Origin of the sequence: Psychrobacillus sp. FSL K6-4615, assembly GCF_038008225.1 — a bacterium.
Taxonomy (GTDB): domain Bacteria; phylum Bacillota; class Bacilli; order Bacillales_A; family Planococcaceae; genus Psychrobacillus; species Psychrobacillus psychrotolerans.
In genome coordinates this window covers 519042-634384 of record NZ_JBBOYQ010000001.1, presented here as the reverse complement: position 1 = coordinate 634384, position 115343 = coordinate 519042, and the positions used below count along the sequence as shown (strand labels likewise).

The window sequence follows — 115343 nt, the reverse complement described above, 5'->3', positions numbered from 1 at the left end:
CTTTTCGATAAATACTATTGGTTTAATACGATGAAAGCGATAACTGCTGCGATAATTGGAATCGCCTCAACTAATGCTACCCCGATGAACATAACTGTTTGTAAAGCTCCACGTGCTTCTGGTTGACGAGCGATACCTTCTACTGTTTTTGAAACGATTAATCCGTTACCAATACCTGCACCAAGTGCACCTAAACCGATTGCTATAGCTGCTGCTAATAATCCTACTGAACCTGTCATTGTTTATTTCCTCCTTGGAATGTTGTTTTTATTTTTTCTGTTTAAGAATCTAAACAGTTATATTAATGGTCTGCTGACACTTTATGTGACATATAAACCATTGTTAACATAACGAAAATGAATGCTTGGATACCGCCTATAAATAGGGAGAATCCTTGCCATGCCATTGCTGGAATAATTGCTCCAACAAAGCCAAATACTGAGGACGTTGCTAAACCTGCGATTAGTCCTAAAAGAACCTCACCTGCATAGATATTACCGTAAAGACGTAGACCAAGTGTCAACGTATTTGCGAATTCCTCGATAATTTTTAATGGGAATAAGAACGGCATTGGCTTTAAGTATGTATCTACTGCATAGCCCTTCATACCTTTTGCCTTTATTCCGTAATAGTGCGTTAAAATGATAACCATCACTGCAAGTGTCATGGTAATTGTCGGATCCGCAGTTGGGGATTTCCACCAAAGAACTCCATCATATGATATCGAGAATGGAAGACCTAGTACGTTAGCTACTGCGATAAACATAAGAAAAGTTATTCCAAGAACATGGAATCGTCCGCCTGTTTGCCAGTCGAAGTTACTTTTAATGATCCCTTTCACGAAGTCCATTATCCACTCCATGAAGTTTTGCATACCTGTTGGCTTCATCTTTAGATTTCTTGTCGCAATAAATGCGATTAAAAATACGATGAGTGTTGTAACCGCAAGCATTAAAATGTTTGACCAGTTACCGTACATCCCAAAAAGTTCAAATGTGGGATTTGCATGTTCCACGATTAATTCACCTCTCTTTCACATTCTCATTGCTGATTTTTTACATGAAACATAATACGTTCTACTACTAGCAGAACATAGGGAATCATTAATCCGATAACTGTACCGATAAGATGGAAGTACTCTGGAAGAGCAATTGCAATTGCTACAGCTGCAACACCGGACGCAAATCTGAATGTTGTACCTAAACCTGCTCGTCCTTTTCCACTTTCAAGCACACGATCAAATTTCTCCATTCTACGGACTAGAATCCAGAAATTATACAGACCAAATAAAGAACCAAGTGCCAAGCCTGCAAAAATTGTCGAATAAGGTGTAAAACCCCAACCTAGCGCACAAGCTGCGAGCAAAAAATATATGTACTTTTTTTGCCGCGTAAATATACGTTGCATTTCTAGCATTGATCTTTAATCTCCTGAATCATATTTTCGAATGGTCGTAATTACCCCAAACATGCTACTGTAGAGTAAACAAAAGGGTAAGTACTGATAATACTGGAGTGGTTCTAATATTTCGTCCATTCATATCCCTATGAAGGAGTTGAACCGTTAAGCTGTGAGAGAATCGCAGAAATATAACGCTTCCCCTTTAAAAGGACGTCAGTTACGACGTAAAAAGAATCCTCACATTTTTTCCTTATTAAGTAAAAACTGTGAATCTAGTAGAAAGTTAACCTTACAAGTGTTTCAAGCATGAAACCCCTATCATGATTATCCTTTGTAAGCATACAATAGGGGCAAAATGATGTCAATTGCTTATAGTGAAAAACTTAAGACAGTGATACTTTCCGACATTTTATTGACAAATTTAGAATCTACAATAAACTTTTATTGTTATTAATTATGAAATTATTATTTTGTGCCAAACAACCGGTCTCCAGCATCACCTAATCCAGGAACAATATATCCATGATCATTTAACTTTTCATCCAAAGCAGCAATATAAATGTCTACGTCCGGATGTGCCTGTTGAAGAGCCTCTACTCCTTCAGGTGCTGCGATTAAACACATGAACTTAATGCTTGTCGCTCCACGTGATTTCAGTGAGTTTACCGCTTCAATCGCTGAACCACCTGTAGCTAACATAGGATCTACTAATATAAAATCACGTTCTGCAACATCTGCAGGTAATTTTACGTAATATTCAACCGGCTTCAATGTTTGTGGGTCGCGGTAAAGTCCGATATGCCCTACTTTTGCAGCAGGTATTAACTTTAGAATTCCATCAACCATTCCAATTCCAGCACGTAAAATAGGAACTATTCCTAATTTTTTTCCTGCAAGAATTTTAGATTTTGTTAGTTGAACTGGAGTTTCTACTTCTGTTTCCTCCAATGGCATTTCACGCGTAATTTCAAACGCCATAAGTGTAGCTACTTCATCCACTAATTCACGAAACTCTTTTGTGCCTGTTTTTACATCGCGAATATATGTAAGTTTGTGTTGAATAAGAGGGTGGTCAAATACAAATACTTTCGGCATACTAGCAGCATCTCCTTTTATTTTATTTAAATTCTACTAATTATAACAAAAAACACGGGATACAAACAGTAATCCTACGTTTTTAATATTGCGTCTATTTGATTTAAGGGCATAGGTTTGAAAAAATAGAATCCTTAGCCAACCGGACAATTTAAATCATTCAATATTTCCACCTGTTCTATAGTCTCTATTCCTTCAGCACCACGATTAAGTTTAGGTTTTTAGCGAGTAGTTTAGCGTTTGGACAATTGTTTTAGCACCCGGATTATGAATCCTTGGATTAAGCTTCTGTCCACTTTCATTTCGCTGTCGATAACTTATGTAAATAACTTATAGAGAAAGATTAGAACTGTGGATTAGTAAAGAAAATTGGATTTTTGCTTCACATGGATTCGTGATGATAAAACCAGTTTTAAATTGCATTGACATTCATCATCACCCTCTTTACTTTTTGATTATTAAATTCTTATATTTTAATCAAATAAAGAAGTACACCCTAGAGTTTTTGTGTTCAAAATTAAAGCCAGCTACTAATAATTACGTAGCTGGCTTTAATGCTTATTAGGTTATTCGTATAATGGGAAGTTACTCGTTAAAGTTGCAACTCTTTCTTTTGCTTCTTTTAATACTTCTGCATCCTCATTATTTTTTAATAGTTTAGCAATGATAGATGCAATTTCTTTCATCTCTGCTTCTTTAAATCCACGCGATGTCACAGCTGGTGTACCAATGCGGACACCGGATGTGATGAACGGACTTGCCGTATCAAATGGAATTGTGTTTTTGTTGACTGTAATTCCAACTTCATCAAGGACATGTTCCGCTACTTTACCCGTTAGGCCAAGAGCAGATACATCTAATAGCATGACGTGATTATCGGAACCACCAGAAACAATACGGATTCCTTCTTCTGTTAAACTTTCTGCCAATGCTTTTGAATTGGCAATGACTTGTGCTTGATACTCTTTAAATTCAGGTTTTTGCGCTTCGCCAAATGCAACAGCTTTTGCTGCGATTACGTGCATTAATGGGCCACCTTGAATTCCTGGGAAAATTGTTTTATCAATTTTCTTTGCAAACTCTTCTGTCGTTAAGATTAAGCCACCACGTGGTCCACGTAATGTTTTATGTGTTGTAGATGTTACGAAATGTGCATGGGGTACTGGGTTTGGATGAAGGCCAGCAGCAACTAAACCTGCAATATGTGCCATATCTACAAATAAGTATGCGCCCACTTCATCTGCAATTTCACGGAATTTAGCGAAGTCAATAGTACGTGAGTACGCACTTGCTCCAGCAACGATCATTTTCGGCTTGTGCTCTAGTGCAATTCCACGAACTTCTTCATAATCGATTAGCTCCGTTTCTTTGTTAACACCGTACTCGATAAAATTATATTGAATACCACTAAAATTGACAGGAGAACCATGCGTTAAATGCCCACCATGGGATAAATTCATCCCTAAGATCTTGTCACCTGGTTGCAATGCAGTCATGTAAACCGCCATATTTGCTTGAGAACCTGAATGTGGTTGTACATTGGCATGTTCTGCACCAAAAATTTCTTTCAAACGATCACGTGCAATATTTTCTACTACATCTACATGCTCACAGCCACCATAGTAACGTTTACCAGGGTAACCTTCTGCATATTTATTGGTTAGGACAGAGCCTTGTGCTTCCATAACCGCCTCTGATACAAAGTTCTCTGATGCGATTAACTCAATATTCGACTGTTGACGCTTTTTCTCTGCTAACATTGCCTCATATACTGCTGGATCTTGTGATAAAATTTTCTCCACTATTCGTTCCTCCTCCAAATTCATCCGTAAAATGCACGTTCTCCACCTATTAGCTTAGGACGTGTTTTCGCAATCAAAACGATCGCTTCCCCAATTTTCTTAATGGACAAGCAAATTGGTACTGCAACAGGTTGAAGTTGCATACCAATCAAGGTTTGTCCTATATCAATGCCTGCATGTGCTTGAACATGCTCGACTACAACAGGGTCACTAAAATGTGTGTACGCATATGCAGACATAGAACCACCTGCACGTACTACTGGAATTACCGATACTTCTGGCAATCTATAATGTAATTGAGTTGCTCTTTCCATTGTAATGGCACGATTAATGTGTTCGCATCCTTGGAAAGCCAAATGGATATTGTTGCGATTTGCAAATGCTCGTAAAGGGGTGAATAAAACCTCGGCTACTTCTAATCCGCCTGCAGTTCCAATTCTCTCACCAATAATTTCTGAGGTCGAACATCCAACGACAAATAAATCATTTTCATGAAACTCAATTTGCTGCTCCACTTCTAAAAGTAGCTGTTCGATTTGTTCTACCCACAAATTCTTTGCTTCCATCAGGAATCCCTTCTTCTATGCATTTTCTATTTCTGTAATTTTTTCTACACGACGTAAATGACGACCGCCTTCAAAATCTTGTGCTAGCCAAGTCGAAACTATTTCTCTTGCAAGTCCGGCTCCAATAACACGTTCCCCCATTGCGATAATGTTGGAATCATTGTGGTTTCTAGTAGCCTTCGCAGAAAAAACATCATGAACTAATGCACAGCGAATACCTTTTACCTTGTTTGCAGCAATTGACATACCTATACCAGTACCACAGATTAAAATACCACGATCGAAATTACCACTTGCCACACCCTCTGCTACCGGCATAGCAAAGTCCGGAAAGTCAACAGAATCGTTACTTTTCGGTCCAAAATCTTCATAAGATAATCCTAATTCTTCAAGTAGCTGTATTATTTCCTGACGTAGATTATTTCCGCCATGATCGGAAGAAATTGCAATTTTCAACTCGTTCCCTCTTTTCTGTTTTTACTCCATATCATCATACCATTTTTCTATATAAAAAAACACAACTCACGCATAATGAGTTGTGTTTTTTATGTTTAATTTTATTAATTTCTGAAATTTATTTAATAAATCAATCTTTTTTTATTAATTATCCCTAAAATAACGAACTATTTTTAATTTTAATATCATAATGTCCGTGTTTTATAATCTTGACGTATAACAGAATTAGATAGTTTTTCGATCAAATTGTGAGATCACTTTAAATAGCTCTTCTGATTGTTCTTTTAGCCCGTATGAAACTGCTTCAATTTGTTCTATAGAACGAGCTTGTTCATCCGTAGCACTGCGCACCTCTTCTGCTCCTGCAGATGTTTCTTCAGCAATGGCCGCTACTTCTTGTGACTGACGAGCCGTACTTTCTATATTTGTTAATTGTTTTTCCACTAATGATGAAATTTCCACTACCGATTCGGCCATCTCATGAATTTTCGTAGACATTCCTTCAATTGCTTCATTTGTTTCAGAAACTCGTTTAGCCTCTCCAACCGCAAAGCTGACTTGGTTCGTCATCTGATGGACAACTGTTTGCACATCTGTTTGTATTGCTAAAATTAGTTTAGAAATACCTTGGACGGCTTTAGCACTTTCATCCGCTAGTTTCCGAACTTCTTCTGCTACAACAGCAAATCCTTTACCATGCTCCCCAGCACGTGCTGCTTCAATAGATGCATTTAACGCAAGTAAATTCGTTTGTGCCGCAATGTCTCCTACCAATTGAATGATGCTTTCTACTTTCCCCGCATTCTCTTCTAATTGATGAACATTTCCAAGTGCTGCTTCACTGCCTGTAGCAATTTTTTGGATCCCGTTTACTAACGATTGAATTACCTCTCTAGTTTGAGATAAACCTATAATCATTTCATTTGATTGTTCGGAAGATTTTTCTGCACGTAAATTAACTTCTGATGCTAGTACTCGTACATCCTCTACTGATTCTGCTGTTTCTTGTACCGCTACGGCAGAGTGCTCAGCACCTTGTGAGATTTGCGCTATTGTATGAGCGATTGCTTCTGCTTGTTCTGAAGCAGCAGATGATTCTACCGACAGCTGTTGAACCGTTCTATTTGTTTTATCAAAGTTGTCTTCAATACTTTGCACCATTTCTCTTAAATTTACTAGCATGGACTGAAATGCGATCGCTACCGACTGGATCTCATCTTTCGATTTCGGCACTTCTACATTTATCCCAATTTTTCCCTCTGAAGCTAAAATTGCTACCTTTTCCAAGTTGAATAAAGGCTTGATAATTAACCCACTGAAAAAATAGGCTAAAACACCGGACCAGAATATTCCTAGTGCATAGGTGGCAACCTCAAATCCCCAAGAATTTGTTGCTCCATCAAACAATATTGGTTGTACGAAGCGAATAAATAGAGCACTTGTTGTATATGTAATCAGCGCTAAAATTGTAACAAATAACACAATCTTTTTTTGTAGTCCAAAACTGTGCTTTTTCTTTTTTTCTTTCATCTCATTTCCCCCTGTAGTTTGTTCACTAGTCCATCTGTTAATACTTGTAGTTCGTGAAAAGTACTTTCATATGTAAACAAATCTCCCCCGTACGGATCTGATACATCTTTGATATCATCAGGGGTCACAAACTCTTTGTACATATAAATTTTAGATATTGCATGAGGGAAACCTAAAATAATTGCATGTTTATGAGAGGCCGTCATTGTTAGGATTAAATCAGCCCAATCGATTAGATTCTCATCTACAGAAGTAGATGAGTGCGCAAATGGAATCATTTGTTGTTCTAATAATAATTGACTATTCCTAGATATAGGTCCGCCCTCCGAAGCATAGATGCCGGCTGATCGAACCTGCAACCCATCAATGTTTCGTGATTTTAATAATGCCTCGGCAATTGGACTCCGACAAGTATTACCCGTACAAACAAACAGAATATTCATAGATCTATTTCCTCATCTCTAGTATATATTAATTAGCCTTATAATTGTGTTGTAAATTGTTAAATATTTCGTAACGTGAGAATACCCATTAACAAAATTAGTACTCCCGCAAATCTCAAAATAAGTGCTCGGTTCATAAAAGTATGTTTGAATATAACCTTTTGCGCTATAAATACAGCAATATACGAAAAGAGGCCAGCACTTAATATAAATACAAACTTTTCTAATTTAAGCATACCAAATGAAACACTAACTGAAAAGGTATCTAGGCTAGCAAAAACTGCGAGTAAATATGGGGACAACAGTGGAACTTGTTTTGGAGATTGAGCTAAAATCATCTGTAATCCTACTAATGATAAAAGAATACCCGATAAATAAGGACTTGCATAAGCCAAATAATTTTGTACAACGACACCTGCATAATAACCGATTAACGGAAAAAGCATATGTAAAGAAGCTACCCATGCAGCAAGTGTAAAAATTTGCTTACGATATACAACCAACGAAAATAAAATAAGTACGTCTACAGACATCAAGGCGCCTGCTAAAATTTCACGCCACAAAAAAATCTCCCCCGTCTATTTGCATACTTAAATGTATGCAAATAGACGAGCGAGAATACAATATTAGCTATAAAACCATTTACCATCCGCCGCTTTTTCTAACCGATTCATAATTGCTGTTCCAACACCTGCTTTTGAGAGAACGGGAACGAGGATTATATCCGCATCTGTTTCATCACAATCTCTTAAAGCCTGATACAGTAAATGCGCTGCATCACTAAGCTGATCTTCTTTTCCTAATGAAAAAAAGTAATCTACGTTTATGTGCCTAAATGATTCACTTGCTATTATTGCTACCTTTTTCTGTTCATTATGTATTTTTTCTACTGCTTCTTTAAGCTTTACTATAGATGCTTCTATTAAATATACAGGAGAATCAGGAGCGTAATGTGCATATTTCATACCTGGCGCTCGTGGAGCTTCTTTTTCATCAGTCGGTTGAGCTTCCCCGACTTGCCCAATCACTTTTTCTAGCATTTCCTTCGTTACTCCACCTGGACGAAGAATAGTAGGTAAATCATTTACAAATTCTATTACAGTAGATTCTAAACCTATGCCAGTAGTTCCACCATCTAAAATAAGGGGTATTTTCCCTTCTAAATCATGATGTACATGCACTGCTTTTGTAGGACTTGGTTTCCCACTTTTATTGGCACTTGGAGCAGCAACAGGTTGTTTTAATTGTTTTAATAATTCTAACGCTACCTTATGCTCTGGCATTCTGACACCAACCGTTCGCAATCCAGCTGTTACATTTTTTGCCAAGGTATTCGGTCTTAGCGGCAAGATAAGCGTTAGGGGTCCAGGCCAAAACGTATCCATACATACTTCCGCAAGTTTAGGTATATCTTGAGTAAATGCCATCATCTCTTCTTTAGAACCAATATGGACAATAAGCGGATTGTCTTGTGGTCTTCCCTTTGCTTCGAATATTTTAGCTACTGCTTCTTCGTTCGTGGCAATCGCACCTAATCCGTATACTGTTTCTGTTGGAAAAGCTACCACTTCCCCTTTTGTTAATAAATCCACAGCTTGTGTATAACTATCGTTATTTGTTAATAAGTTATCCACATTCATAATTATCGTTTTCATGTTGTGTTCTCTCCTTTCTTGCTTACTTATCCACAAATTGTTGATAACTATCATTTTATTGTTAGTAACTATGTGGAAAACTTCTTTTTCAGCCACTCCCATACCCAGAATTTAGGTTTCTCTTCTTTCACTTCTTCTTTATAGCATACCTTTGGGAAAAGTGCGCACCACCAGTTATCCCCTCTTGCGTTACCAATGGAAATAACAATAGATTCTGTCATCACTTGTGAAGAAATACCTGCCTCCCGAACTTTCGGTGGAAAGCTTGCCTGGCCTTTTGTAATGTTAATATTTGTATCCAAAGAGCTCGATAACTTCTCGACTGCTTTTTCTAATTCGCTATACGTTGTTTGTGGATTGCTTACGTAGTTTAGCAATATTGGTTCTATATGATGTTTCACGTCATTTTTCATTTGTTGGTCTTCCATTGTATTACTATTTGCTATTAGTCGAAAACGCATACCTTCTACTTCTTCGTTTTGATGAAACAATATAAATAAACAAAACTGAATTAGTAACAGCATCCAAACAAAGAATATCAATGCATCTACTTGTTTCCCGATACTTGGTGCTTTTTTAATCTCGTAATCTGGTAACATATAACATTCCCCCTTAGGAACATTGTTACCAGTAGATTCATATTTTATTCAGTGATTAAGTGAATTTCATAAAATTAATTATTATGAAATTCTGCATCAACCTGTTTGGTGGCGATGCAATAACAGAACAACGCTTTCCATATGCACGTTTGTATTAATCTTAATATCAAAGGAAAGCAAATGAATACTCGCTTTAATCCTTGATTGTGCAAAAAACAAAACGATTTTTTTGGTTAATATCTTGCACGATTTCTACCAGTGCTTCTGGAAAAGCATTTTGAAGCATTTTTTGAACAGCTGGGCCTTGTTCGTAGCCAATCTCAAAACCTATGAAACTCGGAGCATTCATCACACTAGGAAGTTTTTCTGCCATTTTTCTATAAAGCTGTAAGCCATCCTCATCTGCAAATAGAGCAAGATGTGGTTCATATTCTATTACTGTATCTGAAAGGCTTGCCGCTTCATGTGATCCTATATATGGAGGGTTCGATAATATAATATCCCATTTTTGATCGGCAATTGGGGCTAGTAAATCACCTTGTTTGAAATCTATCATCACTTCTAAGCGCTCGGCATTCTTTTTAGCTACGCTTAAAGCCTCCGTCGATATGTCTGTTGCAGTGACAGTTGCATGTGGTATTTCCTCTTTAATAGTTATTGCTATTGCGCCACTTCCAGTTCCGATATCAGCAATTTTTATAGGGTTGTTTAACTCAAATAGACTTGCAGCTCTTTTTTGAACTTCTACAATTAATTCTTCTGTTTCTGGTCTCGGTATTAAAACATGTTCATTCACTAAAAAATCTCGACCATAAAAACTCTCTTGTCCTATAATATATTGGAAAGGCCTACCAGTGGCGTGTTCTTCTATATAAGCCCAAAATGTTTGAAATGCTTCTATAGTTATTTCATCATATATAGCAATCATCAACTCGGAGTAGTTTTTCTGTAAGACATGCTGTAATAAGTAGCGAGCAACTTCTTTTTCACGATTATTCTCCTCTAAAAAAGAAGAAGCCCGTTTTAGGGCCTCAAAATTTGTTTTACACATTCGTATCATTCATTCTCTCTAATTTTTCTGCTTGATCTTCCATTATTAATGCATCAATCACTTCATCCATTTTACCTTCTAGGACCTGATCAAGTTTTTGCAAAGTCAATCCGATTCGGTGATCTGTTACACGATTTTGTGGATAGTTATACGTACGAATCCGTTCCGAACGGTCACCTGTTCCTACTGCCGATTTACGCACAGCATCATATTCTGCTTGTGCTTCTTGAAGGAATTTATCCGCTACGCGTGCACGAAGAATTTTCATCGCTTTTTCTCTGTTTTTAATCTGTGATTTTTCATCTTGCATAGAAACAGTAATTCCCGTTGGTAAATGTGTCATTCGAACCGCGGACATTGTCGTATTTACAGACTGTCCTCCCGCACCCGATGAAGCAAATGTATCCACACGAACTTCCTTCTCGTGGATCTCCACGTCCACTTCCTCCGCTTCCGGAAGTACAGCAACAGTGGCCGTAGAAGTATGAATACGTCCGCCAGATTCTGTTTCTGGAACACGTTGTACTCGGTGAGCACCGTTTTCATATTTCATTTTGGAAAAAGCACTTTTTCCGTTAATCATGAAAATAATTTCTTTGAAGCCTCCAAGTCCAGTTGGGTTGGATTCCATAATATCCACTTTCCAGCCTTGGGTTTCCGCAAATCTGCTATACATACGGAACAAATTCCCTGCAAATAATGCAGCTTCGTCTCCGCCAGCAGCCCCGCGAATTTCCATAATAACGTTTTTATCATCATTTGGATCCTTCGGAATTAACAATAGTCTTAATCGTTCTTCCAATACTTCGATTTGGTCCTCTAAATCACTGACCTCTTCTTTCACCATTTCACGCATATCTGCGTCCAACTTTTCCTCTAGCATTTGCTTCGAGTCTTTATACTGACTTTTAACTTCTTTGTATTCACGGTAGGCATCTACAGTCCCTTGTAAATCCGATTGTTCTTTGGAATATTCTCTTAGCTTATTTAGATCATTGACCACTTCTGGGTCACTAAGCAGTTCATTTAAATTATTGTAACGATCTTCTACCGATTGTAATCGATCAAACATCGAGCTCACCTCGTTCATTTAAGTATATATCTTTCCTATTATAAAGAAAAACTAACATTCCCGCTACTTTTTCTGTAAAGGTTTTGATCGTATGAGATAAATAGTAAGAAAAATCCTATGGCTTAAGGTATAAAATCTGTTTCTATCGTTTTCGATGGGCTTTAGACAGACGTTTTGCTACATTATTACCGAATAATTTTTTAGGGATGCTGGGTTAGTTGTGACGTTCGTCACAACTAACCCAGCATCCCTTTTTTCGGTAACTTTATGGCATCGGTCTGCCCATCTCCCTTCTACAACTCGTAGAAACGGGAAAGTACGTTTTTGGATAACTAGAGATAAGATACCTTCATATTTATATAGGAGCTCTTGAAGATGCTATTTCGTTCGCTAATTCGCTTCTTTTTGTAGTAACCACTTACTATTTTTCCTTACTTCCACTTATGTAATAGACAATCCCCACTCTTCATCCTATATTACAAAATAGCATCCTTAATTTAACAAAATATTTTATCACTTCATTAACTTTGACTACTATTTCATCTAAGTTTATATGCTTCACCAAATCTTATAGTAGAATACTACACATTATATTGATTGTAGTGGAAGGTGGCGACTCCAGTGGGATGAGTGAGACAGATGAGATATCACAACGACGCGCTAGCGACGGTGATAGCTCATCGCTCACCCCACGGAAAGCGTCCACCTGAAACGGAAATTAGTAGTATCATTAGCCACTGTGTTTAGTTAAACCAATAAAATACATGAAGTGTTTACTAACTACTTTATAACGGTGGATTGGCGTGGCATTTTCTACATACTGGGTAGTAGGAGTCATTACCGCCTATTTGGATTTGTTCGCCAGTGTAAACAGGTTTTCTTTGGTCATCAACTCGTAGATTCATGATTGCTTTTTTATGACAGAACCAGCAGATAGTTTTCATCTCTTCAATTTTGTCGGCGTAAATTAACATATAACGACTTCCCTCAAAAAGTTCATTTTGGAAATCATTTTTTAGTCCGAAGCCCATTACTGGAATATCTAAGTCGTCTACTATTTTCGTTAGTTGCAGAACATGTTCCTTTGTTAAAAACTGCACTTCATCGATTAATACACAGTAAGGCTTTATAGATTCTGCCTGAACTAATTCAAATAGATTAGTTTCATCGTAAATAGCTGTTGCCTTTCTTTTCAAGCCAATTCTACTAGAAACATGACCGACTTCATCACGTGTATCTATTCCTGGTGTAAATATTAAAACAGGTTTGTCCTGTTCCTCATAATTATGAGCAACTTTTAATATCTCTATTGATTTTCCACTATTCATCGCTCCGTGTTTGTAAAATAATTGTGCCATAATTTGTCTCCTTGTGTGCTATGTATTTTCTATCTTATTTATATCATACGTGAACTGTTAACGGAAACCATATTTGCCTTAAAATAAAAATACCTGCAAAGCAAAATGCTCTACAGGTACTTCAATATTAGTTTTCTTGGTCTTCTGAAATTTCTTCTTTAATGCCGTATTTTTTGTTGAAGCGATCCACACGGCCATCAGCTGCTGCGAATTTTTGACGCCCAGTGTAAAATGGGTGACATTCGTTACAGAACTCGACTTTAATGTCATTTTTTACAGAACCAGTTGTGAATGTGTTACCACATGAACATGATACTGTAGCTTCTTTGTAATCGGGATGAATTCCTGCTTTCATCTCTATCTCTCCTCTCGCCCTGAACCATCTGGAACAGAGTTGGTTATGATACTGATACCTTACACGATCCGATTGTTGTCAATCGCATATGTAGCAGAAAATTGTGATGTTACGTTAAATATAATACCATCTATAGGCGTTTAATGCAAATGTTAAGTTTATATTTGTTTTTAGTAATTACTTTTTATAGTGAAACTTTACCACTTTTATGCGCTTTCATTTCTACAGCAAGTTGTTCGAAGAATCCTTCATTTGTTTTAGTTTGGCGAAGCTTTCTTAAGAAGCGTTCTCCAAAATCAGATGAATCCGAGAAGGTTTTACGTATCGCCCAAAGTTTGTCCAACTGCTCTTTCGGTATAAGTAATTCTTCTTTTCTAGTTCCTGAACGACGAATATCGATCGCTGGGAAGATACGACGCTCCGCAAGGCTTCTGTCTAAGTGAAGTTCTAAGTTACCAGTTCCTTTAAATTCCTCATAGATTACTTCGTCCATTCTTGATCCCGTATCGACTAATGCCGTGGCAAGAATTGTTAAACTGCCACCTTCTTCGATATTACGAGCTGCTCCGAAAAATCGTTTTGGACGATGGAAAGCAGCAGGATCAATACCACCTGATAGTGTACGACCGCTTGGTGGAATAACTAAGTTGTAAGCACGAGCTAAACGAGTAATTGAATCCATCAAAATAATAACGTCGCGTTTATGTTCAACTAATCGCATTGCTCTTTCCAGTACAAGCTCAGCCACTTTTACATGATTTTCTGGAACTTCATCAAATGTAGAACTCACTACATCTGCTTTAACCGAACGCTCAATATCAGTTACTTCTTCTGGACGCTCATCTATTAATAAAACAATTAGTTCCGCATTTGGATGATTCGTAGTTATTGCGTTAGCAATTTCTTTAATAAGTAATGTTTTACCAGCTTTTGGTGGTGCTACTATTAATCCACGTTGACCATAACCAACTGGTGCTACCAAGTCCATGATACGAGTCGATAATTTCTCAGGATCCGTTTCTAATTTGATATGACGATCAGGATATAAAGCGGTTAGTCCAGGAAAATGAACTCTTTCCTTTGCTACTTCAGGGTCTTCCCCGTTGACCAATTCAACATGTAACAGGCCATAATAACGTTCACTTTCTTTTGGTGGTCGCACTTTTCCTGTTACTTTGTCTCCGTTACGAAGGTCAAACCTTCTTATTTGAGAAGCGGAGATGTAAATATCCTCTGAACTAGGTGAATAGTTAATCGGGCGCAAGAAACCGAAGCCCTCTTGTTGAATAATTTCAAGTACGCCTTCCATGAAGAAAAATCCTTCTTGTTCCGCACGAGATTTTAAGATTGCAAAAATAAGTTCTTTTTTTGAAAGTTTACTATATGCGGCTACTTTAAATTTTCGCGCAAGTGTATATAGTTCTTTCAGAGTCATGTTTTCTAACTCATTAATTGTTGTTTGTGTCATATGGAATGCACCACTCTTTATTGTTTTTTATTGTTTTACTATTTTGAGATTTTGAGAAAGAAGTTTTATAAGAGGTTACCCGACGCCAGAGATTGGTCACCGGGTAAAACATAAAGGAAAGTTCTTTTTTATAGACTAAGAAAGTATAAACTTACTAATCAAGATCTGTCTAGCTCCAGCACCTAGCCCCTCGAGGTCGCTTCATACTTGCACAAAAGGCAAACTACACCTTTATGGCAATTCTTCCAGCGCTTGTCGGAGGCCCACAGGATGTGGGTCAGTCAGTCGTTGCGACACGATGTCGCGAACTTAGACTGACTTCCCCCAAAAGGTGCTTTCGGATTTCTTTTCTGTCTAACTCCAGCACCTAGCCCCTCGAGGTCGCTTCAGACTTGCACAAAAGGCAAAACTACGCCTTTATGGCAAGTCTTCCAGCGCTTTTCGGAGACCCATAGAATGTGGGTCAGTTAGTCGTTGCGACACGATGTCGCGAACTTAGACTGACTTCCCCCAAAAGGTGCTTTCATATTTCTTTATAGAACTAGGTTTGGTTTTTTGTTTAGACTGTGTCGACCTTCGACAAATCGAACTGTACCTGATTTTGCACGCATAACGATGGAATGCGTTGAACTGAAGGCACCCTTAAATTGTACTCCACGAAGTAGTTCTCCATCTGTCACTCCTGTTGCAGCGAAGATAGCGTCATCGCCTTTAACTAAGTCTTCCATACGTAAAATTTTGTTTACGTCTAATCCCATTTTGATGCAACGCGCAAGCTCTGCTTCGTCTTGAGGAATAAGTTTCCCTTGGATTTCTCCACCTAAACATTTTAATCCAACAGCAGCGATAACTCCTTCTGGAGCACCACCCATACCGAATAAAATATCTACACCTGTATCATCAAACGCAGTATTAATAGCTCCTGCAACGTCACCATCTGTAATTAGTTTTATACGTGCACCAGCTGCTCTGATTTCATCAATAATTTTTTGATGACGAGGACGACCTAAAATAGTAGCCACAACATCTTCAATGTTTTTATTTTTTGCACGAGCAACTGCTTTTAAATTTTCTAAAACTGATGCATTAATATCCACTAGACCTACAGATTCAGGTCCTACGGCAAGTTTATCCATGTACATATCTGGAGCATGAAGTAAGTTTCCACGATCGGCAACTGCAAGTACCGCAAGTGCATTCCAACCACCTGAAGCTACGATATTTGTACCTTCTAAAGGATCTACTGCGATGTCAACGTGAGGACCGTCGCTTCCAAGACCAAGTTTTTCACCAATATACAACATTGGTGCTTCGTCCATTTCTCCTTCTCCGATTACAACTACGCCTTCCATAGGAATCGTGTCAAAAACTGTACGCATCGCAGTTGTTGCTGCATCATCCGCTTCATTTTTTAACCCTCGCCCCATCCAACGTGCAGATGCGATTGCTGCTGCTTCTGTTACTCGAACCAATTCCATTGATAAACTACGTTCCATAATAATATAAGCCTCCAGTTTTGCAATATCCGAAATTCCGAATTGCTTTTCTTCCTGTCTCATTGTAGCATATTTGTCAAATTTGATATTAAGAAAATAGCATATGCCTATGTCAGTCCTGATGAGTGCTGGAGAACTGCAATGAAGGCGTTCTTTGCCTTTATTCGCAGTTCTTAAGCTACTCGATAGGCTAGACAAATAACAATATAATTTTCAAATATCAAATAAACCACACTGCTAGTAGAGTATTAATCGTTATTTACTTCTATTTCTTTTATTTCTACTCGTCTAATATTCGCTCCAAGTCCTTGAAGCTTAACTACTAATGAGCTATAACCACGTTCTATATGAAATATATCTTGAATTTCCGTTTCACCATCAGCAATTAAACCTGCAAGTACAAGCGCTGCTCCAGCACGAAGATCACTTGCACGAACAGTAGCTGCTTGTAATTTTACCGGTCCTGTAATAATTGCCGTTCTTCCATCCACACGTCCATTTGCATTCATCCTACGTAACTCATCGATTTGCTTAAATCGAGCGGAGTAAATAGTATCTGTAATAACAGATGTGCCAGTAGCTTGGGTCATCAATACAGAAAAAGGTTGTTGTAGGTCGGTTGGAAAACCTGGATATACCAAAGTTTTTACGTCTACAGGTAAGATTGTTTCCACTTTCGGAATGACAATCTTCTCCTCGTATTCTTCAACCTTCACACCCATTTCACGAAGCTTTGCAGTTAATGCCTCTACGTGAAAGGGAATCACATTATCAATTGTCACACCATCTCCAGCGACTGCGGCCATAATCATAAATGTGCCAGCTTCAATACGATCTGGAATAATCGTGTGCTTTGTACCATGTAATTCATCAACACCATCAATTCGGATGACATTTGTACCTGCACCCTTGATGTTCGCACCCATATTAGATAATAATGTTGCAACGTCAATAATTTCCGGTTCTTTTGCTGCGTTTTCAATGATTGTACGGCCTTTTGCTTTAACGGCTGCTAACATAATATTAATAGTAGCACCTACACTTACAACATCTAAATAGATTTTCGCGCCAACTAAGTTTTGTGCACGCAAATAAATCGCACCATGTTCATTGGATACTGATGCACCTAAAGCCTCAAACCCCTTAATATGCTGATCAATAGGTCGTGGCCCTAAGTGGCACCCACCAGGTAAACCAATTGCTGCTTTGTTGAATCGTCCAAGTAAGGCACCCATCAAGTAATAAGATGCACGTAGTTTTTTGATGTTGCCATTTGGTAGAGGCATATCCACAACATTTGTCGGATCAATCGTCATTGTTCCATTTTCAAATGTTACTTTAGCTCCTACTTCCTCTAAAATTTCTTTTAGTGTTAAAACGTCCGAAATCTCTGGTAATCCTTCAATAGTTACAGGGGAATTCGCCAATAAAGAAGCAGGAATAAGTGCAACTGCACTATTTTTTGCCCCACTTACTTTAATAGTTCCTTGAAGGCGTTGTCCCCCTTTTATTTTATAAACTTCCATACAGTTCTCCCTCGTCTTGTTACTCGCTTTTACGATTGTTCCAATCCGCTAGAAATCCTTCAATTCCTTTGTCAGTTAAAGGATGATTGAATAATTGTTTCAATACTTTAATAGGTGTTGTTGAAATATGTGCACCGTTTAAAGCGGCATCTGTAATATGTTGAGGATGTCTAATAGAAGCTGCAATAATTTCAGTGTCGATATTATGAATATCAAATATCTGAGCAATTTTCGCAATCAGTTCCATACCATCATGACCGATATCGTCTAGGCGACCTAAAAATGGCGATACATACGTTGCCCCAGCACGTGCTGCTAATAATGCTTGGTTTGCACTGAAAATAAGCGTAACATTCGTTTTAATGCCTTCTGAACGGAATACTGAACATGCTTTCAGACCTTCTGGAGTCATTGGTAACTTTACAGTAATGTTTGGTGCTATGGCAGCAAGTTCTCTACCTTCTTTAATCATTCCTTCTGCATCTAGTGCAATTACTTCTGCACTAACTGATCCGTCTACTAACGCAGTAATTTCACGAAGGCGATCGTGGAATGAGATATTTTCTTTTGCAACTAGAGATGGATTCGTTGTTACTCCTGATAGAATCCCCCAAGCGTGTGCTTCTTTTATTTCGTCAAAATTGGCAGTATCGATAAAAAATTTCATATGAATAATATCCTCCTCATGATGGAAAAACAGGAGAAGGTTCATTGAACACTTCTCCCTTGTAGCTATTTTTCTAATTATTATTAAGCTTTATTTGAGCTTCCAAACTCGCGCATTTTACCGATTACTGTTGCTTTAATCGCATCACGTGCAGGCGTCAAATATTTACGTGGATCATATTGCTCTGTGTCAGCAGCAAAGAAATCACGAATAGCTTTAGTAGCAGCGATTTGATTTTCTGTATTTACATTGATTTTTGCAGTTCCAAGTGAAATAGAACGTGTAATATCATGTGTTGGTATACCAGTTCCACCGTGTAAAACAAGTGGCAGGTCTGCAAGTTTCGAGATTTCTTCCATTTCTTTGAAGCCTAAGTTTGGTTCACCTTTATATGGTCCATGAACAGAACCTAGAGCTGGAGCTAAACAATCGATTGCTGTACGTTTCACAAGTTCTGCACATTCAGCAGGGTCTGCATAGATAACTCCTTCAGCAATAATATCATCCTCTTGTCCACCAACTGTTCCCAGTTCAGCTTCTACAGATACGTTGCGAGCATGTGCATATTCTACAACTTTAATTGTAGTTTCTACATTTTCTTCAAACGGATGATGAGAAGCATCAATCATTACAGAAGTAAATCCTGCATCAATTGCTTCTTTACATTTTTCAAAGCTAGAACCGTGGTCTAAATGAATTGCCACTGGAACGGAAATTTTATAAGATTCCATTAGTCCTTTAACCATATATACGACTGCAATGAAACCGCCCATATATTTTGCTGCACCCTCAGATACTCCTAAAATCACCGGAGATTTTTCTTCCTCAGCTGCTAACAGGATTGCTTGTGTGAACTCTAAATTATTAATGTTAAATTGTCCTACTGCATATCCTTCTTTTTTCCCTTTTTCCAGCATTTCTTTCATCGAAACTAAAGCCATTGAAATGGACCTCCTCTATTTGCTTTTACTCTCCATATTATCTTTGTTTCTTATTCTTTAAACGGAGATACCAATCGCCTGAAAAAATATATACTTACGCAATACTATTAACAGAACTATATAATAGTTTAAATGGTATCTACCACTTTTCTTTTACATCATAACAAAAACAGGCGATGTTTTCCACTGCCTGCTGTTCCAACTTATTTCAGGAGATTATTCACAGAATCTCTTAGTTCAAATACATCGAATGGTTTAGTGAAATAGAGAGATGCACCTAACCTCTTTGATTCTTCTATGAAATTCAATTCGCCATATGCTGTCATCATCATGACTGGGATATCACTCCATTGTTCTTTGATTAACTTCAAAATTTGAATTCCATCCATACCTGGGATTTTCATATCGAGTAAAACACCATCGATCTTGTATTCCTTCAAAATTTCTAATGCTTCATATCCATTTGCAGCTAAACTGACTTCGTACCCTTCTTGGGCAAACACTTCTTTCAATAATAATCGTATTCCTAACTGATCATCTACTATTAAGATATGTTTCATAACATGCAAACCCCTTCTTTATTTATCCCCTATCTGTATTATACGATATTAGTTGTGCCATTCCCTCTTTTTATTTAAAATTTTTCCATATTAACCTGATTTATTACCCATAACTATTTATTTTTAAAAACGCAATATGCATTATAATAAAGAAGAGGTGAATTTTAATGAAAATGTTAACAACACAACTTTCTGGTTTATTACAAAGAATTGCCGGCTCAGAGGAAGAAAATATAGAGGAAACTGCTCGTTTACTTGCCCAAGCAGCTGCTAGAGAAGGAACAGTTTTTTTCGCCACTTTTGGAGAAATGAAAAGTATTTCCATTAATGCACAGTTTGCAGCCGAACCTTTTCCATCTATGCAAGTTTGGTCACCTGAAATAAAGCTGACAAGTGCAGACCGGGTATGGATTCTTACTCGTTCCTGTGAAGACGAAGAAGCTTTGAAGTTAGCTAAAAAGTTGAGTGACGAGTTTATACCTTTCAGTGCATTAGCAGCTGAACCAGTAAGTGAAGACAATATGCTAGCTGAACTTGCCTATACATATATATCCACCAAACTCTCGAAAGGACTACTACCTACTGAAGACGGAGGCCGCACTGTGCTCCCACATACACTAGCTGGATTATTTGTATATGAAGCAGTGAAAATGCAGGTAAATGAAATGCTAGTTGGTGAATAGTTTATATAAATGCCTAAAGAGATTATTCTTTAGTTGTTTTGAATTATTTCCCATTTAATCTGTTACGGCTGACGACTACCCAAGTGTTCCATCATGTAAGAAGGTCATTTCTGTCGAGTCGGCTGTTATAGAAAGGCACACCCATGCAGGATATTATTAAATAGTTATTCCACTAAGTAAAAAAGGATTACTTATGCTAAATCGCATGAGTAATCCTTTTTTGTGGTTAGTGCTTTCACTTTTCTAGATGGTCCAGTTACAGACGCCAGCTGCTCGATCGCTTCAGACTTTTAGTAAAGGCAAAAGACGCCTTTCCTTTCAAGTCTTCCAGCGCTTTTCACAGCTAAACGGCGTCTTCCACATTTCTTATTGTCTAGCTACAGCGCGTAGCCCCTCGAGTCGTTTCAGAATGACGGATAAAGGCAAAGTACGCCTCTACCGGCATTCTTCCAACGCTTGTCGGAGGCCCACATGACGTGGGTTAGTCAGTCGTTGCGACACGATGTCGCGAATTAAGACTGACTTCCTTATTTACGCGCTTTCGCTTTTCTTATTTCTTGTACAGTTACAGACGCCAGCTGCTCGATCGCTTCAGACTTTTAGTAAAGGCAAAAGACACCTTTCCTTTCAAGTCTTCCAGCGCTTTTCACAGCTAAACGGCGTCTTCCACATTTCTTATTCACCAACGGCTGCTTTGATGAAGTCGCGGAATAGTGGTTGTGGACGTTGTGGACGTGACACAAATTCCGGGTGGAACTGAGAAGCTACGAAGAATGGGTGATCTGGTAGCTCGATGATTTCGATTAGGCGACCATCCGGGCTTGTACCAGAGAAGACGAATCCTGCTGCTTCGAATTGCTCGCGGTACTCGTTGTTGAACTCGTAACGGTGACGGTGGCGTTCGTATACTAGTTCTTCTCCGTATGCTTGATGTGCTTTTGAACCTGGTGTTAACTTACATGGATATAATCCTAAACGAAGGGTTCCACCAAGGTCTTCTACGTCTTTTTGCTCTGGCAATAAATCAATAATAGAATGTTGTGTTGTTGGATCTAGCTCTGTAGAATGAGCACCTTCAAGTTCTAGAATAGAACGGGCAAATTCTACTGTTGCTAATTGCATACCTAAACAAATACCTAAGAATGGTACATTGTTTTCACGTGCAAATTTAGTAGCGGAAATTTTACCTTCTACACCACGGTCTCCAAATCCACCAGGGACAAGGATTCCATCTACATCAGCAAGAATTTCAGCAACATTGTCTTCATTTACTTCTTCTGCATTTACCCATTTCACTTCTACGTCAGCATCAAATTTGTAGCCAGCATGTTTCATCGCTTCCACTACTGAAATGTATGCATCTTGAAGTTCTACGTATTTACCTACTAAACCAATACGAACTTTTTTCGACAATGATTTTACTTGGTCCACTAAACCAATCCAATCTGTCATATCTGCTTCAGGAGTTTGAAGTTTGAAATGATCTACTACAATTTGGTCTAAATGTTGTGCTTGTAAATTCAACGGAATTTCATATAGAGAATCTGCATCGATACATTCGATTACTTCCTCTGGTCTGATGTCACAGAAAAGGCCAATTTTATCTTTCATATCTTGAGGAACTGGCATTTCTGAACGAAGTACTATTACATTTGGTTGAATACCTAGGCTACGTAATTCTTTTACACTATGCTGTGTTGGTTTTGTTTTCATTTCTCCAGCAGCTTTAATGAATGGTACTAAAGTACAGTGAATATACATTACGTTATCGCTACCCACATCACGTTTCATTTGACGAATTGTTTCTAGGAATGGAAGAGATTCGATATCTCCTACTGTTCCACCGATCTCTGTAATAACGATATCTGCATGTGTTTCTTTTGCAGCTAAAAACAAGCGATCTTTGATTTCATTAGTAATATGTGGAATTACTTGAACTGTCCCACCATTATAATCGCCACGACGTTCTTTTCTTAGGACAGATGAGTAGACCTTACCTGTTGTGATATTCGAGTATTTGTTCAAGTTAATGTCGATAAAACGCTCGTAGTGTCCTAAATCTAAATCTGTTTCTGCCCCATCATCTGTTACGAAAACCTCTCCGTGTTGATATGGACTCATTGTACCAGGATCTAAGTTGATGTAAGGATCGAATTTTTGGATCGTTACGTTTAGACCTCTATTTTTTAATAAACGACCTAGTGAAGCAGCCGTAATCCCTTTTCCAAGTGAGGATACAACCCCACCAGTAACAAATATAAATTTAGTCATTATGTGTTCCTCCTAATGTAATATCTAGCTCGCCACCACATATGATGGGAACATTTTCTTATTCCAGTATGCCTAAAACATTCAAAATAAATAAGAGTAAAGCAATAACAAAAAGCGCTCCGCCTGCTTCGTTGCAGGGGAGCGCATATGCACATGAGTAATGTCTCTTTAAAAAGAGCCCAATAAAATCTTATAGCGCATAAGAAAATAAGTCAAGAATTATTCTTCCTCTTCTTCGTCTTCTTCGTCTAAGTCCTCATCAATCTCAAATTCATCATCGTCTTCATCAATCAAGTCTTCTTCAATTACTTCATCGATCTCTGCTCCGACAAACTCGATCACTGGATCATCCTCATCGTCGTCGTCATCATCGTCATCTTCTACGAACTCATCAAATTCTTCTTCGAAGATAATTTCATCCTCATCTAAATCGTCTAATTCATTATCTTTTACTTTATCTTTCTTCTTACGAACTTTTACTGTAGGAGCTGATTCTTCTTCAATTTGTTCTACTGGATACCATTCTCTAAGGCCCCATTGGTTTTCAGCAATTGCTAAAAAGCGCCCGTCAATATTCATATCTGTATAGAATTGAGGTTTACGAGAAGCCATTTCCTCATCTGTTAATCCATTATAATGTTGAATCTCATCAAATAATTCCTTTAAAGTTAATGAGTTCTTTTTATCTTCTAAAATCGCAAATGCTAGATCGATTAACGATTCTTCTTGTAGTTGTGTTATTGTCATTTCACGAAATTTCAAATCGTGCACGTCCTTTCTATGTTTCGTTTGCATACTTTTCATTATATACACACAAGTATGTTATATGCTACATTCATTTATTCTTTTTGAAAAGAGAAATTTTACATCCTACAATTGTAAACAAGTAAAATGATATTAAAAGAAGTGGCACAGAGGCTAGTTGTTTGTTATATAGAAAAAAAGTTAGTAGTAAAAGAATCATTATGATCAAAATGTGAACAGGTTTTTTCATTCAAATTCTCCTTTACTACATACTAGGTATATTATACAAAAAAATAGTAAAAAAGTGTTCCGATAATCATCGGAACACTAAATTATTTTTTCAGGGTGCTATCCATTTACATATTACGTCGATATTGTCCCCCAACTTCATACAAGGCATGTGTAATTTGACCAAGACTTGCTTTTTGAACAGTGGTCATTAACTCTTCAAAAATATTGCCACCAGTAACTGCAACTTGCTTCAAGCGAGCAAGCGCTTCCTCTGTCTCCGCTTCGTTCTTTTGTTGGAAATTTCGTAAATTTGTAATCTGTGTCTCTTTTTCTTCTGTCGTTGCACGTGCGATTTCCATATTATTAATATCCTCGTCAGAAGCAGGATTAGGATTTAAATAAGTATTCACCCCAATAATAGGTAGCTCGCCGGTATGCTTTTTCATCTCGTAGTGCATAGATTCTTCTTGAATTTTGCCACGTTGGTATTGTGTTTCCATTGCTCCAAGCACTCCACCTCGATCATTAATACGATCGAATTCGGACAGAACTGCTTCTTCTACTAAGTCTGTCATTTCTTCTACGATAAAAGCACCTTGCAGAGGATTTTCATTTTTCGAAAGCCCATGTTCCTTCGTAATAATCATTTGAATCGCCATTGCACGACGAACTGATTCTTCTGTAGGAGTTGTAATGGCCTCATCATAAGCATTTGTATGTAGCGAATTACAGTTATCCTGTAGTGCCATCAGAGCTTGTAATGTTGTACGAATGTCGTTAAAGTCGATTTCTTGAGCGTGCAAGCTTCGACCAGATGTTTGTACGTGGTATTTCAACTTTTGACTACGCTCATTTGCACCATATTTGTCACGCATAACAACTGCCCAAATACGACGAGCTACACGGCCAATAACCGTATACTCTGGGTCTAATCCGTTCGAGAAGAAGAACGATAAATTCGGTGCAAAGTCATCTATATTCATGCCACGACTTAAATAATATTCTACATAGGTAAAGCCATTTGACAGTGTGAATGCTAGTTGCGAAATCGGATTAGCTCCCGCTTCTGCAATATGATATCCCGAAATAGAGACAGAATAATAGTTACGAACCTTTTGGTCAATAAAATATTGCTGAATATCTCCCATCATTCGTAGTGCAAACTCCGTAGAGAAGATACATGTATTTTGACCCTGATCCTCTTTCAATATGTCTGCTTGAACAGTTCCTCGAACGACCTGTAACGTGGAAGTTTTAACTTCTGTAAACTCCTCAACAGTTAGGGTGCGACCTAGTTCTTCTTCCTTCAGACGTACTTGTTGATCAATTGCGGTATTCATGAACATTGCAAGGATAATTGGAGCCGGTCCATTTATCGTCATCGAAACTGAGGTGGAAGGTGCACATAAGTCAAAGCCATCATATAACTTTTTCATATCCTCTAATGTACAAATACTAACACCAGACTCCCCAACTTTCCCATAAATATCCGGACGATGATCTGGGTCTTCTCCGTATAGTGTCACTGAGTCAAACGCAGTCGATAAACGTTTTGCATCATCATCTTTTGATAAATAGTGGAAGCGACGATTTGTTCGTTCCGGTGTTCCTTCTCCAGCAAATTGACGTTTCGGGTCTTCCCCTTCTCGTTTAAACGGAAAAACACCTGCCGTATACGGGAATGAACCCGGCACGTTTTCTTTATACACCCAACGTAAAATTTCCCCATAGTCTACGAATTTAGGTAATACTATTTTTGGTATTTTAATTCCTGATAAGCTTTCCGTACGAAGAATCGTGCGAATCTCTTTATCTCGAACCTTTGTGATAAACTCGTCTCCAGCATAAGCTTCTTTTAAAGCTGCCCAGTTTTCTAAAATGCGTTTAGATTCTGCCGTCAGTTCGTCACGAACACCTGCAGCTAATGATTCAAGAGACTGAACTAGGACATCATCTGACGCTTTTTCCTTCACTTGTTCGATTGCACCTTCTAGCTGGAACAGTCTTCTTGCAAAGCCAACCTGTTCTTCCGACTTATGATGGTATCCACGAACAGCATCTGTAATTTCACGTAAGTAGTAACGGCGTTCATTTGGTATAATGACGTTCTGTTTTTGCGTTTTCACAAATTGATCGTACGAGGTCTCCCAAGTAGAACCAGTCTTTTCATTTATAGTAGCAACTAGTGCCGCAAATAATGAATTTGTTCCTTTATCATTGAACTGACTAGCAATAGTTCCATATACAGGCATCGTATCTAAATCATCATGCCAAAGTTCACGGCTGCGTTGATACTGCTTTTGCACTTGGCGAAGAGCGTCTTCAGAGCCTTTACGTTCAAATTTATTAATCACGATTAAATCTGCATAATCTATCATGTCAATTTTCTCTAATTGAGAGGGTGCTCCGAACTCGCTAGTCATTACATACATCGAGACATCCGATACATTTGTAATTTCCGCATCCCCTTGTCCGATTCCACTTGTCTCTACAATAATCATGTCGTATCCAGCAACTCTTACAACGTCCAGTACATCTGCAAGCGCTCCTGATAATTCTGTACGTGAACCCCGGGTAGCTAAGCTGCGCATAAATACACGTTTGTTGAATATTGCATTCATACGAATACGGTCACCTAGCAGTGCTCCACCTGTTTTTTGCTTCGTTGGGTCAATAGATATGACAGCAATTTTCTTATCCGGAAGCTCTTGTAGGAAACGACGAATTAATTCATCCGTTAAAGAACTTTTACCCGCTCCCCCAGTACCTGTAATACCTAGTACTGGAGTGCTTTTAGATAATTCTTTTGCTTGCTCTAGCATTTGAACTGCTTCCGCATTATGTGTTTGATGAGCTTCTTCCGCTACAGTGATTAGATGTGCAAGAACTTCTGGGTTTTCTGTCGTAACGTTAGAAATTTCTTCACTTACACCTTTTGCTTCTGTTGCTACATCACATTCCACAAGCATTTGATTGATCATTCCTTGAAGCCCTAATTTACGTCCATCCTCTGGTGAGAAAATGCCGGAAATGCCGTACGCTTGTAATTCTTTTATTTCTTTCGGAATAATTACTCCGCCACCCCCGCCGTATATGCGAATATGTGGTGCTCCACGTTCGACGAGTAGGTCTTTCATATATTTAAAATACTCAACATGTCCTCCCTGATAGGAAGATATGGCGATTCCTTGTACATCCTCCTGAATGGCAGCATTTACTACCTCTTCTACCGAGCGATTATGTCCCAAATGGATAACCTCTGCTCCGCTTGCTTGTAGAATGCGGCGCATAATATTGATAGATGCATCATGTCCATCAAACAGACTGGATGCTGTAACGAATCGTACATGATTTTTTGGTCGATATACTTCTACCGTAGACATGTTGATATTCCCCCTTGTTATGTTGAACGTGCTTTTTTATTTCATCCCATGTAGTAATAATTCCATTTGTAGTTCTGTAAATTGTTCGATTGTAAATTCCTTGCGCAATGCCCATCTGCGAAATGCCCACATTTGCCCTTGAACGACTAAAGTATGTGCATACAGTTGTGCTTGTGCGTCGGTTAATTCAAGTTCCCCTGCCTGAATACAGCCCGTTATTATCTTGTGAAAAATTTCGACCATTTCTAATTCCTTGGTTAGTACATACTCCAAGGCCCCTTTTGGGAGTGATTTGGATTCTTGATACATAACTACGAATTCATCTGACATATCGTCAATCACACCATAGTAGTGACGGATCGCAGTTTTTAAATCGCCGACGGTACCATTCTCTGCGGTAATTTGCGAAAGGCGATTATGCACTTCGTTGTAGATGCTGTCACAAACCAGATACAATACGTCCTCCTTCGTACGAATATATTCATACAAAGTCCCAATACTGAAGCCAGCTTCTTTCGCTATTTCTCTCGTAGTTGCACGGTGAAATCCTTTTTCTTTGAATAAAGTAACAGCTGCACGAATCATTTGCTCTCTTCTTTTTTCAATAAGATTCTCATCTTTCACCGATGTCTTTACTTCATGTTTCTTTTCCATAGACATCGATTACTTTGTTAACATACGAGAAATAACTAATCGTTGAATTTCCTGCGTACCTTCATAAATTTGTGTAATTTTCGCATCACGCATATAACGTTCTACTGGATAATCTTTTGTATAACCATATCCACCAAATACTTGAACAGCTTCTGTTGTTACTTTCATCGCTGTATCACCAGCCATTAGTTTCGCCATAGCCGATTCTTTACCGTATGAAAGTCCATTTGACTCTAACCATGCAGCTTGATATGTAAGCAAACGAGATGCTTCGATAGAAGTTGCCATATCTGCAAGTTTGAAGGATACCCCTTGGTTTGCAACGATTGGCTTACCAAATTGCACACGTTCTTTTGCATAAGTTACTGATGCATCTAATGCCCCTTGTGCAATACCAACAGCTTGAGCGGCAATTCCGTTACGTCCTCCATCTAATGTTTTCATAGCGATAATAAATCCTTGTCCCTCTTCCCCAAGAAGATTTTCTTTTGGAATACGACAATTATCAAAAATAATTTCTGTCGTTGGAGAAGAACGGATCCCTAATTTTCTCTCTTTTTTACCAACAGAGAATCCTGGGAAGTCTGCTTCAACGATAAATGCACTTGTACCTTTATGCTTCGACTCTGGATCTGTTACTGCAAAGACAACATATATGTCTGCAATTCCTCCGTTTGTAATAAAGATTTTTGAGCCGTTTAGGACATAATCGTCGCCATCTAATTTTGCCGTAGTTTTCATACCACCCGCATCTGAACCTGAACCAGCTTCTGTTAAACCATATCCACCAATTTTTGTACCTTCTGCCATTGGGCGTAGATATTTTTGTTTTTGCTCTTCACTGCCATATTTGAAAATTGGCCAACCCGCAAGTGAAGTATGGGCCGATAAAGTTACACCTGTTGACGCACAAACACGTGATAGCTCTTCAACTGCGATACAGTATGCAAGATAATCTGAACCAATTCCACCGTATTCTTCCGGCCATGGAATTCCTGTTAAGCCAAGCTCAGCCATTTTATCGAAAATGCCACGATCAAAGCGTTCCTCTTCATCACGTTCAGCAGCAGTTGGTGCCACTTCTTTTTCTGCAAAGTCTCTTACCATTTTACGAATCATTTCATGTTCTTCTGATAGTTGGAAATTCATTGTTAATCCCGCCTTTTTAAGTTTAGTTTGTTGGAGCAGCGAGAGAGGGTCTCTCGTATAGCTTGTGGCCTCTCTCGTATAACCGAAATTCTTACTCGTATAGAACCAAATCTCTCTCGTTCAGCTGACAGTCTCTCGTTTAGCTTGGGAATTCTCTCGTATAGCTCCCAGTCTCTCGCGTATGACTGAAGTTCGCTTTCGTATAGAGCGGAATTGCTCTTAAATAACAGTTTAATTCGTTAGATGCTTAGCAATTACGATACGTTGAATTTCACTTGTACCTTCGTATATTTCCGTGATTTTCGCATCACGGAAGTAGCGTTCTACTGGGTAATCCTCTGTATAACCATATCCGCCGAATACTTGCACCGCTTCAATTGCCACGTCTACTGCAGTTTTTGAGGCAAATAGTTTAGCCATCGATGCTTCTTTACCACAAGGAAGTCCTTGTTCACGAAGACTTGCTGCACGATAGACTAGTAATCTAGCAGCTTCTACAGCAGTTCCCATGTCAGCTAGTTTAAATCCGACTCCTTGGTTTACTGCAATTGGTTTACCGAATTGTACACGTTCTTTTGAGTACTCAACAGCGGCTTCGAAAGCGGCTTCTGCAATCCCAAGTGCCTGCGTTGCAATACCGATACGCCCAGTGTTTAGATTCGCCATTGCGATTTTAAAGCCTTCTCCTTCTTCACCGAGTCTGTTTTCTACAGGTATTTTCATATCTTCGAATGTTAGTTGAACAGTTCTAGAACCATGGAGACCCATTTTATGTTCATCTTTCCCTACGATAAATCCTGGCGTATCCTTTTCGACAATAAACGCCGTAATACCTCTTGAACCTTGAGAAGGATCCGTTGATGCAAAAACAATATTCACGTCTGCTTCTCCACCATTTGTAATAAAAACTTTTGAGCCATTCAATACATAGTGATCATCTTTTTTGACAGCTTTTGTTTTCAAAGCTCCAGCATCCGATCCTGCAGATGGCTCCGTTAAGCAAAAGGCACCTAAATATTCACCTGTTGCAAGCTTTGGAATATATTTGTTTTTTTGTTGCTCGTTACCGAAATATAATATCGGATTCGTGCCAACTGAAGTATGAACGGATAGAATTACCCCTACTACAGCACTCACTTTTGATAACTCATTAATGGCAATTACATAGCTTGTAAAATCCATCTCTGAGCCACCATATTGTTCTGGAACAGTGATGCCCATTAAGCCGAGTTCTCCCATTTTCTTCAAAATTTCACGTGGGAACTCCCCTTGCTCCATCTTATCTATAAAAGGTTCGATTTCTGTTTTAGCAAAATCTCTCACCATATTGCGCATCATCAGTTGTTCTTCTGTGAATTTCAATTCCATTCTAGTTGCCCCTTTTATTCGTAGATGTAGAATCCTCTGCCTGTTTTCTTTCCTAGCCATCCGGCTTTCACGTATTTACGTAATAACGGACATGGACGGTACTTACTGTCTCCAAATCCTTCATGTAAGATTTCCATAATATAAAGACAAGTGTCCAAGCCGATAAAGTCCGCCAGTTGAAGGGGTCCCATTGGGTGATTCATCCCCATTTTCATCACATCATCAATAGCTTCTTTCGTTGCAACACCCTCGTAAAGTGTGTAGATGGCTTCGTTAATCATTGGCATTAAAATACGGTTAGATACGAATCCAGGAAAGTCATTTACTTCTACTGGCACTTTGCTTAGTTTCTTCGTCATTTCTTCAATCGCTGTGTAAACTTCATCAGATGTAGCGAGTCCACGGATGATTTCTACTAGCTTCATCACTGGAACAGGATTCATGAAATGCATACCAATAACTTGCTCTGGACGATTTGTCGCAGCTGCTATTTCTGTAATTGGTAACGAGGAAGTATTTGTTGCTAGAATTGTATGCGCCGGTGTAATGTCATCTAGTTGTTTGAAAATAGATTGCTTAATCTCCATGTTTTCGACTGCAGCTTCGATTACTAAATCGACATCGTTAGCATCTTCAATAGACAGGGACATTGTAATTTTATTGAGTACTGATTGTTTTTCATCTTCCGTCATCCGACCTTTTTCTACATTACGAGAAAGGTTTTTTGTAATTGTCTGGATACCACGATCGTAAAATTGTTGTTCACGATCATTTAGTTTTACGTCAAATCCTGCTTGTGCACATACTTGAGCAATTCCAGATCCCATCTGACCTGCCCCGATTACTAATACTTTTTGGATATTCATGCTTCACTGCCTCCTGTTTTTGGAACTTCGATCATGATGGCATCCCCTTGACCGCCACCGGAACAAATTGCAGCGATTCCGATACCACCGCCACGACGCTTCAATTCATACGCAAGTGTAAGTATAATTCGCGCACCTGATGCGCCTATTGGGTGACCAAGTGCAACTGCTCCACCATTTACATTTACTTTTTCTTCGTCTAATCCTGCTAGCTGACTGCTTACTAATGCAACAGCTGCAAATGCTTCATTTATTTCGAATAGATCTATCTCCGCTAGTGTTTTACCCGTTTTCTCAAGGATTTTATTAATTACTAATCCAGGTGTTTGTGGGAATTTCTCCGGTTCATTCGCTACTTCTGCATGGCCGATAACGTAAGCAAGTGCTTCTTTTCCAAGTGACATTGCTTTTTCCTCACTTGTTAATACGAGTGCACAAGCCCCATCATTAATACCAGGTGCGTTTCCTGCTGTGATTGTGCCTTCTTTACCGAAAGCTGGCTTAAGTGTAGCTAATGATTCTAATGATGTGTTGCGGCGTGGCGATTCGTCCTCTTTCACGATGACAGGCTCACCTTTTCGTTGTGGAATCTCAAGGGAGACAATTTCTTCTCCTAATACCCCATTATCTATAGCCTTCAATGCCAGGTCATGACTTCTAAACGACCAAGCATCTTGTTTTTCACGAGACAGCTCAAACGTTTCTGCAGTCGAGTTACCGTAAGTTCCCATATGAACATTTTTAGGATGGAACGAACAAGATAAACCGTCGTAAACCATACCATCAACCATCGTCGCATCTCCCATACGTAAGCCGAATCTGCCCTTTGGTAAATAATATGGTGCATTAGACATCGATTCCATGCCACCTGCGACAATTACTTCCTCGTCACCAAGACGGATCAATTGATCAGCAAGTGTGACACTCCGCATTCCAGAGGCACATACTTTATTGATCGTTTCCGTCTTGACGGACCAAGGAATCCCAGCTTTAGTTGCTGCTTGGCGAGAAGGAATTTGCCCTTGCCCTGCTTGTAAAACAGTCCCCATAATTACTTCGTCTACTTGCTCAGGGTCAATACCAGAGCGATTTAGAGCTTCTTTAATAGCTACTCCACCAAGATCAGAAGCAGTTAAAGTACTCAATGCTCCTCCAAATTTACCAAAAGCTGTACGTGCTCCATCCAAAATAACTGTTTTCGTCATATAGACACCCCTTATTGTTGTATACGCTTTCAACTTTTCAAAAATAAAAAACGACTGAACGCTCGCTCGATTCATTTGTAAGAAAAAAGGGAGTAACAAATTACTCCCTTACTATAAAGTGAAAAATTCATCAGTGTTGTTTTTCTCCCACTGACTATTAGGTGAACCATTCTGGCTTTTACTACCATTTAAAACGTGATTAAGATTAGTTTACGAAACTATAAGACTATTTGCAATATAAATATAGTATTGTTCAGGCTCCAGTACCTAGCCTAGCCCCAAGAGCCGTTTCAGAATGACAGTTAAAGCATAGGACAAATTTATCGTCATTCCTCAAACCCTTTTTAGGGGTGGTACTGGGGTGTCTGCACATTTCTCATTATTGAACGATTTGTTCTAACTCTTCCTCTTCCACCGGAGGAATAAATTCCCCAAATATCGATTTCTCTAGAAGTTCAGCAATATCGTAAGTCCCTACTGTTTCTTCCACTTCTTTAGCTTTCGTTCCATCTGATAACATTGTTAAGCAATATGGACATCCTGAAGAAATAATAGTTGGATTTACTTCTAGTGCTTGTTCTGTACGAGCTACGTTTACACGATTTCCAACATGCTCTTCCATCCACATTAGTCCGCCACCGGCTCCACAACACATACCATTTTCTCTATTACGATCCATCTCAACTAACTTCACACCTGGAATAGCTTTTAATACTTCACGTGGTGCATCGTATACATCATTATAGCGTCCTAAGTAACAAGAATCATGGAATGTAATTGTTTCTTCCACTGCGTATTGCGGTTTTAAGCGACCATCTTGCACTAAGTCATATAGCATTTCTGTATGATGTAGAACTTCTCCGTTCCATCCAAAATCACCATATTCATTTTTAAAGATATTATATGCATGAGGATCGATTGTTACAATCTTCGTTACCCCTGCTTTTTCAAATTCCGAGATATTTGAACCAGCTAACTCTTGGAATAAAAACTCATTTCCTAAGCGACGTGGTGTATCCCCAGAGTTCTTTTCTTTATTGCCAAGTATCGCAAATTTAACTCCCGCTTCGTTCATCAAATGTGCAAATGACAGAGCAATTTTTTGTGATCGGCTATCGAAGGATCCCATCGAACCAACCCAGAATAAGTATTCAAATTCTTCTCCAGCTTTCGATACTTCTTTCACTGTAGGAATATGAATTTCCGGACGAGCATCTCTCCAGTTTTCTTTTTCTTTACGGTTAAGGCCCCAAGGATTTCCTTGACGCTCAATGTTAGTCATTGCGCGTTGTGCATCAGGGTTTACTTTCCCTTCCGTCATTACTAAGTAACGGCGAAGGTCAATAATTTTATCCACATGTTCGTTCATAACTGGACATTGATCTTCACAGTTACGGCAAGTTGTACAAGCCCAAATTTCTTCTTCTGTAATAACATCTCCAATTAGAGATGGGCTATAAATGTCTTCGATCATTGCGCCTTCTGCTCCAGCAGCCATCGCAAGTTGATTTCCCTTTGTTCCTTGGAATGCTAGTGCTGGTACCCAAGGTTTTTTCTTCGTTTCCACTGCTCCCGTAAATGTTAAATGATCACGAAGCTTTACGATCAAGTCCATTGGTGACAGCATTTTTCCTGTTCCAGTTGCCGGACACATATTCGTACAACGACCACATTCTACACATGCGTAGAAGTCGATCATCTGTGCTTGCGTAAAATCTTGAATGCGACCTACCCCGAACGAAGGCATTTCTTCTTCTGCCTCTGGGTCTTCGTTTTCTTCTTCTTCAAAATTAATCGGACGTAATCTACCAACTTTGTCCAAACGGTGGAAGTAAACGTTTGCAGGTCCAGTGATTAAGTGGAAATGCTTAGATTGTGGAACATACACTAAGAATGTTAATAGAATGATTAAATGCACCCACCACATTGCAAAGAAAATTACTGCTCCTGCTGTCGGTGGTAAGAAACCGAAAATAGTAGCGATGGCTGATGCAACTGGTTCTGACCAAGTAGCACTATGATCGTGCCAAATCATCCCCATACCATTCCCGATTAAAACAGAAAGCATTAATCCACTTAGGAAAATAAGTACTAAACCATTTTTCCACCCTCGTTTTAAGCGAACTAATTTCTCTACGTAACGGCGATAAAATGCCCATACAACGGCAACTAAGATTAATAATGTGACAATTTCTTGGAAGAAAGTAAACGCTGGATATAATGGACCAAGCGGAATATGAGACCCTGGCGCTAACCCTTTCCAAATAAAATCGATTGCTCCTGCTTGGACTAATAAGAAACCATAGAAGAACATTACATGCATAATTCCGCTCTTCTTATCTTTTAATAATTTTTTTTGTCCAAAAACATACACCCATATTTTGCGAAGTCTTTCCTTCACATTATCTTCAAATTCGACTTTTTTCCCTAGTTTGATATACGTATATCTTGTTTTCAACAAATATGCGAACAATCCAACAGCATACACAACTACTGCGATAAACAGTATCCAGTTTGCAATTAAAAATGGATTCATCTTATTTCTCCCCCTCTGAGTTGTAAAATGATACTTTGAATAGAATAATACATTAGATTCGTAAACTAATATATAAGTAATTCAATATTAAAACTGAATGAGCATTCAGTCAATAGTTATTTATTCCGATAGATGTGAATTTTTTAATTTTTTTCGCAAATGGTTTTTTAGTGAAGGAGATTTTATGCAAAACATAGACTGACTATCTATTATTTACAGGAGAATTTAGTGGATAATTGGAGGTTGAGAGTGAGTAAAATAGTTGTGAACGTCAGTATTCAACATGCGTGTAACCTATGATTTGCTAACTATTTTGCCGAAGTAGCAGTACCTACCCAAAAGAAAAAGACCATCTCCTCAAGAGATCGTCTCAAAATAGTGGCCAAAATGAAGTTTTGCTTCGTTTTCTTTCATCCTATCAATGCCAAGTAAAACTGTGGTAGCTGGTCCTGCCGATTTCTCTAAATCCCACTCTGCTAAATGTGCATTTATGCCTATTCGTTCGCACTCGCTTTTAATTCCGGTTGATCCAACTGGCCATACTTGATGTACTAATCCTAGACTTACTGCTTCCCTAATCTTTTTCAAGTTTGCAATTTTTTCACTATTCCTAATGACTTCTTCCCCGACACTTGGCTTGCCGTATACATACCAGCGAACATCTTTATTCTCTTCTGTAACGATTTCACCTAGCATGGTCACAGCGATTGCTGACTGCAGTGTTTCCATATTGGTTTCACTGCTGCCGGTAATTTCTGGACAATTTATACCGATTTCGTTAAATAGCTTTTCTATACCAGTGATATATTTATTCCAGCTTTGGCTACCTGAAAAGTTATGAACTACTATGGACAGTGGATTTGCGCCAGCTGCCCATTGTTCTAGTAATGCCACTCTTGCTGCGAAATAAGAAACTATTTCGTCTGGCGTTGAAACTACGTCATTCTTTTTTTCTCCGATGCCCGCGGAGTTATCTGTCGTTAATACGAATCCATTGGGCAATGGGCTCGCATTACGCATGAGTTTTCACACGTTTCATCACTCGCTCCATTACTGGCGAGACAATCATAGCGATTGCTGCATTTAAAATAGTCGCAAGTGTGATACCTGGGAGGGCTGCCGCAAAGAATGCCGGTGAAATGATCCAGTAAAATGGTAGCGTTGCGAGCACACTATTAGCAAAGATAAAGAAAATCCATTTCCAAACGTGATGCCCTGATTGGTGCAGCTTTGTGAATACGAATAAAATGACAAACATTTCCACAGCTATAATGATATGCAATGGCCCTAATGGAAACCCTGCATATAAAGAGGATGATAAGTGACCTATTAGCGATGCAGCACCTGCATAAACTGGTGGCAGAAAGGAAGCTGAAATCAGCGCTGGTACCGTATCTAATGCAGCACTTCCGATGCCGACAGGAACTTTAATAAATGCCCCGATTGCGCATAGTGCTGCAAACATAGCCGCAAGTGTTAATACTCGAAGTTTCATATAACCTTACTTCCCTTCTATCTTCTCGCTTCCTACATTTTTAAAAACTTTTGCACTGCGAACATATTCAACATCCGCAACGTTTTCTCTCACATTCGCTACGCGTGCAGCTGCAAATAAATAATCCGATAAACGGTTTAAATAGCGCTGTACCACAGTTGGCACATCCTCTTGTGACTTCGTTAACGTAACAGTCAAACGTTCTGCACGTCTAGTAATGGTACGAGCAATATGAAGCGTTGCCGCAGCTGGAGTTCCTCCAGGTAGGATGAATCTCTCCAAAACTGGCCCTTCTTCAACTAGTACATCAATTCTTTTTTCCATTGCATCAATTGCTTCGTCTGTCATTTTATATACGCGACGATTGGAAACATTTGCAAGGTCTCCACCACAGTCAAATAGCTCATGTTGGATTGTTTCTAGATCCTCTAGAATATCCGCAAATTTCGATGAATCTAGCTCTGTTACTGCTTTTCCGATAAATGAATTCACTTCATCAATTGTTCCGTAAGCTTCTACGCGGATATCGTCTTTGTCCGTTCTTCCCCCGATTAAACCTGTTTGTCCTTTGTCACCTGTTTTAGTGTAAATTTTCAATTTGCCCATCTCCCTTTATTGTTTGTGATATACCGTACCATATTCGCGTTACACGCGATGCCTTTGTAAACAGCTGTTGATAAAATCGACCGACATCATCCCGCAGCTTGCGTATACTGGCGTCCATCGGTACAATTCCTCGCCCTATTTCCGTTGCAATAACGACCACTTCTGCTTGTGTATGCCACTTTTCCATTCTCTGTAGTAACTCATTACTTTCGGTCTGTAACAAATGCTCGACACCAGAAACAACAATCACTTCTACATTTGGCAATAAAACATATGCATCTACTTCAACATTTAACCACTGGACATTGCGTCCTTGCACCATTTGCTCTACATACGCTCGTTTTCCATTAAATGCTCCACCGAAAATGACGTGCATCGTGTCCCCTCCAATACAGCTTTTTTATCGGCCCAATACATTGTAAACATACTGCCATGAGGTACTTCCCAATCCCAAAAGTTCTTTTCTACACTTGCAAACTTGGTCAATAAAAACCGAATGGGTCCACCATGCGTAATGATTACTGGTTCCTCTAACTTTTCAAATGCTGCTAAGAAAGCTTGTAACACGCGATTTTCCATTTTTTGCATTGACTCCCCGTTTGGAGGTGCTAACTGCAACGGATTATCCAACCATTTTCTGTAGGAAGCTTCCTCTTTTAAATCATTATATGTTTTGTTCTCCCAGTCACCAAATGAGCATTCACGAAAATTTGCATTGTCAGTATAAGGAACTCCGCTAAATAGTTGAGTGGCTGTTTGTTTGCAGCGAATTAAATCGCTACCGATTATTTCATTGGTTTCACACGCAATATTCTTTGTCTTCAATCCAGCTAGAATAGGTTCATCGGTCCACCCAATATACTTTTTGTCTCGATTTGCTTGCGTAGGCAAATGCCTTATGAGAGTAACAACAATAGCGTTATCCATAGTATCACCTCCGAAATCTCCACACTTGCACCAAGTAAATCACCAGTCACTCCACCAAAATTTTTCATTGTCCAATTACGGAATAAACAAATAAAAGCAAATAACACAACCGAAAACGTGACGGCGACCATCCAATTTGTCATCCATCCTAACACAGCTAGACCAATAGCAAAATTACATATGGCTGCGATTAGGACGATATTTGCATTTATTTTTCCCTTGAAGTAATAAGCAAGACCACTTGCCTTAGCAGTATTCGTCAATGAAAATAGCAGTGTAAGCATAGCTCGTGAGAAAAAAGGAATTAGCCATACAAAAATCCAATGAAAGGAATCTGTCGATAACACTTCGGATACTATAATTACCTTACCGAAGACTAAAAAAACTACTGCCATTACACCAAAAGCTCCAACTCGAGGATCTTCCAATATTTCGAATCGCTTCAATCGATCTTTATAGGAAAAAAACGCATCCGAAGTATCTATAAAACCATCCATATGGAGACCACCAGAAAGGACAACTCCGAGAAGGACAATACAAAATCCACTCATTAGTGAACTCCAATCGAAATAGAGCACTAAACAAGAAATGGCACCTATGCCTCCCCCGAGCCAAGGGAAGATACTATACATCCCTGTAATCGATCGTTTGTCCATCGGTAAATTTTTGTTCACTGGAATGATAGTGAAAAATTGAAGTGCTAACAAAATGCTCTTCATTTCTTCACCGCATTGTTAGATAAAATAGTTAAAATTTTTCCCCACTTTACATGCTTTTTAAAATGGGTGGCCCATTCATTTATTTGTTCATTTGATGCCATTTGTCCATTTTTTTCTTCTCCGTCTTCTTCCTCAAATTCATTTTCAAAATAAGGGATGACTCCTAACACATCTATTCCTGTATATGTTTCGATGAAATCGATTCCGTCCTGAAATAAAGAAATATCTCCCTGGAACTTATTTATAATAATCCCCTTTACACGCGCTCTTTGTGATTCTGGCAGTAGTTCAAGTGTCCCAACTAGGGATGCAAAAACCCCGCCAAACTCAATATTAGCCACTAATATAACTGGAATATCTGCCATGTCAGCTACTCGCATATTCACCAACTCACGTTCACGTAAATTTACTTCAACGGGACTCCCCGCACCTTCTAATATCAAATACTCATAAGAGGCAGACAGCAGGCTTAAACAATTTTTTATAAGCTCTTGTCCTTTTTCAAAAAATTGCTCCCGGTAGTGCATGCCACTCATTGTGCCCAACTTTTTTCCTAGAATAATTATGTCTGACTCCATATTCCCTATTGGTTTCAATAATATCGGATTCATCTCAGCTGAATAAGGGATTTTCGCTGCCCTTGCTTGCAAGGATTGCGAAACACTTATTTCCAAACCATCCTCTGTATGAATACTTAAGCCCGACATGTTTTGCGATTTAAAAGGGGCCACTTGCTTTCCTTCATTTGCAAGAAGTCTACAAATAGCTGTACATATCAAACTTTTCCCAACGCTTGAAGCAGTACCTTGTATCATTAAACCCTTCACCTATATCCCTCACTTCCACTGGTGACTTAAGCCATACTCCATCTCAAAAGCATGATCTGCCATCGCTACAAGCTTTTGATGAATTCTTCCAATCCAAGATTGATAAAGCGCTGTATCTTCATAATTTGATAAAGGTTCGTCGAGCACTTCATTTGAAACAATGATGACTATTTTAGCTTTTTCTAATAACTCATCAATTGCTTCGTATAATTTCTTTTCTATTTCCTCTATTTGACCACCGTAAAGTTCATTTGCCAACCATGTAGTGACACAATCCCATAAGATACCGTCTCCCTTTTGGATATGAGGAAGGACATGCTCAAAATGGCGTGGTTGCTCAATCGTTATCCATTCGAATAGGTAGTTTTCACGATCGTCTTGGTGCCTTTTTATGCGTTCGCTCATTTCATTATCTACCGCAACGCCAGAAGCGATGTACACATTTCGTTTTGCCAGCCTATCCATTAAATAATGTTCAGCAAAACTACTTTTGCCACTGCGCACACCTCCCGTTATGAAGATAAGTTTTCCTCGAACCATGCGCTCATCTCCTTTTGCAAGAACTTCATTTGAGGCTCCTCTTTCATCCCCACACGAAACCATTTGCCGTTAAGTCCTTTGAAGTTTTCTGTATGGCGAAGTACACAACCTTTATGTAACAAACTTTCAAAAAATTCCTTTGAAAGAGCAGGATCTGGCAATTGAAAACAAATAAAATTTGTTTGAGATGGTAGCACGATACAATTCCATCTCTCTAGAAACGCTGTCATTTGCTCTCGCATTTCTTTTGCAAATGCAATTGCTGTTATTCGGTAGTTTTCCTCTAGCAAACAGTCAGCTCCGACTGTCGTGGCAATCGCATTACTATTCCAATGTGACATTCTCGAACGGATATCGCTAACGATGGTTTTACTAGTCAGCGCGTACCCAAGACGAATTCCCGGAATAGCGTACATTTTCGTCATTGAGCGTACAACAATAACATTTGGAAAACCTTTTAAATAAGGGATAAATGATTCTTTTTCATCTATAAAATCGAGAAATGCTTCATCTAAAATAACTTCACACTTATACGTCTTCGCATAATTTGCTATTTGAATAATCTCTTCTAATGGAATTAAATACCCGGTCGGATTATTTGGTCTACAAATGTAAATTGCTTCCGCAAACTCTACTTCATCGAGCACTTCATCCAAAGGAAGTTTCCCAGTTGCAATTATTTCCTTGATGTACACATTGTAAGGAGTAAGAGTTGCTTCATATTCAGAAAAAGTTGGATGAACCAATACAACGCGTTTATTTTCATATCTTTTTGCAAGGCTTGCGAATATTTCTGCTGCTCCGTTTCCAACTATTACATTTTCTACTGGTACACCGTGAAATTTTGCAGCAGCTGATAAAAACGGTTCTCCCAGTGGATCTGGATATTTAGTAATTAGCTGTGCATACGTTGACCATTTTTCATGTACAAAAGTTGGCGGTCCTAGTGGGTTCACATTTTCACTATAATCGAAAACTGTTTCAGGCATGCTCATTCCTAGTTGTTCATAAAGGTGATGAGCATTTGCTCCGTGATTAGGTAATGCCAAATAATATCCCTCCGATCACCATCATCCATAGCCAAAATAGAATGACAGCCGAATTCAAATGAGAGAGGCTGCTTAATATATGGTTTGGCGATAATGGAACTTCACCAATCCCCATAAGTGCACGATTAGAAACAGTTCCCTTGTATGTATTAATGCCCCCCAGTTGAATACCTAACTGATAAGCAGTTGCAGCTTCTAGGTAGCCACTATTTGGACTTGGATGCTTTTTCGCATCCTGCCACCAGCCTTTCATCCGTTTACCAAAAGGCAACTTACTTTCTTTTTTGCCCCACAACATAATGATATAGCCCGTCAATCGACTCGGTATATAATTTGCAATATCATCTAACTTTGCAGCAGCATATCCGAATTCGGAGTACTTTTCATTTTTATAACCGACCATTGAATCGAGCGTATTGATCGCTTTATATAACCAAAGTCCTGGAGCACCGGCAAATACGAAGGCGTAAAAAAGCGGTGCGGTTATACCGTCACTAATATTTTCCGAAACTGTTTCCACGACGCCCCGTGTAATTTCTTGTTCGTTTAACTTCTCTGTATCTCGACCAACAATCCAGGAAAGTTTTTGTCTTGCTGACGGTAAATCTTTTGCTACTAATGGTTTATACACGTCCATTGCGGCTACTTTTAAACTCTTCTGGGCAAGCCCTGATGCGATTAGAATACTTTCCACTGCAATTCCGACCCATATATGAACGGAATAGGCACCTATTAGAATAGCTAAAGTGGCGAAGAAGGTAATGCCAACGACTATAATAACGAGTAAAACTCCTTTTGCTTTGCGAGCTCTTCCTTTATTCAACCAGCCTGTCAGTTTCGTGATGAGCTTTCCGATAATCTTTACGGGATGTGGCCAACTTGGTGGATCTCCAATTATTCGGTCTAGTATTAAACCAATTGCTATAGCTATAATATGCGGACCCATTATGATTCCCAACCTTTTGCTTTTTTGTAAACTTGAATAGCTTCCACAGTGCATTCATACACACCAAGTCCAATTTTCTTGCCTATTTCAGTAATTGGTCCTGCATATGGAATATGCGTCCCTTTTTGTGTTGCTGCTATTAACACACTATCCGTTGATGTTCCAGTGGCAATCGTTCCCGTTCGCGGATCCTTCACTTGCTCAAATGCCAGAGCTTTTGTTTTCGCTTCGGTGGCTGTAATAACAGATTGTATAAAAGCTTCGTCCGAAAGTTCCCCATTTACTATTACCCATGTATTAATCGTTCCTATTGCTGGAAGCATCTCTACTTCATATGCTCTAGAAACGTCCACGGCATTCCCTACTCCCGCAGTCACCATAATGATAATGTTACCAAAAGGTGTTTTATACTCTTTGATGACGGCATCCGTTGTCCTTACCGCAGTCATCATTCCTACTGTATCAGCTTCAGAAAATCCGTTGTTCGCCAAGTAGACGAGCATTTCTTCTTGCACATTATCACAAGCATAACTAGCATCTACTCTTCTATTGACGAAGTTTTTATACCAGCCACTCCCTGCATTAATGACCGCAGAAGACCATGTCTTCAATTGTATTTCTGCTTGAAAAAGGACATAATCTTCCGTTACTTTGAAGTTTTCAGCGGTGATAATCCGCTCCTTATAACGTTCCATTACGTCTGGCAAAATGGTCACTTGAGGTTTTGGACGCTCCGGATGTGAAGTAGTACTTACTCGTGCTTCATAAACTGCTTCCACTAGTCTTTTCTTTACTACTTCCTGTGGTTCCCCAATTACTTTTATCTGCCCCTGATCCATCAGTAAGAGGCGATCACAGTATAAAGAGGCAAGATTTATATCATGAAAAATACTAATAACCGTAATTTCATTTTCTATCGTTTGTGTTTTTATAGTATCGAGTAACTGTTTTTGATGGGCAATATCTAGATGATTGGTAGGTTCATCCAGCAGGAGTATAGGTGCTTGCTGTGCAAGAGCCTGAGCTACAAATACTCGTTGTTGTTCCCCTCCTGACAGCAGTTCCAACAGCTGATGCTCATATCTTTGGATGGCCGTTAGCTTCATCGCAGCTTGAACCGCCGCTTCATCCTCGTTAGACCAACTAGAAAACCAACCACTTTGGTGGGGGTAACGTCCGAGTGATACGGTATCTCGAACCGTATGAGAAAAAGCCTGACTATGTAATTGTGGAAGTACTGCCATTTTTTTTGCGAGCTCTTTAGAAGCAAAGGATTGAAGTGTTTTATCTTCAATAAGGACTTCTCCTGATTTCATTGGTAAAATGCCACTTATCAATTTTAGTAAGGTAGATTTACCACTTCCGTTCGGTCCTAATATGCCTAGCATTTCTCCCTTTTTCACTTGAAAGGAGACGTTTTGGACAACTAGCTTTTGGTCGTAACCACCTGAAACATTTTTTATCTCTAGCATGGTGTTAAACGCCTCCTTTTTTACGTTGTTTAAAGAATATAAATGCAAACACAGGTGCTCCGATAAATGCTGTAATAACACCAATTGGTAACTCAGTCGGTGAAATAATCGTACGAGATACCAGATCACAAATGATTAAAAGAGAAGCCCCGTTTATAAAGCTCAACGGTAATACATGACGATTATCCGAGCCAAATAAAAGCCTAGTCATATGTGGCACAACTAGTCCTACAAAGCCAATCGTTCCTGACACAGAAACGGCCGTACCAGTTAGCATAGATCCACCAATAAGTATCATCATTTTGCGCTTTTTCACATCTACTCCTAAATGCTTGGCACGTTCTTCCCCAAACAGCATGGCATTAAGCTCTCTTCTGTTTATCCACAATAACAACGTTCCGATAATAACAAAAGGTAAGGCCATCTGCACAAAGCTCCAACCTCGCATCGACACACTGCCGAGCAACCATCCAATAATTTGACGCAACTCTTCACCAGTTAAAGCAATCATTAACGAAATTACAGATCCCAAAAAGGAACTAAAAATAATTCCTGTTAAAATAATCGTCTCCATTTTCATCCCACGATCTACTAGCTTGGCGAATGAAATAACTAATAGCATTGTCACTAACGCACCAACCATACTAAAGACAGGTAATGTAAATATCCCTAAAAACGGTATGGAAATCCCGAAAAAGAGCGTAGCCACAGCACCGACCGAGGCACCGGACGACACTCCTAATGTATAGGGGTCAGCAAGCGGGTTTTTAAGCAAACTTTGAAATGCAGCACCAGCAATCGCCAAAGATGCACCTACTAAACCAGCTAGTACCACTCGCGGCATACGAATCTTCCAAACGATATTGGTCGCTATCGCATCGGCCCCCGTATCCCATAACGTTTGGATCGGCACCTTCACAGAACCGACCGATACACCAAGCCAAATTGCTAACAAAAGCACAGAAATGGACATGATGTAACCGATCATTGATTTACTCACTAAAAGCCTCCGGATAGATTGCTTTCGCAACTTCTTCTAATCCTTCCACTAGACGTGGACCTTGTCTGCTCGTCGTGTCTTCATTTACTTGTATTACTGCATCATTTTGAATAGCAGTAACTGTATCAAATCCATCACGTTGTTTCACTTGTTCTACAATACCTTCTACGTAATCGTATGTGATAAGCATTACATCTGGGTTACGACTTACAATTTCTTCGGGATCAATTTTTACCCAACCTTCTTGATCATCCATAATATTTGTTGCATTCAACATATTTAATATCTCTTGCATGAACGTTCCATTCCCTGTTGTATAAATTTCTGGAACATCAGAAGTTTCAACAAATACAGTTTTCTTCGATTCTACTTTTTGTACTTTTTGTTGGATATCTTCTACTTTTACTTTCATGTCTTCTACAATTTTTTGGGCTTCTTTAAGTTTCCCAGTAGCTCGACCCATTTCTTCAATAGTTGTATATGTTTCATCAAAATCCTTAGCGTCACTCACCACATACACCAAAACATTCGAATCACGCAGTTGTTGCAGTCCAGCTTCCGCCATTCCTACAATCGATTCATGTGCAAACACAATGTCCGGATCTAACGAAAGGATTTTTTCCACATTGAACTCCATGCCACCGATTTTTTCTTTCTCTAGTGCCTCTTCTGGATAGCTTTCAAAATCGTTTACCCCTATAATTTCCTCATTCAATCCAAGTGCAAATAAAATCTCTGTATTACTAGGAATCATGGAGATGATTTTCTCCGGGGCTGCCTCTAACGTAACTTCTTCTCCAACGGCATCCGTCAATGTCATTGGGAATTCTATATTTTCACTAGCCGCCTGCTCCGCCTCAGTACTTTCTACATTTTTCGTTTCTTCCTGTGCGCATCCAACTAATAAAAACACCGCCATTACGGCGATTAACCATCTTTTTTTCATTTTACATTCCTCCTAATTTAGACAATAAAAAATCTCCCATCCTATGATGAGAGATAAATAGGTATAAACCTGCACGAAGTCACAACGAGCCAGATTTACACCAAACCTATCCTCGTAGGTAACGGGTGCAAAGCATTTAGGCAGGTTTTCTGACTCGCGATATGTTCTATCACTTACAGTGGCGGGACCGTGCTGGACTTTAACCAGCTTCCCTTTTAACTCCAGCAATCCATTGCGAGAGCACCTCTATGCATTAAATTATTCATATTGCTTTGCCTTCATTATACCTTATTTTATATACCTGTCGACTTCGTTTTGAGGAAAGCGTTGTCTGACCTTTTTACTGGTGGATAGTGGGAGACTCTCTCTTACATGACTGCGTTGCTCTCGTATAGACGGAGTTCGCTCTCGTATAGACGGGTCGCTCTCGTAAAGCTTGAAATCTCTCTCGCATCGATCATAGGCTCTCTCGTATAGACGGGTCAATCTCGTATAGGACAGATTCACTCTCGTGTAGGCTTCGATTACTCTCGTAAAGATGCTCATCTCTCTCTTAATAAGTGGTTACTTACGTTCGATTGTTGTTTACTCACTCTCAGCTGAATTTTACTGGCGCTCAAGTTGGAAATACTACTTGCCGTCGTGCCCTGTTTATTTGCTGTTGGAGGCTATGAGGATATTTTCTCCAAATTTACTCTCTTTATTCGAAGCAGAATTATAAAAACCCTCGACCGAAGTCGAGGGTTTGCTATTTACATTTGTTCTGGAGCAGATACACCTAGTAAACGTAAGGCATTTGCAATTGTTTCTCTCGCAGCAGTTACTAGTGCCAGACGAGCTTCTGTTTGAGGAAGATTATCCGCATTTAATACTTTGTCTGCGTTATAGAAGCTATGGAAAGTCGTTGCTAGTTCTTGGATATAGATTGCAATACGGTGAGGTGCACGAAGTTTTGCAGCATCTGCAACTATTTGTGGGAAGTCACCAATTTTTTTAAGTAAGTCTACTTCTTTTTCACTTTGCAACAACTCAAGTGAATCAGTCGATACTTTCATTCCTTGCGTTTCTGCTGATCGTAAAATCGAACAAATACGTGCGTGTGCATATTGAGCGTAGAATACTGGGTTTTCATTGGATTGAGAAACAGCTAAGTCTAAATCGAAATCCATATGTGAGTCACCTGAACGCATACCGAAGAAATAACGTACTGCATCCAGTCCTACTTCTTCTACAAGCTCACGCATGGTAACAGCTTTACCAGTACGTTTACTCATTTTCATTTTTTCGCCGTCTTTATATAATTGAACCATTTGAATAATCGATACTTCTAGTTTTTCACGCTCATATCCAAGTGCTTCAATGGCTGCTTTCATACGTGGAATGTAACCATGGTGGTCTGCTCCCCAAATATTAATCAGTTGATCGAACCCACGAACTAACTTATCTTCATGGTACGCAATATCTGGTAATAAATAAGTGAAAGAACCATCACCTTTAATAAGCACGCGATCCTTATCATCTCCAAATGTCGTCGAACGGAACCATGTAGCTCCTTCTTCTTCAAAAATATGACCATTTGCACGTAACTTATCTAAAGCCACTTCAATTTTGCCGTTCTCATATAAAGAAGTTTCCGAGAACCAGTTATCAAAACCAACACGGAAATCAGCTAAGTCTTTTTGTAGTTTTGCAAGCTCTACTTTTAACCCATGTGCACGGAATGCTTTGTAGCGTTCTTCATCTGACATGGAGACAAATTTATCGCCATGTTCTGCAACAAGAGCTGCAGCAATATCGATAATATCTTGCCCGTGATAGCCACCTTCAGGCATTTCTTTGTCTAATCCTTGAGCTTGGAAGTAACGAGCTTCAATGGAGATCGCTAAGTTATGAATTTGGTTTCCTGCGTCATTAATATAATATTCACGAGCAACATCAAATCCAGCAAAATCAAGAACGTTACTTAAAGAATCACCTACAGATGCCCCACGTGCATGTCCTAAATGTAAATCACCAGTTGGATTTGCAGAAACAAATTCTACTTGAATTTTCTCTCCAGCACCTGAAGTTGAGCGGCCGTAGTTTTCTTTTTCTGTTAAAGCAGCCTTCACTACATCTTGTAAGTAATCTTTACGAACAGTAATATTCATAAATCCTGGACCTGCAATATCCACTTTTTCCATCATTGTTCCAGACAACTCTAGGTTTTCTATGATTGCCTTCGCCACTAGACGAGGATTCTTTTTCGCAAGTTTTGTTAATTGCATCGCAATATTTGTTGCATAGTCTCCATTTGCTTTGTCTCTTGGAGTTTCAAGTTGGATAGTTGGAATTTGCTCTTCCGTTACAAGTTCTGCTTTCACTATTGCCTGTTGTAATGCATCTTTAATGGTTTGTTGTAGCTTTTCTACTGCGTTCATTTATTCCGCCTCCGTATAAGTTAGTTCTAATGTATATGTACCGGCCACTTCTTCATTTATAATTAGCTCATATTCCACTTGAAAGCGTCCAACCTCAAAGTGTAAGTGCTTCGTATTTGTTGTAATAATCATTGTCCCATATTGAGTTTCATAGCTCCCAGTTTGGAACTCTCCACGTTCAAGAGGCAAACGCATTTTGACTCCACCACTTCGTAATATCAAGGCATTCTGCCCACTTAGTTTCACAGTCGTTCGAATAGTCTTTTCATTTTGAGATTCTTCATAAACTAAATAATTTTGTTCGCCTTTTAGTGTTAAAATGCCTTTTGTTTTTATATTGATTGTTTCTTCTTGGACATTTGGATGACGAATTGTAGAAACTAATTGTACTTTTACTGTCTTTTGTACTGGTGTAGACATGCTTAACATCCTTTGTAGATATTTTATTTATGTCAGCTTCTCAGTTGGCAATAACTAGCGATAGGAAGCTTATTCACACTAACGTTGCTTTTTACTATAACCTTCATATTATAGCTTAAATTTAACGTTTATGACAACCAATTGTATAAAAATGTATACCATATTTAGTCTAAAAGGCTATAATAGATTCAGATTATTAAGAAGGTGACTTTATTGCTAATTGACTTTATTATTAACTTTTGTATTCTTTTTACTTTTGCAATTCTTACCTACATACCATTTCAAAACAAATTAAATGTTTACATTCCATCTTCTAAATACACCCCTTTTATACTTGGATTGTTAAGTGGACTTACTGGTTGTTTGTTAATGTTAACCGCTATAAACATTACTGATGTCGTTATTATGGACGGAAGAATGGCTGTTATTGCATTATCCGGTGTCTTAGGAGGACCATTCGCACCTATTATAAGCGGCATTATTATCGGAGTGTTCCGTTTGTTTATGTACGGATATTCTACAAGTGCTCTAATAGCAGGAAGTAGCACTATTATAGTGGGATTGGTTATCGGAGTTTGCAGTTGGAAGAAAACAATGACCTTTCAAAACGTCCCTTACTTTTTTGGTTATTCCATCATACAAACTTCTATTGTTCTAGGTTTCTTAGGCAGTTGGAAATTTGAAACGTCGTTAGCTATTATCAGTTTTATCATATTTTCAATCGTGTCTTTTTCCATTATTTTCATTACCCTTAAACAGCTAAGCTCTCTATTTGAAAAAATAAAGCATATTGAAGAGATATCTGTAACAGACTATCTTACGGGTCTATATAATAACCGTAAATTCCAAGAACATACTCAAAATCTTATAGCAAAAAATGAAATTTTTTCACTCCTATTACTAGACATAGACTATTTCAAAAAGGTCAACGATACATATGGGCACCCCGTTGGAGATGAAGTATTGAAAGAATTAGCACTCCGAATGAAAGATACTAGTAAACCTTTTGGGGGCATAGTTTCTCGAAATGGAGGAGAAGAATTTTCCATACTCCTCCCAAATACTACAGATGAAAAAGCGCTGGAAGTTGCTGATCTAGTTCGACAATCAATAGAAAAGAAATTATTTCAAATCTCAACTGGAGAAAAGTTAGATATAACTACTTCAGGTGGTATTAGTACTTTCCCACAAGATGCTGTAACCACACATGAATTATTCAAACTTGCTGATGAAGCCCTTTACCTTGCTAAAACTTCTGGAAGAAATAAAGTAGTTCATATCAATCAAAATATATTGGTTTGATAAAAAAGTGATGCCCTTAGTTAGGACATCACTTTTTCTGCGTTCTATTTTACCCAACCCAATATCATTTCACGTAGTAATTTACTGGCAGTGTTTACTGTTTGCTCCTGCGCAAGCTCGTCGCAGTAACACCAGATACTCCGTTCTACTTAACCCAACCCAATATCATTTCACGTAGTAATTTACTGGCAGTGTTTACTGTTTGCTCAGACGGATCGTAATTTGGTGCTACTTCTACTAAATCAAAACCTACTACATTTACGCCGGAGTTTGCGATTTCGTGGATAGAAGCTAAAAGCTCACGACTTGTGATTCCGCCACAATCTACAGTTCCAGTTCCTGGTGCGTGCGCTGGGTCAAGAACGTCGATGTCAATTGTGACATAAACTGGACGTCCTTCAAGTGTTGGTAGCACTTTTTTCAAAGGCTCTAAAACTTCGAACTTGTGAATTTGCATACCATTTTCTTTTGCCCAGTCAAACTCTTCTTTCATGCCTGAACGAATTCCAAATGAATAGACGTTTTTAGGTCCGATATATTCAGCAATTTTACGAATAGGTGTCGAATGAGAAAGCGGTTCTCCTTCATACTCCTCGCGTAAATCTGTATGTGCATCCATATGGATAATAGCTAGATTATCATAGTTATCTGCCACTGTCCTCATGACAGGCCATGACACTAGATGTTCTCCACCCATACCTACTGGAATCTTCCCATTTATCAGTAATTGGCGGATAAAGCCTGCAATTAACTCTAAGCTTTTCTCTGCATTACCAAATGGTAAAGGAATATCCCCTGCATCAAAATAGTTCACATCATCTAGCTCGCGGTCAAGATACGGACTATACTCCTCTAAACCTATTGAAGCTTCACGGATACGCCCAGGACCAAAACGTGATCCTGGACGATAGCTTACAGTCCAGTCCATTGGCATTCCATAAATGACTGCTTGTGCTTCATCATAATTTTGTTTACTTTTGATAAAAACATTTCCTGAGTACTCTTCACTAAATCGCATAGCCTTACTCTCCTGCAAGATCTTTCACAAATTTTGGTAGTACAAATGCCGCTTTATGAAGTTCTTTTGTGTAATACTTTGTTTCAATATCAAAGAATTGCTCGTCCGGAACTTGAAGTGGATCATACTTTTTAGATCCAATTGTAAAGCACCAAAGTCCGCTTGGATATGTAGGAATGTTTGCCAAATACATATTAGTTATTGGGAAGATTTCCTTTACGTCTTTTTGAACTTGGCGGATTAAATCTGCCTTAAACCATGGGTTGTCCGATTGCGCAACGAATAGACCATCTTCTTTTAAAGCTCTAGAAATTCCAGCATAGAAACCTTTTGTAAATAGGTTTACTGCTGGTCCTACTGGTTCTGTAGAATCTACCATAATCACATCATATTCATTTTCAGATTCTGCAATATGCATGAAACCATCGCCTACTTGCACGTCTACGCGAGGATTTTCTAATTCACATGCGATTTCTGGTAAATATATTTTTGAGTACTCAATTACTTTTCCATCTATATCAACAAGTGTAGCTTTCTTCACTTTTGGATGCTTCATAATTTCACGAATTACTCCACCATCTCCACCACCAACTACTAACACATTTTCAGGGTTAGGATGTGTGAATAAAGGAACATGCGCAACCATTTCATGGTATACAAACTCATCTTTTTGAGAGGTCATTACCATGCCATCTAAGAAGAGCATATTTCCCCATTCTTCTGTTTCTGCCATTTCTAACAATTGAAAATCTGTTTGCTCGGTATGAAGAGTGCGATTCACCTTCATTGTGATGCCAAAATTCTCGGTTTGCTTCTCTGTAAACCAAAATCCAGCCATTTATCTATCTCCGTTTCTACAATGGTTTTTGGTATTTATAAAAAAAATAAATACATTGAAAGTATAGTGCTTTTTGACAAAAGTGCAATACTTTTTTGTTTGCCCGTTTAATTTGAATCTATTGTTCTCATACTAAGGAAAACATCATTTGGAACGGAGTTGATTTAATGGGGCGTATTCAACATAGAAAAAAAGTCATACGAAGCAAACGATGGAAAAGGCTATTCCTTTTATGTGTTGCTGCTGGCTGTGCACTTTTGAGCGCATTCATCACGCTCCGAATATATGCTCAAATCGTTGGTGCTCCCATAATTCAAGTCCCAATTTCTTCTGTATTTTTAGACAGTCAAGGAAATGTTATCGGCGATCGCTTTGAGGACCAACGGAGATATTGGATTTCATTGGAGGAGATGTCTCCTTTTTTACCTCAAGCCACTGTGGCGGTAGAAGACCAGGAGTTTTATGAGCATCATGGATTTGATTATTCACGGATTGCTGGAGCCATTTTAAAGGATATAAAAGCTGGAAAAAAAGTAGAAGGAGCCAGTACAATTACGCAGCAATATGCTCGTAATTTGTTTCTTACCCATGAAAAGTCTTGGACTCGAAAGATAAATGAAGCACTATATGCCTACCGATTAGAGATTTTCTACGATAAGGACGAACTGTTAGAAGGTTATTTGAATACAGTGTACTTTGGTCATGGTATGTATGGCGTCGAGGCAGCGAGTAGATTCTATTTTGCGAAAAGCGCTAAATCTTTGACTCTAGCAGAATCCGCCCTATTAGTTGGAATACCGAAAGGCCCTACCTATTATTCACCGTTAGTAAATGAAGAAAAAGCAGTTACTCGTCAGCAACTAATCCTAACATTGATGGAAAACCAACAAAAGATAACTGCTGACCAAAAGGAACGAGCATTCAATGAAAATTATGTATTAAAAGCAGAGGACTCTCTAATAAAGCAAAAAACGGCCCCTTACTTTTTAGAAGAAGTGTGGAAAGAAGCAACAGAAATCACTTTGGAAAATGGTCGCCGTATTGAAGAAGGTGGATGGACGATTGAAACCACTTTAAACAAAAAACATCAACAAGTAGCGGAAGAAATAGTTGAAAAATGGATGCCAAAAGGAGAACTACAAATAGGATTTGTAAGTATGGAACCAGATACTGGTTATGTAACTGCAATGCTCGGTGGAAGAAATTTCACGGATAGTCCCTTCAACCGAGTTACACAAGCAAAAAGGCAGCCAGGTTCTACCATCAAAGCGTTATTATTTGCGGCAGCCTTAGAAAACGGATTCTCTCCGCTCACTTATATGAAAAGTGAGCGTACTATTTTCACATACGATAATGGCCGCCAAGAATATGAACCTAAAAATGTGAACGGGGAGTTCGCTGGTCATCCTATTTCATTGGCACAGGCCCTGGCTATTTCCGATAATATTTATGCCGTTAAAACGTTAGAACAAATTGGATATAAACCTTTTCAACGGTTAACAGAAAGATTTAATCTAGATATGAAGGTAAAGGATGCTCCCTCTACTGCTCTCGGTACAACAGAAGTTTCGCTATTAGAAATGACAAAAGTTTATAACACTATATCTGCTGGTGGAATTCAGAAAAAACCTAAGTATATAACAAAAATAACTGATAAAAGTGGGAACGTCATTTATGATATAGAGAACAATGAGGAAAAAGGGAAAAAAGTTTTAAGCGAACAGGACTCTTTTATACTATCCCATTTACTCACAGGTATGTTCGACCCCGTTTTCAACGACTATTCGCCTGCTACTGGGATAAGTATTCGGGCAAAACAAACCAGACCTTATGCTGCAAAATCTGGAACTACAAATACCGACCAATATTTGATAGGCTTCTCACCTCAATTAACAGCAGGTGTATGGAATGGCTATGATCAAGGTAAACAAGTGAGTGATGCGGAAGCAAGACAAGTAACGAAACAAGTATGGATTGAATTTATGGAAGCTGTTCACCAAGGACTTCCCGTTGAGCCTTTCATAGCCCCGGACGGTGTACAGGGCGTCATTGTTGATATAGAAACAGGTGGAATCGCTACATCTGCCTGTGAAAAACAGCGACTAGTTTACATGAAACAAAAAGATGTTCCAACTAAGCTTTGCACCGACCCTAAATTGAAGCAGCAAACATTCGAGGAGAATGTGGAAGAATCTGAACCGTGGTCAATTTTCCCATTTAATTTGTTTGAATAGAACTTGGGAATTGATTGAATAATGATGAAAACCAATGGAAAGAAATCAGAAATCGGTCGTATTTCGTTATAATCGTATGAATTCCTTCCACTAATGCGTTGTTCGTTTTATAAGCATAATAAAAAGCTTACTGCCACCTATAGTTAGGTAGTAGTAAGCTTTTTCTTAGGTTGGCTTTCTGTAAAAGAATGCGGTCATTGGAATGGGTGGTCAATTTACGCATACATTTTACCTACTTGCGTCCACTAAGTGTCCTAGCATTACTTGGAAGTAAGCTTTATCTAAATTGTACTGTCTTTTCGTCTTTAATTCAACTACCTAACGGACTATTTGTATACTAGGCTTCGACAGATAAGTCCTGATGTAGCTTTTCTTCACTTCTATCCCACATTTCTTTGTTATGAGACTGTAAAAATTCACGTAAAATATTTTTTGAGCGGTCATCCATAAAATCGACTAAAATATGACGTTTCATTGATTTGTCCATGCGATTAACGTGATCAGCTAAATTCTTATAGCCGCGACGTTTTTCTCGGTTAATAACCATTTCACAAGCACTGACCCCAGCATAATATGGGCCTTGTGGATTATAATCGATCGTCACCCAAACAAGCCAATACGATTTTCCTCCCAGAGAGTCTTCTCGGTTCGTTGTAAACTTAATGCCTCGCTCTGTATCACTTCTTGCATGCATTGCTCCAACTTCTACTCTAGCAAGGTCTTCTTCTATATCAATAATGACTGGAGATACATTCTCTAATGACAGAGAACCTATACCGAATCCCTTATGTCCGTCAGTCGGATCATTTTTAATAATCGTGAAGCCTATCTTTTGTTTTGGTTTTTCTTCGTTCGTCATTCGACAGTTCCCTCCATTCTGTTATGATACTAGTATACAGAAAAGTTCACTAAAGGAGGAAATGAAATGCCATATGTCACAGTAAAAATGCTTGAAGGACGTACCGACGAGCAAAAAAGAGCATTAGTGGAGAAGGTAACTGCTGCTGTTTCCGAAACAGTTAATGCACCAATCGAGAATGTTACTGTATTCATCGAAGAGATGCCGAAGAATCATTATGGAACTGCCGGCAAGTTATTTAGTGATCGATAATTAAACAGAGACGGACCCTTTTTTAAGGGTTCTTTTTTTTTGCAGAAAGTATATGTGAACAACAGGTCATGGGAATTGAAAGAATAAAATATACTACTGATTTCCATTACAGGTGGACGCGTTCCGCGGGGTGAGCGGTGGAGCCATCACCGTCGCTAACGCGTCGTTGTGATGTCTCACCTGTCTCACTCATCCCGCCGGAGTCGCCACCTTTCACTACAATCAATTGAGCAAGTGGTACTCAACTATAAGATAGAGCATAGTTTATCGCTTAGATAATAAGAGTAGTCAAAGTTAATTGAGGGAAAAAACCATCTGTTCTATTAGGTATACTATTTTTAAAGAAATTTGAAGAAAGAATTTTCTTTTATAAGAGTCCATTTCATCGTTACTAATTTTTAAAATAAAATATGTACATTTATGTGGTTTTTTATCCAATTATCCGATTATATAAAGCGAAACTGGTTGATTGGAGCGGAAATTACTTGTGCCCGTATCGTCCTTGCGTTCATCTGCGACTAACTTGTATTTCCGGAACGGATGAATTCTCCAAAAGAAAAAGCCATCCTATTGGATAGCTCTTTCGTTCATGAGGTTCATGACAAATGTGAAGGCCTCGTCGATTTCTTCTTTTGAAAAATTGAGTTTTCCTTTAACGACATGAAGTTTTTCGATTTGCTCTTCTTTTGGTAGATAATCGAAATATAATAACGTCGATACTAGTTCAAGGAAACGAGAACTTTTATCTTTCATTTGGTTAATGCATGCTACCAAATCTCTTGGTGCTTCAGGAACTTGAGCCATTTTAGTAAAATGCTCACCTGCGTCAGTCATTTGGTATTTATATTGTACATAGGAGCCTTTGTCTTGGCGTTCTTCTTGTAGGAATCCCATATTACATAATTCTTCGATCCGTAAGGTAAGCTCTTCTGAATAAGGGCCATAAAAATGGAATTCATATTTTTCCTTGTATGGATATTGAAGTTTTTTTGCGATGTAAATCATTTTTTGCAGTTTTTTCCGACCCGTAATGCCATCCGCTGCTCCGATAAATTGTACAACTTTTGCATGTTCTTCTATCACTTAGACCCCTCCTTTACTTCAAATCATTAAGTTAATAAATCGAGTATTTGTTTCTTCAATGCTTTTTTCTTTCCGTCCTTCGTCAAGATATCTTCTGGAAAGTACAATTTATGGTCTGTTCTTCTTTTCCCAGAGATTGCCTCTACAATATCCGATTCACGTGATAGCTCACGAATTTCCCCGTTAGGTTTTAGCAAATGTATTGGAATTCGTTCGCCTTCTTCTCCTGGACGGTAAAAATCATATGGTAGATCTGAAGAGGAATCGAACACTAAGTAATACTCTGGATCTATACCCGCTTTTTTGAATAGTAATTCTAATTCTTTCATCTTCATATAATCTTTCGCTAAATCGAACTCTATATATTGAAATAGCTTCCGGTTCACAAAACGATCGCTCAAATCCGATAGAATGGGATCATCTTCTGACATCCATAACTGAAAATAAGTTAATAATACCCCTTCATCTAAAGCAAGGTACTCATTTAAAGTATATGTACCATCAAAGAATCCTCTAAAATGGGTCGGTTGCTGTTTAAAATCATAACCCATTTTACTTAATGCTTTTGCTCGATGTAGAACTTTCGTCAAAATTACTTCCGCACTACGGGAAACTGGATGGAAATATACTTGCCAATACATTTGATATCTACTCATTATATAATCTTCCACTGCATGCATTCCACTCGATTTGATGACTACTTGGTCTTCTCTTGGTCGCATGACACGCAAAATTCTTTCCATATCGAAATGGCCATAACTTACCCCAGTAAAATAAGCATCTCTTTGCAAGTAATCCATACGGTCAGCATCTATTTGACTGGATATTAAACTTACTACCTGCTTGTTTGGATATGTTTTACCGATAACGTCGGCAACTCGTTGCGGAAAATCTTCGCTAACTCTTTTTAGTATCTCATTGACATCCGTATCGCCAAGTATTATTTGTTGGGTGAAATATTCATGGTCTAACCCAAATACATTCTCAAATGCATGAGAAAATGGGCCGTGCCCTAAATCATGGAGAAGAGCAGCACATAATACTACTAGCCTTTCTGAATCATCCCATTCTGGACGTCCACTAAAGCTATCATCTACGATTCTTCTCACAATTTCGTACACACCTAGTGAGTGATTAAAACGGCTATGTTCGGCACCATGAAAAACTAGATATGTAGTTCCGAGCTGTTTAATCCGGCGAAGTCGTTGAAACTCTTTTGCTCCGATAACATCCCAGATGACCTGATCACGAACGTGGATATAGCGGTGAACTGGATCTTTAAACACTTTTTCTTCTGCTAGCTTTTGTGTCGCATAGCTCATTCTTCCACCTCCAAAATGTAGTTTAGTATTCATTATAAAGAAAAACCCGCATATTGAATACACGGCAAAAGTTCTGTTAATCTGCTATCTTCGCTCGTACTTTTTCCATTAATTCGTCTTCCGTTAACGCAGCAACGGGACGATTATTAATAAAGGCGAATGTTTTTTTTCGTCCGGGACCGCAGTACGACTGACATTCTTTCACTTCAATCTCAGCTTCCGGATCAATCGCTTTTAGTTTAGGTATTAATGTTTTTAAATTGACGGCTTGACACTCATCGCAAACACGAAAATGGTTTGCCATAGTCTTCAACCCCTTTCATTCATTACGTCTTGGCGTAATTGCCTTCTCTTAATATCTGCGATATTCGCCGGAAACATTATCATTTTTTCATTAGTTTTAGTACAAATAGCTGAATGTTTAATAGTAATAGTCTACAGGTCATTGTATCTTAAAGTTTATATTGCTATCAAGTGTATATTACGTGAATAAAAGAGCACTAAGTTGACCATTATGTTAATAGAACAACGAAACTATGAACATGGCAGGAGGAAGAACATGGTAAAAATTAGACAAGACGCATGGATGACAGAGAATGATGAAATGCTAGCAGAGATGGTATTACGTCACGTTCGAGAAGGCAGCACGCAACTAAACGCATTTGAAGAAGCAGGAGACGAATTAAATAGAACTGCAGCGGCTTGTGGATTTCGCTGGAACGCAGTCGTTCGTCATCAATATGAAAATGAGTTAAAGGAAGCGAAAAAAGAAAGAAAAGAAAAGCTTCGTATATTAGGGAAAGATTATAGACGAAGAGGAAATGGAATTTATCTAGCTAAATCTCAAGATGATGGTGAACGCACCCAATCCATTCCGGTATCTGCATTATCGATTGATATTATCATTGCATATCTCGTACGTTTGCAACATAGTGATTCAGATGTTTCTAGATACCGTCACCTTTCAACTATATCAAATGAAAAGATTCGTAAATTAGAAAGTGAGCTTGCAAAACTAGAAAAAGAAAACGCAGCTATTAAACAAGATTACGAGCAATTCGTTCAGATCATGAACCGTGCAAGACGTCTTGTAACTTTAAACGACGAGGAAATACCAGCAGTACCCGTTTTCCAAATGGAGAAGAATGGTAATCTCGTATCTAAAGAACCACCAATCGTTTAGAAGATTGGTGGTTTTTATTTTATTTTTCTAGCATTTTTTTATTGCGATCTACTACTCGTTGCATGTAAAACATATACAAATCCATTTCATCAGGTGTGACAGATTGATGGATGACTGTGTCTGATAACTGTTGGAGCAATTGTTGGATACGAATAACGATATCCTCTACTCTAAACGAGGTATCTAGCAGTTCATTCATAGATGCCATTACTTCTGGTTTAATATCTGGATATGTAAACTTAGTATTTTCACCTTGAATGCCAATTTCGTAAAATCTACGTATCAGTTCTGCTCGTTCACTTCCACTACCTTCAATACATAGATACACCTGCACTGCTATTCCCTGACGCAATCTTCGCTGGGAAATTCCAGCAAACTTTTTACCATCTATACTTAAATCATATGAACCTGGACAATACGATCCAATAATTTCATAAGCTTCTATTTTCCCATCTGCTTCGGGGAATAAAAGCTCGACGAATGCAAGCATCACTTCATAGCCAGTAGGAATATCTATCGCCTGCTTCGCTTCCGGTAAAATAATAGATACATTTAGTACACCTTCATCTAAAACAACTGCTAGTCCTCCCGAATTTCTCACAATAGGGGAATATCCCTGGGTACGAAGAAAGTTCTGCCCATCCTCCACAAACGGGAGTCTGTGATCTTGTATACCTAAAACAACAGTTTGAGAGTGGACCCACGTACGTACAGTAGCCGGTGACTGTTGTTGTCCTACTAGGTGACATAGTAAATCATCTGATGCGAATGATTCAAGTGCAGATCTACTTTTCCCACTAAGCGATTGATCCCAAAATCGCCATTTTTCTTGCTGCAATAAAACTTCTATTTCTGACATGTGACTACTCCTCAAATAAGTGCTTGTGCAGCAGTAATATAAGCTAACTTATAAACATCCTCTGCAGAACAACCTCGTGATAAATCATTAACTGGTGCATTCAATCCTTGTAAAATAGGGCCAATTGCTTCGAACTCACCTAAACGTTGCGCAATTTTATAACCAATATTCCCTGCCTCTAATGAAGGAAATACAAATACAGTCGCATCCCCTTGTAGTACAGCATCAGGCGCCTTTTTCGCCGCTATCGCAGGGACTATACTTGCATCAAATTGTAGCTCTCCTTCTATTAGAATAGTGGAGTCCAACTCTTTGGCTAATTCAGTTGCTCTCACTACCTTTTCAGTTTCCTCTGATTGCGCCGAGCCTTTTGTAGAGAAGGATAGCATCGCCACTTTCGGTTTTATACCAAAGGCTGCAGCTGTTTTAGCACTTTCAACCGCTATTTCTGCTAAATCCTCGCTCGTTGGGGAAATGGTAATCGCACAATCCGCAAATACATACCGAGTCTCCCCTTTCACCATAATGAATGCTCCACTTGTTTTCGAGATTCCTGGCTTTGTTTTAATAATTTGTAATGCAGGACGTACCGTTTCAGCAGTCGTATGCGCTGCTCCGCTTACCAAGCCATTTGCCTTTTTCATATAGACTAGCATCGTTCCGAAATAATTAACATCTTGTAGGATCTCTTGAGCTTGTTCTTCTGTCACTTTGCCTTTTCGACGTTCTACAAAAGCAGCGACAAGCTCGTCCATTTTTTCATAATTTTGAGGGTTAATAACAGTTAAAGCAGAAGGGACTTCTTCTTTGTTTCCAATAATAATAGGATGAATAATTCCTTCTTCCTGGAGTTTCAATGCCGCTGAAATGATTCGTTCATCATTTCCCTCTGGCAATATAATGGATAGTTTGGCGTCCCTTAATTTCTCTTTTATCTCTTGAAATAAATCTGCCATATTGTCTCCTCCTACGCTCTTTTTTGTTACTTCAAGCATACACGAGATTGTCACAGATTGTCATGTGCGAGCCGTACCATTAGAAGAAATGTTCGGGACTATATGATACACTAAATGGGAGATATTTTTAATCTAAAGGAGTGTCATAATTTATGAATGAAGCAGCAATTACATTAGATGGTTGGTACGTATTACATGATTTCCGCCAAATGGACTGGGCATCGTGGAAACAAGTAGATCCAGAACTACGCAAACAAGCTACAGATGAGTTCGTAGCATTTTTAGATGAAATGCAACTTGCGGATGATGCTAAAACAGGAGCACATGCTTTTTACACAATCGTTGGGCAAAAAGCTGATTTTATGTTAATGACATTACGTCCAACAATGGATGAACTTCAAGAACTAGAAGCAAGATTTAATAAATTAACAATTGCCGATTTCACAATTCCAGGTTACTCATATGTTTCAGTAGTAGAATTGTCTAACTACCTTGCTGGTGAATCTAACGAAGATCCATATCAAAACCCACATGTACGTGCACGTTTATATCCAGAGCTTCAACGTTCTCAATATATTTGCTTCTATCCAATGGACAAGCGTCGTGACGGTAATGACAACTGGTATATGCTTCCAATGCAAGAGCGTAAAGATTTAATGCGTAGCCATGGCATGATCGGTCGCAGCTATGCTGGAAAAGTTAAGCAAATTATCTCTGGATCAATCGGCTTTGACGATTTTGAATGGGGCGTAACACTATTCTCAGACGATGTTCTTCAATTTAAAAAGCTAATATACGAAATGCGTTTTGATGAAGTAAGCGCTCGTTATGCAGAATTTGGATCATTCTTCACTGGTACTATTCTTGCAGGCGAGAAACGCTCTACATTCTTTAATATCTAAAATTAAAGGACTGCCATTGTGCAGTCTTTTTTTTTGCTTCTATATGTCTATACAAACTTTGTTCATCATTTGCAATCTGTTTGCATAGTGTATGGGTAGGAGGTGATGCAATGGCAGTCGTCAAATCCAACACAAAGCAACTGGAATTACTTGCGAGGCTGATGCGATCAGAAGCTGAAGGTGAGGGTGAGCTTGGCATGCTCATGGTAGGGAACGTAGGAGTAAATAGAGTTCGTGCTGCCTGCCTAGATTTCAAAGATATACGTACGCTGGAGGAAATGGTTTTTCAAAGCCCTGGAGGATTTGAAGCAACACAGAAGTCGTACTTCTATCAAAGTGCACGTGAGCAAGATAAAAAACTTGCCCAACGAGTGATTAATGGGGAGCGGTTTCACCCTGCAACTCGTTCATTATGGTTTTTTGAACCAGCAGGAGAATGTCCTGCACAATGGTATAACCAACCGAATACAGGCCGTTTTAAATCACATTGCTTCTTCGCACCTTCTACTGCAGATTGTCCCCAAATATAAATTTGAAAGGATGTTTGAATGGTTCAATATTATTGGCACCCTGGAGGTTACCCTCAACAGCAGCAAATGCAACAACCTATGACCCCCCCTCAAATACCGGCAGCTATTAGAGGACAGGAAGAATCTTATATTGAAAATATTTTAAGAGCCAACAAAGGCAAGTTAGGTACATTCTATTTTACGTTCGAGAACAACCGAGAAAGGAATAATTTTGTTGTTACCGGCTATATAGAAGCTGCAGGTCGCGATCATGTTATTATTAGTGATCCAAATGGTAAAAGATACTTAATGCTTATGATTTACTTAGATTATGTAACATTTGATGAAGAAATTAATTATTACGCTTGATACTTAAAGCTTATTCGTTATGCGAATAAGCTTTTTTGGTGCTTAAGTAAACTCAGACCCAGTCCTCTAATAATAAAAATGTAGATATGAAATTGATTTTCGCTCCGAGCGGATGCTTTCCGTGGACACGGCTTCAGCCGCTTCCCTCGCTAACGCTCAGTCCAGAGTCTTCAGCTCGCGCTGTTCCCACCAATCAAATGGATCCATTTGATATACACATTCTTCATTACAGAATAGTAGCCCAATTCAACAGACGGTTTTATCCCTACATAACCTTAGACTACTCTTATTATCTGCGTTGTCACACGAGGTGGCGCTCCTAGCCTTTGTTTTCTACCTGAAACGGAAATCAGCAGTATTATTCATTCTTCTAAGTTCATTAAAACCAATGCTCATACTGATTTATATACACTTTTTGGTGTATGGAATCATAAATTGAGAAACAAAAAAGCCGAACCCTTGATAGGTTCGACTTTCCGATTAGTTTGCATATTTTACTGCTGCAACTATAAGCATAATCCATCCAACTAAAAATGCTACTCCACCGATTGGTGTTACTGCTCCTAAAATACTAATACCTGTTAAGCTCAATACATATAAACTACCTGAGAAGATAATAATTCCTGCAAGTATAAAGTATCCTGCAGTATTCAAGGTAGAAATTGGCCCGAGTACTTTGCTACTCATCAATATACCAATAGCAACTAAAGCTAATGCATGGAACATCTGGTATTGTACTGCTGTTTCCCATGTTGCCAAGTATTTGTCAGCCACTTTACCTTCCAAAAGATGAGCTCCAAAGGCTCCAAGTGCTACGGATAGAAAACCGTTAATAGCACCTGCTATAATAAAAAACTTCACGAAACTCTCCTTCTTTCTCTTAAAAATCGAATAGGGAATCACCATTTGCATCTTCTTCTTTTATAGCAACTGGTTGTGTAGGTAAAATTGTTGAAGTCGTTTGCACACTTCTAGTAGTTGGAACTTGTAATGGAATTTGCACTTCTAAACCAACATCACACAATGCTTTAATCGCAACTAATGATTCTCTGAAAGATTGCTCATTGCCACTAGTTTTTGCATATTTTAGATGTTTATCTATTTGCATTAATAGTTGCTCATTAGAAATCATCGTCTTAGTCCCTCCACTTGCTTTGGTTCAAATTTCATGCATTCCATTCCTGAGGAACGCAGTACTACTACGGAGGGAAGTTCCTTTGTTTTAAATCCGTAAGCTTTACAACCACGAGGATTTCTCGCATCCCATGTCGTAAAGAAATGTCGACATTTAAAACAATTTACAGCCAATGTCCTCCCCTACTTTCCATTGCCTATCGTAGCATAATTATAGGCAAAAATCGATTGGTTCCTCTCCCCATGCAGCTAAACTCGCATTGATTTTAGAATATGGCTTACTTCCTAAAAATCCTCGATGTGCACTTAATGGGCTTGGATGAGGTGCTTGAATAATCGTATGTTTTTCTGTGTCAATTAGTGTTATTTTAGACTGCGCTGGCTTACCCCATAAAACAAATATAATAGGTTTGTCTCGGTTGGAGAGCTTTTGGATTACTGTATCCGTAAAAGTTTCCCAACCCATTCCTTTATGAGAGTTAGCTTCTCCTGCTCGTACAGTTAAAACTGTATTTAGTAAAAGGACCCCTTGTTTCGCCCACTTTTCTAAATATCCACTCGTTGGAAGAGGACAACCTAAATCATCTTCTAATTCCTTCAACATATTCCGTAAGCTTGGAGGTATACGAACTCCTGGCTTCACAGAGAAGCTCATTCCATGGGCTTGCCCTTCCCCGTGATAAGGGTCTTGTCCCAAAATTACTACCCTGACATTATCATAGGTGGTCATCTTAAACGCACTGTGGATTTCGGTACGTTTGGGAAAAATTGTTTGAGATGCATATTCCTCATCTAAAAATAATTGTAACTTTTTAAAATAAGGCTTCTCCTGTTCCTCTCTTAACACATCTTTCCAACTAAGCATGTACTTGTCACTCCTTAAACTCCACTTCTACATCATAATTCACTAACTGGAACATTTCTCTCACTGACTTAGCCGCATTTTCTTCTGCTAGCTCTAAAATACCTTGTCCAGTTGTTTCTTCAATCATCATTTTTTTTGCAGTCTCTGCAAGTTCATATCCCTCTTTAATATCTGCTTTCTCACGGAATAATCCTTCATATGAAAATACTTCTACCTGTTCAAATAAAATCTCTGGTCCACCTAGAAATTCAGGCTTTGGCAATATTAACTTAGCCGTCCTATTTTCTTCATCTACATCTATATCTGCCTCGACCACCTGCGAAAAATCGACACCTGCTTTGACAGAACCAGGTATAACCACTAGAAGTTGTCGCTTAGTGCCAGGCAAATCAATGCCAATCTCTTTTCCAAATACTGCATTATCTTGTCTTTCAATAATTACTTTCGTATAAGCCTGGGCAGTTGACAACTCATTCAACGCTTGAACTTGTTCCACGAATGAGCCTTTACTTTCAGTGAACGTACTTCCTTTAATAGCCCAAAAAGCTGCAAATGGAAGGGCTGCTATTAATAAGAGAATGAGTAGTCCAATAAGTAGGAAGGGCTTTGTACCAAACCTGTATAAAGTTCGTGGCATCTTCCAAACATTAAATCCTTTACGTGAAGGGCTTTCTGCAATAGTAGCTGCCGACTCATCTTGAGCTTTTAATTCTTCCAAGAGCTTTTCCATTTCTCGAATCTTGTCCTCTTTTCGCATATCATCCCTCTTTTCCTCTAAATCTATTACGTTTACATTAGCTAAAAGTTTCGCTATTAACAACTAATCTACCATGGTACGATAAAAAAAAGGAGTTTTTTCAAATGGCAGATTTTCACTATCGAGAAAAATTAAAACAGATTGAAAAAGCAGCTAGTACCAATATGGTTCCAGAAGGAGCTAAAAACATTGGATTGGGGTGCTTTATTTTTGTATTTGTTTTACTTATTGCATTCCTTATTTTCTTATCTGTTTCATTATGGGTAAACGAAATTATAGTTGGCTCCCTCGTAACAGGTATACTTGTTGTTGTTTGTTTATTTGTTTTATATAAGTTCTGGACAGCTCCTAAGATTCCTTAATGTAAATATCCGAAAAAATCTGCTACAATAAAATAATTATACGCAGCATAGAAAAAGGAGAAAAGTCCAATGTCTATCAAAAAAACACTTACAATAGCTGGTTCCGATACTTCTGGTGGAGCTGGAATTCAAGCAGATTTAAAGACTTTCCAAGAACACGGTACATATGGCATGAATATTTTAACAGTTATTGCTACTATGGATCCTGATAACGGATGGAGCCACGGTGTATTCTCATTGCCAGTAGAAGAGATTAAACGCCAAGCAAAAACGGCATTATCTACAAATGTGGATGCTATCAAAACTGGTATGTTAAGTACGGAAGAAATTATAGAGGCAGCCGGTAATATTATAGAAGAAGCTGGAGTTAAAAGTGTAGTAATTGACCCTGTTATGGTATGTAAAGGCGAGGATGAAGTCCTAAATCCGGGGACAGTGGATGCAATGATCGAGTTTTTACTTCCACGCGCATTAGTCGTTACCCCTAACCTGTTTGAAGCTGGACAACTTTCCGGCCTTGGTGCATTGCACACAATTGAGGATATGAAAGCAGCCGCAGAAAAAATTCATGTTCTTGGTGCGAAAAATGTAGTCATCAAAGGTGGTAAGCAGTTAAAGCACGAAAAAGCTGTAGACTTATTTTACGATGGACAAACACATACACTTTTAGAAACAGAAAAAACAGAAACTACGTATAATCATGGTGCTGGATGTACGTTTGCTGCAGCAATAACGGCAAATTTAGCTAATGGCTTTTCTGTTGCCGATTCAGTTTTTGAGGCGAAAGAATTCGTTTCAGCCGCTATCGCCCACGGTTGGAAATTAAATCAATACGTTGGACCAGTTCTTCACGGTGCTAAAGGTAAATTCGGTGCTCCAGAAGTAACTACTACAACCGTTTAATAAGTATTTAAAAACTCGTAGAGTCATCGATGACTTACGAGTTTTTTTGTGTCTAATTCAATCATTCGCATCATTAAGTTTTTTTCATTATACTAATAGCAGACAGTATACTAGGAGGCAATATGAATGGAACTTGTTCAAGTAGAACGCTTGCAGGAGCTTTTGAATAATTTTGCAAACGAAGATGTATATATACATTTAGAAACAACAAATGGAGCCTATGCGGCACATTTTAATGAGAGTGTGTTTAATGCGGGTGCATTCATTCGTAACGTTATCATACGTTATGAACTTGGAAAAATAGCAGGAGAATCACCACATCGTATAGGGTTAAAACTTCCGCATGGTTGGGTGTATGCACAAGGGATTACCCATTTCGAGTTAGATGAGCACGGAAGATTATTGATGGCTGGACATGACCAAACTGGGAAATTGGCCGTTGCATTACAAATTAGCAAAACACCATTTACTTACTAAGGAGGACACATAAATGACATTACCAATGGAACGACATGTATTAGTTGTATTCCCTCACCCTGACGATGAAGCATTTGGGGTATCAGGTACAATAGCAACTTATATTAACCAAGGAATTCCGGTTACATACGCTTGCTTAACACTAGGGGAAATGGGAAGAAACTTAGGAAACCCTCCTTTCGCCACTCGTGAGACATTGCCGCAAGTTCGCAAAGATGAACTACTTGCATCTGCTAAAGCAATGGGATTGACAGACCTTCGTATGATGGGTTTACGTGATAAAACGGTAGAATTTGAGGACGATGAAAAAATGGTAGAGATGATGCAAAACCTAATCTCTGATACGAACCCATCCCTAGTAATTACGTTTTATCCAAATTATGCAGTTCATCCTGATCATGATGCGACTGGACGTGCAATGATTCGCGCAGTGAGACGTATGCCTGAGGAACAACGCCCAACAATTTATGCTTTAGCGTTTTCAAATGATTCTAAGGAAGTCTTAGGAGAGCCAGATATTGTTCATAACATTAAAGAAGCTGCAGAGCAAAAAATGGGATCTATGCGTGCGCATATTTCACAGACTGCATGGATGTTAGAAGAAATGGATAAACGTCTAGCTGATGGAGAAACTGAAGCAGAAAATTGGCTAAACTTCGAACGTTTTTACACATATGACTTCTCCAAAGATTTCGAATAAAGGAACTTTCTTTAAGCTATAGACTTCTTCATGCAATTGAATTATTATGTATAAACAGTATTAGTTGATGTATAAATATTCACATATATAGAAAGTTGGTCTTTTGCATGAAAAAGTTTTCTTTATCCACTTGGCTATTATTCCTGCTACCATCTATAGCAGGTGTTATTCTTTTTATGATCCCTCTACCTATTGACGAAGGAATTCAAATACCTATTGCATGGTTTGCTAGTATTCTTTCTACCTTACTTGAACCAGTCGTCCAATGGGTTGCATTAGTAACACTTTTAATCGCTGCGATTGGCTCGATTATTTTTCTGTTCAGACCAAAAGAAGAGACTTTTATCAATAACTTATTCAAAGTAACTCCTTTTTGGACAGTTACACGTATTGTCGGTGCAGTCTTTTCTATTTTGATCATCTGGCAGATTGGTCCTGAGGCAATTTGGAGTGAAAATACAGGTGGAATGTTATTAAGTCCAACTGGATTAGTGTCCTTCCTATTTACTATTTTCTTATTCGCAGGATTGTTGTTACCTCTACTACTAAACTTCGGACTATTGGAGTTCTTTGGTACGATGATGGTGAAAATCATGCGTCCTCTATTCAAGTTACCCGGTCGCTCTGCCGTTGACGCTCTTACTTCATGGGTTGGAGATGGGACAATCGGGGTTTTGCTTACTAGTAGACAGTATGAAGAAGGATATTACACGAAGAAAGAAGCGGCGATTATTGGTTCTACTTTCTCCGTTGTTTCTATAACATTTTGTATCGTTGTATTAGATCAAGTTGGTTTAGGTAATTACTTTATACCATATTATTTAACTGTGTTGCTTTGTGGTGTGGTACTCGCATTTATCATGCCAAGAATTTATCCACTTGCTAGAAAAGAGGATACACATATTGACGGACGTCCACTTGATCTAGAAGCAGAAAAATTCCCTGAAAATTATAATGCAGTTACGCATGGTTTAGAAAATGCATTAAATACTGCTAGTAAAAACCGTTCAATTAGTAAGTTTTTCACGGATGGTATAAAAAATGTTTTTGATATGTATATAGGGGTGGCACCTGTAGTACTTGCATTCGGTACGATTGCATTAATGCTTGCCGAATATACTCCGGTATTTGCTATTTTAGGTAAACCTTTTGAGCCTCTATTAATGTTATTTGGTATTCCAGAAGCAGCGGCAGCAGCACAAACAATGGTTGTTGGTTTTGCGGATATGTTCCTTCCGTCTATTCTTGGAGCATCTATTGAATCAGAAATGACTCGCTTCTTTATCGCTACAATGTCTGTAACGCAGCTGATTTATATGTCTGAAGTTGGTGGCTTGTTATTAGGTTCGAAAATTCCGGTTAATATTAAAGACTTAGTCGTTATTTTCTTATTACGTACGCTTATTTCATTCCCAATCATTGCAGTAGTCGCACATATATTGTTTTAAATAAGAAAGACCGGGTATAAAAAACAACCGGTCTTTGTAGATAAAACCTATTTCTATTGTTAAAGTGCTTTGGACAGATTTTATGCTATATGATTACCATTTAATTTTTAAAGAGGCTGTTCGTGACTGACGTCACAAATAGCCTCTTTTTTCTCGGTAATCTTATGGGTTTTGACTGTCCATCGTCTTTTTTAGATAACTAGAGAAAAAATGCTATCCAATTTTTATAGCACAAAATCAATTAATGATACAACAGAAAAACAGTGGACCTTATAGTAGGTCCGCTGTTTGTTTTGCTGCTAGTTTAGTTAACATATCTTTTGTCATTGCATCTAGATCATATTTATATGAAAAGCCCCATTCTTCCTTTGCAGCCGCTGCATCTATAGAATCTGGCCAGCTATTTGCTATTGCTTGACGAATCGGATCCACTTCAAAGTCCATAGTGAAAGTCGGTATTTCCTTACGGATTGATGCTGCGATTTGCTCTGGTTCAAAGCTCATTGCCGTTACATTGAACGCATTGCGATGGATCAATTTTGAAGCATCCGCCTCCATTAAGTCCACAATTGCCTGCAAAGCATCTGGCATATACATCATATCCATATATGTTCCAGCTGCAATATATGATGTATACGAAGCCTCTTTAATGGCTTTATAATAAATATCCACTGCATAATCAGTCGTTCCACCACCAGGTAAAGTTTCATTGGAAATCAGTCCTGGGAAACGCAATCCACGTGTGTCTAACCCAAATTTATTAAAGTAGTAATCACATAATAATTCACCTGAGACTTTGTTCACTCCATACATCGTTGTTGGACGCTGTAATGTATCCTGAGGAGTATTCTTTTTAGGCGTAGAAGGGCCAAATGCTCCAATAGAACTTGGAGTAAAGAACTGCAAACCTAGTTCTCTAGAAGCTTCTAGTGCATTTACTAACCCACCCATATTTAAATTCCATGCAAGTAATGGTTTAGCCTCTGCAGTTGCTGATAAAAGAGCTGCCATATGGATCATCGTATCTGCTTTAAAATCCTTCGCAAGTTGATGCATTTTTTCCCCATCGGTCACATCTAAAATTTCAAAAGGACCACTTTCTGATACAGGTGAAACAACATTTCTAATATCCGTTGCTAATATATTGTCTGAACCATACTCTTTTCGCAATTTGGTTATTAACTCTGAACCGATTTGCCCTAGAGCTCCGGTAACCATAATTTTTTTCATATTATTCTTCCTTCCAAAAACATTTGTATTTTTGAGGAGTGCAAAGATGACGCCAAAACCATTGATATTACTAGTATTTCGTGAAATTAATTATACAATGTTCCCCCAATAAACACAATACAACTTTAAAAGAGTTTCTTACAGTGAAGTACAGGAGGATCATATGAGACTACTTCCATACATCTCTATATTTGTTTTAGGAGTTGCATTAACGGTGCTTGTCTATTTGCAGTTATGCCTTATGCAATAGATGTAATTATAGTAAGAAAAAGATGATTTGAGCACTTTTCGATTAGTAGCTGAGGATAGCATTTTGTTTAGTCAAATGATGTCCAAAATTATAGTTTTTTTATTCATTTAAATGGATAGAAACAAATATGAAAAATTAAACTTAACTTTGTTTCCATAAAAAAGGCTACCAAGTTTTAAACTTGGTAGCTGTTTTAAACTATTTAATTACACCAAGCTCTTTACCAACTTTCTCATAAACAGCGATGGCTTCATCTAGCATTTCTTTCGTATGGGCTGCGGTAGGCATATTACGAACGCGTCCTGTCCCTTTTGGTACGGTTGGGAAAACAATAGATTTGGCATAAACGCCTTCCTCGAATAGTCGTTTGGAGAAGACTTGCGTTAATTTTTCATCGCCAATAATACATGGTGTAATCGGTGTTTCGGATGCTCCGATATTAAATCCAAGTTTCGATAAACCTGCTTTTAAGTAGTCACCATTATCCCAAAGTTTGTCGTGTAATTCAGTGGAATCAATAATCATTTGAACTGCTGCAGTAATTGCTGCTACATCACCTGGTGGTAATGCTGTGGAGAATAGAAATGGACGTGAACGAACCTTTAACCAGTCGATTAAATCCTTTTTACCTGCAACGTATCCACCTACAACACCGATTGCTTTAGAAAGAGTACCAATTTGGAAATCGATTTCTTTTTCTAAACCGAAATGCTTCACAGTTCCCTTCCCTTTACCAGTTACACCTGAACCATGTGCATCGTCTACATAAGTTATTAGATCAAACTCCTTCGCAATCTCCACGATTTCTGGAAGCTTCGCAATATCTCCATCCATGGAGAAAACGCCATCTGTAATAACCATCACCTTGTTATATTGACCTGATTCTGTTGCAGCTTTTGCTTTAGCACGTAAATCATCCATATCGGAGTGGTTAAATGCTATGATTTTCGCACGAGACAGTCGGCATCCATCAATAATAGACGCATGATTTAGTTGGTCTGACAAAATGGCATCGTTTTTGTCCATCACTGCAGAAATAGCTGCCATGTTACAGTTGAAACCTGATTGGTAAGATATAGCCGCTTCCGTTCCCTTGAATTCCGCTAGCTTTTGTTCTAACTTCACATGTAGATCTAGTGTTCCATTAATCGTACGGACAGCTCCAGCTCCAACTCCATACTTGTCTACCGCATCTTTTGCAATTTGTTTTAGCTCTGGATTTGTTGCAAGTCCTAAATAGTTATTCGATGAGAGATTAATGAGCTCAGAGCCCTTCACACTTATTTTCGCGCCATTAGGACCTTCTACTGGGTCGATTTCATTATATAAACCTTGGTTCTTCAATTCATTTAAGTTTTCAGTTAAAAAATTATTTAATATGTGAGACATGTTACTCATCCTTTCACGGGTCATATTCTACTCTATCTTACCATGTGAAAAGGTTTGAGGAAAATAAAGCTGCTATTTTAAAGCCCTACAGACATTTGTCCGTAGGGCCTTGTTATTGCTATTCTCCGATTAATTCCATGCTTTCATCTTATCGTTTCAAGCATTTTCTCCTGTAATTCTCTCCACTTTTCCTCTTCAATTGCTGAGTCGTAAAGCATCTTAATCATTTTCGATTCTCCCGAATATGTGCATAAATAATCTTGAGCAAGTTCCATCTCACTTGCATAGTCATTTCTTACCTCTACTATTTTATCTTCATTTAACATGGTTTGATTGATATGTGGAAAGAAGTCTATAATTTCATCTCCATTACGTTCTGGCTCATAAACATGAGGACTCGTCGCATCAACCACACATAATTGGAGTTCTGGAATCACTATCCCGTCTACACTATTTGCATCCAAGCCACACCAAATATACCTTACATCTAATCCATGTAGCTTTGCCTCTTCCCCAAAGTTCTTCATAAAAGAAGACTTTCCACTACCCGGTAATCCTTTTATATACAATCTATTTTTCAAGTTTTTAGAAATAGACTCCAAAGTATCCTTTGCACCAAGTGGAGTAAGAGAACCCATTAACCGATGTGTAACCTTTGGATTCTTTTGAAGTTGTATATTACCAATACTTTTCTTAGTACGTTCTTCAAGCAAAGCGTTTATACCACCCCAATTTATTGCTCCTTGTATAAGCAATTCCCATTCGTCATGAATTTTTTTTGCTCGAGATAATGCTTGAAGCCCTTTTGATAGCCATACATCATTAGTAATCTGCTTTTCTTTTACTATTGGTCCAATATCATGAAGTTTGCGGTCATTATATGCTTCATAATAGGGTACCCATTCATGACCTGCCCCATAATAGATAGGGTCTACAGTGTCAGCTTGTAAGTAAAGTGTTTTTGTTTCATTAATATACAAGCCTTCCAGCAAATCCTCATGCATTGGGTCATAAAACCACTCCATATTTTTACCTCTACGCACTGCATTATAGCCTATTTCCTTGAATATCTCGGTCAATCGATAGGTGGTTGGCCCTTTAAAGAAATATACTTTGTTCGCCTCTTGAATAATTTCCTTGTAAAAGTTTTTCACACCTTGTCCCGTATATGACCTTCCCATATAATGAGTAATTACCCCGTTCATAGCGTCATCCTCCCTATCATTCCTTCAAGAAATACTATATGCACTGTCCTAGTAAAATATGAAAAAGAGTGCAGAAAATCAAGATTGATTTTCCACACTCTTTTTCACATACGGTAATGTATAACCGGAAATGGTATATAGTAGTTTTTGAGACAAAGGCAATGAATAATGAACTATCTGTCCAAGCAATAACGCGATAATAATAGTACCTAGTCCAACCGGTCCACCAAGTGCCCAGCCAGCAAGTGCCACAATTATTTCAATTCCGGTTCTTACTTTTTTAATACTCCAACCTGTTTTAGCCATGAGCAACAGCATAAGAGAATCACGTGGACCTGCTCCAACATTTGGAGAAACATAAACCCCTACCCCGACTGCAGTTATAACAACCCCAATAACAAATATAATTATTTGCCCTATATAGCTTGAGATATCAGGTAAAAGCCAGTTAAACACATCAATAAACGACCCTATAAAAAGAATATTTAGCCATGTACCAAGCTGCGGAAATTTCTTCGTTCCAATCATCGTGACCAATACAATCGTGATACCCGTCAAAATTGCCCAAGTCCCGATAGTTAAACCAAGATGATTATATAAACCAACATGAAATACATCCCATGGTCCAATTCCAAATTGCTGTCCTTTAATGGTCATCGAAATTCCCAACGCCATAGTAGTGACTCCCGTAACAAAAAAAATCCAACGCCAAACTAATTGCTTCATTCGAATCCTACTTCCTGTTTCTGAAAACCCCCTAAAAGTCTCCAGTATATAGTAGGTCAATTATAACGGTGTTTTTATCAAATGATTACATTTTAATAATTGTTGCAATTCGCCCATTCGTTAGCTGAAGTAAATCCTGTAAAGTTAGTTTTAGTTGAAGACCTATTCTCCCACCACTTACGAAGATAAAATCAAGACTCTCTGCACTTGCATCTATCCATGTTGGGAATAACTTCTTCATCCCAATTGGGGAGCATCCCCCTCTAATATAACCAGTAGTTGGCTGCAATTCCTTTAACGGCAACAACTCAACTTTCTTCTCGCCTACCACTTTTGCTACTGCTTTTAAATCTAATTCTTTATGTACAGGAATAATACAAACAAAATGCTTATTTGCTCCAGCGGTAACAAGCAGTGTTTTATAGACAACAAAAACGGGATAGCCTATTTTATCTGCTACAGTTACCCCGTCTACTTGATCGCCAGTGAGCTCATATTCTATTATATCGAACGTAATGTTCTGCTGTTCAAGTTTACGCACCGCATTCGTCTTTTGTTTTTTACTCATATTTAGAAGCCCCTTCTTATGCTATACGGAAGAAGCTCGGCTGTTGGTCAGTAAAACCATATTTTTTCATTTGCACTTGAAATGAGTATTTTGCAATTGCTTGCTCTATATATCTTTTTCTCTGTAAATCCTCCCGTTGCACCCCAGGGGATTGAAGATCATATTGAACAGAACGATTAGATACCGCAGCCTCATCTTCTCTTTGTCTTTTTGTTTCAACCCCGATTTGTCTAGTTGCTTCTTGGTTTAATGTAATTTGTGTTTGAACGGTTTGTATTTTTGCAGTAGCATTGGCCGCTAGTCGTAAGTCTTCGGAACTTAGATGATCAGCAGCAAGTGCAGAACTTCTAACTTTCTTCAATAGCTCTATCGTCTTTTCAAGGGTAGGACCGGCTACGGTTTGCACTGGAACTGCTGGTCCTTTTATTTCTAGCATACTTTTGCTGTTTTCTAGTTGCTGAAACTCTTTAACTGCCGCACTTATTTCGGAGGAATCACTTTCTTTTTCCTTCTTCCCAAGTAACAAATCCTCTAAGTCTGCTAATGTAGGATTCTTTTTAGGATAATAATATTCGGCATTTTTACGATAGGCTTGTCCTACATCTTTTCGCTGAAAAGCTTGTTTACGTTGTTCTGCTTCTGCTATTAAGTTCAAAGTACCGTTTCCTGTTGCCCTCACCAACGTCATTCTTCCACCTCTTTCCATATAATTCTCCTTCTAAACATTTTACCACTTTCACAAAATATTCAAACTTACTATTGTCATGTATTTTACATGTATAAAGACTCAAATATTTTTTATACAATTAAAGTTAATTTAGGTCTTTAAACCTACTAAGAGGGGTTTATATTCCAGGAGTAACGATTAAAAAGGACAGCCAGTATAATGTAACAAGAGGACGAAGGCACTTTCCGGATTACTTTAAGACTAACTGGCAGATCGCTCATTTACATAAAAATGAACACATGTAAGAGCGCCATGGATGGAGCCGCAAATCATCAATACAGTGATGCACTTTATCTAACTGATCCAGATGGGAACTGTATTGAGATTTATGTAGATATGCCTCCAAAAAAATGGGAACGTACAAAAGATGTTGGATACGAAGGTGTCTCCTATCCAATTGACTTTGAAAAGCTTGTAGAAGAAGCTAATCCTTCTTGGACTGGTCTTCCTGATAATACTCGAATTGGTCATATGCATTTGCAAGCTGCTGAACTTGAAATCACCGAACAGTTCTATGTAGAAGGTCTTGGCTTTACAATTACGAGTAAAGGAAATGGAAGCTTATTTTTATCAAAAGATAACTACCATCACCATGTCGCATTGAACAAATGGTCTGGAACTGGTTTACCTGCTCCTCCATCAAATTCGAGAGGATTAAAATAGTTTACAATTATCTTTACTCAAGAAGAACTTGAAGAGACAATATCACAACTTAAACGTTTGGAATTCCCTTTTGAAGTAGTTGATGGTTCGATTATAGTGGAGGATCCTTCTCGTAATACTTTACACATAATATCCAACTAATAAATTCGAAGCTTATAAGATAAAAAGATACGTCCATCACTGCAATTGCCATTGTCGTATGATATATTAAATTTTAATGGTAGTTCGAAGGGATGTTATAAAATGAAGAAAAGTATTGTAATTGCAGAGAAGCCCTCTGTAGCAAGAGACATCGCAAATGTCCTCAAGTGTCATAAAAAAGGAAACGGTTATTTAGAAGGTGACAAATATATCGTTACTTGGGCATTGGGACATTTAGTAACATTAGCAGATCCTGAAACTTATGATGTTAAATATAAAACGTGGAACTTGGATGATTTACCAATGCTCCCAAATGATTTGAAGCTAGTCGTTATTAAACAAACAAGCAAACAATATAATGCGGTCAAAAGTCAGTTAGTGCGTACGGATGTCAGTGATATTATCATTGCAACCGATGCTGGTCGTGAAGGTGAATTAGTAGCGAGATGGATTATTGAAAAAGCTAAGGTTAAAAAACCTGTTCAACGACTTTGGATTTCATCTGTAACGGATAAAGCTATTAAAGATGGTTTTCAAAACTTAAAACCAGGTAAAGCTTATGAAAATTTATATCACGCAGCTGTTGCAAGGTCTGAGGCAGATTGGTATATCGGGTTAAATGCAACTCGCGCACTTACAAGTAAATTCAATGCACAACTTTCATGTGGACGTGTGCAGACTCCAACTGTCGCGATTATTGCTCAAAGAGAAAACGAAATAAGAAACTTTAAACCGAAAACATATTACGGTGTGGAAGCACATACAGATCAAAAGTTAAAGCTTACTTGGGTGGACAAACAAACAAATGACTCTCGTACTTTCTCTAAAGAAAAAGTAGAACAAATTGTTTCTAAAGTGGACAACAAACAGGGAACCATCGTAGAGGTCGATAAAAAACATAAGAAAAGCTTTGCACCTCAACTATATGACTTAACTGAGCTCCAACGAGATGCCAACAAAATATTTGGATATTCAGCGAAAGAAACACTTGGTATTATGCAAACTTTGTATGAGCGACATAAAGTGCTAACGTATCCTCGTACGGATTCAAGATATATTTCTACAGATATTGTAGAGACATTACCAGAACGTCTAAAGTCATCTGGCATTGGGCAATATAGACCATTTGCTAACAAAGTATTACAAAAGCCTATAAAAGCAACCAAAGCATTTGTAGATGATAGTAAGGTTTCAGATCACCACGCTATTATTCCAACAGAAGAAACAGTAATACAGTCTAACTTTACAGATAAAGAACGCAAAATTTATGACTTAGTGATTAAACGTTTTATAGCAGTACTTTATCCTCCTTTTGAATATGAGCAAATTACGGTCAAAGCGTCTATTGGCGATGAATTATTTGTAGCAAAAGGAAAAACGATTCTTTCGTCAGGTTGGAAGGAAGTATATGAAAATCGTTTTGATGAGGAAGAAAATACTGAAGACATGAAAGAACAACTACTTCCTAGCATAAATAAAGGCGATAAACTTTCCGTGAAATTAGTTACTGAAACATCAGGACAAACGAAAGCACCGGCAAGATTCAATGAAGGTTCTTTACTTACAGCTATGGAAAATCCGGCAAAGTATATGGGTACACAGGATAAGGAACTAGCTAAAACACTGGATAAAACAGGTGGATTAGGAACAGTTGCTACAAGGGCAGATATTATTGAAAAACTGTTCAATTCATTCCTTATGGAGAAAAAAGGAAAGGATATTTACTTAACTTCTAAAGGGAAACAATTACTTGAATTAGTTCCAGAAGATCTAAAAACCCCTGCTCTTACAGCTGAATGGGAGCAAAAACTGGATGCAATTGCAAAAGGAAAATTGAGTAAAAACGTATTTATTAATGAAATGAAAACTTATACAAAAACAATTGTTAGCAATATCAAAAATAGTGATAAAAAATTCAAGCATGATAATATATCCACAAAAAGCTGTCCTGATTGTGGCAAACCTATGCTTGAAGTGAACGGAAAAAAAGGGAAAATGCTTGTATGTCAAGATCGTGAATGCGGCCATCGCAAAAACGTTGCAAGAGTTACAAATGCCCGTTGTCCACAATGTAAGAAAAAACTGGAATTGCGCGGTGAGGGTGATGGTCAGATTTTCACATGTAAATGCGGGTTCCGCGAAAAATTATCTGCTTTCGAACGCCGGAAAAAAAATTCAGGCGGTAAAGTGGATAAACGCGATGTCCAAAAGTATTTAAAGAAACAAAACCAAGAAGAAGAACCTGTAAATACAGCACTAGCAGAAGCATTAAAAAAATTAAATTTAAAATAATATAAAACTATACATCATTTCCTAACTAGGATCTGATGTATAGTTTTTTCTATCTATTATTTCCACATACCTTTCGACTACTACTCCAATATAATCATAATTACATCATTTTTTTACATTTACATTACTATTTTCTCACCTTTTTTATCCGATAGGTGGTATTATTGACATAATAACACTGAACTTATGAGGTGAAATAGTTGGATATAGCTGTCCCCTTAAATAGTACAATATTAAATACCTCAGAAGATTTAATCATTGTACTGGACGATACTGGCAACATAATAAACATGAATAGTGCGTGGAAAAAGATTGAAACAGTGAATAAATTTGTTCCTCTAATTGTTAAGAACTCAAACTTCACGGACTTATTAGAGTCAACACAGAATTACGAGCAATTGGATTATATTCAACAAATACTGCGTGGAGATACAGATGAATTTCAAAAGAAGTTTACAGTTTCTATAGAACAAAAGCATTATTACTATTTATTTCGTACGTACAAATTGACCCTCTCTTCCAATCGAGTAGGTGCAATTATTATTTACTCAGCATATAAGCAAGAAGTAGTCTCAGAGATGAAGAATATTTTAGAAAGTATGACAGATGCTTTCTTTTCAGTCGATAAAAGTTGGAATATTACATACATAAATGAGTATGGAAAAACCCTACTAAGCCAAGTACTTCCAAGCTTTAACTATAAAAGTACCGAGAGCCCTTCTTTGTTAGAGACAGAATTTTTCCCTTTTCTTCAACAAGTAATGTTAGAACAGGAAACTCGACAACAAGAAATTTTCATCCCATCAATACCAACTTGGTTCGAGGTTAAAGCTTATCCAATAGCAGAAGGTGGTTTGTCTGTTTTTTTCCATCATATAGCCGAAAGAAAAAATATTGAAAAAGATTTAAGGAATTTAGCTTATTTTGACTTTTTAACACATTTACCCAATCGTAGAATGACCTATGACCTCCTACAGCGTAAAATAAAAAACGGTGAGCCTTTTTCATTTTTTTATATAGATTTAGATGGCTTTAAATTGATAAATGATATGTATGGGCATACACGCGGGGATGCAATTCTTGTGGAAATGGCTAATTTTTTTAACCAAACCATCAAAGTAGACAAGGTAGTCTCCCGAGTGGGTGGCGATGAGTTTGTTATTTTCACAGATGAAGTAGATAAAGAAAAATTAAGTATTATTGCAAATAAACTGGTTCAAGACTTCCAAGAAATTTCTGAATCCAAATCAGTACCTTCTATTCCGTTAAGTCTAAGCATTGGAATTTCTAGATATCCTCAGGATGCGTCTAATACCGATTTACTATTTCGTTACGCTAATGTTGCTATGTATACTTCCAAAAAACGAAGTATTAATAACTTCAGTTTCTTTGAATACTCGATGATTGAGGAGATAGAACGTAAGGTCCATATTGAAAATGAGTTACACGGGAATCTAAAAGATACTGCGATTCACTTTGTTGTGCAACCTCAATTCGATTCTACAAATAATGAAGTAATCGGCGTAGAGGTGCTCACTCGTTGGATTCATCCTAAGTACGGCTATATTACTCCTCCAGAGTTTATTGGAATTGCTGATAATAGTGGAAGAATAGAGGAACTCACAAAGTATTTGATCTGCGAGGTGTTTTCCAAAGTTTCTAAATGGATCCAGGACTATGGTTTTAATAAGCCAGTAGCTATTAATATTACTCCGAAGCTACTTGGAAACAGGCAATTTTTTAATGATTTAATTCACTTTATTCAGTTTTATAATATTCCACCACAGATGGTAGATATCGAAATTACTGAGAATGCTAATTTAGACACCGACCAAAATATATTAAGTAATATTGCCTTTTGTCGAAAATATGGAATCCGCTTATCCTTAGATGATTTTGGAACGGGGTATTCTAAGTTAGCAGATCTTGTCGATTTTCCAATCGATAAATTGAAAATCGACAAGTATTTTGTGGATAAAATCGGTAAAGAAACCAATGCAGAGCTTATATTACATACATTTATGAATCTTGCCAAAGGATTAAAATGCGATGTTCTTGCAGAGGGTGTAGAAACAAAAGAGCAGGTCGATTACTTGAATAGCCTTGGTCTTACATATTTTCAAGGTTACTATTTCTCTAAGCCTGTTTCTCTCGAAGAATTTGAACAAACTTACTTAATAAATAACTAATAAACAGGTGAAGAAAAAGCATGTTTTCTTCACCTGTTATTATTACCTATCCAATCTCTATATCCAACCACCTATTTTACTTGGAGCGAAACAGACCCATTTAAGTAATTGGGATAAGCAACGAACTCTATTTTAACTGGGTTAATAATGCTATTTGCATCTATAGTTACTTCTGTAAATTGTTCATCCTGGTCTCCCCAATTGCTTTCCCTTGGTATATCAATTATCTCACCTTTAGCATTTTCCCCTTGAGAAAATAGAGAATACATATGATTCTCTCTTATAGGTCTATATTTCAGTTCAATTGTATTACTACCAACATTTGATATTTCCATTTTTCTATCGGATGGCTGTTCAATGATTTCCTTTTTTGCAAAGTCTACGAGTAAATAGCTTTCCTCTTTAAGGAGTGCTTGCACCGTTTCAAATTTTAAATACAGCTCTTTAGGCTCCTTAAAATAGTTACTTTCTAAAAAATACGTATTTTCTTTATTTTCATTTTCACCGAAGCTAGTTATACCATTTTGAATGGAACTCCATACTTCTCCGTTTTCATCCTCTAATCGCATATCCTCAAACTGCAATATTTTCATATCATTTTCTTCATCAAATTCTAATACAAGGGCTACTCTTAATGGGTATACCTTTATCTTTTTAACTTCAATTCGTTGACCATCCATCTCAACAGTTTTATTTAATGTATATATTTTCCCTGACTTAATTTCTTTTTTTAGTGTAAATGGCACCTTAAAAACCGTTGTCTTATTAACTTGTTCTGCTTCCAATTGAAGTTCAAAATTCATACTTGATAATTGTTTTATATCACTAAAAACAAAACTAAATGTACCTTCTTTTCTATTTCCAGTTTCTTGGTCTGGTGGATCATAACTGATAGCTGCTAATAGCTCCTGACTATTATTTAAAAACTTGATATTCTCATAATCTATATTCTCTAGTGAGTGCGGAGCTTCTAATGTATAAAAAACTTCCGCTCCTGTTTCATCAATAATAATTCCATCTACGGTAAAAGTTATATTATCTTTAACTTGAGCAATACCAATGGCCTCATAATAATCATTCTCGACGATTGCTTTCATTCCTCTGTCCAAATGAAGGAGATGCACGAAACTCTCCATTCCTGGTATTGTTGAAATTGCACTAGCAAATGATGGTGATACACGAATGGATGTCACAAAGGTTAGTATCAGAATTGCTGCAACAGAAAAAGCCCATAGTGTTTTTTTGCGTTTTCTTCTTTTAGCTTTCGCTTGTATTATTCCCCGTTGAATTGCAGTATTTACGAGTTGATCAGGTACAACCACTTGCTCTAGCTTCTTTTTTGTTATGTCTAACATGTCTTCTTCTTTTTCATACATGGCCAGCATCTCCCTTCTCTGATAGGAAATTTCTAAGTGACTTAAGTGCTTTATGAAGCCTCGACTTAACAGTTCCCTCTGGGATTCTTTCTAGTTTTGCAATTTCTTTAATTTTAGTATTTTGAAAATATTTCAGGAATATTAACTGTTGGTCAGCAGTTGATAGGGATGCAATTGCTTCGTTCATTTCTAGGTAGGTAGTATCTTCCTTATATCCTATCGTCTCTAGGATTTCACTTGGACTATCCCTTTTCTTTTTCTTCAACTGATCCTGGCAATAGTTCATCATAATTCTTACTAACCATGTTTTCATATAGGTTGGTTCTTTCAATGTATGTATTTTTTGATATGCTCGAAAGGTTACTTCCTGCATTGCTTCCAGTGCATCATGTTCATTCTTTAAAAATGCATAAGCTGTTCGATATAATGTATCTTTATATAATTGCATTATCTGTAAGAAAGCCTCGTCATCGCCTTTAATGGCTTTCCTAGCAATTTCATTTGTCTCCACTCAGTCACCCCCTTGTCTGCTATACATATTAGACATCGCAAAGCCAATATAGTTCATTTGAATATAATTTTTATTGAAGGATAAATAATGGCCATAAAAAAAGACATCTCTATTTACAGAGACATCTTACATTTTTAGTGGACATCCATCGGTTCCTTAGAAAGGTTTTTGCTCATTTCTGCGTATTGAACAAATACACGAGCAAGCTCTCTTAAACGATCATGTACGTCATTATCGATAATGACATTGTTTTCATCAAAATGACTCTTATGTGTGTAAACATAATTAGGTGTTACTAGGCATCTAAAATAATCTAAAATTGGTTTGAGCTGATTTTCTATGACAAGATGATGTTGGTATGTTCCACCATTGGCAACGATTGATACTGGTTTATAACGCATGGATTTGGGGTGAAGAAAATCAAAGGTATTTTTCAGCACTCCTGGTATAGAACCTTGGAAAATAGGTGATGCGATAATAAAACCATCTGCTTGGTCAAATTTACTCACCAATAGTTTCATATCATCATTGTAGTTTTCAAAGGGACGTCCATCTACAAACTGATGCTCATAATTTGAAAGGCGAATAATTTCTAAAGTGTACTCTGAATTGACTTCTTCTATATAGTCCTTCACTTGTTCTAAGATCACACCAGTTTTCGTACCAATTACCGTTCCGTCTACGAGTAGAATTTTCATATTACAAAAACCTCCTTATTCGTCCTTTATTGTATCAAAAAAAGACGCTAGAATTGTAAAATGAGAACCAATTTATCAAAGTTCATCCTTTTGACGGAGAGGTTATGACGCTTTCGGAAATTTTAATTTTTTTCAGAAATCTTAATCTTTCGAAGTATCTTTATCAACAAAAATATCCTCTCGATTATCCCAATTAAACAACTCTTCTCGTGAAATAGGCTCTACTTCCACTGTCTCAAATGGCTTGGCATTTAAAATGTCCAGTGGTTTATAGACGTTTACACTATTCTTTGTATTATGTAATGCATAATGGTACATCGCAAAAGCGAGCTGTTCCCCTTGAATAGAGCGAAGTCTTTTAAACGGCCCTATTAAAAGAGGATTTAAAAGTTTGAAAACACCTTCTGATAGGCGCTCCCCTAAACGAAATTCTCCTCGATTTCCAGTAAGCAACGAAGGTCTATAAATGAACAGATGCGGTAGGTCTATTGCTAATAACCCCTCCTCCATTCTGCCCTTCACTTGACTATAGAAAAAAGGGGACTTTTTACTGGAGCCGATCGCCGAGATAACGTGAAAATTTGGAATCCCACGTTTTTTGGCTAACGAAGCAATTCTTAATGGATATTCTAAATCTACTCGTTCAAAATTTTCTTTTGACTTAGCTTTTTTCATCGTGGTACCTAGACAGCAAAATAGATCATCTGCAATATCTAAATCGCTTTCTTCTAATTTATCAAAATCCTTAACCTGCACATCAAGTTTGGCATGCTTATAAGTAAAATCTCTTCTTACTATTACTGATACTGCAGCATATTCTTCACTTTCACATAGTTGTTTTACTAATAATTTTCCAGTAAAACCAGTAGCACCTACTACTATAGCCACTCTTTTAGCCATTTTACTTCCCCCCTTTTGTCATAAGCCCCTGTCCATTTCCATACACTTAAAAGATAACTATTGGAAAGGAAGATGTAATATGAAACTAGCTTATATATTAAATACACTGCCACATCGAGGACTTTATCCTGCTGATCGTGCAGTAGCATTACTTTCTTCATTAAAACCAACTAACTTCGAAATTTTTGTGCATAACTCTAATACAAGCCTCATTCAATATTTAAAAAAACAGCAAATCCAACCTCTTTTGTATAGAAATAATTCACACCTAATCGAGGAAATGAAAGTTTTTGATCCTACTTGTATTATGCATGATGGTGGAAATTCGGAAAAGGATCTTATCCGTCGTTTAAAAATGTTCAATAGCACGCTTATTCATTTGGATGACCATGGAGATGGTGGGACATTGGCTGATCTTGTTATTCAATCATTGTATGAAAATCCGAAGGACTTAACGAAAGAGCAATATGTATTTGGTCCTCTTGGCTATATTCCAACCAAAAAAACGGTCTATAATAAAAATAATAACACGATACAGGATCCCCCGCATATAATCGTAAGTTTTCCACATGAAGATCCCGAAAATTTAACTTACCGAACTTTAAGACATCTTGTACAACTTCATATTCCACTTCAGATTAGCGTATTAGTGGACGAACATTACAAGCATGATATACTCGAACTGAAACGATTTGCACTTACACGCAAATCGATAAAAATTATCTCTACGTCAGAACCTGAATCATTCCTTCCAAACGGTGATATAGTAATAACTTCCGGAACATATATGCCATTCCTAGTTGCCCAATTTCAAATTCCTTGCATCGTTCTTTGTGCACACGAAGATGAAGTTAACTACGCGTTCCCTCAGGAAGGACATGGCTTCGCAAACCTAGGACTTGGTAGAAAGATAAAACAATCTTACCTTCAAAATGCGGTGATGGAAATTATCCTTCATGATAATAGAAGAAACGCCTTTATACAAAAGCAGAAACGGTTTGATTTTAGTAATAACTTAGTAGAATTAGTCAAACTGATTGAACAAACCATTGCAAGTTCGAAAGAGGAACAAGAAATCGTACGCTAGGTCCTTTTTTATGCTACAATAAATGCAAAATACTGAAGGTGATCGATGATGACAAAATCACAGCTACAATCAGAAATTGCTGAGCTAAAATTGGACTATATTAACTTGCAAGGTGATATGGAAAAGTTAGAGTCAAATGGCCATCCTACTCAAGTTGAAAATGCTGAACGTAGACTAGCAACAATGGAAGAAAAACTTGCAGAACTAAACAAACAGCTCGCGGAATTATTATAATCCGCAGAGCTTTCTTTTTGGAGGAAATAGATACATGAGCTTATTAGTAGAAAATTTAGGACATACATTCGGAGATCGTACCCTATTTAAGGATGTTTCATTTCGCTTAGTCGAGGGTGAGCATGTTGGACTTGTAGGTGCCAATGGTGTTGGAAAATCAACATTAATGAATATATTAACAGGTGAAATCATTCATGACGAAGGACGTGTAGAATGGCTGCCAGGTACCCATTACGGATACTTAGATCAGCATACTCGTCTACAACCAGGACGTACGATGTTTGATACACTACGCGATGCTTATTTACCGCTTTATAAAAAAGAAGCAGAGTTAAACGAAATTATTGGAAAAATGGCAGAAGCTACTCCCGAGGAGCTTGAAGTGTTATTAGAGCAAATGGCGGACATTCAAGATGCTTTAGATGCTGGTGACTTTTATTCGTTAGATATGAAGATAGAAGAGGTTGCTAGAGGTCTTGGGTTAGATGCTGTTGGTTTGGATCGACCAGTTGAAGCACTTTCTGGTGGTCAGCGTACAAAGGTTTTACTTGCGAAGCTATTATTAGAAAAACCTAAAGTTTTGCTATTGGATGAGCCTACCAACTATTTAGATGAAGAGCATGTAAACTGGCTTTCCAATTATTTGAAAAACTATCCACACGCATTTTTATTGATATCCCATGATACTGAATTTATGAATGGTATCGTAGGCGTTATCTTCCAGCTAGAATTTTCGAAACTGACAAGATACACCGCATCTTATGAGAAATTCTTAGAGCTTGCTGAACTAAACAAAAGACAGCATATTGATGCTTATGAAAAGCAGCAGGATTTCATTAAAAAACAAGAAGATTTTATCGCCAAGAACAAAGCACGATACTCTACGACTGGACGAGCAAAATCTCGTCAGAAACAACTGGATCGAATAGAACGAATTGACCGCCCAGAAACGGCAGCTAAACCAGAGTTTAGTTTCAAGGAATCTCGTAGCCCTAGTCGCTATGTTGTAGAAGCAGAGCATTTGGAAATCGGTTACGACAAGGCTTTACTACCTCCATTGACTTTTTCCATTGAGCGTGGGGAAAAAATTGCCTTAGTCGGAATGAACGGAGTCGGTAAATCGACTTTGCTTAAAACAATTCTTGGAAAAATACCTCCTTTAAACGGAAAAGTAACACGTGGCGACTTTTTAACCCCTTGTTATTTCGAACAGGAAGTAAAAGCTGGAGATATCACACCGATTGAAGCTATTTGGGAAACATACCCAAGCATGGGACAAGCACAGGTACGTGGTGCTTTAGCTCGAACTGGACTAAAAAGCGATCATATCTCTCGTCCCCTTTCAAGTTTAAGTGGTGGCGAGCAAGCTAAAGTTCGTCTATGTAAATTAATGATGGAAGAAACAAACTGGTTAATCTTTGATGAGCCGACCAACCATCTGGATATTCATGCGAAAGAAGAGTTAAAACGAGCTATGAAAGAATTCAAAGGGACAATTGTACTAGTAAGCCATGAACCTGAATTTTATGAGGGGCTTGTTACAAAAGTATGGAACGTGGAAGAATGGTTCTCTACTGGTAAAGAAGTTATTAAAGAGTAACGTTTTGCTATATTATTACCGAATACATTTTTTAGGATGCTGTTGGTTGTGACATCGATCACAACCAACAGCATCCTTTTTTCAGTATTTTTGTGGCGTTTGTCTCTCCTACGCCTTCTTCAACCCTTAGAAACAGATAAGTGCAATTTTGGATAACTAGAGAAAGTATACTGGCTTCCACCTGATTCCACATCGCTACTCTAGCTTCGAAACATGAAAGGCGTTGAAACAAAATCAGTAATTATTCATTCTAAAAAATATGTTTAGCCTATGCACATTGTTTTAAAAAAACCTTCCAAAGTGGAAGGCTCAGTTTGACGACAAAGGTATAATAAATATTCATAAGGGTTTTATTCATCCTATTAAAAGTAAGATATTGAATACTCTATTGGAACTGTTTATAAGGCAAGGTCCACCACGAAGACTCCTGTGGGAATAGCTTGAGCTGAAGACCCCGCAGGAAAGACATTGGTCGAACTTTGTTTGACCAATGTCTTTGCGACGAGTAACCGCAGGAGCATATGTTTTTAGTAGTGACGAGGAGGCTGAACCCAAGCCCACGGAAAGCGAAGTGGTGGGCATTGCCAAGTTTAGTATTCAACTTTATACATCTAAAATTAAGTTTGTCTACAGTCTGAGCCTTCCAAAGTGGAAGGCTCTTACTTTCTACGCAAGTACTAATGAATCTTTTGCAAATTCATCATTCATGATTAGTTCCTTTAAACGCTGTTTAGCACGGAATAGTCTAGATTTTACTGTGCCAATGGACACTTTCATTACTTCAGCAATTTCGATTAATGAAAATTGATGTACATAGAAATACATAACTGTTTTTTGATAGATGCTATCCAATTCGCTTACTTTAGATCGAATCATTTCACCAACATCTTCTTTTTCTAATTGCTCTTCAACGGATAGAACATCCGCTGCTATTAAGTCCAGCAATGAAATATCCAATTGTTCTGGCTGATTGGCTACGTATTTACTACGTCTAACTTGTTTGCGATAGCGATCACGAAATGTATTCATACAAATGGTAGTTAACCATGCTTTGACATGATCTACTTCTTTCATATAAGATTCGTATCTTACGACTTTTACCCAAACTTCTTGCATTAAGTCTTCTGCTTCTGTTTGATTTTTTGTTAATTTCAATGACAAATAATATATGTAACGGTTATATTGCTCGTAAATTTCTTCTAATTGAACCTGCATGTTATTTCCTCCGCTCGGCTTTTCTTTCTTGTTAACTCTATAATGCCAAACTTTAACCTTACCCTCCATCGTATTCTCTTTCAGAAGAATTACAAAGGTGTAAGCCACAATTTAGGAGGATAATAACTATCCATGGCCCTACTCTACTTTTGTTCCACTCTTTTTTACATAATCGTCTTCAACCAATACTAGTTAACTCAGAAAAAGACTGTAGAAAAACTAGAGTTCCTCTAGTTCAACTGCAGTCAAAGAGCCATATGAAAGTCATAACTTATAAAAGTTCCCCTTATCCACCCTCACGAAATGAAAATCAGTACGCGGTAGTTAATTGTTCCAGATAACTTGTACTTGTGTGACAGTACTGGGTGTAACTTGTATTATGAGGAGTTGAACCTCGAGGTTACCCCGAAACCTCTGCCGGTAAGTCCGACTTGACCTGTCGGAAGGTTTGTACTCGCTTTAACATTTCGCTACCAACTTTCGACTATTCGATTACATTAGTAAGCCAATTAATTTCTTGTATTTTAGTATCCAACATTCGATGTTTTCGGGATAGTTCATCCACATATTTCTGCGTATCTTTTACATTGATTGTTGTGATAGATTTAATCTCGGTTCTAGAGTATCTTTCGTGTTGAATGGCAGCAACATCCAGTAAAGCACTATATATCTTCCTTTCTTGACCAAGTAAGTCTCGTTCCGTCAAGGCATCGGCAAGAGATTGTTGCTCACCAAAAGTAGTCAGTAAATTGGTCCGATTTATATTTTTTATAAGCTGTTTTAAGTTACTAAATATTTGATTCAGTTCTTTTGTTAATTCATAAGGATCCTCGTTCGGGGTTTCCCCTTCTTGTATTTTAGCATTTTGAAGTAATCTATTTCTCAACTGTTCAATCCGCTTTTGGTAATCTGATCGGACTATTAGAGCTTCTCCTAATTTCATGCTTATCGCCCCCTATATAATAAAACTATTCGCTTTTCAATAGGGTAAGTCCTCTTTTTCTGAAAAAAATACCTTTGCTATATAACGCCAAAAAAACAAGAGGCGATTAATCCTCTTGTTTTTCGGTCTCCGGTTCAGTTACTTCTTCTCTTTTTGTAATTGTCAATTTAACTATGCGACTACGATCCATTTCATTAATCTCGACCATTAGATTTTCATAGGCGAATTGTTCATTCTCTTCTGGCACATGGCCTAACTGATCTAAGACAAAGCCACCTATCGTTTCGTTTTCATTCACAATTGAAATGTTGAATAGCGCATTGACTTCTTCAATTTCCATTCTACCTGCACAGACTATACGGCTTTCTGTCATCTCATGCACAAGAATTTCTTCGTCATTATCTGTTTCATCTTCAATTTCTTGCCCTATCATTTCTTCTATTAAATCTTCATGCGTGACGATACCAAGTGTTCCGCCATATTCATCTAAAACAACAGCCATATGTTTTTTGCGAGTCAGCATCAATTTAAATACTTTCTCCACACTTAAAGTTTGTACGACAAATAATGGATCTTTATCGATAAATGTATCAATCCCTACAGAAGTATCCATAGACCATTCGATAAACTTTTTAGAGTAAAACATACCAACAATAGTATCTAAGCTATCGTCATACACAGGATACCTAGTATAATGATGCTCCAAGATGGTATCTCGAACATCTTCATATGTAGCTTCCATAGGAATACCAACTACTTCTGTTCTATGAGTAGATAAAACATCAGAAACGTCCTTATTCGGAAAATCCAGCATTCCTTTAATACGTTCTGATTCATCATCTTCAAAAGTTCCGTCGGTTGAAGCAAGATCAACCATCGACAGTAACTCTTCTTTCGTAATTGTCGTCTCTGTTATTGCTCCTTTTGAACCAATGCGAATAAATAGATTCGTTATCTCAGCTATAAACGCGGTAATTGGACGTAAAAGGATAACAAGGAAACGTATCAGTGGTGACACCACATATACAACCCGATCCGAAAATGTTGCGGCAATTGTTTTAGGAAGTACTTCACAAAATAAAATAATAAAGACGGTTAATATCGCGATTGACCAGCCAATATGCCATGCAAAGTGTTCTGCGATTAATATTAAAATGACAGCCATACTTATATTGGCTATTGTATTCCCTACTAAGATAGTAATGATCATACGGTCCGGCTTTGATAGCAGTGCAAGTAGTTTCTCCGATTCTTTGTCTCCTTGTTCTGCTCTTAGCTGGACCTTCGTCCTATTAACTGTCATTAACGCCGTTTCACTACCTGATAGAAAAAGCGATACAAGTATTGAAATAGCAAAAAGTACAAATTCTATGTACAAAATTGTTGCCTCCTGTGAGTATTAAATACGTTCATATGTTTTCTTACTACTATATCATATTGTGATTTTAGTTGTCACAAAACTAATATCGATCATGACTAATTATACCGAGTATAATGATAAATTATGCTATACTATTTCTATTCACGAAACTTTTTGAAAAGAGGGATTGTAATGAGTCAACTAACTACATTAGACCATTATTTCACAGAGAAAAGAGAAGAACATTTAGAAGAACTGAAACAATTTTTACGTATTCCAAGTATTTCTTCTTTATCTGAACATAAAGCTGATATGCAAAAAGGTGCCGAGTGGCTTGCAGATTCTCTAACTAAAGCAGGTTTAGACAATGTGGTAGTCGATAAAACTAGTGGCCATCCCGTCGTCTATGCTGATTGGTTACATGCAGAAGGTAAACCTACTATGCTTATATACGGACATTATGATGTTCAACCAGTAGATCCACTTCACTTATGGGATAGCGAGCCATTTGAACCACAAGTGAGGGACAATAAGTTATATGCTCGTGGGTCAAGTGATGATAAAGGACAAGTATTTATGCATGTAAAAGCTATTGAAGCACTTCTTCAAACAAACAAATCCTTACCAGTAAATGTTAAGTTTTTAATAGAAGGTGAAGAAGAGGTTGGTAGCCCTAATCTTGAAGAATATATTGAAAAAAATAAAGCAAAACTTTCAGCAGACGTTATTGTCATATCTGATACGGGTATGCAAGGCCCTGGTCAACCAGCAGTGTGCTACGGGTTACGTGGGTTATGTGGCGTTCAGATTGATGTCAAAGGTGCAAAAGGCGATCTTCACTCTGGTCTTTATGGTGGCGGTGTTCAAAACTCCATCCACGCACTAGTTTCTATCTTGGAATCTTTCCGTGATGCAGAAGGAACCATTGAAGTAGAAGGTTTCTATGACAATGTTCGTCCTTTGGCTGATGAAGAAAGAGAAGCTTATGCTTCACTTGGCTTCAATGAAGATGATTTGAAGGCCGAAGTTGGTGTCGATGAATTATTCGGTGAAAAAGGATTCACTCATTTAGAACGAGTGTGGGCACGACCTACTCTAGAGATTAACGGTGTCTTCGGAGGTTTCTCGGGTGAAGGTATTAAAACAGTGCTTCCAAGTGAAGCTGGGGCAAAAATAACTTGCCGCCTAGTGCCTGATCAAGATCCAGATGAAATTGTTGCTAAATTAAGAGCACATATTGAAAAAAACAAGCCAGTTGGAGTTGCTGTTACCCTTACAGAATTCGATAAAGGCAAGCCGTTCATCACTCCTTTCGACCACCCTGCTATTCAAGCAGCTGGGCGTAGTTATGAAAAAGTGTATAACGTTCCTACAGCATATACTCGTGGCGGAGGATCTATTCCAATTGTAGCTGCATTTGATGAAATTCTTGGACTTCCAGTCGTATTAATGGGCTTCGGATTATCTTCAGAAAACTTCCATGCACCTAACGAGCATTTCCATTTAGAAAATTTCGACCAAGGGCTTCGCGTAATTGGTGATTATTATTTCGAGTTAGCTGAGCTTTCAAAAGAAGATTTAAAAAAATAACTATGAGAACACATGGGTTTTCTAATCCATGTGTTTTTTTATATAAGAGGGTTTTATGGATACAGCTAGAGTTAGTTTTAACTCCCGTAAGCTAAGTTCATTGAACTCAGTAAGCACGGTAGATTTATATATATTAAGTATCTAAAAAAACGAGTGAGAGACCTATGCCTCTCACCCGCTTTACTTTTAGTTATTCTTTTTTCTCAAAAATCGTTACTAGATCTTCCACGCCCTTGCGATCTCTTGGTTTTGGCATTTCATCAAAGTATCCAACTTGTAGCATACTAATAATACGTTCCCCAGGTTGAATTCCAAGAGTTTTTCGGAACAATGGATTATCTAAATATCCTGGTGTTTTCCAACAAGATCCAATACCATGATCCCAAGCTAGTAATTGGATATTTTGTACAAGCATGCTTGCTGCTGCATAATCCTCTAAACGTTCTTTTTGACGAGCATCCTCAGGGACTACAACAAATACGTAACCTCCTGGAGTAGTAATTTTCTTCATTTGCTTTTCTAAGTCTTCTTCAGAAAGCTCATTCCATTTTGGAATTGCAAATTCCTTAAGTACAATATATAAATCATCTAATTCTTTCCCACATGCCACGATAAATCTCCATGGCTGTCTCAACTGATGGTTGGGTGCCCAAACAGCATCATCTAAAATAGATAACAACATTTCTCTATCTACAGGCTGTCCATTAAATAATTTTATAGATCTTCTTTGAATTATCGCATCTCGTACTGTCAGTGATTGCACCATTTACTATTCCATTCTCCCTTTTCACTAATAGTTATTTTCTCCATCATACCAATTTAATCATTTATAAGAAAGTGACTTGATTTTTTCCGTTTGACTTAGAAGCGTATAAAGCCTGATCTGCTCTTTTTACAAGCTCTTCTTTATGAACAAACGAATGATTTTCTGTAGAGGATACCCCAATACTAATTGTGATATTGGTCGAGTTAGAACTTTGCTCATACTTTTGTTCCTCCACTGCCAGACGAACATTTTCTGCAAACTGGGTGATCTCTTGAACAGAGTAATCCATTAGAACAATAGAAAATTCCTCCCCTCCGTATCTAGCAACAAAACTATTTGGTATACAGAGATTGTTCAAAAGTCGGGCAATATTAATCAACAAATGGTCCCCTGCAACATGTCCTTTTTGATCGTTATACAATTTAAAGTTATCGACATCAATCATTAAAACTGCTAATAGCTTGGTAGACAATCGTGCTTCCTCGAAAAAGATAGGCAAATGTTCTTCAAAGTACCTCCGATTATATATACCAGTCAAACCATCTAGTAAAGTCAAGCGCTCTAGTTCTTCATTTTTTTGATTGAGCTCTTCCGTTCTATCTTTTATCTTTTCATCTAATGATAAGTTCAATTTTTTCAAATCAAAAGAAAGGTCCTCCGCTTCATTTAATTTTAGCGCAAATTCACGACTTAAATTGATCGACTGTATTAATACATAAAAAAAGAATCCAATAGTCACAAACGGAAGAGATTCGATAAAGTTCAAAGAAGCAAATACATCATTTACAACTGCTGCAAAGAATACCATGATTGCTATTAAATTAACGAGTGCAGTTGGTCGCTTCCTCTTATAGGCAAGTAGAACAACATATAGATTATAAATCATATATATTCCTAAAATGATAAAAACATATTCTAATAAAGAACTATAAAAAATTGGCTGCGACACTAAAGTGAGAACTATACATATTAACGAAATAACTACGCCAATTAGTACTGGCGCCTTCTTCATTTCTTGTGGATACATGGACTTTCCTAACAATAAGTAAAGTAAAAACAATAAATAAATTGAAATAATCTCTATACGATGTCCCCAGATCCATGGAACCTCTGTAAATATCTTGTTGAAATAGTATGGCATTTTAAAGAGCGAGTATATGGCGATCACAATATTTATCAACCCAAAATAAAGGAAGACCTTTTCCTTTCTTCTGAACAAGTAAATAAATATTTCATAAATGCCCATTATTAGAATACCTCCAATTATAAACATGGAGGTTGCAAGTTGAATATTGTGAGTATACATTACTTTCTCAGGTGTCCCTATATAAACTGGGTTAAATGCTCCACCAAATTTGTGTGTAAAATTAGAAACATGCAATACGATATTTATTTCCCTATCCCTTGGTGTAAAATAAACTAAACGATCGGAATATTCCGGAGTACTTGTTTCTTTACTATTTCCAACATACCCATTAGATGCTATTCGCTCTCCATCTACATTGAGCGTATAAGAGGTTCCCTGATTGACGGTAGTAATCGCTAAAGTATTCCCTACTTTGCCTACTGGTAAAATCACTTTCAAATAATATGTGCCATAACCATGTGCTGTATAAACCGAATCCTCCCAGTAAGATGGTACATTTATGTTAGGTGGATTCATTTTTTTCGTACGTTCTTTTATTTCGCTTTCATTCAGTAACTCTTCCCAAAAAAACTCCCATTCTCCATTGAGTGGTATTTTGTTGTTATCTGAGAAATTATCGTTAGATAAAACTAGAACTCCATCTTTTGCTTTAGGTAAATTATTTTCGGAGTTCGTACAAGATGCAAGTAAAAATAATAACGGAATACATAACAAATATAATTTAAGCTTCAAAAAGTATTCCCCCTTTACTAACAAATAGAATATATATTGAGGTGACAATATGCTCTTATATTGGTTATTAAGTTATATAGTCGGTAATTTTCTTTCAGCATGGTGGATTGGCAAATGGAAAAAAGTCGATTTAAGTAAACAAAGAAGTGGAAATCTTGGCGCAAGAAATGCGGGTGCTGTGCTTGGTAAATCTGCATTTCTTCTTACCTTCTTGGGTGACTTTTTAAAAGGTGTCCTTGTTATTTATATCGGTTTTCATCTTCAGTATCCACTCGAATATATAGCCGCTGGCGGCCTAGCAGTAATTTTAGGACATCTATTCCCTTTTTGGTTAAAAGGACGTGGGGGTAAAGGGATTGCCACGTTCATCGGTGTCTCCATGATTATACAACCACAATTGTTTGGGATGTTAGTCCTTTGTTTTCTCGCTTTAATAATGCTATTCAGAAGTGCAACCCTTAGTATGACTGTTGCATTTAGTGCATATGCTATTTTAATATGGATAATTCCTGCATTTTATTTTCTTTGGCCGGTTTCTATTGCCATTATCATTATTCTCATTCGTCACCGCTTCGACATTGTAGAATCTTGGAAGGAAAGATGGTGGAATAAGAAAGCATAATACTATTACTATCATAGTATTTTCCTTGATTATACAATTATAAAATCTGTATTCGTATGATATAATTACTATTATTTAAATACTAAACAAGATAGGATGTTCAAAATGACTATGAATAAAATCGCGTGGTTAATCGATAGTAGTGCGTACTTGAGCAACACACTAAAAGACCACCCCGATGTATACGTAATCCCTATCAACATTCATTTTGGATTAGAGCAGTTTGTAGATGGTGTAGATCTTACACACGAACAACTATACGATCGTATACGAAATGGAACAACGTCTATTAAAACTTCTCAACCTTCCGCAGGTGAATTTGCTCTGTTGTATGAAAAATTAGGGAAAGAATATAATTCTATCATAGCAATTCATGTCTCTAAAAGTCTTAGCGGAACACTTTCTTCCTCTATTAGTGGAGCTGGTATCGCACAAGTTCAAGTTGAATTTATTGACTCCCTTTCCTTATCTGCTGGGATTACAGGATTAGTTGAAAGAGGTCTGCAATTACAAGAAGCAGGTCAATCATACCAGGAAATTGCAGCAGCATTAAGAGGAATGGTATCGAAGTTTCGCAACTATATTCTAATAGGAAATTTAACTCAACTATATAAAGGTGGAAGGCTAAGTAGTGTACAATTCTATTTAGGAAGCCTCCTTAAAATAAAACCTGTTATTCAAATTACTCCACAAGGAGAGCTTAAGGAATTAGATAAGGTTCGTTCTCATAAAAAAGCAATCCAGTATCTCATCAATAAGGCAGTTGAAGCCTCGGTAAATGATGGTTTACAACATGTATATATAATGCACGCGAATGCCGAGCAGCAAGCAAATGATTTAAAAGAAGCCATCTTACAACAAGCACCACATTTACAGTTTACAATTGGCGAGATTAGTACATCCCTAGCAGTACATGCTGGAGAGGATACAGTTGCGTTACTATGGTATTTGTAGGAACTAAACAAGATATAGCTCATATTAAAAGACTTCCGAATATCTATTTTTCGGAAGTCTTTTGACAATTATTATATTATTTTTACCGAAAGTTATCCCATTAAAACTTATCTTTTATATGGAAAAATATATACTTCGTCCTCGGTGTATGTGCATAAGAATCCTCGTAGCTCCAGTATCTATTGCGGCTATTATTTGTATGGGCATTAACGTAAGGAACACCATTTTGAACACTTGTTACTATGGTCGAGTGATCATATCTGCCATCGCCTTGGAAATCATAAAAAATAAGATCCCCTGGGAGTAACTGATCAGGCGAATTTACTTGTGTTGCTTGCAAACCCTTTGTAGAGCCTGCTAAGTACCAACGCAATGAATGCGGAGTGCTCCAACTCAAACTCCATGTTTCACTGCTCAACCACCACCCTCTCTCCCTGTTGGGTTGCCCTCTCATTGGAGCCCCTCCTGCAAACAGGCATTGTGAAATATAATTAGTGCAGTCCACATCGAACATTGGAAACCTTGGATTATTACTGTTCCACCATTTCTGTGCATAGGCTACTGCAGCCTCACGATTGTATGTCGCCAATTTTCATCCTCCCTCTATTTTGTTTATATGATTAAACAGGAAATATATGCTAGTATGGAATAAATGAACTAATTAATTTTTTCGACAAATTACTTTTAGAAAGGAAGATGGTCCGTGAAACAGCATGCAGAAAAAGAAATTTCAGAGCCCACTCTACTTTGCGATAAAAAAGGTAATTTGAACCCCAAGGCAATTGGATATGCAAAGAAGCCTCTAATTGAAAGCAACTTGAAAGGTCATTATATGCGCAAGAAGAAATGGAATTATTGGTGTGTTTTTGGGGACGATATTCTTTTTTCTGCGACGATTAGTCACCTAGATTACGCAGCAGTTTGCTTTGTCTATTTCCTTAATTATGAAACACAACGTTATATTGAAAAGACAGTTACGATTCCCCTGGGAAATAAACTAAAAATGCCAACAAATATATTAGAAAGTATTCAACTTCATTCCAAAGAAATGTCTATCCAACTAATGTATATACAAAACGAAACGCATATGACCGTAACAATTCCTGATTTTGATGGAGACTTATTACATGCAGATTTACATATATCTCATCCAATTGAAGATGATTCGTTAAATGTTGTTATTCCTTGGAATCGGCAACAATTTCAATTTACTGGGAAGCACCATACTCTACCGACGTCCGGTTTTGTAAAGATTGGAGATTCCCGCTTCACATTCCAGGCAGAGGACAATTTTGCTGTTCTTGACTATGGTAGAGGAGTTTGGCCAAGAGCTGCTATTTGGAACTGGGGATTTGCTTCTCAACGAGTTGGCTCCAAAAGAATTGGTTTAAATTTTGGAGGCAAATGGACAGATGGTACAGGTATGACGGAAAACGCGATTTTCATAGATGGGAAAATGACCAAAATTCATGAAGACTTACTTTTTACATACGATACAAAAGACTTTATGAAACCATGGAAAGTCCATACAAAATTCTCTGAAGATGTGAATATTACATTCACTCCCTTTTTCCACCGAATTGCTAAAACGGATATGAAATTTATATACTCTGAGGTAAATCAAATGATGGGTTATTTCAATGGTAGAATTCAATTAGAAAATGGACCAACTCTTGAAGTAAAACAATTACTCGGATGCATCGAAGAACATCAAGCTAAATGGTGAGTGGCAAGAAAAAGAGGATCGCGACTAATGTCACGATCCTCTTTTTCCTTTAGTACACTTTTGCTAGTTGGAGTTTTTTGCATTTCAGTTGGAATTGTAAGGTTTTCCCTGGTACGTTTTCTGCATAAAAAAAGTTGTCTCCAGTAAGTATTGGTTACTTAGAGACAACTTTTTTAGGTAGGAGAACCTTATGCACTCATGTTATACGAGTTGCTTCACTAACTTTTTATTTCGTTCTTTAAATACTTCATTGTGTGAGGAGACCATTGCGAATTTGTTCGCATCTGGTTGGATATATTGCTTTGCCTGATTCACTGCATTGGCTGCATCTTGGAATGTCCCGGCTATTAGATTTACTTTGCCTGGATATTGAATGATATCCCCTGCTGCATAAATCCCAGCAACAGATGATTCCCCTCTACTAGTACCTTTCACATAGAAATCATCTGCAATATCAATGGATATTTTACTCTTTTTCAGAAGTTCTGCATCCTGATCATAGCCATGATTAATAATAACCTCATCGACTTCTACTTGAATAACCTCGCCTGTCTCATTGTTAAGAACTGCAACTCGTTCTATCATGTCATGATTTGCATTAGCGAATAGCTTAGTAATCTTCGTATTGAAGAAGCAGGTCACAGAGCTTTCTAGCAACTGAGTTACCTGTGCTTCATGACCATTTAATGAATCTTTACGATAAGTCACATATACTTTTTTGGCAATAGGCTCCAATTCATTTGCCCAATCAATTGCTGCGTTTCCTCCACCTGAGATAATGACTGTCTTATCTTTAAAACGTTGAATTGATTTGACTGTGTAGTTTAAGTTGCTGACCTCGAACCGCTCGGCCCCTTCAATTTCTAGTTTGGTAGGCTTCAAAATCCCACTTCCTACTGCAATGATGATAGTTTTCGAAAAATGTTCCACTCCTGAAGCGGCGTGCAAAACAAAAATACCGTCTTCTCGGCGAGTAATGGACTCTACTTTCTCATTCACTACAACTTCTGGGTCGAACGTTAGTCCTTGTTGAACTAATTGTTCGATTAATCGTTCACCGGAAATTGGAGTCTGGCCACCTACGTCCCAAATCATTTTCTCCGGATACACATGCAACTTTCCACCTAATTGAGGTTGGAACTCTATAATTTTCACTTTCATTTCTCTTAAACCACTATAAAAAGCAGAATACAACCCCGCTGGACCACCACCAATAACCGTCACATCAAATACATTATGCATTTTTTTAGTCTCCTACCCCTAAAAATTATTTGTTGACATAAGTTGAATAATTAAATATAGTTGCTAATATGATAATGATAATCGTTATCAGTAAAATTAGCAAGAATTAGTTTGGAGGTTTTTAAAATGGTTCGTTTATATACGGACGATTTATCCATTGGCTACGGTGAGCAACTGATCGTAAAAGATTTATCTGTACAAATTCCAAATCAGAAAATAACTACAATAATTGGACCTAACGGATGCGGGAAGTCCACCCTGCTTAAAGCTATTACACGTATCATTTCTCATCAGTCTGGTACGGTCGTATTAGATGGTAAAAATGTATTCAAAGAAAACACGAAAGTTCTTGCCAAAAAGATGGCAATTTTACCTCAGACTCCAGAAAGTGCTAGCGGTCTAACAGTAGGTGAATTAGTTTCTTACGGACGCTTCCCATATCAAACAGGTTTTGGTCGGCTTTCTCAAAAGGATTATGAAGTAATAGATTGGGCAATGAAAGTTACAAACACAAATACTTTTAAGTATTTACCAGTCGATTCTCTTTCTGGCGGTCAACGTCAACGCGTATGGATAGCGATGGCTCTTGCACAAGAGACGGAGATTATTTTTCTTGATGAGCCTACAACTTACCTAGATATGGCGCATCAATTGGAAGTTCTTGAGCTTTTGCAACGCCTAAACAAAGAAGAAAAACGTACTATTGTAATGGTTTTACACGATCTAAACCAAGCAGCCCGCTTCGCAGACTATATCGTTGCTTTAAAGGATGGACAAATTGTGAAAGCAGGTCCATGTGAAGAAGTAATTACAAAAGAAGTTTTACGTGGTGTCTTTAATATAGATGCCGAAATTGGAATAGACCCAAGAACAAACAAACCAATGTGTATTACATATGATTTACTAAAAGGGGAATAGACAGATGAAAAAGCTAATATTGCCGATTACAATCTTACTAGTACTTATCTTAGGTGCTTGCAACAGTGAAACCACTGATACACCAGCAAATGAAACGAAAGATGAACCTACTACCATTACATATGAATCTGAAACTGGACCGGTAGAAGTTCCAGCAGATCCTAAACGAGTTGTCGTTCTTTCAACTTATGCAGGAAACGTAGCTGCACTAGATGTAAATTTAGTGGGAGTTGATTCATGGTCAAAATCTAATCCTGGATACGATGCATACCTAGCAGATGTGGAGGAAGTATCGGAAGAAAACTTAGAAAAAATTATTGAATTAGACCCAGATTTAATCATCGGATCCTCTACTACTCAAAACTTAGATAAAATTAAAGAAATTGCACCGACAGTCACATTCACTTATGGAAAAGTAGATTATTTGACGCAGCATTTAGAAATAGGAAAACTACTGAATAAAGAAAAAGAAGCACAAGCATGGATTGATGATTTCAAAGAACGTTCAACAGTAGCTGGAGAAGAAATTAAGGCAGTAATTGGTGAGGATGCAACTGTTTCCGTTTTTGAAAACTACGACAAACAATTATATGTGTTTGGAGATAATTGGGGTCGAGGGACAGAAGTTATCTATCAAGCAATGGGTCTAAAAATGCCTGAAAAAGTAAAAGAAATGGCATTAGAGGCTGGATATTATGCTTTATCTTTAGAGGTTTTACCTGAATTTGCTGGTGACTATGTCATCTTTAGTAAAGTAGCAGATCAGGATAATTCATTCCAAGAGACCGATGTATTTAAAAATATTCCTGCTGTTCAAAATGGTCAACTGTTTGAAGCGAATGCAGAAGAGTTTTACTTTAATGATCCTATCTCGTTAGATTATCAATTGGATTTCTTTAAAGAAAGCTTTTTAAACAGTAAGTAATTATGGTGGAGGAATTCTAAGTGGATTCCTCCACTATTTTTGTAGAAAGGATAACATGATGAAAACCTCTATTCATTTTAGTTTTAAATTTGCTATTGGACTTATTATATTGTTAATGATGTTCTGTATTTCAATGGTTTTTGGTGCGGCTTCCACATCCTTACAAGATGTATGGCAAGCATTATTTTCTCATGTAAAAAGTGATTCTATCAATATTTTACGAGAGCTTCGACTACCTAGAGAAGTCGCTGCTATGTTGGTTGGTGCAGCCTTAGCTGTATCTGGTGCGATTATGCAAGGGATAACCCGTAACCCCCTTGCCGACCCTGGATTATTAGGTTTAACTTCGGGAGCAAACGCAGCTTTAGCTATTAGCTTGGCTCTAATTCCGGGGATCAATTACTTCGGCATTACCATTGCATGTTTTATAGGAGCTGCAGTTGGGGCAGTGATGGTATTTGGCATTGGTGCAGCGAAAAAAGGAGGCTTTTCTCCACTAAGAATAGTTCTTGCTGGTGCTGCAGTCTCCGCCTTTTTGTATGCGATTGCCGACGGTGTTGGAATCTATTTTAAAATTTCCAAAGATGTCTCCATGTGGACAGCTGGCGGATTAATAGGAACCTCCTGGAGTCAGCTCCAGATGATTACTCCTTTTATCGCAATTGGAATAGTTGTCTCTCTATTATTATCTAGACAATTAACTATTTTGAGCTTAAACGAAGAAGTAGCCGTCGGACTTGGGCAAAAAACAACTCAAACAAAAACGATTTTATTTGTAGTCGTTATATTACTTGCCGGTGCCTCAGTTGCTCTTGTAGGAAATATGGCATTTGTCGGTTTGATGGTCCCTCACATTGTCCGAGCAATTGTAGGAACAGATTATCGACTGATACTCCCAATGTCTGTAATAGCAGGAGCTACCCTTATGCTACTTGCTGATACAATTGGCCGAACGATTAATATTCCATTTGAGACACCAGCTGCTGCAATCATAGCTATTATGGGATTACCTTTCTTTTTAGTAATTGTTCGTAAAGGAGGGCGCGTATTTCAATGATTCATCGTCGGCTAGTTAAAAAACAACGTATATTTTTTATTGTTTTGCTGTTATTGATTGTTATTACAGCTTTTGTTAGTGCAGGAATTGGATATTCAACTCTGTCCTTTAATCGTCTTTTACCAACTTTTTTAGGGCAAGGAACATTTAAAGAAGAATTTGTTTTATTTTCCGTTCGCTTACCAAGAATTATCATTACAATTCTTGCTGGAATGGCTCTTGCGCTTTCTGGGGCTATTTTGCAAAGTATCACACGTAATGATTTAGCAGACCCTGGAATTATCGGGATTAACTCGGGAGCTGGAGTGGCAGTTTCCATTTTCTTCTTGTTTATACCGATTCAACCTGGCTCTTTTGTATACTTACTACCATTAGTTGCATTTATCGGTGCCTTAATTACTGCTTTTTTCATCTATATCCTTTCGTATAAGCGAGGAACTGGGTTGCAGCCAGTTCGACTAATACTAGTTGGTGTTGGATTCTCTATGGCTCTTTCCGGCTTAATGATTGTCTTTATCTCATCTGCTGATCGTCAAAAGGTAGATTTCATCGCTAATTGGATGGCCGGTAATATTTGGGGAACAGATTGGCCATTTATCTTGGCTCTTTTCCCTTGGTTACTCGTTCTCATTCCGTTTACGTTATATAAGGCAAATAAATTAAATTTACTTAATTTAAATGAACCAGTGGCAATTGGCGTAGGAGTTGCAATTGAGAAGGAACGAATCATTCTCTTAGTAGCCGCTGTCGCTCTTGCAGCTTCTGCTGTATCTGTAACTGGAGGAATTGCTTTTATAGGGTTGATGGCTCCTCATATCGCTAAATCCTTAGTAGGACCGCGTCATCAATTGTTCATCCCTATTTCCATTCTTATAGGTGGATGGCTCCTACTTTTCGCTGATACGATCGGTCGAAATGTTATTGAACCAAATGGGATTCCAGCAGGAGTTATAGTTGCTTTAATAGGGGCTCCTTACTTTATGTATTTATTGATGAGAAAGTAATTATTTAGTTTCTCTTTTACAATTGGAACTCATTTGCTCAGAATTTTTTAGATCGTAGCAGTGCAGAGCGTTCATCTGAAGATTACTTGTGGACTGGGAAATGCATCTATTTATTGATCTGCACTAGTATACAATACTGTCGCGCAAGTAAATAATTATACAAAAAAATGGACTACGATTTTTCGTAGTCCATTTTCTTATGATTGAAGGTATTTCCACATTTTCTCTGGGTAGTCCGTGAAAATAGCATCTATCCCAATTTGTTTTAACAAATCTGCATACTTTTCATCATTGACTGTAAAAACACGAACTTTTTTACCACTTGCAATGGCTTCTGCTCCCATTTTCCTAAGAACTGTCGGGAAAAATGCATGTAAGGCATCTGCTCCTACTACATCAGCATATTTGTGCGGTTCAATCATAACTTCCATAAAGAGTACAGCCGTTTCTATAGGTGGAGCCAATTGTTTAACATTCCGAACCATCTCATGGTTGAACGAGGAGATTACGACACGAGCCTCTAATCGATAATCCTTTAACATTTGTAGCACTGCCTGCTCCATACCTTCATATGGAAAAACGTCAGATTTCAGCTCTATATTTAGATGATGATGTGTATCTTTAAATACATATAGCACTTCTCTTAGCGTGGGGATTGTTTCTTTTTTAAATTCGTAGGAGTACCAAGAACCAAAGTCAAATTTCTTTAATTCAGCTAATGTCATATCTTTGATAAACCCTGTTCCATTGGATGTACGATTGATGGTTTCATCATGTATTACAACCAATTCATGGTCTTTGGTCATATGAACATCGAATTCCACACCATGTATTGGTAGTTTTGCAGCTGCTTTAAAAGCTACGATTGTGTTTTCTGGATGCGTACCTGAAGAACCTCGATGGGCATAAATTTTCATGGAGCCTACCTCCTTGTACTATATTCACTTTATTATACCTCTTTGTTTTTTGTATAAGAAAGCACAAATCACCAGCTTTTATTCCTCTTCTAAAATGTCTTTCAAAAACTTTTCTCTATTTTGTAAAAAGTATTTCGTCAGTTGAAAATGGTCCGTTTCTTCATATTCTATTTCTGTAATTTCCCCGTTGTCAAAACTTAGAATAACAGCTTCCGGGTAACCTAATAAAATAGGTGAGTGTGTGGCGATGATAAATTGGCTATCATCTTCTTGTACTAAGTCATGTAGAATTCTTAGAAACGCTAGCTGACGTGCTGGTGATAAAGCCGCTTCCGGCTCATCTAGCAAATAAATACCTCTACCTCTAAATCTATTAGAGAAAAGCGAGAAAAATGCCTCTCCATGAGATTGATGGTGTAATGATTTCCCGCCGTAAGGACCAGTTCCCAGTGTATCTATATGAGTCGCAAAATTATAAAATGACTCCGCACGAAGAAAGAAGCCATTGGTTACTTTTGGAAGCCAGGAGAGCCTTATATAATCTCCAAGTGATGATTCTGATGCATCTACCTCGTAAAAGTTATTTCTTCCTCCTCCAGCCGTATTGAATTCACATTTATCTGCTATAGCTTCTAACAAAGTAGATTTTCCCGATCCATTTTCTCCTACAAAAAAAGTAACTTTGTTGTGTAAATCTAGTTGATCTAAGTTTTTGATAGATGGTATAGAAAATGGATACTGATTATAAGATGAAATATTATCTCTTTGGAGTTCAATTCTTCTTAAAAACATCCTTTCACCTCAATCCATAATTAGTTTGTTACTATATGTATTAGCTAACTCTTTTATAAATTCATATCCTCTGTCTGCGAAAGGTTCTATACCATGGTCTAAGTCTCTCCAGGTACTTCCCTGTCTAATACACTATGAATGGAGAAGTTTATATGCCAATTTAATATTTGCTTTCAGATAAACTGGCAAGTTTGGATTATCTAAAATTTCCTTTGTCGATACCCAATAAACTTCACTCACCTCATCCAGGCATTTAGCATAAGGTATGCCAGATTCATGCTCGCAAAGAAAAACAATGTCTACGACAGTTAAACCCGTATCAGTTACAAATAAAGTACTATTAACATACCTAAGATTGGAAACCTGTACACCCACTTCTTCTGAAATTTCTCTTTTTAGCGTTTCTTCTAATATATTGGAAGATATCCCATCTTTCTCTACCTTACCTCCAACAAGAGATAATAACCCTCCTGCGTGCTCTTCTTTTTCACTCCTTCTTATTAACAGCCACTTATCATTTTGGTAGATTGCCCCTTCAACATTAACGATGAACATTATCTTCCCTCCTCATTTTTTATATTCTATATAGCAAAAGTCTTTTCCTCTATTTGTACCTCTTATCTTGAAGAAATGATTATCCTCTCTGTTCTATTTAATTGAAGACGCTGTTTAAGAAAAAGGTTAATTAATCGATTATGGATATTTTTATAAGAATTGATTTATACTTTAGAGGATTGATATGAAAAGGAGTAGATTAAATGGAAAAGTTAGCGACATTCTTAATGTTTCAAGATGACAATGCAGAAGAAGCGATGAATTATTACACAAACCTTATCGAGGATTCTCAAATTACAAGTATTGTTCGTTACGGACCTAATGAATCTGGAAAAGAAGGAACGGTAATGCAGGCTACTTTTACTTTAAAACAGCAAGAATTTATGTGTATTGACAGTCATGTGAAACATCAATTTTCTTTTACTCCTTCAGTCTCAATATTTGTTACATGTGATACGGAAGAGGAACTGAACGATCTTTATCAATCACTCAACGAAGGTGGACAAGCACTCATGCCTTTAGGTGACTATGGTTTTAGTAAAAAGTTTGGTTGGCTAAATGACCGTTTCGGAGTTTCATGGCAACTAAATCTCCCCAAATAATAGAAAAACCTTGCTTTTCTCCTACTAGTATCAAAAATAATAATATAATTTCTAACGACATGCCTTAGTAAACACAAGAAAAGGGCTTGGAAGTTCTCCAAGCCCTCTCTATTCAATATCAGCAACCTATTTTAACATTGCCTAATTTAGCAAACTTCTTGTATAAAAATGAGTATTACTCACTGTCGTAAATCCAGCTCTTTCATAAATAGACAATGCCTGAGTATTATCAGTTTCTACATCCAAATAGACCGATGTTTTCCCCATTCGATTAGCTTCGTTTTTACTCCAGTTTAATAAGGATGTCGCCACACCATTATTACGTGCATTTTCATGAACAGCAACCCCTGTCACCCATAGCTTTTCGCCTTCCTCAACTACAGTAACTGTTCCGACTACTTCACCCTGTAAGTAAGCAACCATCAAATGACGATTTGGCGTTTGAGTATTAAAAGCAATTAACACTTTAGATTCTTCTTCCGTGTCGCCAAATGCACTTACTAAAACTTCAACGACCTCTGACTCTTCCTTGGTGTATTCTAATACTTCGACTTCACTTTCTATTTCCACTTTTCTCATCGTAGCTGCTACCATTGTTCGCTCTTGAAAATCAAAAGCATATCCAAATTTATGCAGTAGCTGCTTACCTGCTTCCGAGCTTTCTGGATTTAAAGCGATATCTGAAACAGCTGCTCTTACTTCTAGATTTTTGCCCAATTCTCTTACCAGTCGTTCGCCTATCCCTAATCTCCGAACACCAGGTAGCACAACACTACTCCATTCAAAATCGAGTGTCGCTATTCGATCAATGGACGCTAACACGCCAACCAAACGGTCGCTATCGTCCTCATAGGCTAGTATGCAAAAACCCTTTGTATAGAAGTCGGATAGCTCCCCTACATTTAGCAGAGAAGTATAATCCACTTTATCCATGTTTTCTGCCTCAACTATCAATTCCGTTATTTCTTCCATTGTCTCCTCGTCTAAAGGAAAGGACACAGTCATTATAGATATATTCATTTATTTCTCCTTAAGTCTTTGAATTCGTTAACATACTATAATATTTGCCTTTCTTTTGCAACAACTCATCTTGTGTACCCGACTCGATTAGTTTTCCAGCTTCCATCACGAATATTAAATCAGCTTGGCGTATCGTATTTAGTCGATGGGCTATTACAAAACTCGTTCTTCCCTCCATTAGTCGTTCAAGTGCCTCTTGGATTTTCATCTCGGTCACAGTATCTATACTCGATGTTGCTTCATCTAATAATAGTATTGCTGGATCTGCAATTAGCGCTCGTGCAATGGATAATAACTGCTTTTGACCTTGACTAATTTCGCCACCATCAGCTGATAAAATGGTGTCATAGCCATTTGGTAATTTCATGATGAAATCATGTGCATTCGCTTCTTTAGCAGCGTGTAACACTTCTTCATCCGTAGCATTTAATTTGCCATATCTAATATTTTCTCTTACCGTCATTTCGAACAAAAACGGATCCTGTAAAACAAATGCCGTTTGACTTCGTAGTGTATGTCTAGGCAACTCATCGATAGAAATCCCGTCTACTAATATGCGTCCACCATTTACTTCATAAAAACGCGCTAGCAGCTGCATAATGGTCGTTTTTCCAGCTCCTGTTGCGCCAACTAATGCGGCAGTTTTCCCTGAATCCACATGAAAAGATACATTGGAAATAGTCGGAGACTCATCATCTTTGTTGTAATAAAACGTTACATCTTCAAATGTTACATTTCCTTTCAATACATAATCTGTATTGTCTAGAGCAGCGTCGTCCTCAATTGGCTCATCCATAATAGCAAAAACACGTTCCGCACCTGCAATTGCAGACAATACCGTATTGAATTGGTTAGCTAAATCATTTAATGGACGAGTAAACTGCCTTGAATACTCCGTAAAAATAACAATCTCTCCTATTGTCACATGCCCATAATAGGCTAATAACCCACCTACAGCAGCAACTAGTGTAAAACTTGTATTATTCAATAAGTTCATCACTTTTGGTATAAAACCGGAGTAAGTTAAAGCCCAAAATCCAGTTCTCTTTAAGCGCTCACTTTTAATAGCAAACTCTTCTAGCATTCTTCCTTCTTGTGAGAAGGCTTTTACAATTCGTTGACCAGAAATTGTTTCTTCAATCATTCCATTTAGTTCACCGACTGCTTTTTGCTGTTCCTTAAATAATTTTGAGGTACGCTTCGTTATCCATCTCATTGCAAAATACATAAAAGGCACAATGATAAGCGTCACTAAGGTCATAAGCGGACTCAATAAAAGCATGACAACTGTTGTCCCAACCAAAGTTAGAATACTTGAAAATACTTGGATAAAGGACGAATTTAAAGTTTGACTAACGTTTTCAATATCATTTGTCATACGACTCATTAACTCGCCGTGCTGGCGTTTATCAAAAAAGGACACGGGGAGCTTCTGTAAATGTTCAAATAATCCTGTACGAAGTCTAAATATTGTTTGCTGAGAAATGCCGATCATCCAATAACTTTGCAAATAAGTAGCAATAGAGAAAAACAAGTAAACGAAAAGTAATACTCCAATTATTTTGGAAAGACCGACAAATATACTTTTGGAGATATGGTCATCCACAATTACTCCGATTAGATATGGTCCAACTAAAGCTAATGCCGAGCTGACAACTACCATCAGAAGAACGATGACTAATAGAAAACGTTGTTCGTCTACTAAATTCCAAATCCCCTTTAAAACACCCTTCCAATCGGAAGCTTTATCCACCTTCTTTTTATGGTCTTTCTGTAAATCTTCTTTAGTAATAATTGGCTCATAGCCGAAAGGTTTACGAATGAAGTTCATCATGTTCGCCCCCCTCTTGTTGTGATTCCGCTATTGCTTTATAAAGAGTGGAGTCCTTCATCAACTCATCATGAGTTCCATAAGCAGATACCTGGCCCTCTTCTAATAGTAAAATATGATCTGCACCCTTTGCAGTTCGGATTTTCTGGGTAATAACAAGCATCGTTGCATTTTCTTCTTCAAGAGCTTCCCACAACGCATTTTCTGTTGAAACATCTAATGCACTTGTACTATCATCTAATAATAATATTTCTGGTTTCCTTACGAGTGCACGTGCAATGGATAATCTCTGTTTCTGACCTCCAGAGAGATTGACTCCCTTTTGCCCTACTCTCGTATTATATTGTTCTGGGAATTGTTCGATAGATTCATGAATTTGCGCTTGGTTAGCTGCTTCTCTCAGCAACTCTTCCGTCGCCGCCTGATCTCCCCAACCAAGATTTTCTTCTATACTTCCCGTAAAAAGAATAGATTGTTGAGGAACAAGTCCAATTATCTTTCTTAACTCTTTAAGTGGCCATTCTTTAACATCGATTCCGTCTATTAATATAGTTCCTTCTGTTGTATCGAAAAACCTCGGGATTAAATTGAGAAGCGTTGATTTTCCAGAACCAGTAGCTCCCATAATCGCAAGCTTGGATCCTGGTTGCACTTTAAAGGAGACGCCTTTTAATACAGGTAAATCTGTCGTTGGGTAATGAAATGACACATGCTGAAACTCAATTTCTCCTATTCCCGGAGTCGTCCCTTCTGAGTCTTCATTAATAATTTCAATGCCCTCCTCGACCTTGAGCACTTCCTCCATCCGTTCCGATGATGCTTTTGCTCTAGAGAAGAAAATAATAATGAAAGCAAACATAGAAAAGGCACCTGTCATACGCATCGCATAGTTAATAATAGCTACTAGCTCCCCTAATTCCACGTCACCCGTTTGAATTTCTTTTGCTCCAAACCATAATACTGCCAATAAGCTGACATTCATTACAAAGAGCAATACAGGCAGTATTAACTCCATGATACGGAATGCTTTAACATTATCCACTTTTAAATTATCTGCAACAGATGCAAAACGACTTGACTCAAAATTACCACGCAAATATGCTTTTATTAAGCGTACCGCCTGTAAATTTTCTTGTATTTTCCTTGTGACCTGGTCTACCCTTTTTTGAACTTTACTAAATAATTTTAAGCCATTCCTACTCATTATGTATAAGAATACAACTAAAAATGGAGCACCTATTACTAAGAACATAGCCAAGTATGGATTCACTATAAAGGACATAATAATACTTCCCACGACTAGTAAAGGCGCTCGAAGCATAATACGTAATCCCATAAAAATTAAATTTTGTGTAATTGTCACATCAGTAGTTAAACGTGTGATTAAACTAGCTGTTGGAAACTTTAAAAAAGTAGCCATTGTAAAGGCTTGCACTTTTTTAAATAATGCCTGACGTATATCAAACCCATAACTTTGCACAATATGAGAAGCGATATATGTATTAATAATTCCTGCTAAGAATGCCAAAAAAGATATCCCCAGCATGATACTTCCCCAAAGAATAATAGCTTGCTGGTCCTCAGCCAAAATACCATCATCAATTATTATAGCGATTAGCAATGGTTGAACAAGCTCTACGGAAAGCTCTACTAACATCAACACTAAAGCGACAATAACCAATATTTTATATGGAAATAAATAAGAAAGAATTGTCTTCAAAATTAAAACACCCCTAGATTCTTCGATACTCGAATTAATTCTTGTAAAACCTATTATGCCATAAACTCTTCTGAAGACATAGAAAAAGATGACTTAATATTTTGAAAGTCACCTTTTACTTTTACGCATCCATTTAATTTCTCCTGCAATAGAGAGCCAGGTGACAAATAGAAGCATAATAATTACTCCAATATATTGCCATGATCCAAGTATTTGTCCAAACCAGAATACTGATATAATCATCGCGGTTAATGGCTCAATGCTAGAAAGTATACTTGTTTCCACCGCTGTTATGTATTTCATACTCGACAAAAACAAGATAAACGCAATGGTTCCTATTAGTATAATAATTACAACGATCAAGTTTATAGGAAATACAGTAAGATGAGTCCATTCATCTGATTTCCATACTTGGGTAACTCCTGCTAGCACTACCCCTCCTATTAACATTCCCCAACCTACAATAAGAAGAACTCCCCACTCTTTCATTAATCGAGCGGGATAGACGGTATAAATGGAAAAAGCTACCCCTACCGCTAAGCCCCAAAGTAAAGCTTCTTTACTTATTAATAATACCTTTACATTTGCATTCGTTAACAACAAAAACAAACCGATTAGCGTACCGATAATACCTATAATCTGATATTTAGGTGGAAATATTTTGTTCTTCCAAGATAAAAATAAAATGATATAGACAGGTCCTAGAAACTGAAGCAATGTAGCTATAGATGCATTACTTGCTTCAATTGCAGCAACAAATGTATATTGAACACCTAACATTCCTAGCACACTGAAAACAACTAATTGTTTAAGCCAACTAATATCTTTCCATATCAGAAATATTTGCTTACCAGTTATGGAGAGAAAAAATAGTATGCATAAACCTGCCGTTATTAAGCGGACCGTCAAAAAAAAGGAAACAGACAAATTTGTATTATTTAATATCCATTCCATCATGGGTCCGGTTGCACCCCATAGTATAGACCCAAGAATTATAAGCAGTATACCTTTGGACCTTGAAAAATCATTTTTTATCAATTAAACACACCACTTTCGAAAGTACTTTTTACCCACCTGTTTATAAATAAATGAATATATGGTATTATACTAATGACTTTTAGAAACGAAATAAAAAAATATTAGACTATTTAAGGAGGCCCTGTATATGTTTCTCAAGGAAGAATCTTTAGACCTAGGCAACACCTTTTTTCAACATTTGCCGACACCGAGTTTTATGACGGACAACAAAGGCAAGATCGTCTGGTGTAGCCAAGAAGCAGTAAAACAGTTTGGATACTCTATTAATGATTTACAAGACATGGATGTACCATTTTTTACAGACTATACACAAGGTCACATAACTGCAAATTGGGAAACTATTTTACAAACAGAGGATCCCTTTGAGATTAGTCCTGTAGTTCTATATACAAAAGATAGAATAGCTATAAAAACTTCCATCGTCGCAAAGTCCTTTTCATGGCAAGACACGCGCTATGTATTATTTCAGATTAAAACAGATACAAAGGATCTCATGGAAGCATCTTCTTTTCATGAGCTTCAACTCATAAAAAAAGGATTGTCTAATTCCTACATGATCGTCTATATAGATCCCGAGGGACTAATCATGCATGCGAATGATAAGTTTTTGAAAAAGAGTGCCTGGACTCCTAAACGAATTGTCGGAAAATCATTTTGGCAGTTACTCCCGGACACCCCTGAACATATGGCAATTGGGAACCAAATAATTACGCGTCTTCGAGATGGAAAAGTATTTCAAGGATCCGTGGAGAAAATTACAAAAGACGGAACTACTTTTTGGGTGAATTTACTCGCTATTCCAGTCCACAATACTCAAAATAATACTCCTTACTTTTTATTATTGGAAGATGAAATAACAGAAAAAAAATTAATGCAGACTAAACTTGAACAAATAGCTTATGTAGATACAGAAACAGGTTTGCTAAGCAGACATCGTCTAGAAGAAGTAGTAAATGAATATATTAATGAAAAAAAATCATTTTCTTTTGTGTTCATTGGCATTGATCAATTTTATACGTTAAAAGAAATTTTTAATGATCAAACAGAAACAAAAATGTTAAATGAGTTCACTAAACGATTAAAAATTTACTTTGAAGATTCTATTATAGCAAGATCCGGTAGAGATGATTTTGCAATAGTCACTCCTTTAAGTGACTGGTATATCCAAGGATTTGCCAATTATTTAAAGCAAAATCCAATCTATTTAGACAGCAAAATAATCCCGATTACTGTTAGTGGAGCAATTACAAGGTATCCGGAAGATCAGCAATCTTACCTCCATTTGTTAAAAGCAACTACTAATACAATTCAAAAGGTTAAATTAGAGGGAGGCAGTATGATTGCGACTCTTTCCAAATCTGACCATTCAAAACTTTCTCGTAAGGTTCAAATTGAAAAACGATTATTAGAAGCATTGAATCATCGCGATTTACATGTCATGTTCTTGCCTCAACAAGATGTCAAAACTGGAGAAATAACTTCTGTAGAGGCATTAGTTAGATGGGAAGATAGTGTATTGGGCACGGTCTCACCAGAGGAACTAATTCCTATCGCTGAGGAGACAGGATTGATCAATGAGATTGGTCAGTTTATGTTAGAAAAGTCTTGTGAGCAAGCTTCTATTTGGGCTCAAAAAGGAATGCCTATCAAAGTGAGCTTTAACTCTTCTATTCGCGAATTTAGAGATAAAAATATGGTAAAGACCATTCGAAAAGTACTTGAAAAGTACAAATGTTCTCCAGAACTTATCCAAATTGAGTTTACGGAAAAATTTGCACTCGAAGCAGAAGCAGAAAAAGCAATTGTTCTGCAAATACAGAAGCTGCAGCAAGATGGAATCGTCTTTGTGTTAGATGACTTCGGAACGGGCTATGCTTCTTTACGATACTTGCAAATGTTACCAATTGGGAAGTTGAAGATTGACAAATCTTTCATAAATTCTGTAACTAAACACGAAAAACTCGAGAAGCTTGTTCAAGGTTTGGTGCAATTTGGCCAATCATTAGACCTTCAAGTGGTCGCGGAAGGTGTTGAAAGTGCCGAACAGTTTGCTCTACTTAAACGAGTCGGCTGTGACGCAGTCCAAGGCTATTACATTAGCCCGCCAATTTCCGCAGAAGAAGTAGAAAAGATGCTATAAAATAGGAAACATTTAAAGAGTCTGTCCCCATGGCAGACTTTTTTTACATTATTTTTTAGGTAATTTACTTGCGGTCGCTGAGCATTTACTCACTGTATTCATTCGGTTACTCGCTTTCATTCTTCGATTACCAGCGCTCATTGGTGATATACTCGCGGACTTGAAAATTTAAAAACCGCGGGCAAAGACAAAGTCTCTTTGCTCACGGTTTTGTTTTTAATCTTAGAATTGCTTTCGTCCAAAGCTGTGTAATAATTTCAGCAAATACTAAGCCCATTGCAATCGAACCTGAAATCAGTAAAGCTAGAGAAGCAAATTCAAGAGCTAATGCATAATCTTTTTCCACAACACTTCTCATGGCATTATAAGCCGTGCCTCCAGGGACTAATGGAATGATTCCTGCAACACTAAAAATAATCATCGGCATTTTAAATTTTTTGGACATTATATGGGATACGAATGCAACGGTGAAGGCCCCTGCAAACGATGCACTCACCTGATCCTGATTTAACGAGTTCACATACATATAAACAATCCAACCGGTCATGCCCACTACTCCACAGTAAAACAGCGATTTCTTAGGTGCGTTAAATACTACTCCAAATGCTGCGGCTGCTATAAAACTTAAAATACCTTGAACTACATATATCAATTTGAATCCTCCCTACAGTGATAGTACTAGCGCGACTCCGGCTCCAATTGCAAACGCTGTGAGGAAAGCTTCTGCTCCCTTGGATAGACCTGACACAAAACTACCAGCCATTAAATCGCGGACTGCATTGGTGATGAGTAGACCTGGAACAAGTGGCATAACAGAACCAATAATGATAGTATCTATTTCACTCCCCAAACCAGTGGCAACTGAAATGGTTGCAATGACAGTAACCACAAACGCCGCAAAAAATTCCGCAAAAAATTTAACCCTCGTCCTTATCTCTAACCGATCTGCTATTGCATAACCAATTCCTCCTGCAAGTAAAGCAGTAGGTACATCTATTAGTTTTCCGGAAAATAATAAAAGAAATGCACCTGAAGCAATTGCCGCTGCAACTATTTGAATCCAAAATGGATAGGTTTTATGTTCATCTTCAATCTGTTTAAGCTCGCTATATGCCTCTTCAATTGTAATGTCTCTAAAAGCTAATTTTCTAGATACATTATTAACGGAGGCGATTTTACCTAAATCCGTCGTTCTAGCATTTATTCGTACTAATCTTGTTGGAAGGTTTTTATTCCCACTAAAAATGATCCCGGTTGGAGTGACAAAGCTTTGAGATTGCGTAAGTTCCTGTGAAATAGCCATGCGGTCCATCGTATCTTCTGCTCGATACGTTTCAGCACCACTTTCCATCATTAACCGTCCTGCAAGTAAACAGCTCTCCACTACCAATTCATAATCTGTATCCAATAAGGAACACCTTCTTTCTTCCATTTAAGCTAATCTTATAGAACCAACTATAAAAAAACAAATACTGATGAAACCTTTACTTTATAAAAAAACAAAGAAAGTGACTAAAATAGCCACTTTCAGACTTAATATTTTTCTAATATAGTTTACCAATATATATTCATATTATAACTTTTAAATTCATCCGTAGCAAACAGAGGCAATTATTATTCTTGTTCCTCCCGATTAGCACGCTTAGTGTTATAAATTATATAGTAATTAACTCCTATCACTTAGCGGCCTAGTTATAAGTACTGGGTTATATTAAAGTTCAGCTCCTGCCGAATAGATTTTTCGGGAGCTTTTTTTATGGTCATGCTGCTACTAAAGCTTTATTCGTCAAATGGCCACTTCGGCAGCATATTGCTTAGCGTTTTGTCTTCTCGGTAACCGAGGACGTACTCTGCTTGCATAATTGTATGAATCTCTCGCGTTCCTTCATAAATAACTGGAGCCTTAGAATT

General features: G+C 37.8%; 115 protein-coding genes and 1 riboswitch (1 of these 116 only partly in view). Of the genes, 29 read left to right on the top strand and 86 right to left on the bottom strand.

Features of this window, described 5'->3' with window-relative positions; all coding sequences use genetic code 11:
- Positions 1–14: 14 nt before the first annotated feature.
- From atpE to MKX53_RS03005, 22 genes are all read right to left on the bottom strand, one after another.
- On the bottom strand, positions 15–239 hold the full coding sequence (gene atpE, locus MKX53_RS03110; RefSeq protein ID WP_093538714.1) for a F0F1 ATP synthase subunit C: 225 nt from the start codon (positions 237–239) through the stop codon (positions 15–17).
- Positions 240–301: 62 nt separating this feature from the next.
- Positions 302–1015 (bottom strand): F0F1 ATP synthase subunit A, encoded by a 714-nt coding sequence (gene atpB / locus MKX53_RS03105; RefSeq protein ID WP_093538715.1) that lies wholly within the window; start codon positions 1013–1015, stop codon positions 302–304.
- A 26-nt stretch (positions 1016–1041) separates the two neighbouring features.
- On the bottom strand, positions 1042–1416 hold the full coding sequence (locus MKX53_RS03100) for an ATP synthase subunit I (RefSeq protein WP_093538716.1): 375 nt from the start codon (positions 1414–1416) through the stop codon (positions 1042–1044).
- 450 nt (positions 1417–1866) lie between these two features.
- Complete coding sequence (gene upp / locus MKX53_RS03095; RefSeq protein ID WP_093538717.1) at positions 1867–2496, bottom strand: uracil phosphoribosyltransferase; 630 nt, start codon at positions 2494–2496, stop codon at positions 1867–1869.
- Positions 2497–3062: 566 nt separating this feature from the next.
- Complete coding sequence (gene glyA, locus MKX53_RS03090; protein WP_281249768.1) at positions 3063–4322, bottom strand: serine hydroxymethyltransferase; 1260 nt, start codon at positions 4320–4322, stop codon at positions 3063–3065.
- Positions 4319–4864, bottom strand: coding sequence for a TIGR01440 family protein (locus MKX53_RS03085; RefSeq protein WP_340908965.1), 546 nt, complete (start codon positions 4862–4864; stop codon positions 4319–4321). Before MKX53_RS03085 ends, glyA begins: the two co-directional genes overlap by 4 nt.
- Before the next feature lie 15 nt (positions 4865–4879).
- Positions 4880–5320 carry a ribose 5-phosphate isomerase B gene (gene rpiB / locus MKX53_RS03080; protein WP_093538720.1) on the bottom strand — a complete coding sequence of 147 codons (441 nt, stop codon included), beginning with the start codon at positions 5318–5320 and terminating at the stop codon, positions 4880–4882.
- A 225-nt stretch (positions 5321–5545) separates the two neighbouring features.
- Positions 5546–6850, bottom strand: coding sequence for a methyl-accepting chemotaxis protein (locus tag MKX53_RS03075; protein ID WP_340761478.1), 1305 nt, complete (start codon positions 6848–6850; stop codon positions 5546–5548).
- A complete protein-coding gene (locus MKX53_RS03070) occupies positions 6847–7293 on the bottom strand; it encodes a low molecular weight protein arginine phosphatase (RefSeq protein WP_340908963.1) in 447 nt (148 codons plus the stop codon). The genes MKX53_RS03075 and MKX53_RS03070 overlap by 4 nt, the downstream gene beginning before the upstream one ends.
- A gap of 59 nt (positions 7294–7352) precedes the next feature.
- Complete coding sequence (locus tag MKX53_RS03065) at positions 7353–7856, bottom strand: manganese efflux pump (protein ID WP_093538723.1); 504 nt, start codon at positions 7854–7856, stop codon at positions 7353–7355.
- Positions 7857–7919: 63 nt separating this feature from the next.
- Positions 7920–8948 (bottom strand): L-threonylcarbamoyladenylate synthase, encoded by a 1029-nt coding sequence (locus tag MKX53_RS03060; protein ID WP_340908960.1) that lies wholly within the window; start codon positions 8946–8948, stop codon positions 7920–7922.
- Between the two features lie 68 nt (positions 8949–9016).
- Entirely contained in the window at positions 9017–9547 is a 531-nt protein-coding gene (locus MKX53_RS03055; protein ID WP_340908956.1) for a stage II sporulation protein R, read from the bottom strand.
- Positions 9548–9740: 193 nt separating this feature from the next.
- Positions 9741–10598 carry a peptide chain release factor N(5)-glutamine methyltransferase gene (gene prmC, locus MKX53_RS03050; RefSeq protein ID WP_340908954.1) on the bottom strand — a complete coding sequence of 286 codons (858 nt, stop codon included), beginning with the start codon at positions 10596–10598 and terminating at the stop codon, positions 9741–9743.
- Positions 10591–11670 (bottom strand): peptide chain release factor 1, encoded by a 1080-nt coding sequence (gene prfA, locus MKX53_RS03045; protein WP_340908952.1) that lies wholly within the window; start codon positions 11668–11670, stop codon positions 10591–10593. Before prfA ends, prmC begins: the two co-directional genes overlap by 8 nt.
- 785 nt (positions 11671–12455) lie before the next feature.
- Positions 12456–13028, bottom strand: coding sequence for a thymidine kinase (locus MKX53_RS03040; protein ID WP_093535763.1), 573 nt, complete (start codon positions 13026–13028; stop codon positions 12456–12458).
- A 127-nt stretch (positions 13029–13155) separates the two neighbouring features.
- Positions 13156–13383 carry a 50S ribosomal protein L31 gene (gene rpmE / locus MKX53_RS03035; RefSeq protein WP_093535765.1) on the bottom strand — a complete coding sequence of 76 codons (228 nt, stop codon included), beginning with the start codon at positions 13381–13383 and terminating at the stop codon, positions 13156–13158.
- Between the two features lie 184 nt (positions 13384–13567).
- Entirely contained in the window at positions 13568–14851 is a 1284-nt protein-coding gene (gene rho, locus MKX53_RS03030; RefSeq protein ID WP_093535767.1) for a transcription termination factor Rho, read from the bottom strand.
- Between the two features lie 533 nt (positions 14852–15384).
- Entirely contained in the window at positions 15385–16347 is a 963-nt protein-coding gene (glpX, locus tag MKX53_RS03025) for a class II fructose-bisphosphatase (protein WP_340908950.1), read from the bottom strand.
- A gap of 248 nt (positions 16348–16595) precedes the next feature.
- Positions 16596–17873, bottom strand: coding sequence for a UDP-N-acetylglucosamine 1-carboxyvinyltransferase (locus MKX53_RS03020; protein ID WP_340908949.1), 1278 nt, complete (start codon positions 17871–17873; stop codon positions 16596–16598).
- A 19-nt stretch (positions 17874–17892) separates the two neighbouring features.
- Positions 17893–18540 carry a fructose-6-phosphate aldolase gene (gene fsa / locus MKX53_RS03015; protein ID WP_090565661.1) on the bottom strand — a complete coding sequence of 216 codons (648 nt, stop codon included), beginning with the start codon at positions 18538–18540 and terminating at the stop codon, positions 17893–17895.
- Positions 18541–18623: 83 nt separating this feature from the next.
- Positions 18624–19481 carry a class II fructose-bisphosphate aldolase gene (locus MKX53_RS03010; protein ID WP_093535773.1) on the bottom strand — a complete coding sequence of 286 codons (858 nt, stop codon included), beginning with the start codon at positions 19479–19481 and terminating at the stop codon, positions 18624–18626.
- A gap of 203 nt (positions 19482–19684) precedes the next feature.
- Positions 19685–20041, bottom strand: coding sequence for a response regulator (locus MKX53_RS03005; protein WP_093535775.1), 357 nt, complete (start codon positions 20039–20041; stop codon positions 19685–19687).
- A gap of 167 nt (positions 20042–20208) precedes the next feature.
- On the opposite strand from MKX53_RS03005, the gene MKX53_RS03000 reads away from it, so the two are divergent.
- A complete protein-coding gene (locus tag MKX53_RS03000; RefSeq protein ID WP_340908947.1) occupies positions 20209–20724 on the top strand; it encodes a DUF2529 family protein in 516 nt (171 codons plus the stop codon).
- 675 nt (positions 20725–21399) lie between these two features.
- Here MKX53_RS03000 and MKX53_RS02995 read toward each other — a convergent pair.
- From MKX53_RS02995 to MKX53_RS02880, 24 genes are all read right to left on the bottom strand, one after another.
- Positions 21400–22995 (bottom strand): CTP synthase, encoded by a 1596-nt coding sequence (locus tag MKX53_RS02995; protein ID WP_093535779.1) that lies wholly within the window; start codon positions 22993–22995, stop codon positions 21400–21402.
- Between the two features lie 219 nt (positions 22996–23214).
- Positions 23215–23757 carry a DNA-directed RNA polymerase subunit delta gene (gene rpoE, locus MKX53_RS02990; RefSeq protein WP_175496206.1) on the bottom strand — a complete coding sequence of 181 codons (543 nt, stop codon included), beginning with the start codon at positions 23755–23757 and terminating at the stop codon, positions 23215–23217.
- 338 nt (positions 23758–24095) lie between these two features.
- On the bottom strand, positions 24096–27353 hold the full coding sequence (icmF, locus tag MKX53_RS02985) for a fused isobutyryl-CoA mutase/GTPase IcmF (protein WP_340908944.1): 3258 nt from the start codon (positions 27351–27353) through the stop codon (positions 24096–24098).
- 36 nt (positions 27354–27389) lie between these two features.
- Complete coding sequence (locus tag MKX53_RS02980) at positions 27390–28007, bottom strand: TetR/AcrR family transcriptional regulator (protein ID WP_340908942.1); 618 nt, start codon at positions 28005–28007, stop codon at positions 27390–27392.
- A 9-nt stretch (positions 28008–28016) separates the two neighbouring features.
- Positions 28017–29156: an acyl-CoA dehydrogenase gene (locus MKX53_RS02975; RefSeq protein WP_093535785.1), complete on the bottom strand. Its 1140-nt coding sequence runs from the start codon at positions 29154–29156 to the stop codon at positions 28017–28019.
- 231 nt (positions 29157–29387) lie between these two features.
- Entirely contained in the window at positions 29388–30524 is a 1137-nt protein-coding gene (locus MKX53_RS02970) for an acyl-CoA dehydrogenase (protein WP_093535787.1), read from the bottom strand.
- A gap of 14 nt (positions 30525–30538) precedes the next feature.
- On the bottom strand, positions 30539–31390 hold the full coding sequence (locus MKX53_RS02965) for a 3-hydroxybutyryl-CoA dehydrogenase (RefSeq protein ID WP_340768227.1): 852 nt from the start codon (positions 31388–31390) through the stop codon (positions 30539–30541).
- Positions 31387–32595, bottom strand: coding sequence for an acetyl-CoA C-acetyltransferase (locus tag MKX53_RS02960; RefSeq protein WP_340908939.1), 1209 nt, complete (start codon positions 32593–32595; stop codon positions 31387–31389). The genes MKX53_RS02965 and MKX53_RS02960 overlap by 4 nt, the downstream gene beginning before the upstream one ends.
- 379 nt (positions 32596–32974) lie before the next feature.
- Complete coding sequence (locus tag MKX53_RS02955; protein WP_340908936.1) at positions 32975–35131, bottom strand: (Fe-S)-binding protein; 2157 nt, start codon at positions 35129–35131, stop codon at positions 32975–32977.
- A 357-nt stretch (positions 35132–35488) separates the two neighbouring features.
- Positions 35489–36151, bottom strand: coding sequence for a hypothetical protein (locus MKX53_RS02950; RefSeq protein ID WP_340908933.1), 663 nt, complete (start codon positions 36149–36151; stop codon positions 35489–35491).
- A complete protein-coding gene (locus tag MKX53_RS02945) occupies positions 36144–36626 on the bottom strand; it encodes an ECF transporter S component (RefSeq protein WP_340908931.1) in 483 nt (160 codons plus the stop codon). Before MKX53_RS02945 ends, MKX53_RS02950 begins: the two co-directional genes overlap by 8 nt.
- A gap of 6 nt (positions 36627–36632) precedes the next feature.
- Positions 36633–37223 (bottom strand): cob(I)yrinic acid a,c-diamide adenosyltransferase, encoded by a 591-nt coding sequence (locus MKX53_RS02940; protein ID WP_340908929.1) that lies wholly within the window; start codon positions 37221–37223, stop codon positions 36633–36635.
- Positions 37207–37608 (bottom strand): bifunctional adenosylcobinamide kinase/adenosylcobinamide-phosphate guanylyltransferase, encoded by a 402-nt coding sequence (locus tag MKX53_RS02935; RefSeq protein ID WP_340908927.1) that lies wholly within the window; start codon positions 37606–37608, stop codon positions 37207–37209. Before MKX53_RS02935 ends, MKX53_RS02940 begins: the two co-directional genes overlap by 17 nt.
- Complete coding sequence (locus MKX53_RS02930; RefSeq protein WP_340908924.1) at positions 37560–38159, bottom strand: histidine phosphatase family protein; 600 nt, start codon at positions 38157–38159, stop codon at positions 37560–37562. Before MKX53_RS02930 ends, MKX53_RS02935 begins: the two co-directional genes overlap by 49 nt.
- A complete protein-coding gene (cobS, locus tag MKX53_RS02925; RefSeq protein WP_340908922.1) occupies positions 38129–38878 on the bottom strand; it encodes an adenosylcobinamide-GDP ribazoletransferase in 750 nt (249 codons plus the stop codon). The genes MKX53_RS02930 and cobS overlap by 31 nt, the downstream gene beginning before the upstream one ends.
- Positions 38875–39705 carry a cobyric acid synthase gene (locus MKX53_RS02920; RefSeq protein ID WP_340908920.1) on the bottom strand — a complete coding sequence of 277 codons (831 nt, stop codon included), beginning with the start codon at positions 39703–39705 and terminating at the stop codon, positions 38875–38877. Before MKX53_RS02920 ends, cobS begins: the two co-directional genes overlap by 4 nt.
- Before the next feature lie 9 nt (positions 39706–39714).
- The gene (locus tag MKX53_RS02915) at positions 39715–40245 is read right to left on the bottom strand and encodes a bifunctional adenosylcobinamide kinase/adenosylcobinamide-phosphate guanylyltransferase (RefSeq protein ID WP_340908917.1); all 531 of its coding nucleotides are present in this window, start codon (positions 40243–40245) and stop codon (positions 39715–39717) included.
- Positions 40218–41294 (bottom strand): pyridoxal phosphate-dependent aminotransferase, encoded by a 1077-nt coding sequence (locus MKX53_RS02910; RefSeq protein ID WP_340908915.1) that lies wholly within the window; start codon positions 41292–41294, stop codon positions 40218–40220. Before MKX53_RS02910 ends, MKX53_RS02915 begins: the two co-directional genes overlap by 28 nt.
- The gene (gene cbiB, locus MKX53_RS02905) at positions 41281–42240 is read right to left on the bottom strand and encodes an adenosylcobinamide-phosphate synthase CbiB (RefSeq protein ID WP_340908912.1); all 960 of its coding nucleotides are present in this window, start codon (positions 42238–42240) and stop codon (positions 41281–41283) included. Before cbiB ends, MKX53_RS02910 begins: the two co-directional genes overlap by 14 nt.
- A complete protein-coding gene (locus MKX53_RS02900; RefSeq protein ID WP_340908910.1) occupies positions 42240–43712 on the bottom strand; it encodes an adenosylcobinamide amidohydrolase in 1473 nt (490 codons plus the stop codon). Before MKX53_RS02900 ends, cbiB begins: the two co-directional genes overlap by 1 nt.
- A 4-nt stretch (positions 43713–43716) precedes the next feature.
- Positions 43717–44700, bottom strand: a complete 984-nt coding sequence (locus tag MKX53_RS02895; protein WP_445678277.1) for a FecCD family ABC transporter permease — start codon at positions 44698–44700, stop codon at positions 43717–43719.
- Between the two features lie 4 nt (positions 44701–44704).
- Positions 44705–45658, bottom strand: coding sequence for an ABC transporter substrate-binding protein (locus MKX53_RS02890; RefSeq protein WP_340908907.1), 954 nt, complete (start codon positions 45656–45658; stop codon positions 44705–44707).
- Between the two features lie 122 nt (positions 45659–45780).
- Positions 45781–45921: riboswitch (cobalamin riboswitch) on the bottom strand.
- A gap of 489 nt (positions 45922–46410) precedes the next feature.
- The gene (argS, locus tag MKX53_RS02885; RefSeq protein ID WP_340908906.1) at positions 46411–48078 is read right to left on the bottom strand and encodes an arginine--tRNA ligase; all 1668 of its coding nucleotides are present in this window, start codon (positions 48076–48078) and stop codon (positions 46411–46413) included.
- Positions 48079–48498, bottom strand: coding sequence for a DUF1934 domain-containing protein (locus MKX53_RS02880; protein WP_175496207.1), 420 nt, complete (start codon positions 48496–48498; stop codon positions 48079–48081). It abuts the gene before it with no gap.
- Positions 48499–48711: 213 nt separating this feature from the next.
- Between MKX53_RS02880 and MKX53_RS02875 the strand changes: the two genes are divergently transcribed.
- Entirely contained in the window at positions 48712–49800 is a 1089-nt protein-coding gene (locus MKX53_RS02875) for a diguanylate cyclase (RefSeq protein ID WP_340908903.1), read from the top strand.
- A gap of 145 nt (positions 49801–49945) precedes the next feature.
- On the opposite strand, the gene speB is transcribed toward MKX53_RS02875, so the two are convergent.
- On the bottom strand, positions 49946–50818 hold the full coding sequence (gene speB / locus MKX53_RS02870; protein WP_340908901.1) for an agmatinase: 873 nt from the start codon (positions 50816–50818) through the stop codon (positions 49946–49948).
- Between the two features lie 4 nt (positions 50819–50822).
- Positions 50823–51656: a spermidine synthase gene (gene speE / locus MKX53_RS02865; protein WP_340768211.1), complete on the bottom strand. Its 834-nt coding sequence runs from the start codon at positions 51654–51656 to the stop codon at positions 50823–50825.
- A 167-nt stretch (positions 51657–51823) separates the two neighbouring features.
- Here speE and MKX53_RS02860 point away from each other — a divergent pair, with 167 nt between their 5' ends.
- Positions 51824–53890 (top strand): transglycosylase domain-containing protein, encoded by a 2067-nt coding sequence (locus MKX53_RS02860; protein WP_340908899.1) that lies wholly within the window; start codon positions 51824–51826, stop codon positions 53888–53890.
- Between the two features lie 337 nt (positions 53891–54227).
- Here MKX53_RS02860 and MKX53_RS02855 read toward each other — a convergent pair whose 3' ends face one another.
- Positions 54228–54749 (bottom strand): YwhD family protein, encoded by a 522-nt coding sequence (locus MKX53_RS02855; protein ID WP_340908897.1) that lies wholly within the window; start codon positions 54747–54749, stop codon positions 54228–54230.
- 66 nt (positions 54750–54815) lie between these two features.
- Between MKX53_RS02855 and MKX53_RS02850 the strand changes: the two genes are divergently transcribed.
- Positions 54816–55001 (top strand): 2-hydroxymuconate tautomerase, encoded by a 186-nt coding sequence (locus MKX53_RS02850; protein WP_093535837.1) that lies wholly within the window; start codon positions 54816–54818, stop codon positions 54999–55001.
- A gap of 567 nt (positions 55002–55568) precedes the next feature.
- Here the strand turns inward: MKX53_RS02850 and MKX53_RS02845 are convergent.
- The 3 genes from MKX53_RS02845 to MKX53_RS02835 all read right to left on the bottom strand — a co-directional run bounded on the left by MKX53_RS02845 (position 55569) and on the right by MKX53_RS02835 (position 57710).
- Positions 55569–56084 carry a YwgA family protein gene (locus tag MKX53_RS02845; RefSeq protein WP_093535839.1) on the bottom strand — a complete coding sequence of 172 codons (516 nt, stop codon included), beginning with the start codon at positions 56082–56084 and terminating at the stop codon, positions 55569–55571.
- Between the two features lie 26 nt (positions 56085–56110).
- Entirely contained in the window at positions 56111–57406 is a 1296-nt protein-coding gene (locus tag MKX53_RS02840; RefSeq protein ID WP_340908895.1) for an HD domain-containing protein, read from the bottom strand.
- A gap of 76 nt (positions 57407–57482) precedes the next feature.
- Positions 57483–57710: a DUF1450 domain-containing protein gene (locus MKX53_RS02835; protein WP_093061364.1), complete on the bottom strand. Its 228-nt coding sequence runs from the start codon at positions 57708–57710 to the stop codon at positions 57483–57485.
- Positions 57711–57965: 255 nt separating this feature from the next.
- Between MKX53_RS02835 and MKX53_RS02830 the strand changes: the two genes are divergently transcribed.
- Entirely contained in the window at positions 57966–58589 is a 624-nt protein-coding gene (locus MKX53_RS02830; RefSeq protein ID WP_093535843.1) for an RsfA family transcriptional regulator, read from the top strand.
- Between the two features lie 19 nt (positions 58590–58608).
- Here MKX53_RS02830 and MKX53_RS02825 read toward each other — a convergent pair whose 3' ends face one another.
- Both MKX53_RS02825 and pta read right to left on the bottom strand, forming a co-directional pair.
- Positions 58609–59439 (bottom strand): lipoate--protein ligase family protein, encoded by an 831-nt coding sequence (locus MKX53_RS02825; RefSeq protein WP_340764365.1) that lies wholly within the window; start codon positions 59437–59439, stop codon positions 58609–58611.
- A gap of 20 nt (positions 59440–59459) precedes the next feature.
- A complete protein-coding gene (gene pta, locus MKX53_RS02820) occupies positions 59460–60404 on the bottom strand; it encodes a phosphate acetyltransferase (protein ID WP_340761438.1) in 945 nt (314 codons plus the stop codon).
- 152 nt (positions 60405–60556) lie between these two features.
- On the opposite strand from pta, the gene hemQ reads away from it, so the two are divergent.
- The 3 genes from hemQ to gerQ all read left to right on the top strand — a co-directional run bounded on the left by hemQ (position 60557) and on the right by gerQ (position 62184).
- Positions 60557–61306: a hydrogen peroxide-dependent heme synthase gene (hemQ, locus tag MKX53_RS02815; RefSeq protein ID WP_093535847.1), complete on the top strand. Its 750-nt coding sequence runs from the start codon at positions 60557–60559 to the stop codon at positions 61304–61306.
- A gap of 110 nt (positions 61307–61416) precedes the next feature.
- On the top strand, positions 61417–61836 hold the full coding sequence (locus MKX53_RS02810; RefSeq protein ID WP_340768206.1) for a cell wall hydrolase: 420 nt from the start codon (positions 61417–61419) through the stop codon (positions 61834–61836).
- 18 nt (positions 61837–61854) lie between these two features.
- Positions 61855–62184 carry a spore coat protein GerQ gene (gene gerQ, locus MKX53_RS02805; RefSeq protein WP_340908893.1) on the top strand — a complete coding sequence of 110 codons (330 nt, stop codon included), beginning with the start codon at positions 61855–61857 and terminating at the stop codon, positions 62182–62184.
- A 480-nt stretch (positions 62185–62664) separates the two neighbouring features.
- On the opposite strand, the gene MKX53_RS02800 is transcribed toward gerQ, so the two are convergent.
- Genes MKX53_RS02800 through MKX53_RS02780 form a run of 5 tightly spaced genes read right to left on the bottom strand, consistent with a single transcriptional unit; the run spans position 62665 to position 65003 of the window.
- Positions 62665–63045 carry a DUF423 domain-containing protein gene (locus MKX53_RS02800; protein ID WP_093535853.1) on the bottom strand — a complete coding sequence of 127 codons (381 nt, stop codon included), beginning with the start codon at positions 63043–63045 and terminating at the stop codon, positions 62665–62667.
- Positions 63046–63064: 19 nt separating this feature from the next.
- On the bottom strand, positions 63065–63316 hold the full coding sequence (locus tag MKX53_RS02795) for a YwdI family protein (protein WP_093535855.1): 252 nt from the start codon (positions 63314–63316) through the stop codon (positions 63065–63067).
- The gene (locus tag MKX53_RS02790; RefSeq protein ID WP_093535857.1) at positions 63313–63492 is read right to left on the bottom strand and encodes a uracil-DNA glycosylase; all 180 of its coding nucleotides are present in this window, start codon (positions 63490–63492) and stop codon (positions 63313–63315) included. Before MKX53_RS02790 ends, MKX53_RS02795 begins: the two co-directional genes overlap by 4 nt.
- 37 nt (positions 63493–63529) lie before the next feature.
- Positions 63530–64183 (bottom strand): uracil-DNA glycosylase, encoded by a 654-nt coding sequence (locus MKX53_RS02785; RefSeq protein WP_340908891.1) that lies wholly within the window; start codon positions 64181–64183, stop codon positions 63530–63532.
- Between the two features lie 7 nt (positions 64184–64190).
- Complete coding sequence (locus MKX53_RS02780; RefSeq protein ID WP_340908888.1) at positions 64191–65003, bottom strand: DUF4230 domain-containing protein; 813 nt, start codon at positions 65001–65003, stop codon at positions 64191–64193.
- Between the two features lie 41 nt (positions 65004–65044).
- On the opposite strand from MKX53_RS02780, the gene MKX53_RS02775 reads away from it, so the two are divergent.
- The 5 genes from MKX53_RS02775 to MKX53_RS02755 all read left to right on the top strand — a co-directional run bounded on the left by MKX53_RS02775 (position 65045) and on the right by MKX53_RS02755 (position 68830).
- Positions 65045–65302, top strand: coding sequence for a hypothetical protein (locus tag MKX53_RS02775; RefSeq protein WP_093535863.1), 258 nt, complete (start codon positions 65045–65047; stop codon positions 65300–65302).
- Between the two features lie 69 nt (positions 65303–65371).
- The gene (gene thiD / locus MKX53_RS02770; RefSeq protein ID WP_340908886.1) at positions 65372–66205 is read left to right on the top strand and encodes a bifunctional hydroxymethylpyrimidine kinase/phosphomethylpyrimidine kinase; all 834 of its coding nucleotides are present in this window, start codon (positions 65372–65374) and stop codon (positions 66203–66205) included.
- A 126-nt stretch (positions 66206–66331) separates the two neighbouring features.
- Positions 66332–66682 carry a YojF family protein gene (locus MKX53_RS02765; protein WP_093535867.1) on the top strand — a complete coding sequence of 117 codons (351 nt, stop codon included), beginning with the start codon at positions 66332–66334 and terminating at the stop codon, positions 66680–66682.
- 13 nt (positions 66683–66695) lie between these two features.
- Positions 66696–67382 (top strand): bacillithiol biosynthesis deacetylase BshB2, encoded by a 687-nt coding sequence (gene bshB2, locus MKX53_RS02760; RefSeq protein WP_340908884.1) that lies wholly within the window; start codon positions 66696–66698, stop codon positions 67380–67382.
- 107 nt (positions 67383–67489) lie between these two features.
- Complete coding sequence (locus tag MKX53_RS02755; protein ID WP_340908883.1) at positions 67490–68830, top strand: YjiH family protein; 1341 nt, start codon at positions 67490–67492, stop codon at positions 68828–68830.
- Positions 68831–69100: 270 nt separating this feature from the next.
- Here the strand turns inward: MKX53_RS02755 and MKX53_RS02750 are convergent, their stop codons facing one another.
- From MKX53_RS02750 to MKX53_RS02725, 6 genes are all read right to left on the bottom strand, one after another.
- Positions 69101–70060: an L-threonine 3-dehydrogenase gene (locus tag MKX53_RS02750; RefSeq protein WP_093535873.1), complete on the bottom strand. Its 960-nt coding sequence runs from the start codon at positions 70058–70060 to the stop codon at positions 69101–69103.
- Between the two features lie 448 nt (positions 70061–70508).
- Entirely contained in the window at positions 70509–71699 is a 1191-nt protein-coding gene (locus tag MKX53_RS02745; RefSeq protein WP_093535875.1) for a glycine C-acetyltransferase, read from the bottom strand.
- A 143-nt stretch (positions 71700–71842) separates the two neighbouring features.
- A complete protein-coding gene (locus MKX53_RS02740) occupies positions 71843–72904 on the bottom strand; it encodes a hypothetical protein (RefSeq protein ID WP_340908880.1) in 1062 nt (353 codons plus the stop codon).
- A 78-nt stretch (positions 72905–72982) separates the two neighbouring features.
- Complete coding sequence (locus MKX53_RS02735) at positions 72983–73630, bottom strand: YczE/YyaS/YitT family protein (protein WP_340908878.1); 648 nt, start codon at positions 73628–73630, stop codon at positions 72983–72985.
- Positions 73631–73715: 85 nt separating this feature from the next.
- The gene (ybaK, locus tag MKX53_RS02730; protein ID WP_340908875.1) at positions 73716–74198 is read right to left on the bottom strand and encodes a Cys-tRNA(Pro) deacylase; all 483 of its coding nucleotides are present in this window, start codon (positions 74196–74198) and stop codon (positions 73716–73718) included.
- Between the two features lie 16 nt (positions 74199–74214).
- On the bottom strand, positions 74215–74886 hold the full coding sequence (locus MKX53_RS02725) for a hypothetical protein (protein ID WP_340908873.1): 672 nt from the start codon (positions 74884–74886) through the stop codon (positions 74215–74217).
- A 291-nt stretch (positions 74887–75177) separates the two neighbouring features.
- Here MKX53_RS02725 and MKX53_RS02720 point away from each other — a divergent pair, with 291 nt between their 5' ends.
- The 3 genes from MKX53_RS02720 to MKX53_RS02710 all read left to right on the top strand — a co-directional run bounded on the left by MKX53_RS02720 (position 75178) and on the right by MKX53_RS02710 (position 80210).
- Positions 75178–75588 carry a hypothetical protein gene (locus tag MKX53_RS02720; RefSeq protein ID WP_340908872.1) on the top strand — a complete coding sequence of 137 codons (411 nt, stop codon included), beginning with the start codon at positions 75178–75180 and terminating at the stop codon, positions 75586–75588.
- Between the two features lie 243 nt (positions 75589–75831).
- The gene (locus MKX53_RS02715; protein WP_340908871.1) at positions 75832–78021 is read left to right on the top strand and encodes a DNA topoisomerase III; all 2190 of its coding nucleotides are present in this window, start codon (positions 75832–75834) and stop codon (positions 78019–78021) included.
- A gap of 200 nt (positions 78022–78221) precedes the next feature.
- The gene (locus MKX53_RS02710) at positions 78222–80210 is read left to right on the top strand and encodes a bifunctional diguanylate cyclase/phosphodiesterase (RefSeq protein WP_340908869.1); all 1989 of its coding nucleotides are present in this window, start codon (positions 78222–78224) and stop codon (positions 80208–80210) included.
- A 71-nt stretch (positions 80211–80281) separates the two neighbouring features.
- On the opposite strand, the gene MKX53_RS02705 is transcribed toward MKX53_RS02710, so the two are convergent.
- The 4 genes from MKX53_RS02705 to MKX53_RS02690 all read right to left on the bottom strand — a co-directional run bounded on the left by MKX53_RS02705 (position 80282) and on the right by MKX53_RS02690 (position 83695).
- Positions 80282–81586 carry a DUF4179 domain-containing protein gene (locus MKX53_RS02705; protein ID WP_340908868.1) on the bottom strand — a complete coding sequence of 435 codons (1305 nt, stop codon included), beginning with the start codon at positions 81584–81586 and terminating at the stop codon, positions 80282–80284.
- Entirely contained in the window at positions 81579–82097 is a 519-nt protein-coding gene (locus MKX53_RS02700; RefSeq protein WP_340908867.1) for a sigma-70 family RNA polymerase sigma factor, read from the bottom strand. The genes MKX53_RS02705 and MKX53_RS02700 overlap by 8 nt, the downstream gene beginning before the upstream one ends.
- Positions 82098–82231: 134 nt before the next feature.
- Positions 82232–82795 carry an NADPH-dependent FMN reductase gene (locus tag MKX53_RS02695; protein WP_340908864.1) on the bottom strand — a complete coding sequence of 188 codons (564 nt, stop codon included), beginning with the start codon at positions 82793–82795 and terminating at the stop codon, positions 82232–82234.
- 141 nt (positions 82796–82936) lie between these two features.
- Positions 82937–83695: an NAD(P)H-binding protein gene (locus MKX53_RS02690; RefSeq protein WP_340908863.1), complete on the bottom strand. Its 759-nt coding sequence runs from the start codon at positions 83693–83695 to the stop codon at positions 82937–82939.
- A gap of 79 nt (positions 83696–83774) precedes the next feature.
- Here MKX53_RS02690 and MKX53_RS02685 point away from each other — a divergent pair, with 79 nt between their 5' ends.
- From MKX53_RS02685 to MKX53_RS02675, 3 genes are read left to right on the top strand one after another with little or no spacing between them, the layout of a single operon-like run.
- On the top strand, positions 83775–84782 hold the full coding sequence (locus tag MKX53_RS02685; RefSeq protein ID WP_340908862.1) for a hypothetical protein: 1008 nt from the start codon (positions 83775–83777) through the stop codon (positions 84780–84782).
- Between the two features lie 45 nt (positions 84783–84827).
- Positions 84828–85016 carry an SE1832 family protein gene (locus tag MKX53_RS02680; protein WP_175496208.1) on the top strand — a complete coding sequence of 63 codons (189 nt, stop codon included), beginning with the start codon at positions 84828–84830 and terminating at the stop codon, positions 85014–85016.
- Positions 85017–85050: 34 nt separating this feature from the next.
- Entirely contained in the window at positions 85051–86616 is a 1566-nt protein-coding gene (locus tag MKX53_RS02675) for an ABC-F family ATP-binding cassette domain-containing protein (RefSeq protein ID WP_093535897.1), read from the top strand.
- A 666-nt stretch (positions 86617–87282) separates the two neighbouring features.
- On the opposite strand, the gene MKX53_RS02670 is transcribed toward MKX53_RS02675, so the two are convergent.
- The 3 genes from MKX53_RS02670 to MKX53_RS02660 form a co-directional block, all read right to left on the bottom strand.
- Positions 87283–87831 (bottom strand): RNA polymerase sigma factor, encoded by a 549-nt coding sequence (locus MKX53_RS02670; protein ID WP_093535899.1) that lies wholly within the window; start codon positions 87829–87831, stop codon positions 87283–87285.
- Between the two features lie 484 nt (positions 87832–88315).
- A complete protein-coding gene (locus tag MKX53_RS02665) occupies positions 88316–88774 on the bottom strand; it encodes a DIP1984 family protein (RefSeq protein WP_340908860.1) in 459 nt (152 codons plus the stop codon).
- Positions 88775–88880: 106 nt separating this feature from the next.
- A complete protein-coding gene (locus MKX53_RS02660; RefSeq protein ID WP_340908858.1) occupies positions 88881–90152 on the bottom strand; it encodes a hemolysin family protein in 1272 nt (423 codons plus the stop codon).
- Between the two features lie 174 nt (positions 90153–90326).
- On the opposite strand from MKX53_RS02660, the gene MKX53_RS02655 reads away from it, so the two are divergent.
- Positions 90327–91724: a dipeptidase gene (locus MKX53_RS02655; RefSeq protein WP_340908856.1), complete on the top strand. Its 1398-nt coding sequence runs from the start codon at positions 90327–90329 to the stop codon at positions 91722–91724.
- Between the two features lie 190 nt (positions 91725–91914).
- On the opposite strand, the gene MKX53_RS02650 is transcribed toward MKX53_RS02655, so the two are convergent.
- Complete coding sequence (locus tag MKX53_RS02650; protein ID WP_340908853.1) at positions 91915–92490, bottom strand: nitroreductase family protein; 576 nt, start codon at positions 92488–92490, stop codon at positions 91915–91917.
- Positions 92491–92551: 61 nt separating this feature from the next.
- Positions 92552–94369 carry a sensor domain-containing diguanylate cyclase gene (locus tag MKX53_RS02645; RefSeq protein WP_340908850.1) on the bottom strand — a complete coding sequence of 606 codons (1818 nt, stop codon included), beginning with the start codon at positions 94367–94369 and terminating at the stop codon, positions 92552–92554.
- 49 nt (positions 94370–94418) lie between these two features.
- On the opposite strand from MKX53_RS02645, the gene MKX53_RS02640 reads away from it, so the two are divergent.
- Together MKX53_RS02640 and MKX53_RS02635 are read left to right on the top strand one after the other, a co-directional pair.
- Complete coding sequence (locus MKX53_RS02640) at positions 94419–94991, top strand: glycerol-3-phosphate acyltransferase (protein ID WP_340908849.1); 573 nt, start codon at positions 94419–94421, stop codon at positions 94989–94991.
- A 105-nt stretch (positions 94992–95096) separates the two neighbouring features.
- On the top strand, positions 95097–95945 hold the full coding sequence (locus tag MKX53_RS02635) for a DegV family protein (RefSeq protein ID WP_340908846.1): 849 nt from the start codon (positions 95097–95099) through the stop codon (positions 95943–95945).
- Positions 95946–96045: 100 nt separating this feature from the next.
- Here MKX53_RS02635 and MKX53_RS02630 read toward each other — a convergent pair whose 3' ends face one another.
- On the bottom strand, positions 96046–96534 hold the full coding sequence (locus MKX53_RS02630; RefSeq protein ID WP_340761412.1) for an amidase domain-containing protein: 489 nt from the start codon (positions 96532–96534) through the stop codon (positions 96046–96048).
- 114 nt (positions 96535–96648) lie between these two features.
- Here MKX53_RS02630 and MKX53_RS02625 point away from each other — a divergent pair, with 114 nt between their 5' ends.
- Positions 96649–97671, top strand: a complete 1023-nt coding sequence (locus tag MKX53_RS02625; RefSeq protein WP_340908845.1) for a DUF2804 domain-containing protein — start codon at positions 96649–96651, stop codon at positions 97669–97671.
- A 201-nt stretch (positions 97672–97872) separates the two neighbouring features.
- Here MKX53_RS02625 and MKX53_RS02620 read toward each other — a convergent pair whose 3' ends face one another.
- The gene (locus tag MKX53_RS02620; protein WP_093535915.1) at positions 97873–98913 is read right to left on the bottom strand and encodes an NAD(P)/FAD-dependent oxidoreductase; all 1041 of its coding nucleotides are present in this window, start codon (positions 98911–98913) and stop codon (positions 97873–97875) included.
- 126 nt (positions 98914–99039) lie between these two features.
- Between MKX53_RS02620 and MKX53_RS02615 the strand changes: the two genes are divergently transcribed.
- The 4 genes from MKX53_RS02615 to MKX53_RS02600 are packed head-to-tail and all read left to right on the top strand — an operon-like array spanning position 99040 to position 102817.
- The gene (locus tag MKX53_RS02615) at positions 99040–99831 is read left to right on the top strand and encodes an ABC transporter ATP-binding protein (protein WP_340908843.1); all 792 of its coding nucleotides are present in this window, start codon (positions 99040–99042) and stop codon (positions 99829–99831) included.
- Between the two features lie 4 nt (positions 99832–99835).
- On the top strand, positions 99836–100756 hold the full coding sequence (locus tag MKX53_RS02610; RefSeq protein ID WP_340908840.1) for an iron-hydroxamate ABC transporter substrate-binding protein: 921 nt from the start codon (positions 99836–99838) through the stop codon (positions 100754–100756).
- 58 nt (positions 100757–100814) lie between these two features.
- Positions 100815–101813: a FecCD family ABC transporter permease gene (locus MKX53_RS02605; protein WP_445678276.1), complete on the top strand. Its 999-nt coding sequence runs from the start codon at positions 100815–100817 to the stop codon at positions 101811–101813.
- Positions 101810–102817, top strand: coding sequence for a FecCD family ABC transporter permease (locus MKX53_RS02600; protein ID WP_340908837.1), 1008 nt, complete (start codon positions 101810–101812; stop codon positions 102815–102817). The genes MKX53_RS02605 and MKX53_RS02600 overlap by 4 nt, the downstream gene beginning before the upstream one ends.
- A gap of 197 nt (positions 102818–103014) precedes the next feature.
- Here MKX53_RS02600 and MKX53_RS02595 read toward each other — a convergent pair whose 3' ends face one another.
- The 3 genes from MKX53_RS02595 to MKX53_RS02585 all read right to left on the bottom strand — a co-directional run bounded on the left by MKX53_RS02595 (position 103015) and on the right by MKX53_RS02585 (position 105081).
- Positions 103015–103734, bottom strand: a complete 720-nt coding sequence (locus tag MKX53_RS02595; RefSeq protein ID WP_340908835.1) for a glycerophosphodiester phosphodiesterase — start codon at positions 103732–103734, stop codon at positions 103015–103017.
- Between the two features lie 78 nt (positions 103735–103812).
- The gene (locus tag MKX53_RS02590; RefSeq protein WP_093535925.1) at positions 103813–104526 is read right to left on the bottom strand and encodes an AAA family ATPase; all 714 of its coding nucleotides are present in this window, start codon (positions 104524–104526) and stop codon (positions 103813–103815) included.
- A 132-nt stretch (positions 104527–104658) separates the two neighbouring features.
- On the bottom strand, positions 104659–105081 hold the full coding sequence (locus MKX53_RS02585; protein WP_340908834.1) for an NUDIX hydrolase: 423 nt from the start codon (positions 105079–105081) through the stop codon (positions 104659–104661).
- 203 nt (positions 105082–105284) lie between these two features.
- Here MKX53_RS02585 and MKX53_RS02580 point away from each other — a divergent pair, with 203 nt between their 5' ends.
- Positions 105285–105683, top strand: a complete 399-nt coding sequence (locus tag MKX53_RS02580) for a VOC family protein (RefSeq protein WP_093535929.1) — start codon at positions 105285–105287, stop codon at positions 105681–105683.
- 141 nt (positions 105684–105824) lie between these two features.
- Here MKX53_RS02580 and MKX53_RS02575 read toward each other — a convergent pair whose 3' ends face one another.
- The 4 genes from MKX53_RS02575 to MKX53_RS02560 all read right to left on the bottom strand — a co-directional run bounded on the left by MKX53_RS02575 (position 105825) and on the right by MKX53_RS02560 (position 111289).
- Positions 105825–106703 carry a GNAT family N-acetyltransferase gene (locus MKX53_RS02575; protein ID WP_340908833.1) on the bottom strand — a complete coding sequence of 293 codons (879 nt, stop codon included), beginning with the start codon at positions 106701–106703 and terminating at the stop codon, positions 105825–105827.
- A 10-nt stretch (positions 106704–106713) separates the two neighbouring features.
- Complete coding sequence (locus MKX53_RS02570) at positions 106714–108534, bottom strand: ABC transporter ATP-binding protein (RefSeq protein WP_340913220.1); 1821 nt, start codon at positions 108532–108534, stop codon at positions 106714–106716.
- Entirely contained in the window at positions 108518–110254 is a 1737-nt protein-coding gene (locus MKX53_RS02565) for an ABC transporter ATP-binding protein (protein WP_340908832.1), read from the bottom strand. Before MKX53_RS02565 ends, MKX53_RS02570 begins: the two co-directional genes overlap by 17 nt.
- A gap of 108 nt (positions 110255–110362) precedes the next feature.
- A complete protein-coding gene (locus tag MKX53_RS02560; RefSeq protein ID WP_340913217.1) occupies positions 110363–111289 on the bottom strand; it encodes a DMT family transporter in 927 nt (308 codons plus the stop codon).
- A 130-nt stretch (positions 111290–111419) separates the two neighbouring features.
- Here MKX53_RS02560 and MKX53_RS02555 point away from each other — a divergent pair, with 130 nt between their 5' ends.
- A complete protein-coding gene (locus MKX53_RS02555; RefSeq protein ID WP_340908830.1) occupies positions 111420–113432 on the top strand; it encodes an EAL domain-containing protein in 2013 nt (670 codons plus the stop codon).
- Positions 113433–113634: 202 nt separating this feature from the next.
- On the opposite strand, the gene MKX53_RS02550 is transcribed toward MKX53_RS02555, so the two are convergent.
- The 3 genes from MKX53_RS02550 to MKX53_RS02540 all read right to left on the bottom strand — a co-directional run.
- Entirely contained in the window at positions 113635–114084 is a 450-nt protein-coding gene (locus MKX53_RS02550) for a threonine/serine exporter family protein (protein ID WP_093535939.1), read from the bottom strand.
- 12 nt (positions 114085–114096) lie between these two features.
- Positions 114097–114864 carry a threonine/serine exporter family protein gene (locus tag MKX53_RS02545; RefSeq protein ID WP_093535941.1) on the bottom strand — a complete coding sequence of 256 codons (768 nt, stop codon included), beginning with the start codon at positions 114862–114864 and terminating at the stop codon, positions 114097–114099.
- Positions 114865–115211: 347 nt separating this feature from the next.
- Positions 115212–115343 carry the 3' end of an acyl-CoA dehydrogenase family protein gene (locus MKX53_RS02540; RefSeq protein ID WP_340908827.1) on the bottom strand. The gene runs 1062 nt beyond the window's last position, so the window shows 132 of its 1194 coding nt (coding positions 1063–1194); the start codon falls outside the window, past its right edge — the gene reads right to left on this strand; it ends in the stop codon at positions 115212–115214.

Coding starts and splice junctions, on each gene's coding strand:
- atpE (WP_093538714.1), bottom strand. CDS start 239: ATGACAGGTTCAGTAGGATTATTAGCAGCAGCTATAGCAATCGGTTTA.
- MKX53_RS03100 (WP_093538716.1), bottom strand. CDS start 1,416: ATGCTAGAAATGCAACGTATATTTACGCGGCAAAAAAAGTACATATAT.
- upp (WP_093538717.1), bottom strand. CDS start 2,496: ATGCCGAAAGTATTTGTATTTGACCACCCTCTTATTCAACACAAACTT.
- glyA (WP_281249768.1), bottom strand. CDS start 4,322: ATGAATTTGGAGGAGGAACGAATAGTGGAGAAAATTTTATCACAAGAT.
- MKX53_RS03085 (WP_340908965.1), bottom strand. CDS start 4,864: ATGGAAGCAAAGAATTTGTGGGTAGAACAAATCGAACAGCTACTTTTA.
- MKX53_RS03075 (WP_340761478.1), bottom strand. CDS start 6,850: ATGAAAGAAAAAAAGAAAAAGCACAGTTTTGGACTACAAAAAAAGATT.
- MKX53_RS03070 (WP_340908963.1), bottom strand. CDS start 7,293: ATGAATATTCTGTTTGTTTGTACGGGTAATACTTGTCGGAGTCCAATT.
- MKX53_RS03060 (WP_340908960.1), bottom strand. CDS start 8,948: ATGAAAACGATAATTATGAATGTGGATAACTTATTAACAAATAACGAT.
- MKX53_RS03055 (WP_340908956.1), bottom strand. CDS start 9,547: ATGTTACCAGATTACGAGATTAAAAAAGCACCAAGTATCGGGAAACAA.
- prmC (WP_340908954.1), bottom strand. CDS start 10,598: ATGTGTAAAACAAATTTTGAGGCCCTAAAACGGGCTTCTTCTTTTTTA.
- prfA (WP_340908952.1), bottom strand. CDS start 11,670: ATGTTTGATCGATTACAATCGGTAGAAGATCGTTACAATAATTTAAAT.
- MKX53_RS03040 (WP_093535763.1), bottom strand. CDS start 13,028: ATGGCACAATTATTTTACAAACACGGAGCGATGAATAGTGGAAAATCA.
- rpmE (WP_093535765.1), bottom strand. CDS start 13,383: ATGAAAGCAGGAATTCATCCCGATTACAAAGAAGCTACAGTATCATGT.
- rho (WP_093535767.1), bottom strand. CDS start 14,851: ATGACACAAACAACAATTAATGAGTTAGAAAACATGACTCTGAAAGAA.
- glpX (WP_340908950.1), bottom strand. CDS start 16,347: ATGGAACGTAGTTTATCAATGGAATTGGTTCGAGTAACAGAAGCAGCA.
- MKX53_RS03020 (WP_340908949.1), bottom strand. CDS start 17,873: ATGGAAGTTTATAAAATAAAAGGGGGACAACGCCTTCAAGGAACTATT.
- fsa (WP_090565661.1), bottom strand. CDS start 18,540: ATGAAATTTTTTATCGATACTGCCAATTTTGACGAAATAAAAGAAGCA.
- MKX53_RS03010 (WP_093535773.1), bottom strand. CDS start 19,481: ATGGCTTTAGTTTCGATGAAAGAAATGCTGGAAAAAGGGAAAAAAGAA.
- MKX53_RS03005 (WP_093535775.1), bottom strand. CDS start 20,041: ATGAAACATATCTTAATAGTAGATGATCAGTTAGGAATACGATTATTA.
- MKX53_RS03000 (WP_340908947.1), top strand. CDS start 20,209: ATGAAAATGTTAACAACACAACTTTCTGGTTTATTACAAAGAATTGCC.
- MKX53_RS02995 (WP_093535779.1), bottom strand. CDS start 22,995: ATGACTAAATTTATATTTGTTACTGGTGGGGTTGTATCCTCACTTGGA.
- icmF (WP_340908944.1), bottom strand. CDS start 27,353: ATGTCTACGGTAGAAGTATATCGACCAAAAAATCATGTACGATTCGTT.
- MKX53_RS02980 (WP_340908942.1), bottom strand. CDS start 28,007: ATGGAAAAGAAACATGAAGTAAAGACATCGGTGAAAGATGAGAATCTT.
- MKX53_RS02975 (WP_093535785.1), bottom strand. CDS start 29,156: ATGAATTTCCAACTATCAGAAGAACATGAAATGATTCGTAAAATGGTA.
- MKX53_RS02970 (WP_093535787.1), bottom strand. CDS start 30,524: ATGGAATTGAAATTCACAGAAGAACAACTGATGATGCGCAATATGGTG.
- MKX53_RS02965 (WP_340768227.1), bottom strand. CDS start 31,390: ATGAATATCCAAAAAGTATTAGTAATCGGGGCAGGTCAGATGGGATCT.
- MKX53_RS02960 (WP_340908939.1), bottom strand. CDS start 32,595: ATGACGAAAACAGTTATTTTGGATGGAGCACGTACAGCTTTTGGTAAA.
- MKX53_RS02955 (WP_340908936.1), bottom strand. CDS start 35,131: ATGAATCCATTTTTAATTGCAAACTGGATACTGTTTATCGCAGTAGTT.
- MKX53_RS02950 (WP_340908933.1), bottom strand. CDS start 36,151: ATGCGTAATGCGAGCCCATTGCCCAATGGATTCGTATTAACGACAGAT.
- MKX53_RS02945 (WP_340908931.1), bottom strand. CDS start 36,626: ATGAAACTTCGAGTATTAACACTTGCGGCTATGTTTGCAGCACTATGC.
- MKX53_RS02935 (WP_340908927.1), bottom strand. CDS start 37,608: ATGCACGTCATTTTCGGTGGAGCATTTAATGGAAAACGAGCGTATGTA.
- MKX53_RS02930 (WP_340908924.1), bottom strand. CDS start 38,159: ATGGATAACGCTATTGTTGTTACTCTCATAAGGCATTTGCCTACGCAA.
- cobS (WP_340908922.1), bottom strand. CDS start 38,878: ATGAAGAGCATTTTGTTAGCACTTCAATTTTTCACTATCATTCCAGTG.
- MKX53_RS02915 (WP_340908917.1), bottom strand. CDS start 40,245: ATGGTTCGAGGAAAACTTATCTTCATAACGGGAGGTGTGCGCAGTGGC.
- cbiB (WP_340908912.1), bottom strand. CDS start 42,240: ATGGGTCCGCATATTATAGCTATAGCAATTGGTTTAATACTAGACCGA.
- MKX53_RS02900 (WP_340908910.1), bottom strand. CDS start 43,712: ATGCTAGAGATAAAAAATGTTTCAGGTGGTTACGACCAAAAGCTAGTT.
- MKX53_RS02895 (WP_445678277.1), bottom strand. CDS start 44,700: ATGATCGGTTACATCATGTCCATTTCTGTGCTTTTGTTAGCAATTTGG.
- MKX53_RS02890 (WP_340908907.1), bottom strand. CDS start 45,658: ATGAAAAAAAGATGGTTAATCGCCGTAATGGCGGTGTTTTTATTAGTT.
- argS (WP_340908906.1), bottom strand. CDS start 48,078: ATGAACGCAGTAGAAAAGCTACAACAAACCATTAAAGATGCATTACAA.
- MKX53_RS02880 (WP_175496207.1), bottom strand. CDS start 48,498: ATGTCTACACCAGTACAAAAGACAGTAAAAGTACAATTAGTTTCTACA.
- speB (WP_340908901.1), bottom strand. CDS start 50,818: ATGCGATTTAGTGAAGAGTACTCAGGAAATGTTTTTATCAAAAGTAAA.
- speE (WP_340768211.1), bottom strand. CDS start 51,656: ATGGCTGGATTTTGGTTTACAGAGAAGCAAACCGAGAATTTTGGCATC.
- MKX53_RS02860 (WP_340908899.1), top strand. CDS start 51,824: ATGGGGCGTATTCAACATAGAAAAAAAGTCATACGAAGCAAACGATGG.
- MKX53_RS02855 (WP_340908897.1), bottom strand. CDS start 54,749: ATGACGAACGAAGAAAAACCAAAACAAAAGATAGGCTTCACGATTATT.
- MKX53_RS02850 (WP_093535837.1), top strand. CDS start 54,816: ATGCCATATGTCACAGTAAAAATGCTTGAAGGACGTACCGACGAGCAA.
- MKX53_RS02840 (WP_340908895.1), bottom strand. CDS start 57,406: ATGAGCTATGCGACACAAAAGCTAGCAGAAGAAAAAGTGTTTAAAGAT.
- MKX53_RS02835 (WP_093061364.1), bottom strand. CDS start 57,710: ATGGCAAACCATTTTCGTGTTTGCGATGAGTGTCAAGCCGTCAATTTA.
- MKX53_RS02830 (WP_093535843.1), top strand. CDS start 57,966: ATGGTAAAAATTAGACAAGACGCATGGATGACAGAGAATGATGAAATG.
- pta (WP_340761438.1), bottom strand. CDS start 60,404: ATGGCAGATTTATTTCAAGAGATAAAAGAGAAATTAAGGGACGCCAAA.
- hemQ (WP_093535847.1), top strand. CDS start 60,557: ATGAATGAAGCAGCAATTACATTAGATGGTTGGTACGTATTACATGAT.
- MKX53_RS02810 (WP_340768206.1), top strand. CDS start 61,417: ATGGCAGTCGTCAAATCCAACACAAAGCAACTGGAATTACTTGCGAGG.
- gerQ (WP_340908893.1), top strand. CDS start 61,855: ATGGTTCAATATTATTGGCACCCTGGAGGTTACCCTCAACAGCAGCAA.
- MKX53_RS02795 (WP_093535855.1), bottom strand. CDS start 63,316: ATGATTTCTAATGAGCAACTATTAATGCAAATAGATAAACATCTAAAA.
- MKX53_RS02785 (WP_340908891.1), bottom strand. CDS start 64,183: ATGCTTAGTTGGAAAGATGTGTTAAGAGAGGAACAGGAGAAGCCTTAT.
- MKX53_RS02775 (WP_093535863.1), top strand. CDS start 65,045: ATGGCAGATTTTCACTATCGAGAAAAATTAAAACAGATTGAAAAAGCA.
- thiD (WP_340908886.1), top strand. CDS start 65,372: ATGTCTATCAAAAAAACACTTACAATAGCTGGTTCCGATACTTCTGGT.
- MKX53_RS02765 (WP_093535867.1), top strand. CDS start 66,332: ATGGAACTTGTTCAAGTAGAACGCTTGCAGGAGCTTTTGAATAATTTT.
- bshB2 (WP_340908884.1), top strand. CDS start 66,696: ATGACATTACCAATGGAACGACATGTATTAGTTGTATTCCCTCACCCT.
- MKX53_RS02755 (WP_340908883.1), top strand. CDS start 67,490: ATGAAAAAGTTTTCTTTATCCACTTGGCTATTATTCCTGCTACCATCT.
- MKX53_RS02750 (WP_093535873.1), bottom strand. CDS start 70,060: ATGAAAAAAATTATGGTTACCGGAGCTCTAGGGCAAATCGGTTCAGAG.
- MKX53_RS02745 (WP_093535875.1), bottom strand. CDS start 71,699: ATGTCTCACATATTAAATAATTTTTTAACTGAAAACTTAAATGAATTG.
- MKX53_RS02740 (WP_340908880.1), bottom strand. CDS start 72,904: ATGAACGGGGTAATTACTCATTATATGGGAAGGTCATATACGGGACAA.
- MKX53_RS02735 (WP_340908878.1), bottom strand. CDS start 73,630: ATGAAGCAATTAGTTTGGCGTTGGATTTTTTTTGTTACGGGAGTCACT.
- ybaK (WP_340908875.1), bottom strand. CDS start 74,198: ATGAGTAAAAAACAAAAGACGAATGCGGTGCGTAAACTTGAACAGCAG.
- MKX53_RS02725 (WP_340908873.1), bottom strand. CDS start 74,886: ATGACGTTGGTGAGGGCAACAGGAAACGGTACTTTGAACTTAATAGCA.
- MKX53_RS02720 (WP_340908872.1), top strand. CDS start 75,178: ATGGATGGAGCCGCAAATCATCAATACAGTGATGCACTTTATCTAACT.
- MKX53_RS02715 (WP_340908871.1), top strand. CDS start 75,832: ATGAAGAAAAGTATTGTAATTGCAGAGAAGCCCTCTGTAGCAAGAGAC.
- MKX53_RS02705 (WP_340908868.1), bottom strand. CDS start 81,586: ATGTATGAAAAAGAAGAAGACATGTTAGACATAACAAAAAAGAAGCTA.
- MKX53_RS02695 (WP_340908864.1), bottom strand. CDS start 82,795: ATGAAAATTCTACTCGTAGACGGAACGGTAATTGGTACGAAAACTGGT.
- MKX53_RS02690 (WP_340908863.1), bottom strand. CDS start 83,695: ATGGCTAAAAGAGTGGCTATAGTAGTAGGTGCTACTGGTTTTACTGGA.
- MKX53_RS02685 (WP_340908862.1), top strand. CDS start 83,775: ATGAAACTAGCTTATATATTAAATACACTGCCACATCGAGGACTTTAT.
- MKX53_RS02680 (WP_175496208.1), top strand. CDS start 84,828: ATGATGACAAAATCACAGCTACAATCAGAAATTGCTGAGCTAAAATTG.
- MKX53_RS02675 (WP_093535897.1), top strand. CDS start 85,051: ATGAGCTTATTAGTAGAAAATTTAGGACATACATTCGGAGATCGTACC.
- MKX53_RS02670 (WP_093535899.1), bottom strand. CDS start 87,831: ATGCAGGTTCAATTAGAAGAAATTTACGAGCAATATAACCGTTACATA.
- MKX53_RS02665 (WP_340908860.1), bottom strand. CDS start 88,774: ATGAAATTAGGAGAAGCTCTAATAGTCCGATCAGATTACCAAAAGCGG.
- MKX53_RS02655 (WP_340908856.1), top strand. CDS start 90,327: ATGAGTCAACTAACTACATTAGACCATTATTTCACAGAGAAAAGAGAA.
- MKX53_RS02650 (WP_340908853.1), bottom strand. CDS start 92,490: ATGGTGCAATCACTGACAGTACGAGATGCGATAATTCAAAGAAGATCT.
- MKX53_RS02640 (WP_340908849.1), top strand. CDS start 94,419: ATGCTCTTATATTGGTTATTAAGTTATATAGTCGGTAATTTTCTTTCA.
- MKX53_RS02635 (WP_340908846.1), top strand. CDS start 95,097: ATGACTATGAATAAAATCGCGTGGTTAATCGATAGTAGTGCGTACTTG.
- MKX53_RS02620 (WP_093535915.1), bottom strand. CDS start 98,913: ATGCATAATGTATTTGATGTGACGGTTATTGGTGGTGGTCCAGCGGGG.
- MKX53_RS02615 (WP_340908843.1), top strand. CDS start 99,040: ATGGTTCGTTTATATACGGACGATTTATCCATTGGCTACGGTGAGCAA.
- MKX53_RS02610 (WP_340908840.1), top strand. CDS start 99,836: ATGAAAAAGCTAATATTGCCGATTACAATCTTACTAGTACTTATCTTA.
- MKX53_RS02605 (WP_445678276.1), top strand. CDS start 100,815: ATGAAAACCTCTATTCATTTTAGTTTTAAATTTGCTATTGGACTTATT.
- MKX53_RS02600 (WP_340908837.1), top strand. CDS start 101,810: ATGATTCATCGTCGGCTAGTTAAAAAACAACGTATATTTTTTATTGTT.
- MKX53_RS02595 (WP_340908835.1), bottom strand. CDS start 103,734: ATGAAAATTTATGCCCATCGAGGTTCTTCAGGTACGCATCCAGAAAAC.
- MKX53_RS02590 (WP_093535925.1), bottom strand. CDS start 104,526: ATGTTTTTAAGAAGAATTGAACTCCAAAGAGATAATATTTCATCTTAT.
- MKX53_RS02585 (WP_340908834.1), bottom strand. CDS start 105,081: ATGTTCATCGTTAATGTTGAAGGGGCAATCTACCAAAATGATAAGTGG.
- MKX53_RS02580 (WP_093535929.1), top strand. CDS start 105,285: ATGGAAAAGTTAGCGACATTCTTAATGTTTCAAGATGACAATGCAGAA.
- MKX53_RS02575 (WP_340908833.1), bottom strand. CDS start 106,703: ATGAATATATCTATAATGACTGTGTCCTTTCCTTTAGACGAGGAGACA.
- MKX53_RS02570 (WP_340913220.1), bottom strand. CDS start 108,534: ATGAACTTCATTCGTAAACCTTTCGGCTATGAGCCAATTATTACTAAA.
- MKX53_RS02555 (WP_340908830.1), top strand. CDS start 111,420: ATGTTTCTCAAGGAAGAATCTTTAGACCTAGGCAACACCTTTTTTCAA.
- MKX53_RS02545 (WP_093535941.1), bottom strand. CDS start 114,864: ATGGAAGAAAGAAGGTGTTCCTTATTGGATACAGATTATGAATTGGTA.